This window comes from Pseudomonas sp. fls2-241-R2A-110 (assembly GCF_030209165.1).
GTDB lineage: Bacteria > Pseudomonadota > Gammaproteobacteria > Pseudomonadales > Pseudomonadaceae > Aquipseudomonas.
This window is the reverse complement of sequence record NZ_JARVSN010000012.1, coordinates 1-113,542: the sequence shown is the minus strand read 5'-3', so window position 1 is coordinate 113,542 and position 113,542 is coordinate 1. Positions and strand designations below refer to the sequence as shown.

General features: G+C 59.5%; 102 protein-coding genes and 7 pseudogenes. 51 read left to right on the top strand and 58 right to left on the bottom strand.

The features are described from left to right. Window positions 1–662: 662 nt before the first annotated feature. Together QRN31_RS11490 and QRN31_RS11485 are read right to left on the bottom strand one after the other, a co-directional pair. Complete coding sequence (locus QRN31_RS11490) at window positions 663–1,058, bottom strand: hypothetical protein (protein WP_285432094.1); 396 nt, start codon at window positions 1,056–1,058, stop codon at window positions 663–665. 65 nt (window positions 1,059–1,123) lie between these two features. Further along, the gene (locus QRN31_RS11485) at window positions 1,124–1,522 is read right to left on the bottom strand and encodes a hypothetical protein (RefSeq protein ID WP_285432092.1); all 399 of its coding nucleotides are present in this window, start codon (window positions 1,520–1,522) and stop codon (window positions 1,124–1,126) included. A 473-nt stretch (window positions 1,523–1,995) separates the two neighbouring features. Between QRN31_RS11485 and QRN31_RS11480 the strand changes: the two genes are divergently transcribed. Further along, window positions 1,996–2,490, top strand: coding sequence for a cupin domain-containing protein (locus QRN31_RS11480; RefSeq protein WP_285432091.1), 495 nt, complete (start codon window positions 1,996–1,998; stop codon window positions 2,488–2,490). A gap of 46 nt (window positions 2,491–2,536) precedes the next feature. Further along, window positions 2,537–2,947 (top strand): (R)-mandelonitrile lyase, encoded by a 411-nt coding sequence (locus QRN31_RS11475; protein ID WP_285432090.1) that lies wholly within the window; start codon window positions 2,537–2,539, stop codon window positions 2,945–2,947. Between the two features lie 152 nt (window positions 2,948–3,099). Here QRN31_RS11475 and QRN31_RS11470 read toward each other — a convergent pair whose 3' ends face one another. Next, window positions 3,100–3,504, bottom strand: a complete 405-nt coding sequence (locus QRN31_RS11470) for a hypothetical protein (RefSeq protein WP_285432089.1) — start codon at window positions 3,502–3,504, stop codon at window positions 3,100–3,102. A 229-nt stretch (window positions 3,505–3,733) separates the two neighbouring features. Between QRN31_RS11470 and QRN31_RS11465 the strand changes: the two genes are divergently transcribed. Further along, complete coding sequence (locus tag QRN31_RS11465) at window positions 3,734–4,942, top strand: cation:proton antiporter (protein ID WP_285432088.1); 1,209 nt, start codon at window positions 3,734–3,736, stop codon at window positions 4,940–4,942. A 63-nt stretch (window positions 4,943–5,005) separates the two neighbouring features. Here the strand turns inward: QRN31_RS11465 and QRN31_RS11460 are convergent, their stop codons facing one another. Beyond that, window positions 5,006–5,878, bottom strand: coding sequence for a DNA/RNA non-specific endonuclease (locus QRN31_RS11460; RefSeq protein WP_285432086.1), 873 nt, complete (start codon window positions 5,876–5,878; stop codon window positions 5,006–5,008). A 413-nt stretch (window positions 5,879–6,291) separates the two neighbouring features. On the opposite strand from QRN31_RS11460, the gene QRN31_RS11455 reads away from it, so the two are divergent. Continuing rightward, complete coding sequence (locus QRN31_RS11455; RefSeq protein WP_285432084.1) at window positions 6,292–6,732, top strand: hypothetical protein; 441 nt, start codon at window positions 6,292–6,294, stop codon at window positions 6,730–6,732. 105 nt (window positions 6,733–6,837) lie between these two features. Here the strand turns inward: QRN31_RS11455 and proA are convergent, their stop codons facing one another. Continuing rightward, window positions 6,838–12,675, bottom strand: a complete 5,838-nt coding sequence (proA, locus tag QRN31_RS11450; protein ID WP_285432083.1) for an anti-phage protein ProA — start codon at window positions 12,673–12,675, stop codon at window positions 6,838–6,840. A gap of 279 nt (window positions 12,676–12,954) precedes the next feature. On the opposite strand from proA, the gene QRN31_RS11445 reads away from it, so the two are divergent. Both QRN31_RS11445 and QRN31_RS11440 read left to right on the top strand, forming a co-directional pair. After that, on the top strand, window positions 12,955–13,584 hold the full coding sequence (locus tag QRN31_RS11445) for a LysE family translocator (RefSeq protein ID WP_285432081.1): 630 nt from the start codon (window positions 12,955–12,957) through the stop codon (window positions 13,582–13,584). 284 nt (window positions 13,585–13,868) lie between these two features. Next, the gene (locus tag QRN31_RS11440; RefSeq protein WP_285432080.1) at window positions 13,869–14,273 is read left to right on the top strand and encodes a DUF6632 domain-containing protein; all 405 of its coding nucleotides are present in this window, start codon (window positions 13,869–13,871) and stop codon (window positions 14,271–14,273) included. A 137-nt stretch (window positions 14,274–14,410) separates the two neighbouring features. On the opposite strand, the gene QRN31_RS11435 is transcribed toward QRN31_RS11440, so the two are convergent. Both QRN31_RS11435 and QRN31_RS11430 read right to left on the bottom strand, forming a co-directional pair. Further along, window positions 14,411–14,680: a hypothetical protein gene (locus tag QRN31_RS11435; protein ID WP_285432078.1), complete on the bottom strand. Its 270-nt coding sequence runs from the start codon at window positions 14,678–14,680 to the stop codon at window positions 14,411–14,413. 228 nt (window positions 14,681–14,908) lie between these two features. Beyond that, window positions 14,909–15,640, bottom strand: a complete 732-nt coding sequence (locus QRN31_RS11430; protein ID WP_285432077.1) for a cytochrome b — start codon at window positions 15,638–15,640, stop codon at window positions 14,909–14,911. Window positions 15,641–16,421: 781 nt separating this feature from the next. Between QRN31_RS11430 and QRN31_RS11425 the strand changes: the two genes are divergently transcribed. Continuing rightward, window positions 16,422–16,820: a hypothetical protein gene (locus QRN31_RS11425; protein WP_285432075.1), complete on the top strand. Its 399-nt coding sequence runs from the start codon at window positions 16,422–16,424 to the stop codon at window positions 16,818–16,820. Between the two features lie 61 nt (window positions 16,821–16,881). Here the strand turns inward: QRN31_RS11425 and QRN31_RS11420 are convergent. Next, window positions 16,882–17,154, bottom strand: a pseudogene (locus tag QRN31_RS11420) (NADP oxidoreductase); the annotation flags it as partial. Between QRN31_RS11420 and QRN31_RS11415 the strand changes: the two are divergent. After that, window positions 17,150–17,458, top strand: a pseudogene (locus QRN31_RS11415) (LysR substrate-binding domain-containing protein); the annotation flags it as partial. The pseudogenes QRN31_RS11420 and QRN31_RS11415 sit on opposite strands and share 5 nt — an antisense overlap. 23 nt (window positions 17,459–17,481) lie before the next feature. Here the strand turns inward: QRN31_RS11415 and QRN31_RS11410 are convergent. The 11 genes from QRN31_RS11410 to QRN31_RS11360 form a co-directional block, all read right to left on the bottom strand. Continuing rightward, complete coding sequence (locus QRN31_RS11410; protein WP_285432073.1) at window positions 17,482–18,060, bottom strand: DUF4337 domain-containing protein; 579 nt, start codon at window positions 18,058–18,060, stop codon at window positions 17,482–17,484. Between the two features lie 208 nt (window positions 18,061–18,268). Next, the gene (locus QRN31_RS11405) at window positions 18,269–20,062 is read right to left on the bottom strand and encodes an alpha/beta fold hydrolase (protein WP_285432072.1); all 1,794 of its coding nucleotides are present in this window, start codon (window positions 20,060–20,062) and stop codon (window positions 18,269–18,271) included. A 192-nt stretch (window positions 20,063–20,254) separates the two neighbouring features. Next, window positions 20,255–21,001: a 2-keto-4-pentenoate hydratase gene (locus QRN31_RS11400; protein ID WP_285432071.1), complete on the bottom strand. Its 747-nt coding sequence runs from the start codon at window positions 20,999–21,001 to the stop codon at window positions 20,255–20,257. Continuing rightward, a complete protein-coding gene (hydA, locus tag QRN31_RS11395; protein WP_285432070.1) occupies window positions 20,998–22,434 on the bottom strand; it encodes a dihydropyrimidinase in 1,437 nt (478 codons plus the stop codon). The genes QRN31_RS11400 and hydA overlap by 4 nt, the downstream gene beginning before the upstream one ends. Before the next feature lie 109 nt (window positions 22,435–22,543). Further along, on the bottom strand, window positions 22,544–23,677 hold the full coding sequence (locus QRN31_RS11390; protein ID WP_285432069.1) for a pyridoxal-phosphate-dependent aminotransferase family protein: 1,134 nt from the start codon (window positions 23,675–23,677) through the stop codon (window positions 22,544–22,546). Window positions 23,678–23,853: 176 nt separating this feature from the next. Further along, window positions 23,854–24,750, bottom strand: coding sequence for an allantoinase PuuE (locus QRN31_RS11385; protein ID WP_110963374.1), 897 nt, complete (start codon window positions 24,748–24,750; stop codon window positions 23,854–23,856). 54 nt (window positions 24,751–24,804) lie between these two features. Further along, window positions 24,805–25,674 (bottom strand): MurR/RpiR family transcriptional regulator, encoded by an 870-nt coding sequence (locus tag QRN31_RS11380; protein ID WP_285432068.1) that lies wholly within the window; start codon window positions 25,672–25,674, stop codon window positions 24,805–24,807. A 36-nt stretch (window positions 25,675–25,710) separates the two neighbouring features. After that, the gene (locus QRN31_RS11375) at window positions 25,711–26,946 is read right to left on the bottom strand and encodes a cysteine desulfurase-like protein (protein ID WP_285432067.1); all 1,236 of its coding nucleotides are present in this window, start codon (window positions 26,944–26,946) and stop codon (window positions 25,711–25,713) included. A gap of 20 nt (window positions 26,947–26,966) precedes the next feature. Next, entirely contained in the window at window positions 26,967–27,701 is a 735-nt protein-coding gene (locus QRN31_RS11370) for an amino acid ABC transporter ATP-binding protein (RefSeq protein ID WP_285432066.1), read from the bottom strand. Further along, window positions 27,698–28,375, bottom strand: a complete 678-nt coding sequence (locus QRN31_RS11365) for an amino acid ABC transporter permease (RefSeq protein ID WP_285432065.1) — start codon at window positions 28,373–28,375, stop codon at window positions 27,698–27,700. Before QRN31_RS11365 ends, QRN31_RS11370 begins: the two co-directional genes overlap by 4 nt. Window positions 28,376–28,439: 64 nt before the next feature. Next, window positions 28,440–29,216: a transporter substrate-binding domain-containing protein gene (locus QRN31_RS11360; RefSeq protein ID WP_285432064.1), complete on the bottom strand. Its 777-nt coding sequence runs from the start codon at window positions 29,214–29,216 to the stop codon at window positions 28,440–28,442. Window positions 29,217–29,627: 411 nt separating this feature from the next. Here QRN31_RS11360 and QRN31_RS11355 point away from each other — a divergent pair, with 411 nt between their 5' ends. From QRN31_RS11355 to QRN31_RS11345, 3 genes are all read left to right on the top strand, one after another. After that, window positions 29,628–30,461, top strand: coding sequence for an oxidoreductase (locus QRN31_RS11355; protein WP_285432062.1), 834 nt, complete (start codon window positions 29,628–29,630; stop codon window positions 30,459–30,461). 26 nt (window positions 30,462–30,487) lie between these two features. After that, window positions 30,488–31,429, top strand: coding sequence for an AraC family transcriptional regulator (locus tag QRN31_RS11350; RefSeq protein ID WP_285432061.1), 942 nt, complete (start codon window positions 30,488–30,490; stop codon window positions 31,427–31,429). 79 nt (window positions 31,430–31,508) lie between these two features. Continuing rightward, entirely contained in the window at window positions 31,509–32,471 is a 963-nt protein-coding gene (locus tag QRN31_RS11345; RefSeq protein ID WP_285432060.1) for an epoxide hydrolase family protein, read from the top strand. A 300-nt stretch (window positions 32,472–32,771) separates the two neighbouring features. Here QRN31_RS11345 and QRN31_RS11340 read toward each other — a convergent pair whose 3' ends face one another. After that, window positions 32,772–33,371, bottom strand: coding sequence for an NADPH-dependent F420 reductase (locus QRN31_RS11340; protein ID WP_285432059.1), 600 nt, complete (start codon window positions 33,369–33,371; stop codon window positions 32,772–32,774). 59 nt (window positions 33,372–33,430) lie between these two features. Then, a complete protein-coding gene (locus QRN31_RS11335; protein WP_285432058.1) occupies window positions 33,431–34,165 on the bottom strand; it encodes an SDR family NAD(P)-dependent oxidoreductase in 735 nt (244 codons plus the stop codon). A gap of 113 nt (window positions 34,166–34,278) precedes the next feature. Here QRN31_RS11335 and QRN31_RS11330 point away from each other — a divergent pair, with 113 nt between their 5' ends. From QRN31_RS11330 to QRN31_RS11320, 3 genes are all read left to right on the top strand, one after another. Then, window positions 34,279–34,653 (top strand): winged helix-turn-helix transcriptional regulator, encoded by a 375-nt coding sequence (locus tag QRN31_RS11330; protein ID WP_285432057.1) that lies wholly within the window; start codon window positions 34,279–34,281, stop codon window positions 34,651–34,653. A gap of 168 nt (window positions 34,654–34,821) precedes the next feature. Beyond that, window positions 34,822–35,199: a c-type cytochrome gene (locus tag QRN31_RS11325; protein ID WP_285432056.1), complete on the top strand. Its 378-nt coding sequence runs from the start codon at window positions 34,822–34,824 to the stop codon at window positions 35,197–35,199. A 273-nt stretch (window positions 35,200–35,472) separates the two neighbouring features. Beyond that, complete coding sequence (locus QRN31_RS11320) at window positions 35,473–35,934, top strand: hypothetical protein (RefSeq protein WP_285432055.1); 462 nt, start codon at window positions 35,473–35,475, stop codon at window positions 35,932–35,934. A 189-nt stretch (window positions 35,935–36,123) separates the two neighbouring features. Here QRN31_RS11320 and QRN31_RS11315 read toward each other — a convergent pair whose 3' ends face one another. Beyond that, the gene (locus QRN31_RS11315; protein WP_285432054.1) at window positions 36,124–36,711 is read right to left on the bottom strand and encodes a TetR/AcrR family transcriptional regulator; all 588 of its coding nucleotides are present in this window, start codon (window positions 36,709–36,711) and stop codon (window positions 36,124–36,126) included. Window positions 36,712–36,860: 149 nt separating this feature from the next. On the opposite strand from QRN31_RS11315, the gene QRN31_RS11310 reads away from it, so the two are divergent. The 4 genes from QRN31_RS11310 to QRN31_RS11295 all read left to right on the top strand — a co-directional run bounded on the left by QRN31_RS11310 (window position 36,861) and on the right by QRN31_RS11295 (window position 40,820). Beyond that, on the top strand, window positions 36,861–37,961 hold the full coding sequence (locus tag QRN31_RS11310; RefSeq protein WP_285432053.1) for an alkene reductase: 1,101 nt from the start codon (window positions 36,861–36,863) through the stop codon (window positions 37,959–37,961). 52 nt (window positions 37,962–38,013) lie between these two features. Next, complete coding sequence (locus tag QRN31_RS11305; RefSeq protein WP_285432052.1) at window positions 38,014–38,802, top strand: SDR family NAD(P)-dependent oxidoreductase; 789 nt, start codon at window positions 38,014–38,016, stop codon at window positions 38,800–38,802. An 82-nt stretch (window positions 38,803–38,884) separates the two neighbouring features. Then, window positions 38,885–39,754, top strand: a complete 870-nt coding sequence (locus QRN31_RS11300) for an alpha/beta fold hydrolase (RefSeq protein ID WP_285432051.1) — start codon at window positions 38,885–38,887, stop codon at window positions 39,752–39,754. A 67-nt stretch (window positions 39,755–39,821) separates the two neighbouring features. Beyond that, window positions 39,822–40,820 (top strand): NADP-dependent oxidoreductase, encoded by a 999-nt coding sequence (locus tag QRN31_RS11295; RefSeq protein WP_285432050.1) that lies wholly within the window; start codon window positions 39,822–39,824, stop codon window positions 40,818–40,820. Between the two features lie 353 nt (window positions 40,821–41,173). Here the strand turns inward: QRN31_RS11295 and QRN31_RS11290 are convergent, their stop codons facing one another. Continuing rightward, entirely contained in the window at window positions 41,174–42,115 is a 942-nt protein-coding gene (locus QRN31_RS11290) for a LysR family transcriptional regulator (protein WP_502942471.1), read from the bottom strand. 97 nt (window positions 42,116–42,212) lie between these two features. Between QRN31_RS11290 and QRN31_RS11285 the strand changes: the two genes are divergently transcribed. Next, window positions 42,213–42,977, top strand: a complete 765-nt coding sequence (locus tag QRN31_RS11285) for an SDR family oxidoreductase (RefSeq protein ID WP_285432048.1) — start codon at window positions 42,213–42,215, stop codon at window positions 42,975–42,977. Between the two features lie 343 nt (window positions 42,978–43,320). Here QRN31_RS11285 and QRN31_RS11280 read toward each other — a convergent pair whose 3' ends face one another. From QRN31_RS11280 to QRN31_RS11260, 5 genes are all read right to left on the bottom strand, one after another. Beyond that, a complete protein-coding gene (locus QRN31_RS11280; protein ID WP_285432047.1) occupies window positions 43,321–43,737 on the bottom strand; it encodes a nuclear transport factor 2 family protein in 417 nt (138 codons plus the stop codon). 90 nt (window positions 43,738–43,827) lie between these two features. After that, window positions 43,828–44,448 (bottom strand): NADPH-dependent F420 reductase, encoded by a 621-nt coding sequence (locus QRN31_RS11275; protein ID WP_285432046.1) that lies wholly within the window; start codon window positions 44,446–44,448, stop codon window positions 43,828–43,830. A gap of 113 nt (window positions 44,449–44,561) precedes the next feature. After that, window positions 44,562–45,527, bottom strand: coding sequence for an SDR family oxidoreductase (locus QRN31_RS11270; RefSeq protein WP_285432045.1), 966 nt, complete (start codon window positions 45,525–45,527; stop codon window positions 44,562–44,564). Window positions 45,528–45,574: 47 nt separating this feature from the next. After that, the gene (locus tag QRN31_RS11265; RefSeq protein WP_285432044.1) at window positions 45,575–46,210 is read right to left on the bottom strand and encodes an NADPH-dependent F420 reductase; all 636 of its coding nucleotides are present in this window, start codon (window positions 46,208–46,210) and stop codon (window positions 45,575–45,577) included. A gap of 434 nt (window positions 46,211–46,644) precedes the next feature. Next, window positions 46,645–47,277 carry a class I SAM-dependent methyltransferase gene (locus tag QRN31_RS11260; RefSeq protein WP_285432043.1) on the bottom strand — a complete coding sequence of 211 codons (633 nt, stop codon included), beginning with the start codon at window positions 47,275–47,277 and terminating at the stop codon, window positions 46,645–46,647. Window positions 47,278–47,402: 125 nt separating this feature from the next. Between QRN31_RS11260 and QRN31_RS11255 the strand changes: the two genes are divergently transcribed. After that, window positions 47,403–47,855 carry a winged helix-turn-helix transcriptional regulator gene (locus tag QRN31_RS11255; RefSeq protein WP_285432042.1) on the top strand — a complete coding sequence of 151 codons (453 nt, stop codon included), beginning with the start codon at window positions 47,403–47,405 and terminating at the stop codon, window positions 47,853–47,855. A 226-nt stretch (window positions 47,856–48,081) separates the two neighbouring features. Further along, window positions 48,082–48,642: a lipid-binding SYLF domain-containing protein gene (locus tag QRN31_RS11250; RefSeq protein ID WP_285432041.1), complete on the top strand. Its 561-nt coding sequence runs from the start codon at window positions 48,082–48,084 to the stop codon at window positions 48,640–48,642. A 66-nt stretch (window positions 48,643–48,708) separates the two neighbouring features. On the opposite strand, the gene QRN31_RS11245 is transcribed toward QRN31_RS11250, so the two are convergent. The 3 genes and pseudogenes from QRN31_RS11245 to QRN31_RS11235 form a co-directional block, all read right to left on the bottom strand. Next, on the bottom strand, window positions 48,709–48,957 hold the full coding sequence (locus QRN31_RS11245) for a hypothetical protein (protein ID WP_285432095.1): 249 nt from the start codon (window positions 48,955–48,957) through the stop codon (window positions 48,709–48,711). A gap of 221 nt (window positions 48,958–49,178) precedes the next feature. Further along, a pseudogene (locus QRN31_RS11240) lies at window positions 49,179–49,538 on the bottom strand (DUF6124 family protein). Window positions 49,539–49,992: 454 nt separating this feature from the next. Then, window positions 49,993–50,565, bottom strand: coding sequence for a cytochrome b (locus tag QRN31_RS11235; protein WP_285432040.1), 573 nt, complete (start codon window positions 50,563–50,565; stop codon window positions 49,993–49,995). Window positions 50,566–50,771: 206 nt separating this feature from the next. Here QRN31_RS11235 and QRN31_RS11230 point away from each other — a divergent pair, with 206 nt between their 5' ends. The 8 genes and pseudogenes from QRN31_RS11230 to QRN31_RS11195 all read left to right on the top strand — a co-directional run. Continuing rightward, window positions 50,772–51,449 (top strand): thermostable hemolysin, encoded by a 678-nt coding sequence (locus QRN31_RS11230; protein WP_285432039.1) that lies wholly within the window; start codon window positions 50,772–50,774, stop codon window positions 51,447–51,449. Further along, entirely contained in the window at window positions 51,439–52,920 is a 1,482-nt protein-coding gene (locus QRN31_RS11225; protein WP_285432038.1) for an AMP-binding protein, read from the top strand. The genes QRN31_RS11230 and QRN31_RS11225 overlap by 11 nt, the downstream gene beginning before the upstream one ends. After that, complete coding sequence (locus QRN31_RS11220) at window positions 52,917–53,591, top strand: iron-containing redox enzyme family protein (protein ID WP_285432037.1); 675 nt, start codon at window positions 52,917–52,919, stop codon at window positions 53,589–53,591. Before QRN31_RS11225 ends, QRN31_RS11220 begins: the two co-directional genes overlap by 4 nt. Continuing rightward, the gene (locus tag QRN31_RS11215; RefSeq protein WP_285432036.1) at window positions 53,578–54,387 is read left to right on the top strand and encodes an SDR family oxidoreductase; all 810 of its coding nucleotides are present in this window, start codon (window positions 53,578–53,580) and stop codon (window positions 54,385–54,387) included. The genes QRN31_RS11220 and QRN31_RS11215 overlap by 14 nt, the downstream gene beginning before the upstream one ends. Window positions 54,388–54,395: 8 nt before the next feature. Beyond that, window positions 54,396–54,674: pseudogene (locus QRN31_RS11210) on the top strand (tetratricopeptide repeat protein); the annotation flags it as partial. Between the two features lie 11 nt (window positions 54,675–54,685). Further along, the gene (locus QRN31_RS11205) at window positions 54,686–55,348 is read left to right on the top strand and encodes a response regulator (protein WP_285432035.1); all 663 of its coding nucleotides are present in this window, start codon (window positions 54,686–54,688) and stop codon (window positions 55,346–55,348) included. Beyond that, the gene (locus QRN31_RS11200) at window positions 55,345–56,763 is read left to right on the top strand and encodes a sensor histidine kinase (protein WP_285432034.1); all 1,419 of its coding nucleotides are present in this window, start codon (window positions 55,345–55,347) and stop codon (window positions 56,761–56,763) included. Before QRN31_RS11205 ends, QRN31_RS11200 begins: the two co-directional genes overlap by 4 nt. Before the next feature lie 213 nt (window positions 56,764–56,976). After that, window positions 56,977–57,156 (top strand): annotated as a pseudogene (locus QRN31_RS11195) (helix-turn-helix domain-containing protein); the annotation flags it as partial. 33 nt (window positions 57,157–57,189) lie between these two features. Here the strand turns inward: QRN31_RS11195 and QRN31_RS11190 are convergent. From QRN31_RS11190 to QRN31_RS11175, 4 genes are all read right to left on the bottom strand, one after another. After that, window positions 57,190–57,900: a hypothetical protein gene (locus tag QRN31_RS11190; protein ID WP_285432096.1), complete on the bottom strand. Its 711-nt coding sequence runs from the start codon at window positions 57,898–57,900 to the stop codon at window positions 57,190–57,192. Window positions 57,901–58,135: 235 nt separating this feature from the next. Beyond that, window positions 58,136–59,782 carry a malate dehydrogenase (quinone) gene (gene mqo, locus QRN31_RS11185; RefSeq protein WP_285432033.1) on the bottom strand — a complete coding sequence of 549 codons (1,647 nt, stop codon included), beginning with the start codon at window positions 59,780–59,782 and terminating at the stop codon, window positions 58,136–58,138. A gap of 318 nt (window positions 59,783–60,100) precedes the next feature. Further along, window positions 60,101–60,811 carry a GNAT family N-acetyltransferase gene (locus QRN31_RS11180; protein WP_285432032.1) on the bottom strand — a complete coding sequence of 237 codons (711 nt, stop codon included), beginning with the start codon at window positions 60,809–60,811 and terminating at the stop codon, window positions 60,101–60,103. Window positions 60,812–60,836: 25 nt separating this feature from the next. Then, window positions 60,837–61,472 (bottom strand): TetR/AcrR family transcriptional regulator, encoded by a 636-nt coding sequence (locus tag QRN31_RS11175; RefSeq protein WP_285432031.1) that lies wholly within the window; start codon window positions 61,470–61,472, stop codon window positions 60,837–60,839. 164 nt (window positions 61,473–61,636) lie between these two features. Here QRN31_RS11175 and QRN31_RS11170 point away from each other — a divergent pair, with 164 nt between their 5' ends. Beyond that, window positions 61,637–62,077, top strand: a complete 441-nt coding sequence (locus QRN31_RS11170; RefSeq protein WP_222587391.1) for a hotdog fold domain-containing protein — start codon at window positions 61,637–61,639, stop codon at window positions 62,075–62,077. Window positions 62,078–62,362: 285 nt separating this feature from the next. Continuing rightward, a pseudogene (locus QRN31_RS11165) lies at window positions 62,363–65,249 on the top strand (multicopper oxidase domain-containing protein); the annotation flags it as partial. 50 nt (window positions 65,250–65,299) lie between these two features. On the opposite strand, the gene QRN31_RS11160 reads toward QRN31_RS11165, so the two are convergent. Further along, on the bottom strand, window positions 65,300–66,427 hold the full coding sequence (locus QRN31_RS11160) for a GGDEF domain-containing protein (protein WP_285432030.1): 1,128 nt from the start codon (window positions 66,425–66,427) through the stop codon (window positions 65,300–65,302). A 515-nt stretch (window positions 66,428–66,942) separates the two neighbouring features. On the opposite strand from QRN31_RS11160, the gene QRN31_RS11155 reads away from it, so the two are divergent. Beyond that, window positions 66,943–67,374: a hypothetical protein gene (locus QRN31_RS11155; RefSeq protein WP_285432029.1), complete on the top strand. Its 432-nt coding sequence runs from the start codon at window positions 66,943–66,945 to the stop codon at window positions 67,372–67,374. Window positions 67,375–67,417: 43 nt separating this feature from the next. Here QRN31_RS11155 and QRN31_RS11150 read toward each other — a convergent pair whose 3' ends face one another. Then, the gene (locus QRN31_RS11150; protein ID WP_285432028.1) at window positions 67,418–67,987 is read right to left on the bottom strand and encodes a YceI family protein; all 570 of its coding nucleotides are present in this window, start codon (window positions 67,985–67,987) and stop codon (window positions 67,418–67,420) included. A gap of 181 nt (window positions 67,988–68,168) precedes the next feature. Between QRN31_RS11150 and QRN31_RS11145 the strand changes: the two genes are divergently transcribed. Then, window positions 68,169–68,915 carry an SDR family oxidoreductase gene (locus QRN31_RS11145; RefSeq protein ID WP_285432027.1) on the top strand — a complete coding sequence of 249 codons (747 nt, stop codon included), beginning with the start codon at window positions 68,169–68,171 and terminating at the stop codon, window positions 68,913–68,915. Here QRN31_RS11145 and QRN31_RS11140 read toward each other — a convergent pair. The 17 genes from QRN31_RS11140 to QRN31_RS11060 form a co-directional block, all read right to left on the bottom strand. Next, the gene (locus tag QRN31_RS11140) at window positions 68,912–70,075 is read right to left on the bottom strand and encodes an acyl-CoA dehydrogenase family protein (protein ID WP_285432026.1); all 1,164 of its coding nucleotides are present in this window, start codon (window positions 70,073–70,075) and stop codon (window positions 68,912–68,914) included. The two genes, QRN31_RS11145 and QRN31_RS11140, sit on opposite strands and share 4 nt — an antisense overlap. A 10-nt stretch (window positions 70,076–70,085) precedes the next feature. Then, a complete protein-coding gene (locus QRN31_RS11135; RefSeq protein ID WP_285432025.1) occupies window positions 70,086–71,279 on the bottom strand; it encodes an acyl-CoA dehydrogenase family protein in 1,194 nt (397 codons plus the stop codon). 159 nt (window positions 71,280–71,438) lie between these two features. Next, a complete protein-coding gene (locus tag QRN31_RS11130; protein ID WP_259158191.1) occupies window positions 71,439–72,524 on the bottom strand; it encodes a Zn-dependent alcohol dehydrogenase in 1,086 nt (361 codons plus the stop codon). Between the two features lie 31 nt (window positions 72,525–72,555). Beyond that, window positions 72,556–73,908 carry a coniferyl aldehyde dehydrogenase gene (locus QRN31_RS11125; RefSeq protein WP_259158193.1) on the bottom strand — a complete coding sequence of 451 codons (1,353 nt, stop codon included), beginning with the start codon at window positions 73,906–73,908 and terminating at the stop codon, window positions 72,556–72,558. A 120-nt stretch (window positions 73,909–74,028) separates the two neighbouring features. Continuing rightward, window positions 74,029–76,194, bottom strand: coding sequence for a LuxR C-terminal-related transcriptional regulator (locus QRN31_RS11120; protein ID WP_285432024.1), 2,166 nt, complete (start codon window positions 76,192–76,194; stop codon window positions 74,029–74,031). 135 nt (window positions 76,195–76,329) lie between these two features. Next, complete coding sequence (locus QRN31_RS11115) at window positions 76,330–77,697, bottom strand: DUF1329 domain-containing protein (protein ID WP_285432023.1); 1,368 nt, start codon at window positions 77,695–77,697, stop codon at window positions 76,330–76,332. A gap of 26 nt (window positions 77,698–77,723) precedes the next feature. After that, window positions 77,724–79,556 carry a DUF1302 domain-containing protein gene (locus QRN31_RS11110; RefSeq protein WP_285432022.1) on the bottom strand — a complete coding sequence of 611 codons (1,833 nt, stop codon included), beginning with the start codon at window positions 79,554–79,556 and terminating at the stop codon, window positions 77,724–77,726. A 167-nt stretch (window positions 79,557–79,723) separates the two neighbouring features. Next, window positions 79,724–80,512, bottom strand: a complete 789-nt coding sequence (locus QRN31_RS11105) for a crotonase/enoyl-CoA hydratase family protein (protein ID WP_285432021.1) — start codon at window positions 80,510–80,512, stop codon at window positions 79,724–79,726. 11 nt (window positions 80,513–80,523) lie between these two features. After that, window positions 80,524–81,519, bottom strand: a complete 996-nt coding sequence (locus QRN31_RS11100) for an acyl-CoA dehydrogenase family protein (RefSeq protein WP_285432020.1) — start codon at window positions 81,517–81,519, stop codon at window positions 80,524–80,526. Between the two features lie 26 nt (window positions 81,520–81,545). Next, on the bottom strand, window positions 81,546–82,703 hold the full coding sequence (locus QRN31_RS11095) for an acyl-CoA dehydrogenase family protein (RefSeq protein ID WP_285432019.1): 1,158 nt from the start codon (window positions 82,701–82,703) through the stop codon (window positions 81,546–81,548). Continuing rightward, on the bottom strand, window positions 82,700–83,908 hold the full coding sequence (locus QRN31_RS11090) for a lipid-transfer protein (RefSeq protein WP_259158204.1): 1,209 nt from the start codon (window positions 83,906–83,908) through the stop codon (window positions 82,700–82,702). The genes QRN31_RS11095 and QRN31_RS11090 overlap by 4 nt, the downstream gene beginning before the upstream one ends. Before the next feature lie 31 nt (window positions 83,909–83,939). Continuing rightward, window positions 83,940–85,079 (bottom strand): acyl-CoA dehydrogenase family protein, encoded by a 1,140-nt coding sequence (locus tag QRN31_RS11085; protein WP_285432018.1) that lies wholly within the window; start codon window positions 85,077–85,079, stop codon window positions 83,940–83,942. Window positions 85,080–85,332: 253 nt separating this feature from the next. Continuing rightward, complete coding sequence (locus QRN31_RS11080) at window positions 85,333–86,856, bottom strand: acyl-CoA synthetase (protein ID WP_285432017.1); 1,524 nt, start codon at window positions 86,854–86,856, stop codon at window positions 85,333–85,335. Continuing rightward, window positions 86,847–87,269, bottom strand: coding sequence for a PaaI family thioesterase (locus QRN31_RS11075; protein WP_259158211.1), 423 nt, complete (start codon window positions 87,267–87,269; stop codon window positions 86,847–86,849). The genes QRN31_RS11080 and QRN31_RS11075 overlap by 10 nt, the downstream gene beginning before the upstream one ends. Beyond that, window positions 87,269–88,972: an acyl-CoA synthetase gene (locus tag QRN31_RS11070; protein ID WP_285432016.1), complete on the bottom strand. Its 1,704-nt coding sequence runs from the start codon at window positions 88,970–88,972 to the stop codon at window positions 87,269–87,271. Before QRN31_RS11070 ends, QRN31_RS11075 begins: the two co-directional genes overlap by 1 nt. Beyond that, complete coding sequence (locus tag QRN31_RS11065) at window positions 88,885–89,688, bottom strand: enoyl-CoA hydratase/isomerase family protein (protein WP_285432015.1); 804 nt, start codon at window positions 89,686–89,688, stop codon at window positions 88,885–88,887. Before QRN31_RS11065 ends, QRN31_RS11070 begins: the two co-directional genes overlap by 88 nt. 52 nt (window positions 89,689–89,740) lie before the next feature. Continuing rightward, a complete protein-coding gene (locus QRN31_RS11060) occupies window positions 89,741–90,895 on the bottom strand; it encodes a CaiB/BaiF CoA transferase family protein (protein ID WP_285432013.1) in 1,155 nt (384 codons plus the stop codon). A 195-nt stretch (window positions 90,896–91,090) separates the two neighbouring features. Here QRN31_RS11060 and QRN31_RS11055 point away from each other — a divergent pair, with 195 nt between their 5' ends. The 9 genes from QRN31_RS11055 (at window position 91,091) to QRN31_RS11015 (ending at window position 101,312) form a co-directional block, all read left to right on the top strand. Further along, window positions 91,091–93,901, top strand: coding sequence for a winged helix-turn-helix domain-containing protein (locus tag QRN31_RS11055; RefSeq protein WP_285432011.1), 2,811 nt, complete (start codon window positions 91,091–91,093; stop codon window positions 93,899–93,901). A gap of 257 nt (window positions 93,902–94,158) precedes the next feature. Further along, the gene (locus QRN31_RS11050) at window positions 94,159–95,319 is read left to right on the top strand and encodes an acyl-CoA dehydrogenase family protein (RefSeq protein ID WP_285432009.1); all 1,161 of its coding nucleotides are present in this window, start codon (window positions 94,159–94,161) and stop codon (window positions 95,317–95,319) included. Window positions 95,320–95,346: 27 nt separating this feature from the next. Then, the gene (locus QRN31_RS11045; protein WP_285432008.1) at window positions 95,347–96,531 is read left to right on the top strand and encodes a lipid-transfer protein; all 1,185 of its coding nucleotides are present in this window, start codon (window positions 95,347–95,349) and stop codon (window positions 96,529–96,531) included. Between the two features lie 29 nt (window positions 96,532–96,560). Continuing rightward, window positions 96,561–97,001 carry a MaoC family dehydratase N-terminal domain-containing protein gene (locus QRN31_RS11040; protein WP_259158226.1) on the top strand — a complete coding sequence of 147 codons (441 nt, stop codon included), beginning with the start codon at window positions 96,561–96,563 and terminating at the stop codon, window positions 96,999–97,001. A gap of 14 nt (window positions 97,002–97,015) precedes the next feature. Continuing rightward, the gene (locus tag QRN31_RS11035) at window positions 97,016–97,432 is read left to right on the top strand and encodes a MaoC family dehydratase (protein ID WP_285432006.1); all 417 of its coding nucleotides are present in this window, start codon (window positions 97,016–97,018) and stop codon (window positions 97,430–97,432) included. Window positions 97,433–97,462: 30 nt separating this feature from the next. Next, window positions 97,463–98,287, top strand: a complete 825-nt coding sequence (locus QRN31_RS11030; protein ID WP_259158230.1) for an SDR family NAD(P)-dependent oxidoreductase — start codon at window positions 97,463–97,465, stop codon at window positions 98,285–98,287. Window positions 98,288–98,352: 65 nt separating this feature from the next. Then, the gene (locus QRN31_RS11025) at window positions 98,353–98,997 is read left to right on the top strand and encodes a TetR/AcrR family transcriptional regulator (RefSeq protein WP_285432004.1); all 645 of its coding nucleotides are present in this window, start codon (window positions 98,353–98,355) and stop codon (window positions 98,995–98,997) included. After that, a complete protein-coding gene (locus tag QRN31_RS11020) occupies window positions 98,994–99,641 on the top strand; it encodes an SDR family NAD(P)-dependent oxidoreductase (protein ID WP_285432003.1) in 648 nt (215 codons plus the stop codon). The genes QRN31_RS11025 and QRN31_RS11020 overlap by 4 nt, the downstream gene beginning before the upstream one ends. An 84-nt stretch (window positions 99,642–99,725) precedes the next feature. After that, window positions 99,726–101,312, top strand: coding sequence for an arylsulfatase (locus QRN31_RS11015; protein WP_259158238.1), 1,587 nt, complete (start codon window positions 99,726–99,728; stop codon window positions 101,310–101,312). A 78-nt stretch (window positions 101,313–101,390) separates the two neighbouring features. Here QRN31_RS11015 and QRN31_RS11010 read toward each other — a convergent pair whose 3' ends face one another. Further along, entirely contained in the window at window positions 101,391–102,734 is a 1,344-nt protein-coding gene (locus tag QRN31_RS11010; RefSeq protein WP_285432001.1) for an ATP-binding protein, read from the bottom strand. Continuing rightward, a complete protein-coding gene (locus tag QRN31_RS11005) occupies window positions 102,731–103,390 on the bottom strand; it encodes a response regulator transcription factor (protein ID WP_285432000.1) in 660 nt (219 codons plus the stop codon). Before QRN31_RS11005 ends, QRN31_RS11010 begins: the two co-directional genes overlap by 4 nt. Before the next feature lie 132 nt (window positions 103,391–103,522). Here QRN31_RS11005 and QRN31_RS11000 point away from each other — a divergent pair, with 132 nt between their 5' ends. The 9 genes from QRN31_RS11000 to phnE all read left to right on the top strand — a co-directional run bounded on the left by QRN31_RS11000 (window position 103,523) and on the right by phnE (window position 111,777). Continuing rightward, the gene (locus QRN31_RS11000; protein ID WP_285431999.1) at window positions 103,523–103,846 is read left to right on the top strand and encodes a PepSY domain-containing protein; all 324 of its coding nucleotides are present in this window, start codon (window positions 103,523–103,525) and stop codon (window positions 103,844–103,846) included. A gap of 87 nt (window positions 103,847–103,933) precedes the next feature. Then, window positions 103,934–104,404 (top strand): DUF2271 domain-containing protein, encoded by a 471-nt coding sequence (locus QRN31_RS10995; RefSeq protein WP_259158245.1) that lies wholly within the window; start codon window positions 103,934–103,936, stop codon window positions 104,402–104,404. A gap of 25 nt (window positions 104,405–104,429) precedes the next feature. Continuing rightward, window positions 104,430–106,610, top strand: a complete 2,181-nt coding sequence (locus tag QRN31_RS10990) for a PepSY domain-containing protein (protein WP_285431996.1) — start codon at window positions 104,430–104,432, stop codon at window positions 106,608–106,610. Continuing rightward, entirely contained in the window at window positions 106,594–107,565 is a 972-nt protein-coding gene (locus QRN31_RS10985) for an FAD:protein FMN transferase (RefSeq protein ID WP_285431995.1), read from the top strand. Before QRN31_RS10990 ends, QRN31_RS10985 begins: the two co-directional genes overlap by 17 nt. 51 nt (window positions 107,566–107,616) lie before the next feature. Further along, entirely contained in the window at window positions 107,617–108,318 is a 702-nt protein-coding gene (locus QRN31_RS10980) for a VIT1/CCC1 transporter family protein (RefSeq protein WP_285431993.1), read from the top strand. 228 nt (window positions 108,319–108,546) lie between these two features. Continuing rightward, on the top strand, window positions 108,547–109,398 hold the full coding sequence (locus QRN31_RS10975; protein WP_285431991.1) for a putative selenate ABC transporter substrate-binding protein: 852 nt from the start codon (window positions 108,547–108,549) through the stop codon (window positions 109,396–109,398). Continuing rightward, window positions 109,395–110,192, top strand: a complete 798-nt coding sequence (locus tag QRN31_RS10970) for a phosphonate ABC transporter ATP-binding protein (RefSeq protein WP_285431990.1) — start codon at window positions 109,395–109,397, stop codon at window positions 110,190–110,192. The genes QRN31_RS10975 and QRN31_RS10970 overlap by 4 nt, the downstream gene beginning before the upstream one ends. Continuing rightward, window positions 110,186–111,013, top strand: coding sequence for a PhnE/PtxC family ABC transporter permease (locus QRN31_RS10965; RefSeq protein WP_285431989.1), 828 nt, complete (start codon window positions 110,186–110,188; stop codon window positions 111,011–111,013). The genes QRN31_RS10970 and QRN31_RS10965 overlap by 7 nt, the downstream gene beginning before the upstream one ends. Then, window positions 111,010–111,777: a phosphonate ABC transporter, permease protein PhnE gene (gene phnE / locus QRN31_RS10960; RefSeq protein ID WP_285431983.1), complete on the top strand. Its 768-nt coding sequence runs from the start codon at window positions 111,010–111,012 to the stop codon at window positions 111,775–111,777. The genes QRN31_RS10965 and phnE overlap by 4 nt, the downstream gene beginning before the upstream one ends. Window positions 111,778–111,782: 5 nt before the next feature. On the opposite strand, the pseudogene QRN31_RS10955 reads toward phnE, so the two are convergent. Continuing rightward, window positions 111,783–111,887: pseudogene (locus QRN31_RS10955) on the bottom strand (AsnC family transcriptional regulator); the annotation flags it as partial. A 78-nt stretch (window positions 111,888–111,965) separates the two neighbouring features. Continuing rightward, window positions 111,966–113,324, bottom strand: coding sequence for an MATE family efflux transporter (locus QRN31_RS10950; protein ID WP_285431981.1), 1,359 nt, complete (start codon window positions 113,322–113,324; stop codon window positions 111,966–111,968). Window positions 113,325–113,542 lie beyond the last annotated feature (218 nt).

Genomic DNA, 113,542 nt, shown 5'->3' with positions numbered 1-113,542 from the left:
GATTTTTTTGGGCGAGCGGGGTTGGAGGGGGGGCTTGGGTGTGTTTTGGGGGGGGGGGGGGGGGGGTTTGGGTGTGGGTTTGATCATGAATGAAGCTATCTAGTTAATGCTTAAAAAGGAGCCTTCACCCTCGCTACCAACCGACGGGTGGCGGCCATACGCGGGTTGGTAGACCGGTAACTAGATAAACCCGGCGCCCCCGAAGGAGCCCTGCGCATGGCCGCCATAAAGCAGAGACCTAAAGGATCTGCAAACGGTGCGCTATGCGTCTAGTTATGCCGGGCTACCAAACCCGATCACTGTTTTTCAGTGACCCAGCCACGATAGAACCCGTGCCCTGGACGCACAAGCCGGCAGATTCTGGCGTACGCGTAGGTAACGACGCAAGGCGTTGTAGCCGTTAGGACGTAACACTGGGTGTCTTTAAACAGGCGACTTGAAACCTGTTTAAGACTTCGAATGTTGGGCCAATTTTTCTTGGCTGAAATCGATGGCGTTGGGTCTGACGCCATCGCGGGCAAGCCCGCTCCCACAGGGAAGACGGGTTGAATTGTAGAGACCGGGGACATCCTTTACGTTTTAAACCGGAGACATCCGTACTGGCGCGCATTTCGCGCTTCAGATGACGCTCGCGGCGCTCAGGACGCAGGAACAAACCACGATCACTGTGGAGTCAGTGTGTAGTGGTAGTGGACTGCTCCTGTCTGTGGATGTACCAGCCAGTAATCATCCTTGTCTTTTTTTAATCGATAACATTCTTTGGGGATTTTGGGCGAGGTGAAACAAATCACCCCCTCCTTGACGGTCCAATATTCCGTCTCGGGTGGTTTACCGGACAGTGTGAATATTTCGGTCCCATCAGCATTAAAACTTAAAGTATAGGGCAAGCCTGAAGGGCCGATATTATTGAGTTTGTTCCCAACCAAGGTGCTGCGAACTTGCTCATCATCAAGCGCCACCGCTGAAGCTGAAACCGGCTTCACCGTATTTCCACCAGACGTAGCACACCCGGACAAGGCAAGTACCAGGAACAGGCAACTCCAACGTTCAATATTCATACCGCACCTCCACTGTCTGCCAACCCCGATAAAACTTATCAATCAAAAGACAACAGCCACAGCCTTTATTTGACTGTAAATTTGTTATTGGTTTTGTTATTCACACTATCGACAAACCAGACTGCAACCCCATCAGTGAGTACTTTATTGCATTCCTTGCCATATTTTTGATAGGTCACACAGATAACATTCTCCGTAATAACCCAATAACCGGATTGCATCGGATCGCTGGAAATCTGGATGACTGCAGTCCCGTCAGGGTTCAATGTTTCAGTAAAGGGATAACCGGTAGACGTCACACTCGAATGCTTGCGACCTATCACCGTCGCGTTAATCTCACTGCCATTTAGTTGTTTCGCGCTTGCCGGCGCATCGGCGTGGGCATCGACCGCAGTTTGATGCTCAGAAGATGAGCAACTTGTCATGAACAGCACGACTAACGAATAAATAATTACCTTATTCATGCCCTTCGCCCTGCTATGAGCCTACGGATCCAATGCATTGAGAATAGCCATCCAACAATCAAAAAATATATTAATTCACGATAAAGTTAATAGCGCAAAATCAACAAAAATGATTCATTCCTGAAACAAAGTTAAACCGATAGGCATTAGAGAATGGGTTTATTTTTTCCCGGCTCGCTCGCTACAGTTATTGGGAAGGCGCCTCCCAGTCAATCGCCAGATCATTTGCGCGTCGATCCTCTTCGAGACCGGTGGCGCGCTGAATGAGCGCGGTGTTTCGAATGGGGAACAGGACATCACCGATTGATTACATTACGTATCAACTGAAATGCGCATTGGCGGCATTATCACAACTGTGCTCTGCCTTTAGATTACGCAGGCGTTTTGTGTCTTTATCGGCGACTCGCCTGAGGTGTTTATAGAGAGCCCGGTGACGATGCCGATTTACCGATGATGTAGCCAAGGTGTCTCTCATGAATCAGAGCATTATGAAAACTGCTTGCCTGACCACCCTTCTTGTCGCGTGCGCAGCAATGCCGTTTGTTCAGGCGCAACCCTTGCCGCTCGGCAAACCCGGGGCCTTGCACAATGAAGACGTGGAGTGGCGTAACTTTCCGGCGTTCCCAAAAGAAGTGAAGCTGGCGGTGCTGGTCGGCGACCCCAGTAAGCCAGGCCCGTACGTTGTGCGAGTCAAAGTGCCGAATGGCATCAAGTTAATGCCCCATACACACCCTGAAGATCGTATCTACACCGTAATGTCCGGTGTGTTTTATATTGGTTTCGGGTCTGTCTTTGATCCAGACAAGTTGGTTGCCTACGGCCCCGGCAGTGTTGTAGTGCTCCCGGCCAATACGCCGCATTTTCATTGGGCCAAGTCGGGAGAGTACATCTCTCAGGTGTATGGAACAGGTCCGTTGGGGCTTGAGTATATTGATAGTCATGACGACCCTCGCAACGCGTCAAAGTGAAGACGCGTTACGTGTATTTTCAGATTTCATTTATCCAGGAGCGACCATGATCCTCAAGCGCGCAGGCTCGCAGCCATCGATAAAAGCCCCAGAAGCGTACTTCACGGGCACCGTCCGTATGGACCCGCTCAACTCCCCTCCTTCACCGGCCCGAGCGTCCATCGTCAGCGTCACCTTTGAACCCGGCGCTCGTAGCGCCTGGCACACCCACCCGCTGGGTCAGACGCTGATCGTCACCGCAGGCTGCGGCTGGACGCAGTGTGAAGGTGAACCGATTGTGGAAATTCGTGCCGGCGATGTCATCTGGTGCCCACCGGGTCATAAGCACTGGCACGGCGCGAGCGCCACCACCGCCATGACCCACATTGGGGTCCAGGAAGCGTTGGACGGTGTGAGTGTCGTCTGGATGGAAAAGGTCACCGACGAGGAATATAACGTCGGTCCGACAGGCGAATGAGTTGACCTGTTGAGTGAACCTGCCAGTTGAAACTGAATGGATTTACCGAAAACGAGGTGCGGTATTCAAGCGAGTGAGCGAACAGTTGGCCGACACAATCGTCAACTGCTCGCTACGGGCACAACCAGGCGCGTATCAATAAATCCATCCCGTTACTTCGTTGATGGATTGAGCCTCAGATGCGCGTTGACTTTCCCGCTTTTGGGATCGATCAACCAGTACTCATTGTTAGCCACTTTCACTTGGCTGCATTCCGTTGGATAACCTTTCGCTATAACGCAAACAACACCGTCGTTAAGCGTCCAGCGCTCTGTCTCGGGCTTGTTAGGCGCCATCTCGAACACATCTGTTCCATCAGGGGAGAAGGTGATCGAATAAGGATGACTGCCTTCTCGCGTGGTTCCGTACAGTTTCTTGCCGGTGAACGTACTCTGGATCTGTTGATCATTTAACGTGGCTGCGGTTGCCGGCACCGGCGGTGGTTGATAAGGGGGGCTGGTTGCGCAAGCGGCCAAAGAAAACAAAAAGATGAACGTGCTGAACTTTAATAAATTCATGCCACACCTTCCTTGTATTTGCCGAAACAATTTCCGGTAAATCAAGCATAGATAACCGTGGCGGATAGCCTGGTCCAGGCGCCAAGCGGGTGAGGTTCATGAATGTAATCATCAACTGCTCGCTACGACCTCAACCAAGCCAGCTAACCTTATGCAATAGAAAGCCCAGTAACACGTTCAAACCAAAGTATCTGAACAACTTGCCCTGACCTGAAAAGGTGGGTCGTCCATGTATCAGAACTTAGCCTTGCTCGCCGCCTTCCTCCTGGCCTACAGCATATTTGCCGGGAAACTCGAGTCACGCCTGATTAATGGTCCGCTGATGTTCATGCTGGCGGGATTGATTCTGGGTCCGGCGGTGCTGGGCGTTCTGCAACCCCGGATTGACAAGGAAGGCCTCAAGATCCTGGCTGAGCTGACCCTGGCGATCGTTCTGTTCAGCGATGCGGCTAACGCCGACCTTAAGGTGTTACGGGCATACGAAGGATTGCCACTGCGCCTGTTATTGATCGGTCTACCACTGACCATCCTGAGCGGTTGGCTGGCGGGTATCTGGTTGTTTCCGCAGGTTCCTCTCTTGGAACTGGCCATCCTGGCAACGCTCCTGGCACCCACGGACGCTGCGCTGGGCAACGCGGTGGTGAGCAACCCCAAGGTTCAAGCACCTGTGCGCGAAGGGTTGAACGTGGAGAGCGGGCTCAACGATGGTATCTGTGTTCCGGTACTGTTGATGTTCCTGGCGTTGCTGGTGGAAGAGCAAACGCAGTCTCCTATAACGCTGGCACTGGAGCTGGTGATCGAAGAGCTGGGCATCGGTGCATTGGTGGGTATCGCCATGACACTCATCGCCTGGCTGCTACAGCGTTACTCCGCAAAACACCGCTGGCAAACACCCATGTGGTCACAATTGACCCTTCCCGGGCTGGCGCTTTTATGCTTCGCCACGGCGCAAACACTGGGTGGCAGCGGCTTTATCGCTTCCTTCGTCGGGGGGCTGCTCGCGAGCTATTTGTTTACCGAACAAAAGCACCATCTGCTCGAGGCCGGCGAAGAAATCGCCAGCTTGTTATCGGTCATTACCTGGATCGTATTTGGCGCACTGGTGATTCCCTGGGCCTGGGCAATCGTCACCCTGAACATGTGGATTTACGCGGTGCTCAGCTTGACCGTAATCCGTATCCTGCCTGTGTTGATCAGCTTGGCGGGAACCCGCTTCGATGGCGAAACCCGTCTGTTCATCGGTTGGTTCGGACCGCGAGGACTGGCCAGCATCGTCTTCGCCGTAATGATCCTGGACTTCCCCCTGAACGCCAGTCGCACGCTGGTGGCGACCGCTGCCTGTACTGTTTTACTCAGCGTGCTGCTGCATGGTTTGAGTGCCAATCCGTGGGTTGCACGACTGGCCAAGAAGACGAAAAAGGAGACGGATATAGTTTAAGAAAACTATAAATCCATCCCCTTTTTTCAAACTTTCAGGGTGCAGCCCGTCAAGCAGAAGGCATCAACTGCGCCCCACGGAACCTGTCACCGGTAAATTACCCAGCAACTTGAGCCCCGTACTTTTTACGAAAGCGTCATAGTCCATCGGTCTCTCAATACGAGTTTCCGCGTTGGGTAATACGTAAGCCCAGGCGCGCTTGGACGATGCGTCGTAAACCAGCTTGAACAGGCGAGTCGGCACCCAGACTTTGTTGTCGCCAATGGTGGAGTGACCCGAGTCAAAGAGCGGGCCGGTAAACACAAAAACATCGCCATCGGCTCGCTTGGCAAATTTCCTGACATCGGATTCGACCTTGCTCCAGATCTTCCGGTTGTTGGTAGGGTCTTGCGGCACCATGTTCGACAGCGCAAAAGATTGTGCCATCGCATGAGGACTCGGTGCATCGGCAGCCGGGGATTGATGACCACGGTCCACGGCCGGATGCTGGCTACGGTAGTCGCTCAACTCTGCCCGCCCACCCTTGGGAATGCGTGGGTCCGCATAGAACTGGTTAGTGCGCTCCTCCCCTTTTGCATCCTGAAGCTGGGCGGCAGTAAGACGCTCCACCACTACCAACGGTGTCTTGCTGGTTTGTGAGTACAGCACCGCGAAGTTATCGGAACACAAGGCCAACGGGTTCATGGTTGCAGGCACGGTGGCCATGTTGATCGGCCTGGCTGACGGGAACAGATCGGCACAGCCCTCGAACGACGCCTGCTTCTGCTTGTTTGAATAGAGGTCCAGCGCCGCGTTCTGGCTGATCGAGCCCGAGCGGGACGCGTGTTCCTGAGACTGGCTGGGTGGCTTGAGGAAATCCAGCAGGCTGCGGGCTTCCACGCCGGTTGAGAGCAAAACAAGGGCCGACAGCCCAACTGCAATTTTGCGTAGGTACATGCTTTAGATCTTCGAATGGGATTGAGGAGTAAACGTAGGGCGAATGCCGATGGAGGCGGCTGCAGATTATGTTGCGGTGAGCATGCTTTCACTGTCCTTGATCAAAATACCCGTGTGGAACCGGTCGGTTCCAAACAGTACGACCACTAACGATCGTGCGCGTTATGACCACCATTAATCCCTTTAGTGCTGAGCAGCGTTGGCATTCTACCTGTCAATTCACGTCGACAAAGTGATCGGCAGAAAACGGGGAAAACCAAACCGCTGTGCTCTGGCATTCGGGAGCAACCGGATCGGAAAGTACCCGTTGCACATAGGGCTGAGGTCTGCACTTGTTGCCCGACGGTCTAACATGACCAGTGAAGCAAAGCAGTATGACGCTCTGATACATTCGCCTTTTTCTGGAGGGAGAAATGATGCGAAGGATTATCGCAACGGGGGCACTCCTGCTCGCCTTGGGCGGGTGCGAAACATCGCCTATGCAGGTTTCGGAAGCGCGGCCGGTGCCGGCCAACGATATGTTCCCGATCAAAAGCGAAGATGCACAAGATACGGAAGATTCGGGACGCCTGACCATTTTCCGTGATGACGGGTTTGTCGGCGCGGGATGTGACGCCGTGCTCTACATTGATGGTCAGCGCGCCGCGAAGATAGCTCCCGGTCAAAAGGCATCTTTCGTTTTGCCGCCCGGTAAAGTGAACCTCGGTACCGGACTAGCCGAATCTGGACTGTGCGCGGGTGCCGCGATCAAAACTGTCGCGGCCAACATCAAGCCAAGGAAAGAAGTGATCTACCAAATCAACTGGGATACGCAAGGTTTTTCCTTGGGTCCCTATGTTCAAGAGGGGCATTGAGCGCAGAGGAGCTTCGGCCAGTTTCCCACGCCACGCTCATGAAGTGGCAAGGCGGCTAAATAGCCGCCCTCGGAAAACGCTAAACCACGACGAATCAATCGGCCCCTATGCGCTCAGTATTCGCTCAATGCGTTCACGTGCCGCCCCTGTTAGACGTCTGACGCCTAATAGCCTGGCAACCTCAAGGGCTCGGTCCCCAGAATCGATAATGCTCGCGGCGATACGCAACTCCTGCGCCGCGATCTCCTCGATTGAACGTGCGTCATCGACCGATACCGGAACACGGTATGTCGACCACTCCATCACATCGCCCTCGGCGTGCCAGACGAATGCCTCCTCAAGTCCTTCCTGCCGAACGTGATGGTGCTGTTCGGCCAGTTCCAGCACTCTGTCTCGAATAAGCCGTCCTGATCGTTGGAAACCGTGTGCGCGAGCAATACGCTGGACTAAGAGTGTGTCGAGAATGGGGGCTTCCTGGCGTAGCACCTCTTCAATGATCTGACGGAGCACCGGACTGTAATGCGCTAAGTGAAACTGCTCGGGTTGGATCATGTGCGCAAGCGTAGAAAGATCGGCAACGCGATATTCACCCTTCTGCCCCAGAGAAACCGGTTGATCGCTGTGAGCACGAGCAACACGAACGTCCGCAATCTGCGACGGCAATGTACTCACGGAGCTAATGGGCGCTTCTGGCAACTCATCACTAATGCCGGAGTCGCTTGAGAAATCGATAACGATTGGAGCGGCCAGTGGCTCCTCGGTTACTGGACTATCGATTGCCTCTACTCGGGATTGAGCCAGAAGGTCGTTCAGAGCCATGTGCAGCTTCTGCAAGGCGCCTTCTTTATTTACCCACCATTCCGTGGACCAAAGTCGCACCAGGTTCCATCCCAAGCCGCTGAGAATCGCGCCTCTGACTTTATCCCGGTCCCGAGCGGTGGCGGCACTGTGGTAAGTCGCGCCATCACACTCGACACCCGCCAAATAGTCACCCGGACGATCAGGGTGAACAATCCCCAGATCGATACGAAAACGCGACACGCCGATCTGCGGGACTACTTGCCACCCAAGACGACGCAGCCCTTGAGCAACAGCTTCTTCAAACGGTGAGTCATATCCACCAACCGAGCCATGTACCGCCTCTGCCAAAGCCTTGGGGCCACGCTGAGCAAACTCAATGAAGTGCTTCAAATCCCGGACCGCCCGAGCATTGGTCCGGTTCAGATCGATCATCGACGGGTCGAACGAGGTGAATACCAACATCTCTCGACGTGACCGTGTGATGGCGACGTTTAGCCTGCGCCATCCACCGTCCTTGTTGAGAGGGCCGAAGTTCATCGACATAACCTGCGCACCCGGCTCGGTGGGCCCGTAGCCGATCCCGAGCATAATCAGGTCTCGCTCATCGCCCTGGACCGTTTCCAGGTTTTTGACGACGACGGGTTCGGTCTGGGTATCCTGGAAAAACGGCTCAATCTGTGGGTGTTGCTTACGGGCAGCGTCCAACAGATCGTTGATCAGCTTTTGCTGGTCAGAGTTGAGCGTGATGATCCCGATTGAATGACCCGCAGCGACGAACGCAGGATCGGTTAGACGTTTGACTGTTTCGCTGACAATGGCTTCAGCCTCAGCTTGGTTGTAACGGCCTTTTCCTTTCGCATACACGCCCTCGACCCTGCGCCATTCAACAGCACTTGCGCGAGTTTCGGCTGCTGGGAAGGTAATCAAATTACTATCGTAGTAACGATGGTTGGAGAACGCGATCAGGCTTTCATGGCGACTACGGTAGTGCCAACTCAAACTGTGGCTCGGCACCCCTGCTCCCAGGCATTCGTCCAGGATGCTCTCCATGTCTTCTGCTGTGTCGTCGTCGCCAGCATTGGGGCCACGGCTGAAGAAGTTCGTAGGCGGCATCTGACGAGGGTCACCGGCGATAACAACTTGCTTGCCCCGAGCTATCGAACCGATTGCGTCCCATGGAGCAATCTGCGAAGCCTCGTCGAAGATGACCAGATCGAATGGGGGCTGATCGGCAGGCAAAAACTGCGCAATCGACAGTGGGCTCATGAGCATGCACGGTGCGAGGCGATTCAGCGCGTCCCCCATCTCAATAGCCAGCTGCCGGACTGGTTTGTGTCTACGGGACTTCTGCAATTCATGCTTGAGAATGGCGAAGCCGCTGCTCTTGGGAATGTCATTCTTTGAAGGGATCAGGCCACATAGTTTCGCCCGAATGTATCGCACCGTCAGTTTAGCCAGTTCGTCGTCCAGGCGAACGAAAGCACCAATGTCACTCATGTGCTCGGCAGCGACAAAATTCCTCAGAAGCGGCTCGCTGTCGATGCCCTGTGTCGCAAACCAATGAGCATAGGCCGTGACAAAAGTTTCCTCGCTTGCAGACGGAGTCAGGCTTCCGGCTTCCAACGCTTGGGCGAGGCTTGCCAAGCCGGCTTCACCAGCCTGCTTGCGTACTCGACACCAGTCGCACCAGGCCTTGAGTTGTTCTTCCTGCTGCTGGATAGAAAGTGAAGTAGCCCGCAACGCCGCAACACTCGGATGCGCGTCTGCGTCCGTTGCTGCCAATCCAGCGAATAGCCGAGCGGCTTCGTTATAGCGAGACAACGCCTGTTGCAATGCCGATAACGCTGCGCTGATTTGCCCACCCGGCGCCAACATCTCATTCGCATCGATGACGAGACGCGCGACTGCGCCGCGCAATGAAACCAAGTGGTCGGGTGATTCGGCCAAGCCACTCAGCAGCCCGCGCAGCGTTTCAGCCAGTTTGATAGCTCGCAGTGTAAGGGCGGTGTCGCTGGTCAGACCTTGCCAGCCAGGGATCGACTGCATGTCACTTGCCAACGCGTCCAACTCCGTTAACTGCGCATGCAGGCGCTCGAAAATGGCGAGGTCACCCAGCGTGTCCGGAAGGCCCGCCGCGCCACCTAAAGAGGCTATTTTTTCCGCCACCTTTTTCTTGGCGAAAGTAGCCAGGAACCAGAACTTGCCCTCGGCCTCTCGCCATTCGCGGTGCATGGCCTCAAGCGGGATGCGACGGCAAGCTTCATCGGCATAATCCAGTGACAGGCTTTCCTCCAACTCCCGATAGCTCTCTACCAACTGACAAGCACGCCGGGCTGCTTCTATACGCGTGACAACATTGGGGGCAAATGCGAATGAAAGGTTCATCCCGCAGGATTCCACGATCAAGCTCGTCAAATCGTGAAGCTGCTGTACCTGTGTGACTTCCGCCACAGGCAACGCCAAGTGCGTCAGGCCAAGAAGCCTCTCACTTGCAGTATTTAGCGCGTCAAGGGCCTGTGGCAACTCACGCGAGGCGCTTGCAATTTGTGCCTGCCAGGCGTTCGACCATTGGGTCTGTGCCAGTGCGCCAAACTTGCCTGACAAGTCGCGCGCCGCAACGCCGTTAAGCCCAAGCCGACGCGCCAGATCGAGCAACTGGCCATACTCGGCAGCATCGTGTTCCTTGCCTGTTGGCCAAGCCAGTCTCGGCGTCTGAGGACTGTGATCACGAACGACGCGACCAATCGCCTGATGCAGGGAAAGACCGTTGCTCCAACGTCGATGCAGGACCTCGACCAACTGGTTAAGTCGCGACCGCAGCGTTTGCAATCGAGCAGCCTCACGCTCCCACTCCTCGGCGCTCAATGCGTCACTCACATCCCATGCGCGATCCAACTGCTTGAGCACTTCAACTTTGGACGCTTTGCTTGAGTGCAACTCCAGGCAGAACTCGCCTAACCCCTTCTCCGCCAAGCGACGATAAACCACGTCGAGGGCAGCACGCTTCTCTGCCACGAACAAAACGCGACGGCCTAGTGCAAGGTTATGAGCAATCATGTTGGCAATGGTCTGCGACTTACCGGTTCCCGGAGGTCCATCCATGACGAAACTATGAGTGCCAGCCGATGCCACCACGGCAGATAACTGCGAAGAGTCAGCGGGCAATGGCGCAAAAAGCTGAGCAGGCGTTACTGTTGAGTCCAGGCGCTCTGGCCTGGGAAACTCGTCCGAGCCAGAGAAGCCTTCACCTGCTTCTTTAGGCTCCAGCAAATGTTTGACCAATGGGCTTTGCAGCAGCTGTGCCCCGTTGGCATTCAAGTCCTTCCACATCAAATATTTGGCAAATGAGAAAGTGCCCAGAACCAGTTCGGTACTCACCTCACATCCGGGCACATCGCGTACCGCTCGACGCACCATGTTCCAGATGCCGGTAACATCGATGCCGCTTTCATCACTTGGTAGCTCGCCATCGAGCCCGGGTATCACCAACTCAAAATCATGACGCAGCAATTCAAGTAGGGTCAGGTTGAAACGCGGCTCCTCGTCGAGCAACGTCAGCGTCACCCCAGACAAGGCACTTTTGCGCTCAAGTTTCACCGGCAGCAAAATCAGGGGTGCGGAGTAGGTCTTCGGGTCTTCGGCGCTTTTCTTCCATTTAAGAAAGCCGATTGCCAAAAACAGCGTGTTTGCCCCGCCCTCCTCCAGATCGCTGCGCGCCTTTCGGAATAGCTCAATCAAGGTTGCTTCAAGCTTGATCTTCTCCAGGCTGGCGAGCACTTCGCCCCGAGCAAGCGCTTGACGGGCGACTTCGTCTACCAGGCTTTCATTATTCTGCTGCTCGTAGACGGCCACATCACGGCCGCTGCTATTCAGGTCAGGTACCGGCACCACTCGAATGCGCTGGCCACTCGAAAGAAGGTCTTCAAGCGCTGCTGGATCAGGACAGACAAGACGTACGCCTTTAGCGCTGTCTGGCAAATGCAGTAGACGGTTGCGAGTCGTCAGATCGAGGAGTTTGCGTTGCCAGAGCGTTAATTTACCGGCCGGACCTTCGTTACCCTCGTTGATTTCGACATCGAACCCTGGCAGTGCTGGGGCCTCCTCCAAGCTTTCAGCGGCAGGCGGAGCATCGTCTGCCAGATCCGATGCATTGACTGCGGACACCAGCGCCATTGGGCGGATCTTCTGCATCCGAGCACGGTGCAAATCGATTGCCATGATGAACTGATCATCATCTAGTTGCCGCTGCGCAGCGGCGACCGCTTGGCTAAAATTCGGTGCCGGCGATTGGGTCGCCAAGGTGGTCTCGAAAACCACCATCTCCTTCAGATCCAAGCGCTTGCGTACAGCCGACGCTTCGTCAGTCAACAGTTGGGAAAACTCTTGAGGCTGCAACCAAACGCCTGCAAAGGCGTGCCCCTTTGTCATGATCAGCAGGGCATTCAGTCCAGCCTGCTCCAACGCCGCAGCGAACAGCAATGCCATATCCAGGCAGGTCGCCACACCGTTTTCCAGAATGACGCTTGGCGGCCTGATCTTCTGGCCCTGTTGCTCAAAACTGGCTGGAGGCAATGCATAGCTCAACTGAAAGCTGCACACCGCGGACCAAATGGCGGAGGCAAGCTCCCACGTGCGCGTGCGCGACTTGCTTTCATAGCCATCAATGCCGTCTTTCTTTCCTGCTCGCCGCAAGACTTGAGAAGCGGCTTTGAGCACTCGGTCTACCGATGGGTCATTGGGCATGCAGAAAGCTGCCAGCAACTCTGGCATGGCGCTCAAACCACCCCATTCAGTGCGAGAAAGCAGCTCAGTGGGAAAGCGCTGCTCGACGAGCAGGTTCTCGCCTTGGGACAAGCGCAATACCACATCGGCACTCAGGCTTTCACTCAGCCCGGACAGATAGCCAGCGTTGAGCTTGATGTCGCGCTCAGAAATGCTAAGGCGATCACCCGCATGAATCCGGTCAATAGGCCAAGACCGGCTTTCAACGAAATCTGGGTCGGTGCTTAAAGTCAGTATCAGATTTTCAAGACTTGATTCTTCCTGGTTCCAAATGCTCAATTCTCGTACAAGCGGAATGGCATTCTGGTGGGAAGCGAAGCCGATCTTACGAGCGATCAGCGCCTCAATCTTGATGTTCATCCACGGGCTCCCGAAGCTACCAGTGCTTGCCTCATAAAGAGGCAGCTAAAAAAAACCCCTATAGTCCATGACTAATCACCGGTTGGGAATTTCTTTATCTCGCAATCCAGTCGTATGGTTCAGGCAATAGCAGTCGCTCGAATTGTTCCACCATGCTGTGGAACGAACTATTTTGCCTCTCTACACCACACTGTTGCGGCCAAATCCATCCCCACTGTATCTGCTTCTGCCTAACGACTACCGGTTAGCATTGCTCCTCATCCAAGGAGGTATTGCTCAATGCCGGACGCCACTAACCTCTACTTATTCATTGTTGCCGCCTTGCTGTTGCTGATCGTGCCTGGCCCTAACATGGCTATTGTCAGCAGCCATGCAGTTGCCCACGGCTGGCGCGCCGGCCTCGCCGCAGCACTGGGAATATCCCTGGCCGATGTGCTTATGACCGTCATGGTCAGCGCAGGTCTCGGTGCGCTGGTGATGAGTTGGGCGCCGGCCTTTGACTTGCTACGGTGGGCCGGGGCTTGTTATCTGATGTGGTTGGCCTGGCAGGCATTGAAGACCCCTCCTGCGGATACTGACACTCAAGCTACACAGGCTCCGTTTCGGAAAATCTTTGCCCGAGCCACGTTCAACAGCCTGTTAAACCCCAAGGCGCTGTTGTTCTTCATGGTATTCCTGCCGCAGTTCGTCACCGTAGGTGCCAGCAGCGTCACCTCGCAATTGATGTTCTTAGGTTTGTTGCTTGCGCTGATCGCATTGATCTTCCATTCCCTGCTCGGATTTTGCGCCGGGCGACTGCATGGGCGCCTGCGCAAAGGCTTGATATCCAAACGCCTCGGTGCTTATGGTTTCGCTGCGGTGATGACAGCTCTGGCGGTACGATTGCTGGTGCTCAACCGGCCGCTATAAAGGGTCGAGGCACACCGATTTGGCAAAATATGTTCCTCGCTGATACGCACCATCGAATGTCGGGATCTGGACGAGATGTCTGATAGGGACAGAAGCAGCCAGTGGACGCAGCGATAGCTAATGGGTAGCTATGCTTGGTCTACTGCCGGGACTAATTGAGCAGATTGGGCTTTGCGTCCATGGCGGCTAGACGACATAACAAGCAATGTTATCCACTAAGCCCGTGAAGGTGTTGTCACCCCACTTGGGGTCAATTTAGAGTTACGTCCAAAGAGGAGTCCGCCATGACCGTAGTCGATCGCCTCAGGTATTTGCGTGTCATTCTAGTTTTGGCTGGCCTCGCGTGCCTTGCTCTCTACCCACTAATGTTGTTCTGGCCATCTGGCTGGGCCTGGCACGTCGGTCACTCGGACTACCCGATGATGATCGTCGGCATCTACGCCACACTTGGCGTGTTCTTGATCCTGGCCGCACGTGATCCATTAGCCAATCTGAGCCTGATCTGGTTCGCCGTGTGGTCTAGCGTCGTACACGCAGGAATCATGGCCGTCCAGTCGGTCACCCAACCGGGGCAAATGGGGCACTTGATAGGTGACGTGCCGGCGCTCTTCATCGTGGCGGTTGCCTTGGCCATCTTGACGCCCCGCTCGCAACTGGCCGCTCGGCCCAGCACACACAATGGGGCTTGACCTGTTCAGGTCGATTGCTGCCCCTCACAACAGGCCCAATCGGCCAACACCGGACCGTCGAAACGATCCTAATCAAAGGCTGCATCAACACTCACTGAACACCTCTGAAACCGAGCCTATTAAACCAACCCACTTATCTATTTCAGCTCAGTTCTTATTTCCGTTCCGGGCACAAAATATTTACCAGGATCCTTGGCCTCCTTCAGGTCAACCAAGGCTCGGCAAATGCAATGTGAGAACTGTTTCTGCAACGCTTCGGGGTCTTTCCATGCTATTTCCGATGCTTGCAGAGGTTGTGCCTCGGCGGTTTTATAGCAAACACAATTGTCGATTCGGGTGATGCCGTTATTGCTCTGACAAGCAGTGGTCAGCAAAGAAATCGCGATGAGCGTCACGAAGCGTTTCATTGGTTCCCCTCCGAGGTTTGTTGTGAAGGGCTAACGATAAATAGACCGCAACGGGTTGATAGTGCCTTTGCGGGGTTGGTCGATTGCATTCCCCCCGCTCTCTCGCTTGCCATCTGTTCAATAAGCCCGACAGTAGATGAAAGCTTAGCGCTCATTTTCCTTCGCTCCATCCGCTGGATGCTTTTGACTCGCTGGTACGACTCTGGTGTTCTTTGAGTCCATCCACCGCTAGTTCCTACGAATGCGCCGACGATCTCGAACATCATCAGCCATCGCGGGTATTGACTGTCGCGCACTGCCTGGCGACGGCGCGGCAGCAGCAGTAGCAGGTGGCGTCCATATTGAGCTGTGATCGGTGGCGGTCTGACGACCGATATCCTCGCGGGCACGCAGCGGCGACTCCCAAGCCGATGTCTGAAAGCTCATCCGCTTCAAAATCCGGTTGCCACTCAACTCATGCTTGACCACCGCCAGCAGATGCAACAACACCAGCCCCCCCAGCATGGCGGTACTGTCCTGATGCGCAGCATGGAAGTCGCTCAGCAACTCAGGGTTGGTGATCAGCGGTGGCATGCTCAGCGCGCCAAATACCGTAATCGATCGATCCATCATCAGCACACCCGTGAGCAACACCATCCCCGTTATCAGATAAATCAGGTTATGAACAAAGGTCGCCAATAATTCACCCGGCACGACCGTGTAGTGACGTAGATGATTGATGCGCAAAACTACACGCATCAGGAAAAAAGGAATGAACAAGGTCGTCATCGAAATATTCAAGGCCGTCATTATTGATTTCATGTGTGGTGACACATTGAACAACGCGACATAAGACCCCGTGCATAACGACCATAGAATTACAAACGCGGACAGCCAATGCAGTGCAACTTGCGCCCATGTGTATTTATGATGACTCATGACGGTATCCTCAAACTCGAACTGAGAGAGATTTTTATTCATGCCACCTACGATTAATGTCAAACCACCGGGACACCTAAAACGCCCCATCTCGCCCAACTTTTTTGGGGCGGGACAACCTCATTCAGCAATTACTACGCCAACATTCAGTTAAATAGTCTTGACGACTGGAAGCCTTGCTGACCAAGGGTTTTAGCCACCACCACGTTTCGGTCTGGACAAAAAACCTGCTGGGAACTGCCCCCATAAACGGGAGAGGTTTACACCGAAGTTGAGGGGTAATTGGGTGCTCATACTCGAACGTATATTTTTATCTAGTCACCTATGTAAAAGGGCGCCAGATCAATGGATCCGAGTTCACTCCCCTGCCTGATGAATAAAATATCGAACTATCAAATACCGATGAGCTGAAAACGTGATTTTTGACATCCACGACTTATAGACGGGAGAAATTCTCTAACACTCACAGCCAGTGGATAATGGCGACTTACAGTAAAGCAGCCAACGGGGTGAATATTAACCAACTGAAGCAGAGTCCCCTGCTTACAACCTGTTCGGTTGGTAGCAGCAACCGGCTGAGTCCGCCGTCGACTGCCGTGCTCCAGGACGGACAGCAGTCGGCCAGAAGTGGACTTCGAGAGAACGAACCTCAAAGGGGATCGAAGACTAAGGCCGTTAGCTATTTAAAGCAGCGGTCGTCTAGAACTTTTCCTTATTTATCGGTCTATGTGGATAGGCACATCCGCTCGGTAAGCGCGAACCCTCAGGGCTCCTCAACCGGATGGCCATACGTCCAAATGTCAATCAGAGGTTGGCTTCGCTCATGAAATTCCATGACCCACGAATGATGCTCTTCGGCCTGTTCGCGCTCGCGGTAGTGGGCTCGGCATCAGCAACACAGATGAAGACCTCAGCCCCTGATTTCAAAGCTGAAGTCACAGCCGTTCAGACTCCGGCCCAGGCTGCCAACAACCCTTGGCCTTCCTTGGCCAGCATGGCCGGCAAGCCGTCAGGGCCGTTGCTGGCGCATGACGATGGATACTGGCGTGACGGCCGTTGGCATGATCGTAGAGACGATTGGCGCCGAGACGACTGGCGTAGGGATCAGTGGCGCAGAGAGCAAGCCTACCGAGAAGCCGAACGCCGTCGTGAATGGGAGCGCCGCGAAGATCGGGCCATGCGTCACCGATACGAGGACGATCACCGCTACTATCGTCGCTAGTGCGACGCCACGGGAGCAATCCGCGGACAACATGGGCGCCCGCACCAGCCTTGCAGGCTATTCAGCGGCGCCATGATCCGTCGGGCAATTCGACCTGCCGATGGGCTGCAGCCAAGGCAACCTTCAGCCCCTCTTTATCCAGCGGTAGGCAGTAAGCGGGTTTAGCCCGTTCGAACCGCCAGCTTTCATCAAGACTGCCTGCATCGACCGCGTCGAACCCAATCTCGTCCAGCAACTTGATCACCAATTCTTTCGCTGCTGGATCATCCGCAGCGATCGGGAGTGCGCGTCGGTCTGGCGCAGCTGTCGGGCGCGAGTCCTGCAGCAGGTCTCGGCCGGCCGACCGCGAATGGGTATTCTGCAAAGGCTCCGTCGTTGAACGGGTAAACGTCGCCAGTCGATTGCAGGTCAACGAGAGCAAAGCACTGCTGTCGGCAGCGCTGGACGGGTTCGGGATTGTCCTTGGACCCAAAGACTTTCTTGAGCCCGCGTTGCGCAGCGGCGAGCAGGTTCGACTGTTAGCGGATTACGAAGCACCAAGCCGACAAATGCATTTGCTCTACACGGCCAATCGCCAGAGAACGGCCAAACTCCGACGATTTATCGATGCTGCGCTCGCACGCTTTAGCGCTCCTTGAGTGGTTCGCGAGCAGATGTTCGCTCAGATATGCAGCCAGGCAAGCGAACCCAACATGACACCCACACCCGCTGCCCCAAACGAGACGCGCTTGAGCCATTCCTTACGCGTCAGCAAGGTGATGGCCGCCAGTGAAATGGCGATTTGAATCGCAGTCATGGCCTGGGCCCAGCGGTGATGCTGATGCAGCACCTGCTCTGACTTCTCGTCCCACTCTCGCGCCTGTTGCTCAAGTGCCTCCGCCTTCTTGCGCGCCTCCTCTTTCTGCTCTGCGTAGCGCCGCACTTCTGCAACATAGTGGGCGGAATCCAGGCCCGGCAGATGGCTGGCCAGCTCTGACAGGTTCTGCCGGCTGGACTTGGCCTGGTAGTAGTTCCATTCGTTGGCGGCTTCGGTCTTCTGGATGGCGGCGTTGTTTTTGTCCATGGCCGCCTCGCTCTCCGTCGAGCCGGCCTGATAGCTCATCATGGCGCCCACAGTGGCCATGATCGCCGTCATTACCGCCACCTTGCTGGCAAAGCGATCGCCTTGTGCATGGGCATGATGGGTGGTGTGCTCAATATGTTGCTCGTGGGGGCTGGGGACTTCGAACTCTTCAGGCATGGCTGTCGGCTTTGGATGGGTGAGTAGAGAGGATCGGCATTATGAAGGGCGGCTGATTTTTTAGACACACATGACTGGCGGTTTCTGGCTGCGGATTCAACCGATCATTCCACCACTCGAGGGCCGCGCCGCTCAGCCGATCGTCACCTGCACAACACGCTGAAACCCACGGCTGGCGTGGGATCAGCTCGACGAAGAGATGGCAGCCTCAACGTTCCATGACATAAGTGCCAGGTGCGGGGCAAAGTGGCGGGTACTTGCGCGAGCCGAGCTTCTTCGGCGCCGGCAGGCTGTCGCCCGAGCGCTGCCCGATCCATTCGCGCCAATGCGGCCACCAGCTGCCTTGCTGACGCTCCCCGGCGTTTTGCAGCCAGGTTTGCGGGGACTCGGCGTCGGCAGGCGCTGCGTAGTAGAACGACTTGGGATTGCCCGGCGGATTCACCAGGCTCTGCAGGTGGCCAGCGTTGGACAGCACGTAGGTTGTGTCCTCGCCAAACAACCGGGCGGTGCCGTAGCAGCCCTGCCAAGGGGTGATGTGGTCGGTTGTGCCGCCAATCACATAGGCGCCCACCTTCACTTGGGTCATGTCGATCGACTCGCCGGCAATCTCCAGGGAGCCAGGGTTGCTGTAGGGGTTGTGCTGAACCAGGTCGAGGTAGTCCGCGTGCAGTTGGGCGGGTAGCCGTGTGGTGTCGTTGTTCCAGGCCAAAATATCAAAGGCTGGCGGCTTATTGCCAAGCAAGTAGTTGTTGACCCAGTAGTTCCAGATCAGGTCGTTGGGTCGCATCCAGGCAAACATGCGGGCCATGCCCTGCCCGCTCAACACTCCCTTGCGCCGGGAGCTGGCCTTGGCTGCGCGCAGGGCGGATGGGCTGGTGAAAAGCCCCAAGGTGGTGTCGTCCAGCGCCGAGGGCATGTCGAGCACGCACACGGCCCAGCTGGTGTTGGCCACCTTGTGGCCTTCGCCACGGGCCGCCAGCCAGCCCAGGTAGGCCGCCAGGGTGATGCCGCCCGAGCAGGAGCCCCACATGTTCACATCCGGGCTTGCGGTGATCTTGCGCGCTACGTCCACAGCCTGGTCCAGGCACAACGCGTAATCGGACAAGCCCCAGTCGCGATGCTCGCGGGTGGGATTGCGCCAACTGATGACGAAGAGGTTTACGCCGCTGTCCTGGATCCACTTGATCAAGCTTTTCTCCGGCGAGAGGTCGATGGCGTAGTACTTGTTGATCTGTGGCGGCGACATCACCAAGGGCCGGGCATACACCTTTTCAGTAGTCGGCGCGAACTGAAGCAGCTCGAACATCTCGTTGCGAAACACCACTTCGCCCTTGGCCGTGGCGATGTTTTCCCCAACCTTGAACGGCGTGCTGTCGACCTGACGGGGGAGTCCGCGGTTGTTCAGCATATCCTCGCCGAATTGACGTATTCCCCTGGCCAGGCTCATGCCTCCGGTATCCACCATCTTGCGCAGCGCCGCCGGATTAGTCAGCGGCGAGTTGCTCGGAGCCATCGCATCGGCCAGGAGCGCTGCGACGAACCGGGCTCGGCTCTTTTCCCGCGGGGCAAGGTCGGTGGAATCGATGAAGCGGGTCAGCTCACTTTGGCCGGCCAGGTAGCTCTGCAGCAGCACGCGCAGGAAGGCGTTGGATTGCCAGGCGGGATCGGCGAAGCGCTTGTCCTTCGGTTCCGGCGCAATGCTGGACTTGCCGCCGACGATACCGCGCAGCTCTTTCAGGTAGCCACCCAGATGAGTGCCAGCCTTGAGCGGCGACTTGCCCACGGCCTTGAGCAGGTAACCGGCCGAGCTGGCCAGGTCCGCCGCACGCACACTGACGAGCGGATTGCCCGCCAGAGTCTGGTCGGGAACCGTGTCGATCAGCTCTGGTTGCTGGGTGTTGTCCGGGAGATCGATAGCCTTGCGAGCACGACGTTTTCGGCTGCCCGCCGGGGGGCGTTGGGTGGGAATTGCGGTCTCGCTCGTTCGGGGGGATCTGCTCATGTCGGCTCTCGTGTTTCGGGGGCGCTGTGTTGTTTTGCACCGACTCTAGGGCAGCAGACGCGCCGGCTACTTCGCATCCCACGACAGCGAATTTTCATTTCATGACAAGGAAAGGGTGACTTCGTAATGCCCTCGTCCAGAGATTGACCGCCCGATAGTTTTAGCTGGAAATCAGCAAGCCTTTGAAACGCATCAAGTCGACAAGGCCACCCGTCCTATGCCGGCAAACTCAACTTCCACTTGCACCCCGGCCGACGCCCAGTAGATACCGGTCCAGCTGCCACAAGCCACCAGGTCGCCGGCTCGCAAAGGGCTACCGAGTGCTGCCGCATGACGCGCCAGCCACGGCAGCGAACTCAGCGGCTCACCGAATGGATGGCTGCCAACGCCGACGAATTCAGGCTCCCCGTCCACCCGCAACGCCACCTGTTGTTTTGACCAATCCGGCATTTCCCCCAGCGTTTGCGGTGCACCGAGTACGAGCGCGCGGTTGAGTTGCTGGTCGGCCAGCCGAAGCAGTGGCGCGGCCTGATCGCCCTGCAGCCAGCGCGTGCCACACAGTTCGATGCCCGGCATCCACATATCGACCGCCGCACGGGCCATGGCCAGATCAGTGTGCTGGTCGAGGTCGCGCGACAGGCGCACGATCAGTTCTCCCTCGATACCGAAACCGAAATCATCGCCCGGCGGAACCTGCCAACCCGACGGGTGTACCGACATTGCCGGTACCCCGGCGGCACTGATCAGCCCTCCCGGAGCGCCGCCCAGTTTCCAGGCCGCTGGTGGCCCGCAGGCGAACCAGCCGAGGGCATCCGCTACCCGGTGCTGCACGGCATAGGCTTGGGCTTCGCTCGCCAGTTCCAGGGTTGGCAACGGTTGTTGGCGTCCCTCACGCCAACCCCGAATCAGGGTGGCGGCCACTTGCGCGACCGCACTCACAATGCCAACTCAGTCTTACGTCGGCGCAGTTGCGCAGGCACCGGGCGCTCGCACGGCAGAAACCGGCCGCGACCAGCCTGACCGCGCGGTTCGCCGTCCCAGACCACCTCACCGCGAGACAGGGTCATGGCCGGCCAGGCGCTCAGCGTCATGCCCGCATAAGGCGTGTAATCGACGTTGTGGTGCAGCATTTCGTTGCACAGGTGCACCGGCTCGCCTTCGTTCCAGATCACCAGGTCGGCATCAGCACCAATAGCGATGCTGCCCTTGCGCGGATACAACCCATACATCTTGGCGGCATTGGTGGAGGTCAGCGCAACAAAGCTTTGCGCGGTGATGCGCCCACTGCGCACGCCTTCGGACCAAAGCAGTGCCATGCGGGTTTCGACACCGGGAATGCCGTTGGCGATCTGGTCGAACGACGCCGCTTCGCCGTGGGCCTTCTTGCCATTGGGGCCATCGAAGCGAAAGGGTGCGTGGTCTGACGAGAATATTTCGAACGAGCCGTTCTCCAGGCCATCCCAGATCACCTGCTGGTTTGCGGCATCGCGCGGCGGCGGGCTGCAGATGCACTTGGCACCTTCGAAGCTGTCGTCACACCCCAGCGAGTCGGCGGTCAGGAACAGGTACTGCGGGCAAGTTTCGGCGTACACCTTGAGCCCCAGGCTCTGGGCCCAGCGAATCTGCTCCACGGCCTCGCGACCCGACACATGCACGATCAGGATCGGCACATCCACCAACTCGGCAAGGGCGATGGCACGATGGGTCGCTTCGCGCTCCACCAGCATCGGCCGCGACGCGGTGTGGTAGCGCGGCGCAGTCAGCCCGGCCGCCAGTAGTCGCTCGGTAAGCCAGGCGATGCAATCGCTGTTCTCGGCGTGGAGCATCACCATGGCGCCCTCACGGCGCGCGACCGACAACGTCTCGAGAATCTCCCGGTCGCCCAGCTTCAGCGCATCGTAGGTCATGTAGATCTTGAACGATGTATAGCCTTCGGCAATCAAGGCCGGCAGTTCTTCACGCAGTACCTGCGGGGTGGGGTCGGTGACGATCAGGTGGAAGGCATAATCGATCACCGGCTTGTTACCCGCGCGACGATGGTAGTCATCGACGGCAGAGCGCAGGCTTTCGCCCTTCTGCTGGCAGGCAAACGGGATGACGGTGGTGGTGCCGCCGCAGGCCGCCGAGACCGTGCCGCTGAAAAAGTCATCGGCCATCACCGAGCCGTCGCCCGTCGGCTGGTCGAGGTGCACGTGACTGTCGATGCCACCGGGGGTGACATGTCGGCCTGCCGCGTCGATTTCCTGGTGACCTTGCGGCAGGTCCAGGCCAAGGGAGACGATGCGCCCATCACGAATGCCGATATCGCTGGTAAACGTGTCCGCGGCGGTTACCACGCGGGCGTTGCGTATCACCGTATCAAAAGGTTGCATATCAGGCCTCTTCCAGAAGCAACCGGCCCCAGCCGGTCAGGCGGCGCGTGTCTACGCCCGTGATTTTCAACATGTCCCGGACCCATGTGGTAACGGTGTCGATACCGGCTTAGCTAACCATCACCTCGTCCAGCGCCCGTTCGAGGGTGCTGACCGTGCGCTCGATATTGTGCAGCTTTTCGAGCCCGAACAGACCGATGCGGAAGGTCTGGAAGTCGGCCGGCTCATCGCATTGCAACGGCACTCCGGCGGCGATCTGTAGGCCATGGTTGGCAAATTTCTTACCGTTCTTGATGTCGGCATCATCGGTGTAGCTCACCACTACGCCAGGGGCTTGAAAGCCGGCTGCGGCCACGCTTTTGAAGCCTTTGCCGGTCAACATTGCGCGCACCCGATCGCCCAGAGCCTGTTGTTCGTCGCGGACCTTCTCGAAACCGTAGGCTTGCGTCTCTTTCATCACCTCGTTAAATCGCGCGAGGGAATCGCTGGGCATGGTCGCATGGTAGGCATGTCCACCTTGTTCGTAGGCCTGCATGATCTGAAGCCACTTTTTCAGGTCGCAGGCGAAGCTGCTGCTGTGCGTCTGTTCGATGCGCTCGAGGGCCAAAGCACTGAGCATCACCAAGGCACAGCAAGGGGACGCGCTCCAGCCTTTCTGCGGTGCGCTGATCAGCAGGTCGACTGCGCATTTGTGCATATCAACCCAAATCGTGCCGGAGGCGATGCAGTCCAGCACGAACAGGCCACCCACCGCATGCACGGCGTCACCGACGGCCCGCAGGTAGTCATCGGGCAGGATAATTCCTGATGAGGTTTCAACGTGGGGAGCAAAGACAATCTGCGGCTTCTGCGCCGCAATGGCTGCCAGCACTTCGTCCAGAGGCGGTGGGGCGTAGGCTGCCTGGCGTCCGGTGTCGACCGGTCGGGCTTTGAGCACCGTGGTGGCCGCCGGGATGTTGCCCATCTCCAGGATCTGGCTCCAGCGATAACTGAACCAGCCGTTGCGTATCACCAGGCATTGCTGGTCGGTGGCAAACTGTCGCGCCACCGCTTCCATACCGAATGTGCCGCTGCCCGGGACCACCGCAACAGCCTGGGCGTTGTAGACCTGTTTCAGGGTCGTGGAAATGTTCTTCATCACGCCTTGAAATGACTGGGACATGTGGTTGAGCGAGCGGTCGGTGTAGACCACCGAGTACTCGACCAGCCCTTCAGGATCAATACTGGGATATAGCTTTGACATGGGGTGACTCCTTTGGCAGAGATGTCAGTGGTATCGACCCTGCCCCAAGCCTTGGCAAATGACAAGATGGCACGGGATTGAGCGACTTCTGTCGAGCGGCTGGCTGTTCCCTTGAACCCTTTCACCACAGTGGGGAATAGCCCATCATTTTTTGGCCCGGCGTGATAGCCACGCAATCAAGTTCGTTCAAGCCAGGCGCGGGCGATTTCTTCGCGCGTAGCAAACCAGACACCGCCGTGTTGCTTGGCATACTCGATGAATTGTTTGATCGCCCTTACCCGCCCGGGGCGCCCCACCATACGTGGATGCAGACCGATCGACATCATGCGAGGCCCTTCAGCGGACTCCTCATAAAGGACCTCAAAGCTTTCTTTCATGTACTCGAAAAAGTCCGATGCCTGGGAAAGCCCTGGAGAATTCCAGTAGCGGAAATCATTCACGTCGGCGGTGTAAGGCACCACGAGATGACGCTTGCCCTCGACCTCGACGAAGTAGGGAACATCGTCGTTGTAGGCATCGGAATCGTAGAGAAAACCGCCCTCCTCAGCGACCAGGCGACGGGTGTTGACGCTGGCGCCATAGCGGCAATACCAGCCAACAGGACGCTTGCCACAGGTGCGCTCGAATGACTCGATGGCCAAGCGCATGTGTTCACGTTCCTGCTCTTCAGTCAGGCGAAACACTTCCTCCCAGCGATAACCATGACTGCAAATTTCATGACCGCCGGCCACGGCAGCGCGTGCAACATCAGGGTTCTGCTCAAAGGCCACAGCGCACGCATGAAACGTCGCCCGCACCGATTGCTGGTCGAGAATATCCAGAATTCGCCAGATCCCCACGCGCGAGCCGTACTCATACATGGATTCCATCGCCAGATTGCGCGTGCCGTCGGGTATTGAATAGCTACCCCATTCGGTCATTGACTCCTGATCCGGGTCGCCCATGGCGAGCGAGCGTTCGGAGCCTTCTTCGTAGTTGATCACCAGGCTAATGGCCAATCGTGCGCCATTGGGCCAGGTGCCTTGCGGGCGTTTTCTACCGTAACCCACTAAATCGCGTGCAGGTGAAACCATCGGGATCTTCTCCTGAAGTCACTGGTTAAATAAGTACGTAGCGAAGGTAGCGACTTAGCAGTCGATATCTTTGAGCCGGTCATGATTGAAGGTGCTATCCGATTGCCACTCGCTGAAGGCCAGCCCCATCGCCAGGGTTTGCGCAATACAGAACGAAGCGGTGAGCGAGCGGAAGCCCAGCAGTTCGGCGTCGTTGACCTCAATCACCGTGTCGGCCATCTGCCCGATAGGGCTCAGAACGCTGTCAGTAATCGCCACCAGCGTCACGCCTGCCTGGCGCGCCTGACGACAAGCCTCAACGGTGTCATGGGCGTAAGGCGGAAAGCTGACAGCTATCAACAAATCATCATCGGCAATGGCGCTGACCTGCTCCGGCAAGGTGCCACCGGCACCGCTGATGTGTACGGTTCGCCGGCCCACACGACTCAATGCGTAGCTCAGATACGCCGCAACGGGAAAGGCACGGCGCATGCCGATAACGAAGGTCGTACGCGCAAGTTGCAGATGGGCGATGGCCGCTTCGATATTGGCCTGCTCCCCTCCTTCAGCCAGGTGCTCCAGGGAAACGATATTGGCCTGACTGAACTCACGCAGAATCGCGCCGACGTCACTCGGGTCTTCCAGCAACGTCTCACCGCCGTAGTGCCGAATGCGCTCGCTTTGTGTGTCGGCCGCCTGTTGCAGCGGCGCACGGAACAACCGCTGCAAATCCTTGAAGCCTGCAAAACCAAGGGCCTGAGCCAGCCGAATATAAGCCGCAGGCGCGATACTTGAGCGCTTTCCCAGTTCGGCTACCGTGTTGAGAGCGATCTCATGCGGGTTATCAATCAGGTATCGGGCAGCATCGCGCAGACGACCGGTCAATTGTTCGTGCTGGACCGCTATACAGTCACGCAGCTCTGCAAGGTTTTCAGGTAAGGCCATGATGAAGGCTCGTGAAATGAGAAGTGTATACGCCTGTCAACGCAACGCATCGATTGCTTGATCCAGCGCAGTGATGAGGCGGTCGACTTCTTCCAGCGTGTTGTAATGCGCCAACGACACCCGCACTACCCCGCCAAACCGGTCAAGCCCAAGGGCTTCGATAAGTCGCCGCGCATAGAAGTCACCAAAGCGAATGCCGATACGGTGATCATCGACCCTGCGCACAACAGCTTCGGACTGAATATCCTCGACCACGAAACTGATCGTTGGCACTCGATTACGGGTATGCGCCTTGCCGATGATTCGAACACCCTCGCGCTGGCGCAAAAATGCCAGCAGGCGCTCGGCGAGCAAATCTTCCTGCACCTCGAAGGCATCGAACGCCGCTTGCATGCACTGGCGCTCGCTGCCTTGCGCGCCGAGCCGGGTGCTGATGTCGAGCAGGTAGTCGGTGATACCGATGCAGCCGAATGACAACTCGTAGTTGACGTTGCCAGGCTGCAATTTGTAGGGCACCACGTCCTGGCCGATAAAGAAGTGGTTGAGACTTGGCAACTCCAGCAACAGATGACGACGCCCCCAGAGCACGGCAAAGTGCGGGCCAAACGTTTTGTAGAAGCTGTAGACGTAGAAATCGGCTCCGCTGGCCTGCACGTCCACCAGACGGTGTGGCGCATAAGCGACCGCGTCCACGCACAGCTTGGCGCCTACTGCATGGACACGCCGCGCGATTTCGGCGACTGGATTGACCGAGCCGAGAATATTCGAGGTGTGGGTCATCGCCACATAACGGGTGTTGTCATTAAGCAACACCTGCAGGTCATCCAGCTCCAGTTCACAACTGTCGGGATTGACCTGCCATACACGCAGGGTCGCACCACGGCTTTCGCACAGTTTGACCCACGGACCGATGTTAGCCTCGTGATCGCAATTGGTGACGATGATTTCATCGCCTGGGACGATTGACGGGGCAATGGCGCGACACAGGATTTGCAACAAGTGGGTGGTCGAGCCGCCCATGATCACTTCTTCGGGATGCTCGGCGTTGATCAACTGCATGACCGAGTGGCGTGCCTGCATCACTCGCTCGCCAGCCTCCACAGAAGGTGCGTAGGACGCGCCCAGTTGCACACTGTTATTGAGCAGGTAATCACTGACCCGCTGCGCCACGGCGCCCAGCACCATCGAACCACCGGCGTTATCCATATAGGCATAACCACCGGCCAGACCTGGAAATTGCTTGCGAACGTAATCGATATCGAGAGGATTCACTCTACTTTCTCCAGCCGGATTCAATGATGCAGGATGGCCTGCAGGAACGCTTGTGTGCGTATTTCCTTAGGGGCGGTAAAAAACGGTTCAGGGATGTTCTGCTCAACAATGCGTCCGCTTTCCATGAAGATCACCCGATCGGCGACCCGACGGGCAAAGCCCATTTCATGGGTGACCACGACCATCGTGACGCCGGAGCGCGCGAGGTTTTGCATGACATCAAGTACCTCGCCCACCATTTCCGGGTCCAGCGCGGAAGTCGGTTCATCGAACAGAATCGCCCGAGGTTCCATGGCCATGGTGCGGGCGATTGCAACACGCTGCTGTTGGCCGCCAGACAATTGGCTGGGGTATTTGTGCGCGTGATCGGCCATGCCGACTTTCACCAATAGCTCCTTGGCCCTGGCATGCGCATCACGCCGGCTCAGTCCGCGAACACGAATCGGTGCCAGCGACACATTGTCGAGAACAGTGAGATGCGGATAAAGGTTGAAACTCTGAAATACCATGCCGACTTCACTGCGGATGGCCGACAGTCGCGGGCCGTTTTCAACCCGCTCACCCGCCACGCGGATGTGACCTTGCTGGTAGTCTTCAAGCAGATTGATGCAGCGGATCAAAGTCGATTTCCCCGAACCGGACGGGCCCAGAATCACCACCACTTCACCTTCTTCAACCTGCAGGTTGATGTCACTCAACGCTTTGAAGCTGCCGTAGTATTTGTCGAGCTTTTCAATGTCGATCAACGTGCTCATGCGGTTTTTCCTCCCGAGGCGTTACGGCGCTCAACCCAGCTGACCGTTTGCACCAGCGGTAACAGCAGCAACAGGTATAGCAATGCAGCCCCAACCAACGGTGTCGGGTTAGCAGCCAACGCCTGAGCCTGGGTCGCCTGCTTGAGCAAGTCAGGCATCGCGACCACCGAGGCGAGCGCCGTATCTTTCATGACGTTGATGCAATTGCTCGTCATGGGCGGCATGACTATGCGGATGGCTTGCGGCAAAACAACGTCGCGCATCGTGTTGAAAAAGCTCATGCCTTGAGAAGCCGATGCTTCGAACTGCCCACGGGGAATGGCCTCGATACCCGAACGAAAAATCTCTGCGCTGTAGGCGCATGACACGAGCGAAAGCGCACTGGCAGCGGCAGCAAAAGACGACAGTCGGATGCCGACAAAAGGCAATGCGTAATAGATGAGTACCAGCAAAACCAGCAAAGGAATGGAGCGCATGATATCGATGTAGATACGTGCCAGCGCTCGCACGGGTGCGTAGGAATACAACCTCAACAATGCCAGCAACAGCCCGCCCACCAGGCCCAGGGCAATACTTACCGCCCCAAGCAAAATGGTGACGCCCAGACCACGCATCATCAGCGGAAGCGACTCGACGAGCACATTCCAATTAAAAAAAGTTTGCAAAAGATCCATGGGATACCTCGGTCAATACAAGTGGCGAACGGGCGTCGCCACTTACCTGCAACAGCAGCAAGGCTTACTTGAGAACAGCGGTCACTTGCAGAGTGCTCGAGTCTTTAGCTGCTTCGGTGCCGAACCATTCTTTGTGGATCTTTCCGAGTGTGCCGTCTTCTTTCATCTTGCTGATGATGTCGTTGACCTGATCGCTCATCGCCCAGCCTTTGGCGTGCATCAACGAATAGCGCTCACCGGTGGGAACACGCGCCACGATGGTGTATTGCGGTTTGTCCTTGATGTAGTAGAGCACCGCTGGAATGTCGCTGAGGTAGCCATCGATGCGCCCGGAAGCCAGATCGAGCATGGCCGGCGATAGCCCTTCATAACGCGAGACATCGGCGAACTTGTACTCATCCTTGTGTTGACCGATCCACATGTCACCGGTCGAGCCGGTATCGACGCCTACCACTTTGCCATTCATGTCGGTCAGGCTCTTGACCTTGGACGTAGTCAGCGAGGTCAGGGACTGATCGCTGTCGAAGTAAGGCTGTGCGAAGGCGACCGACTCCAGCCGTTTTGGGGTGATGGTGATCGATGAAATTGCTATCTCGACACGTTTTGATTGCACGGCACTGAACAGGCCGTTGAAAGGAATATTGATGAACTCGACGGTTTTCCCGGCGCGCTTTGCCACCTCTTTTACTACATCGACTTCGAATCCGACGAATTCACCTTTGGCGTCCTGAAACTCCCAGGGCACGTTGCCAACGTTGGCTCCTACAGTCCAGTCAGCTGACCATGCTGGCAGTGCAACTGCGGCGGTCATGAACAATCCCAACATCACTTTCGCTTTCATGTTTGCTCCCGATTGTTTGTTTTATTAGGTGCTAACAGCGGTTGATCTCGTACAACGTGGGATCGAGAGTAAATCAATGGATTATTTATTTCAATACCGCTTATCTGTGAATTTTTTACTCCGCAACCGTCTTCAGTGTTCCTTCAACGTCACATCCAAAGGGCTAGTTACGGTCAGAACCGCCCAATGTGGTCACGCGCGGCAGGCTGCAATCGGCCAATCGCAGACATTTAGAGCAGGGCAAAAAATCCATCCCCCCTTCTTCCTTTGGCCCCATTTTTCGCCACCCGATTTCAAGTTGCCCGCCGCCGCCCTGATAGGATCAGGCAATACTAAAATCCAATCCGGCATAGTCCCTCACCCCTCCTCGCCCTAGCATGGCCTCACCTTATATCTTCAGGAGTGCGCCGCATGAGTGCAGCAAAAACCCTCTTTATCACTGGCGTTAGCAGCGGCTTTGGCCAGGCTCTGGCTAAGGAAGCGCTGGCCCAGGGCCATCGTGTGATTGGCACCGTGCGCAGCGAATCCGCGCTGGCAACCTTCGAGGTGCTCTCGCCTGAGCGGGCCCATGGGGTCGTGCTGGACGTTACCCACTTCGAGGCCATCGACGCGGTGGTCGCCGACGTTGAGGACCGGCACGGCCCGGTGGATGTGCTGGTAAACAATGCGGGTTATGGCCACGAAGGTATTTTCGAGGAGTCGTCGTTGGAGGAAATGCGCCGCCAGTTCGACGTGAATGTATTTGGCGCGGTGGCGATGACCAAGGCGTTCGTGCCGTATTTTCGCCAGCGGCGGGTGGGGCACATCCTCAATATCACGTCCATGGGCGGCTATATCACCCTGCCGGGCATTGCCTATTACTGCGGCAGCAAATTTGCGCTGGAGGGCATTTCTGACACGCTGAGCAAGGAGCTGGCCCCCTTCAACATTTTTGTCACGGCCGTGGCGCCGGGGTCGTTTCGCACGGACTGGGCGGGCCGTTCGATGCAGCGTACGCCGCGCAGTATCAGTGACTACGATGCGAGCTTCGACCCGGTGCGCAAAGCCCGCGAGGAAAAAAGCGGCCATCAACCGGGCGACCCGCGGAAAGCCGCACGCGCCATGCTGACGATAATCGCCAGCCCTGCCCCGCCCGCTCATCTGCTGCTGGGCAGCGACGCTCTGGCCCTTGTGCGTGACAAGCTGCACCGGACGGCAGAGAGTATTGAGCAATGGGAAACGCTTAGCCGTTCTACGGATGGTTGAGCATAAATGTGGAGAACGTGCAGCCGATGGCTAAACCCAAGGACCCGAGCACCGCGCGTATGGTGCAGCTGATGGGCCAGCTTGCGCCGCAGGAGGGTTACAACCTGAGCCCGCTGGATGATGTGCGTTTTCTACGCTCCAACCGGCCGCTGACGCGCACGCCGGTTTTGTATGAGCCGGGCGTCGTCATCCTCTGTCAGGGGCAGAAACGCGGCTATCTGGGTGATGACATTTACGTCTACGACGCCCAGCATTATCTGGTGGTGTCGGTGCCGGTGCCGTTCACGATGGAGACCGACGCCAGCGAGGCGGAGCCAATGCTGGCGGTGTACCTGCGTCTGGATTTCACCCTGGTCGGCGAGCTGATTCAGCAGGTCGATGAGGTATGGGGCATCAGCGCGGCTCAGCCGATGGGCATGTACGCTTCGCCAATGGACGAACCGCTCAGCCAGTCGACCCTGCGTTTTCTGGAGATCATGAGCGATCCCACTGACGCGCAAATCCTCGGCCCGGCGATGTTGCGCGAACTCTATTACCGCATCCTCACCGGCGAACAAGGCGGCACCCTGCGCGCGGCCATCGCCCAGCAGGGCCAGTTCGGCAAGGTGACGCGCGCCATTCACAAAATCCACAGCTGTTACCACGAGCATCTGGATGTAGAAGCCCTGGCCCAGGAAGCGCAGATGAGCGTGCCCAACTTTCATCTGCACTTTCGCAAAGTGACCGAATCCTCGCCTATGCAGTACCTCAAGTCGACACGGTTGCATCAGGCGCGCTTACTGATGCTGCGCAACGACCTGACAGCAGCCAAATCGGCATTTCTGGTGGGCTATGAAAGTGCTTCGCAATTCAGCCGCGACTTCAAGCGCTTCTTCGGCCGCACACCGTTAGCGGAGGTGGCGTGGATGAAACGGACCTATGCGTTGCCGGCACCGACAACCGCTTCGCCTTTCGTGTCATCGCACTGACCTTCCATCAGCTCTGCCCTGCGCCAGTAGCCTCAGTCGGCATTCGAGCGGGAACGCTCCCACCCCATAGAGAATCGTCATGTCTATCCGCCCTTTCACACTTGCCATTACCACTGAGCAGCTAGACGACCTTGATCGACGCCTGCGCGCTTCACGCTTACCGGACACCTTGGCAGCGGAGAGTTGGGAGGACGGAACTGCTGTGAATTTTCTTGCGCGCCTCCTGGATTATTGGAGCAACCAATTTGATTGGCGCATTCATGAGCAGCGGATCAATCAGTTGCCACAGTTCATGGCGGAAATTGACGGTGAGGCGATTCACTTTCTGCATCAGCGGGGGATTGGGCCAAAGCCCATGCCACTGATAATTACCCATGGCTGGCCGGGCTCGTTCCTGGAGATGGAACGGTTGCTTGCGCTTCTAACTGATCCTGCAAAATATGGGGGGCATGCTTCAGATGCCTTTGATGTAGTTGTGCCGTCGCTACCTGGCTACGGTTGCTCCCCTGCACCCACCAAAGCGGGTATCAGCTCCAAGCAAATCGCAGGACTATGGGCATCGTTGATGGGAGAACTGGGCTACGATCGATTTGGCGCTCAGGGAGGCGATATCGGTGCGGGTGTATCAATGTGGCTCGCTCGTAACCACGGCCCCAACTTGATTGGTGCCCATCTCAATTACATCCCGGGTAGTTTCAGGCCATCGTTAGGAGTGGGCCAAGACGCCTTGAGCGAAGAAGAACAGGACTTTCTGAATCGAAGCAGCCAATTCGCGGCGACCGAAGGTGCTTACGCGGCTTTGCACGGTACGAAACCTCAAACCCTGGCTTTCGCACTGGCGGACTCGCCAGCCGGCCTTGCTGCGTGGATTATCGAAAAATTCCACTCATGGGTAGATCATCCCGACGATCTTGAACAAGTGGTGCCGTTTGACGCTCTCCTCAGCGATATATCGCTGTATTGGTTCAGCGGGAGCATTCAAGCAACCTTGAGGCTATACAAGGAAAATCGACTTAATCCGCTCGTTTTTCGAAGCCAATGAACGAGTGGAGACTCCGTTGGGTGTGGCGTTATTTCCGAAAGAGCTACCCATGCCACCGCGCAGCTGGGTCGAGCGCGTATTTGATGTCCACCGTTGGGAACATATGCAACGTGGCGGTCATTTCGCAGCGCTGGAGCAGCCCGAAATCCTTGCTGAAGAGATCAGGGCATTCTTCAGGCCTTTGAGGGGCTAGATCCATCGCAACTCGATGACCTGCAACGCGCGCAACTAGCGAGTCTGGGGGCCGGTGAGTGATGTCGGTGGCTCAACCGACATCACTCACCATATAAAAATTTGCGATCAGTCGAACTTGACCAAGTCCTTGAAGATCAGTTGACCCCAGCTATTTCCGCGAGCTTGCACAAGCAGCCCGCCTTCCGAAAGGCCGCCAAGTTTGATCGGCGAGAAACCGAGATTTTCCGCAAGCGCACCAATCTCCTCTGCGGCGCCGTCATCGTCGCTCGCCAGGAACACGACTCGCCTGCCACCCTTCTCGGCCGGATTTTGACCAAGGACGGCAGCGCCCAAATGATTGAAGCCCTTCACCAGTCTTGCGCCAGTAAAAGCCTGCGCGATGAACCTGGAAGAAGGCTGTCCTCCCAGTTTCTCAGGGGACACTCCGTAGGCGTTGGTCACATCGATGATGGTCTTTCCCTTCCAGGTCGGCAGCGCCTTCGCGACATCCGGGTGCGACTCGAAACGGACAGCCAAAAAGATGATGTCCGCCTTGACGGCTTCCGCCAGTGTTTTGGGAATGATCTGGGGTCCGATCGCGGCCGCGGTGGAGGCAAAGCTTTGCGGGTCGCGCGTGGTTGCAACGGATACTTCGATGCCGTTGCGGGCAAACGCCTTGGCCAGGGCCTGGCCGATACTGCCGAAGCCGATAATTGCGTAACTCATATATTCTCCTCAGGTTTACAACGCCCGGCGGCGGCAAAAAGCGCGCCGGGCGTGGCGAGTCAGATTTGCGCCAGACCGCCGTCGACGGCGACCTCACTGGCGGTCATGAAGCTGCTGTCCTGCGATGCGAGAAACGCGGCTGCCGCTCCGATCTCCGCGGGCTCGGCCATGCGTTGGAGCGGATTCATCGAGGCGAAGACCTTCATGCCTTCCTCGCCTAGCGCTGCCTTCGCGAGATCGGTCGCAGTCGGCCCGGGCGACAGTACGTTTACCCGGATGCCTGTACCCTTCAGGTCTTCCGCCCAGGTCCGCGCGAGGTTGCGCACCGCCGCCTTGCTTGCGCTGTAGACGCTGAAAGCCGGGGCGCCCGTAGTGCCGGCGCTCGAACCGGTCAGGATGATCGAACCGCCCTGCCCCATCAGCGGCAACGCCTTCTGGACGGTGAAGATCGTCCCCTTCACGTTGGTGTCGAAGGTTTCGTCAATGTGTTCGGCGGTGATGTTGCCGAGCGCAAGCGGGCTTCCCGCCCCGGCATTGGCGAAAACGATGTCGAGGGTTCCGCGCTCGGCTTTCACCGCTGCGTAAAGTCGGTCGAGGTCGGCCTCATTGGAGACCGAGCCCTTCACCGCACGGGCATTGGGCCCGAGTTCGGCTACGGCAGCGTCGAGCGCTTCCTGCCGGCGACCGAAGATAAAGACAAAGGCGCCCTCCTCGATGAAGCGCTTTGCTGCGGCGAGGCCGATGCCAGTAGCGCCGCCGGTGATCACGGCGGTCTTTCCATTCAATCGGGTCATGTCATGCATCCTTCGTTGGAGTTTTACCCAAGCAGGAAATTGCTTGCTTGAGAACGAGGATGCGGCTCTGATAACCTAAGGACAAGTATGCACCTTTTGGTAAGTATCAAAAAATGACGAAAACTTCTGAAATCTGCGGCACCGGTTGTGGGCTCAACGCCACGCTGCGCATCATCTCGGGCAAGTGGAAACCACTGGTCTTGTTTTTCCTGCGCGACGGCCCGAAGCGCTACGGCGAACTCAAACGTTTGATCCCGGGCGTGAGCGACAAGGTGCTGATCCAGCAGTTGAAGGACCTGGAAGCCGACCGCGTGCTGGCACGGACCGACTACAAAGAAGTGCCGCCGCGCGTGGACTACACGCTGACCCCGATCGGTCGCAGCCTGGCTGACGCAATCATCCCCCTGTGCACCTGGGGAACCGAGAACGCGGCGGAAATGGCAAGCATCTTTGCCGAGCGCGATGCTTTGGCCTTAGCAGCATGCTGAAGAATTGCTGAGTCGGATGCCCTGCGCATGTCACCTGGATGCGCCGGGAAAGCGTGTTGGTTTAATGGGCACCAGAAATGACTGTGTGTGCCGAAGCGATGGCTGATATTTGCCCGCGCTCCAAATCGCGTCCAATCGACGCTGATCCCATCATGGAAGATAAAAACAATGAAAATGTTATTCATCGCTTCGCTAGGAATTTTATCGCTGACTCAACCATCACTATCCTTCGCGGATAATGCTAATGGAAAAAATCTCTATCTACAGCGATGCAGCATGTGCCACGGATTGGATCTCAAAGCAACAGGACCACTGGCTAATAAAAGCAATCCGCCTACACCTAACCTAACAACGTCCGCTTTCAAAAAACGATTAAATGATTATCCGGGTGTGATTGTTTCTTCGATAATACTTCGCCCAAATGGCGACTTAATCCCAAGAACCTTGCGTGAGAACGGAATAAAGCTATCGCCGCACTCATGGAGCGTTAAGGATTTGCGCGATTTAAACCAATACATGGGTGGTGTTATTTCACAAAACCGATGAGCTTTGAAGTGACTGGTTCTGTGCTGTCACCTTCAATTGACATGGCGCCAGCGCTTGACTCTGTCCCTTGGGGATAACCCATAACTGCCATGGCGCTGAGGGCTCAGCAGCACCGCGACAGGCGGAAAGCGGCCAAAAGCAGACATTGACCAATCGCTACTGTCGGCCAAAAAGCGTGCTTGTATAGGCAATAGACGATCGAATACAAACACGATTTGCATTTCTTCATACGCGGTGTAAAAAGCTAACAATCGATTATTGGACTGAAGAACCATGACTGATTGCGATGCGTCCCGAATAAAGCATCCCGAAGGCGAATTGCTGAATATTCTTGAGGAACTGGGTGCTCTCGCATGGAGGCGATACAGTCCGCGAATAGCCCAGACTTGGAATGGTCGCAAATGTGTAGACACTCCTGGCGACCTGCCATGGGTGGGCTTTCGTTTTGCACAGGAAGACGATGCCACGATGAAACGCTTCGAGGCCGCTGTTTCAAGTTACGAAGGCCTTGAGCGTTGGCTGCTGATTTCACATGTCAGAGAATCACTAATAGGCACCAACTGGATGATTTGCCTCGAACGCTCCGGCCTGATCAATCGTCAGGCATCGAATGCAAACCTTCCCGTCTGGCAGTATCTCGAACGGGTAGATCCAGGTTATTTAGATTTGGCGTATGAAGATTTCAATGGACTGACAATCCATGTAAGGACGTCTCTGGACAGGCACAAACTTTGATGAGTGTGATGCCTGTTCAAGCAGTGGCGCCGTAGTCCGCTCTTGGCCGATGGCTGCAGCTCAAGAACGACTGCTTTCGGCCAGAAGCAGCCCTTCATAAACCGCAGCCTTTGACCCAAAGTTGACATTCGGATCTGAGCGTCAGAATCGAAGTTCTACCGAAAACCACGATTTGAGTGAATCATCCCTCTACACCGATTCCACTTCATTGACCGGCAACGAAGCAAACATTTCAGCGCGGCACACCTCAAGGATCTCATCCGCCAGCACGGAATCACCCGGGCAGGCACGCGACAAAATGATCGCACCGACAGCACGAGACAGCAGGTCGATCATTTTCTTTCTTCCCTCACCCGGCGCGGCATCCGGCCTAGTCGGATATTTGTCCCCCAGTGTTTGCAGGGTGTGCTCGATCCCTTCGGCAAACGTCGCTTTCAAATCATCCGATTGACGCGCCGCATCGCCACACAACGCGGCCATGGTGCAACCGCTGCCACGTCCGTCCCGATGTTCCCTCGTCACATAGACGTCAATGAAGCCCGGAACATCTAGCGATTCAGCACTTGCCAGCGATTTGGAAAGGCTGCTGGCCGAGGCTTCGGCCATCAGGTCGGCCTTCGAACCGAAATGCTTGTAGAAACCTCCGTGGGTGAAACCGGCAGCCGCCATGAGATCCGACACACCGACGCCGTCGAAGCCGCGATCACGGAACAACTCAGAGGCCGTTTCAACGATGTGCTCCCGATTGGCCTGCGCCTGGACCTTGGTGACTCTCACGTGCAATACCTCATGTCCACTGGGAAATCATGTGCCCAATAATACATAGATGTTGGTCACAATCAAAATCATTGACAGTTTAGATTTCGATCATCATCCTAATTGCACGCACCACCGACTTCCAACAACGGGCACGGAAGACATACCAGATGACCGACCAAAATCTGTTCACCCCTTACGCACTTGGCGCCCTCACGCTGTCGAACCGCGTCGTCCTCGCGCCGCTGACACGTAACCGCGCCGGTCACGGCTTTGTCCCCAGCGAGTTCGCGGCCACTTATTACAGCCAACGCGCCAGCGCAGGCTTGCTGATCAGCGAAGCCACGCAGATTTCACAGCAAGGCCAGGGCTATCAGGACACCCCCGGGATCTACACGCAGGCGCAAATAGACGGCTGGCGCACAGTGACCGATGCCGTCCATGCCAAGGGCGGAAAAATCTTTCTGCAACTGTGGCATGTCGGCCGCGTGTCGCACGTTGATCTGCAAGAAAACGGCGTCGCCCCCGTAGCCCCTTCTGCGCTGCGCGCAGCCACCAAAGTATTCGTCAACAATCGTTTTGAAGACGTCTCCAAGCCGCGGGCGCTGGACATCAACGAACTGCCAGGGATCGTCTCCAATTTCCGCCAGGCCGCGGCAAACGCTGTCGCCGCCGGATTCGACGGCGTGGAGATTCACGGCGCAAACGGCTATTTGCTGGATCAATTTCTCAAGGACAGCGCCAATTTGCGTACCGATGCTTACGGCGGCTCGATTGAAAATCGTGCGCGTCTGTTGCTCGAAGTGACGGCGGCAGTCGTCAATCAAATCGGCGCGGATCGCACAGGTGTGCGCTTGTCTCCGGTGTCGCCGGCCAATGGCGTATCGAGCAGTGCCCCGCAGGCGCAATTCGATTACGTCGTCGGGCAACTCGACGCCCTCGGCGTGGTTTATCTACACGTGGTCGAAGGTGCGACCGGTGGCTCGCGTGACGTGGCGCCATTCGATTTCGGCGCCCTGCGCCAGCGCTTCAAAAACACCTACATCGCCAACAATGGCTATGACCTGGACCTGGCAACTTCAAGGCTCGCCGAAGACCAGGCCGATCTGATCGCATTCGGTCGCCCGTTCATTGGCAATCCAGATCTGGTAGAGCGCCTCAAAAGTGGCGCGCCGTTGTCCGCCTTCAATCCCGCCACGCTCTATGGCGGCGGTGCAGCCGGCTACATCGACTACCCGACGTTGGCTGAATCGAGCGCCACCGCAAACTGAGCGATCAGTGATCGCGCTTTCTGTTTCACACATCCTGAAAGAGAGATAACCCATGAGCACTCGCCCCGTTGTTCTCATTACTGGCGCTTCCACCGGCATTGGCGCCGTCTACGCCGAGCGCTTCGCGCAACGCGGCCACGATCTGGTCCTTGTTGCCCGCGACCAGGCACGTTTGGACGCACTTGCAGCCCAATTGCGCAACGAACACGGCGTCACTATCGAAGTGATTCCGGCGGACCTGACCCAACTCGGCGATCTGACAAGCGTTGAAACCCGCCTGCGTGAAGACGCCCGTATCGGCATCCTCGTCAATAACGCTGGCGCCGCGCTATCCGGTAACTTTATCGACCAAAGCACCGACAGCGTCGCGCAGCTGGTTGCCCTCAACACCACAGCGCTGGTGCGCCTGGCCAGCGCCATTGCCCCACGCCTGGCCAAAGCAGGCAAAGGCGCGATCATCAACATCGGTTCGGTGGTGGGTCTTGCTCCTGAGTTCGGCATGTCGGTCTACGGTGCGACCAAGGCATTTGTGCTGTTCCTTTCCCAGGGCCTGAGCCTGGAACTTTCGCCTCTGGGCGTCTACGTGCAGGCCGTGCTGCCGGCCGCCACCCGCACGGAGATCTGGGATCGCTCCGGCATCGACATCAACACCTTGAACGAAATCATGGAAGTGGACGATCTGGTAGATGCCGCACTGGTCGGTTTCGACCGTCGCGAACCGGTGACGATTCCGCCTCTGCACGAAGCTGAACGCTGGGATGACCTGCAGAGCGCACGCCAGGGACTGCTGGGGCAAATCCGCCAGGCTGCGGTTGCCCAGCGCTACCAAATCCAACAGTGATCTTGTGGTAGCGAGCATTCGCGCCGGATTCGATGTTGGCGCAAGGCATAACATCGAATCCGGCTCGCTGTCCGGAGTAGAAATGAATCCACCCCTTACAAATAACCACGCTGGCTCGCCGACGTCGTTCATCAACGCGGCGAACCAGTCAATCACGGTCAACGGCGTTCGCTTCGCCTATCGCGACATCGGCCCCACGATCGGCTTGCCCCTCGTGCTGTTCAACCATTGGGGAGCGGTGCTGGACAACTTCGATCCCGCGATCATTGATGGCCTTGCACAAACACGACGCGTCATTACTACCGACTATCGCGGTATCGGCGGCTCTGGTGGAACTGCGCCACTGGCTGTCGGTGAAATGGCAGACGATGCCATTCAACTGATTCGCGCGCTGGGTTTCGAGACCGTCGATGTGCTCGGTTTTTCACTGGGTGGTTTTGTTGCTCAAGACATTGCCCTGAAAGCGCCAGAATTGGTGCGCCGCTTGATTCTCACCGGCACCGGGCCGGCCGGCGGCACCGGTATCGACAAGGTCGGCTCGGTGTCGTGGCCATTGATGCTCAAAGGTTTGCTGACCCTGCGCGATCCCAAGTTCTACCTGTTCTTCACGTCGACGACCAATGGCCGTCGAGCCGCCTCGCAGTATTTACAGCGCCTGAAAGCACGAAAAAAAAATCGCGACAAAGGCCCGACGCCCAGCGCTTTCCTGCGGCAGTTGAAGGCCATCACTGCGTGGGGCAAGCAGTCACCTCAAAACCTCGGGCGCTTGCGGATGCCGACGCTGATCGTCAACGGCGATAACGACATCATGGTGCCCAGCGTTAACTCGTCTGAGCTGGCCAAGCGTATCCCCAACGCACAACTGGTGATTTACAAAGATGCCGGCCACGGCGGCATTTTCCAGCACTACGCTGATTTTGTGGCCAAGGCACTGGCGTTCCTCGATGCCTGACAACGCGGCACCGCAACATCGCAACGCACCGGCTACCCTCCTCACAACCGACAAGAGCCGCACCACGATGAAGGCATTTCTAATTGATCGCTATGGCAAGAACACCGGGCGCATTGGCGAAGTGCCCGTCCCTAACGTGGGCGCCCACGACGTATTGATTGAGGTTCACGCCAGCAGCGTCAACCTGCTGGATTCGAAGATCCGCAAAGGTGAATTCAAACTGATCCTGCCCTATTCATTTCCGCTGGTACTGGGCAATGATCTGGCGGGCGTCGTGGTTGAGGTTGGCTCGCAAGTGAAACGCTTCAAACGGGGGGACAACGTTTACGCTCGCCCGCCCGAAACGCGGATCGGGACGTTTGCTCAATTGATAGCAGTGAACGAAAACGCGATCGCCCTGAAACCTGCCAATATCGACATGGCGCAAGCGGCTTCCATCCCCTTGGTCGCACTGACCGCCTGGCAAGTGCTGGTCGAAGCAGCCCAATTGAAAAAAGGCCAGAAAGTGCTGATTCACGCAGGCTCTGGTGGCGTCGGCACCCTTGCCATCCAGCTTGCCAAACACCTCGGCGCCTTTGTCGCGACCACCACCAGCACCGCCAATGTCGAGTGGGTGAAGGCGTTGGGGGCCGACCTGGTGATCGACTACACACAGCAGAACTTCGAAAGTGCCTTGCACGATTACGACGTGGTGTTGAACAGCCTCGGCGCCGACGTGCTGGAGAAATCACTCAAGGTCCTCAAGCCCGGTGGCCAGCTCATTTCCATCTCAGGACCACCCACTGCGCTGTTCGCGCAGGAGCAAGGGTTGTCCTGGCCATTGAAGCAAGTCATGCGTCTGCTGAGCCTGGGCATTCGACACAAGGCGCGTAAAAAGAACGTTGGCTACAGGTTTGTGTTCATGCGGGCCAATGGCGCTCAACTGCAACAGATCACCGCGCTCATTGAGGCCGGAATCATCAAACCTGTGATTGATCGCTCCTTCACTTTTGAATCTACAGCAGAGGCATTGAAGTACGTCGAACAGGGACGAGCCAAGGGCAAGGTCGTTGTTACGATCAAATGAAGACGCCGCCTATCGATGAGTCGACCGCACCGGCTGCGCAACGTTTGCCGCTTCAGCAGTCATCATCCAGGGTGACTTCGCCAGAGTTGCACAAGCAGGAGGAGCTGCAACCGGACGTTGTGTCTGTTGAACCGCCAGTGATCGTTTGGCGCAGTTTGATGCTTGAGCAGTAGGACGAAACGGGTTGCATGGATGGGGCGGCGAGCATGGCTAGCTCCAACTACCGCAATCGCCAACTCGTTATCTGAGAGTGGCAGTATCGGATGACCGCTTCTGGCCGAAAACGGACTCTCACCACTGATCGTTTTCGGCCAGAACGGACGTTTATATTTGGAAAAAAAGAAAACCGACGCCTACCCCTTCGCGACAATCTCGTCCCATGCGGTAGGTGTGGGAAACAGCTCGTTCAGAAAACCCACAAACGCCTTAACGTTCGGGCTTCCCCGGCGGCTTTCTGGCCACAAGGCCGTGATGGAGGAACGGTCGGCCGCGAACTGTGGAAATAGCGGCTTCAGTTCTCCCCGAGCGACATAGGGCGCCGCGACATAGGTGGGCGAAATGCCAATGCCACCGCCCGCTGCAAGTACCGCAGCCACCGCATCGCTCGCGTCGATGACGATGGATGCGTCAGGCGCTAACTCCACCATTCGGTCCCCCACGCTGAATGGCCAGCGCAGCGCTTGGCCCGAACTCTGGTAGCGAAAATTCACGCAGTCATGGTCGGCCAGATCGCTGAGTTCCAGCGGCGTGCCGCGTTTGGCCAGATAGGCTGGCGAGGCAAAAGCGCAAAGTCGATGCGGTCCCAGCGTACGAGAGATAAGCCGTGAGTCGGCCAGATTGCCCACGCGCACGGCCACATCGATGCCTTGTTCAACGATGTCCGCAAACTGATCGCCCAGGCGCAGGTCGATGGTGAGCTTGGGGTAGCGCTCGCGAAACCTGGGAATCGCCGGCGCCAATATGTTCAGCCCGATTGGCGGTGGCGCTGTGACTTTCAAGGTACCGGAGGGCTCAGCGCGCGAGGCCGTTGCGGCCTGCTCGATGTCCTCCACCTCGCGCAGAATCCGCAGCGCCCGTTCGTACAGATCCCGTCCTTCAACTGTCAGGGTTAGCGAACGGGTGGTGCGGCTGAACAAACTCAGCCCGAAATGCTGCTCCAAGCGTTGCACGCTCTTGCTGATGGCGGACGGCGATACTGATAAATCGCGCGCTGCAGCGGTATAGCTGCCCAAAGAGGCAGCGCGGGCAAAGGCAATAAGACCGGTCAGGCGGTCCAACCCTATTTGTTCCTTCATGGCACTAGTAAAGCGACATATGCCCTAATTATCAATATTGGCTCGAGCCTTTAGTGTTTACCCGTCGGCGCCACCAAGGCGTTCAAGGAGATAAACCATGAGCCATTCCCCTGTTACCCAAACCGCATTTGCCCAAGCGCTTCCCGCCCAACTGGAAGGCCAAACCGTGGTGATTTTCGGCGGCACGTCCGGCATCGGTTTAGCGGCCGCGATTCAAGCCAAAGCCGCCGGGGCATCCGTAACGGTGATCGGTTCCAATGCCGAGCGTGCCGAGCAAGCGGCTCTGAAACACGGACTCGCCGGCTGGCGTGCCGCTGATGTCACCCACAGCGAAGCCATCTACGCCGCCTTGGCAGAAATCCCGCACGTGGATCATCTGGTACTACTCGCCGGCACATTTGTGGCAGGCAAGATTATGGACGCTGAAATCGATTACCTGCGTCGGGCGTTTGAAGAGCGGATGTGGGCTTCTGTGCACGCCATCCGCGCTCTCGGGGATCGTTTGTCCAAGGACGGCTCCATCACCTTTATCTCTGGCTGTTTGGCCGACCGGCCCAATGCTCATGGCACTGCCGTACTCGCTGCCGCGTCGGCAGCAATGGAGGCGTTGGCACGTGGCCTGGCCCTGGAGCTGGCGCCCATTCGTGTCAATACGCTGTCCCCAGGACCGATCAACACCCCCATTTTTAGCAAAGCCTTGGGCGAGGGTCGCGATGCCTACGTCAGCGCATGGGAGCAGTCGCTGCCGCTGCATCGCGTGGGCACCGCCACTGAAGCAGGCGCCGCAACTGTTTTCCTGATGACCAACACGTTCATGAACGGCGCCACACTGAACATCGACGGCGGCGCTCGGCTGGTCTGAGTGACCGGTCCCTCATTGAGTCCGTGTCAGAACCAGGCGCTCTCAAGACGAGTATCCGGTTAAACGAAAGCCCCTGAGTTTCTCGATTCAGGGGGCTTTCGTTTGGTGCTTACTGCGTCAGAGGCAGCAACAGGAAATGGATGAGCGTCCTCGACGTTGATGCGGCTCCCCGCACCACTCCCCCGGTTGCGTACAGTTCTCTGATGATTTCTTTGTTGTTCAGCATCATCAATCCTCCGCGTAATGAGTTACCTGCTGTTTGGCGCTTCGCACAAAACTTTGCCGCCGTTCAAACGTATTCACCGACTTGGGGAATAATGTCGTGTGGTATCGATCTCGATGGTCAGAGCCTGGAGCCCGCGCCCATCTCGGAAGCCCACGCCAGTGCTTGCGTATCGATATACTCCCGGATGTTCGTCAGCTTTCCATTTCGCACGGTAATGGCGAAGACCCAATCGTCCTCCCACGTTTTATTCGTGGCTTTGATTCTCCCCCTGGCGAAGCCGAGGACCAGAACCCGATCTCCCTGCGCCACGTATTCGTGGAACTCCATGACGGATGTTTCCATCTTTTCGGAAGCCTTCTGAAGCAGATCTGCCAATCCCGCGTGCCCGCGATGCGTGCCAGCCAGCGGCCAGTCCTCGCCCGGAATGATCCATTCAATATCTTCGGAAGTCAGCGCCTGCAGACCTTGCCTGTCGCTGCGGCCCATTGCTATGAAGAAGTCCTTAACAACCTGGACATTCTTTTGTGTGTTCATCGAAATCTCTCCGTTTCTCTCGTATCTGATCGCGTCCGTTCTGATCAGAAACCTTGTGAACCTGCCGGTGAAGGGCGTGGTGTCGGAGACTCAACCGATATCGACGTTCAAGGCGATGTCCCAAGTGCCGGCGCCGTTTTTGGCCAGGCCGATCATCATCAGGCCGAGCGCCTCAAGCGTCTGGGCCATGTGCAGGCCACCGACATCCAACGGTCGTAGCCCGAGACTTTCGATGAACGTCGAAACGCGCGCCTTGGCCTCCAAATCGTCGGCGGCGATGAACGCGTCGAGGGGGCCTCCCTTGGCAAGGACGTGGCCGAAAAGGGTGTTGAATGCCTTCACGACATGCGCGCTGGCGGGGGCGATCCTGGCGATCTCTTGCGCACCAGAACTGCCGGCGGGAGAAACGAGGCCCGTGAGGTCCGGCGAGGCCGTGTTGGTGATGTCGATGATCACCTTGCCGTCGAGCGCGTCCCCGTACTCGGCCACCACCGACGCCGCTCCGGTGTACGGCACGGCGAGGATGACGATGTCGCCGGCGGGCGCGGCCCCATAGGTTCCTGTGGTCGCTCCGGCTGCGAGCTTTTCGACCAGCGCCTGCGCCTTGGCGGGGTCGCGGCTGACCACCTCGACGGTGTGTCCTGCTTTGGCGGCACGACCGGCGATGGCCGCGGCCATGCCTCCTGAACCGATGATGCTGATAGTGCTCATGTGTAATCTCCAAATGCGTTGGGGTATTGCCCGCCGTCTCTGAACGGGCTTCCCCCGGTTAATATTCCGTGGGTGCCGGGCTCGTTGCGACCCGGCGAACAGCCTCAGCTCACTCAGGCGACAGGGAAGTAGTGACCATTGTCCATATCGGCAAACAGGCCGGGCTGCGTTGGTGTCCAGCCGAGCATCTGGCGCGTGATATCGCTCGACGCCGGGGTATCCAGCGTCACCAAATTCGCGAGGAAACCGAAGAAACCCGGCCCCATCATTACGTCCGCAGGAATGGGTACGACGGGAAGGTTCAGACGGCTGCCAATGGCCTGCGCGATCTCGCGGTACGGGATCGCCCCTTCAGCAACCGCATGCCAGGATCTGCCAGCGGGCCCCTTCTCCAGCGCCAGGCGAAACAGGGTAGCGAGGTCGCGGGCATGCACTGCCGCCCACCGGTTGGAGCCGTCGCCGGGGTAGCCAACGACGCCCTTTTCCTTTGCTTGCCCGATGAGGACCTGAAGGAAACCGGCCTTGTCGGTTGAGCTGTGCATGATTTCAGAAATGCGCACGACCGAAGACCGCACGCCCCGCTCTGCCAGACCGATTACAGTCAACTCCACGATGTTCCGAACCCGCAGGGAGCCCTTGTATTGATCGCCAGCCGGAGAAAGAGCCGGGTCCTCCTCGGTTGCCGGTCGGCTCTGGAGCGGCCCAGGAACCGGCCAACCCTCGTTAGTCGGCGAACCGATGCTGCCCGACACGACCAGCGGCTTTCCCGTTCCAGCCAGCGCATCACCGTATGCGAGCATGATCTGAACCTCCGCTGCGGCAACAGCGTCGATCCCGCCGACCGCTAGCAGATCTTGTCGGTGCGCGACGTGGATTACGCCGTCGGCGGCTGCAGCCGCCTCCTTGAGCCCTTCGAGATCATCGAGATCACCGCGACGCACCTTTGCGCCGAGCGCAGTGAGCGCCTGCGCCGAACTGTCCGAACGTGCCAAAGCGGTGACCTCGTGGCCGGCAGCGATGAGGTCGGAAATGATGTACGGACCGGAATGGCCGGTCCCGCCAGTAACGAAAACGCGCATGTTGGTGTTCCTTGTCAGTGAGATAAAAAAGGGTGCTGCGGGTGCACTCAGCCGAGAAGGCTGACGCCGATTGAGAAGTGGGAGTGCTTGACGGAGTGGGCAATGAGGCCGAGCGAAAGCAGGCAGGCGTGCTCCAGCGTTCGCGCCATGAGCAGCGGCCCGACGTCCATCGGACGCAGTCCGAGGCTCTCTATGAATGCCGAGACGCGTGCCTTTGCCTGCGCGCCGTCTCCAGCGATGAACACGTCCAGCGAGTGGCCCTCGACAGGACCAGCAGCCAGGACGTGGGAGAAATGGGTGTTGAACGCCTTGATGACTTCGGCGTCGGCTGGCGCGACCTTGGCGATTTCCTGCGCGCCGAAACTGTCCTCAGGGGTCACAAAGCTTTTGAAGTCAGGGGCGACGGGATTGGTGATGTCGACAAGAAGCTTGCCTGCCAACTCTTCGCCGTACTGTTTCACCACGTCGAGAACGGCTGAATACGGAACCGCCAGGATCACAATATCCCCTGCCGGGGCGGCGCCGAACGCTCCTGTCGTCGCGCCGGCTCCGATCTGCTCGGCCAATGCCCGCGCCTTGGCGGCGTCACGACTCATCACCTCGACGATATGTCCGGCTTTGGCGGCAAGGCCGCCGATCGCTGCGGCCATGCCACCTGAGCCGATGATGCTGATAGTGCTCATGTGCAGTTTCCTTACAGAGATGGGTTGACCATTCAAGGACTGCCGGCGTGATCCGGCGACTGCGTTCAACCTACGAGCCATGCTGATCTTTTCACTTGCAAAACGCAAGTGAGTTTCGGAAATTTACTTGCTCGATGCAAGCAATGTTAAAAATCGCCCATGAAATCAATATCTAAAGAAGACATTCGGTTCCATTGCGCAGTGAACGATGGCGTGGAGATCTTCGGCGACCGGTGGTCGCCCTTGATCATAGGGGGGTGGTGGCTCGACTAAGTCGAAGCCCCAGGCAGGTCAACGAAGAGGTGAAGGCGCTGGTCCGCAATGACGGATGTATCTTTCCCGAGGCAGAAACTCGCGACCAGAATGGCCCTGTCCGAGCCACCCGGTCGACTGCTACTACCGACCCCTTCCCATGAAGACGGCGTCGTGACCTGTCAGGGCTTCACGAACCGATAGGCGAAGCGATCAGTCTCGCCCTTGATGGCGGGATCGAACACCTTGATCGAGTGCGGATCGTCCTTGTTCCCGAGCAAAGTGCTTTGCGCGTCCAGTACGAAGCCGGCCGCTTCCACCTCCTCGCGAACGGATGCGGGCTCAATCCGATGCAGCGATTGGGCATCGCTCGCGCCCGCCCCGGTGGCGGCGGCGTGGTCGATGATGACGTAGGAGCCACCAGGCTTCAGCCGCTCATAGACGGCTCGATTGAAGTCGGCGGCCGTAGCGCCCCTCGCCTGCATCAGCGCGGTGTGGAGATCGTGGTAGAACAGGTGCAGCCACAGGACATCCGCCGGTTGCGTGACCTCCGGCATCGCGGTGAGGTCGGCGCAGACGGCTTCGACGTTCTCCCGGCCCGCCTCCTTCGCGAGCGTCTGCATGCTGCCGAGCGGATCGTTCTTGAAGTGGGCGACTTCGGCCGGCACGAAGCTGTAGACCCGTCCTTTTGGTCCCACGGTGTCGGAGAACAGACGGGTCCAGTCGCCGTCGCCTGGGTAAACGTCGATGACGGTGGAGCCTGCATCGACGCGTGCGAACCGGAGTAACTCGGATAACTTGGTTGTGTCGTACATGGGAATCTCCTTTACGGCTGGGTATTCGCGCTCAATGTCCTAATCATGCTGGTCGCCTCACTTGCAAAACGCAAGCGAATAACAGGAATTTACTTGCACCATGCAAGCGATGTTAAGATCCCGCCATGAAAACCACATCTAAAGAAGACATTCGGTCCCATTGCGCAGTGAACTATGGCGTGGAGATCTTCGGCGACCGCTGGTCGCTCTTGATCATTCGCGACATCGTTTTTGCGGGTAAGAAGACGTATGGCCAGTTCCTGAAATCGGAAGAAGGCATCGCGTCCAATGTCCTTGCGTCCCGCCTCGCCTTTCTTGAAGGGCAAGGCGTTCTCTCGAAGGCCCCCAACCCCGACGACAGACGCAAGGATTTCTATACGCTGACAGAGAAAGGCCTGGACCTCATTCCCATCGTGCTCAACATCGTCCTTTGGAGCGCGAAGCACGATTCGATGTCGTACGCACGGGACCTTGAGGAGTTCGTTACTCGATTAAGTGAAAACCCCACGCAGGTGAGCGAAGAGTTGAAGGCGCTGGTCCGCAGTGGCGGCTGCATGTTTCCTGAGAGCAAGGGATGAGTTAGACGGCAAGCGCCCCTGACAACGAACCTTGGCCCTCAGCCAGTGGTCACAACAAGTGATGGCATCGCGATTGATCAAAGGCCCTCAGTCTGCTCGATTCAAGCGCGACGCTTGCCAATCACACACTTTAGGGTGCGGCGGATAACGTTCAGAGAGTTCGGTTCTGTCCAACGCAGGCGCGGACTGCTGCTTTGATCCAATGCTCCCTTGTCGGAGTACGCAAATGACTCAATCAATGCGCTTCTTCCTGTCGATCTTCCTCGCAGTGGCATCACTGGCCTCGGCGAGTTTCCTCAACACAGCGGGTGCGGCCACCGCCGAAGATCTGAATGCCGAATCCCGGCTAGCGTTACATACGCTCTACAAGTCCAATCCCTTCTCTGAAACGATCTCGCAAAAAGCCAAGGCTGTGCTTGTCTTCCCGAAAATCATCAAGGCAGGCCTGGTATTCGGTGGCAGCTATGGCGAAGGCGTGTTGATGAAAGGCGAGAAAGTAGAGAATTACTACAACTCAGTCAGCGGCTCATGGGGGCTACAGGCAGGCGCCCAGTCGTATGGCTATGTGGTTTTCCTGATGACCGACAAAGCCGTGAAATATGTCGCTGAAACCAAGGGTTGGGAAATCGGCGTAGGACCGACGGTTGTGGTGGTTGATGAAGGGGTTGCGAAGAACCTGTCCAGCTCGACGCTGAAGGACGACGCGTATGCGTTTATCTTCGATCAGCAAGGGTTGATGGCGGGGATCAGCATCGAAGGCACCAAGATTTCGCTGATCAAGCGTTAAAACCGGTTCCGCTGAAAAGTAAGGGGGCGGATTTATTTTCAGGAAAATAAATCCGCCCCTTTTTAGTTACTTTTTCTTCTTCGCCGGCTTTTCTGCCTTCTCTGATTTCTTAGCCTTTTCTGGTTTGCTATCAGCTTTTTTTGCAGATTTCTTTGGCTCGGCATCTTTCTTCTTGTCTTTCTTATCGGAAGATTTCGAAAGAGCCGAGGCCGCAGCTGATTTCTTTGTCGATGAAGACTTTTTGTCCTTCAAATCCTTGCTGGCGTTTGAAGCTTCACCTTTGCTTTTTTTCTCATCTTTAGCCACGTTGACCACCTCTTGGAGTGTGCCGGTATTGGCAAAATGCCTGTGCAATTCTCCACAAGCTGATCATTAGGCGAGCGCGTCCAGGAGCGGTTCAAATTTTTTCGAGGCGTCGAGACAGGCTTTGGCTGATGCACCGATACCTGACAGCTGAAATCCAATGGATTCGGTTGTCGATTGACTCGCCCCTCTGTGACGACGAACGACCCGTTCGCCACAGAGGGTTTGGCCCCCTACTCCTTCACTTCAACCTGGTCCAACGCCTGATTCACCGCCAATTCCCCCAGCATCACCACCTGCGTAATCCCCAGCAGGGTCTTGCGGCGTGAGTGGTCCAGCAACGCCGCGAAGTTGCTGAGCATGGTGGTGGCCGAGCCCAGTGATTCGCTGGCGTTGGCCAGCAGGGATTCGGTGTCGTACTTGGGATTGACGAGGAACATGCGCTCGGGCTCGTTGGCTGCGGCCATGATGTGGGCGCCGGGGTTGAAGTAGTGATCGAGGGCACGCTCGGCGTCGTGGAATTTCTAGGAGTCGACGGATTCGTAGGGAGATGCCGGATCGGTATCCGGTGGGTTGGGTGTGGGTTTGGTCATGGATAAAACTCCTGATACGAGTTTATTTAAAAGGGAGCCATCACGCTCGCTACCAAACGAAGGTGGCGGCCATACGCGGGTTGGTAGACCGGTCGTATCAGTTCCCGGCGCCCTCGAAAGGACCCCGCGCATGGCCACCAAAAAAGGTGATGCTATGCGCCGTGATACGAAACCGGGCTACCAAACCCGATCACTGTTTTTCAGTGACCGAGAAACGATATAGCCCACCTCACAGACGCACAAGCCGGCGGATTCTGGCGTACGCGTAGGTAACGACGCAAGACGTTGTAGCCCTTGGGACGTAACACCGGGTGTCTTTAAACAGGCGCTTTGAAATCTGTTTAAGTCATCAAACGTCGGGCGACAGTTTCCAGTCTGAAATCGATGGCGTCGGGGCTGACGCCATCGCGAGCAAGCTCGCTCCCACAGAAGCGGTACGGCAGCGGATCTGCAATCAGCGCTGACGCTGATTGACGACATCGGCGGATCGGCCCGGCAGCATGCGGGTCAGGGTGTTATCGCGGACCCAATAGTGATGGAACAGCCCCGCCGCCGCGTGCAAGCCGATCAACCAGTAACCGGCGCTGCCAAGCAGTTCGTGCCAATGCTTGAAAAGCTTGGCCTGGTCCGGATCGACCGCCACCAGCGATGGCAGGTAGAACTCGAAATAAGGCATCGGCTTGCCTTCTGCCGAGAGCAGCAGCCAGGCCAATAATGGCGTGGCGATCATCAGCCCGTACAAGGCGAAGTGCATCAGGTGCGAAATCCCCATCTGCCATTTGGGCAGTGACGGCGTGATCGGAGGCCGAGGCGTCAGGCGCCCAAGCAAACGCACCCACACCAGCGCAAAAATGCTCAGCCCGAACAAGCCGTGCAGCCCCAAAAACAAGCCCCTCAACGCGCCTCCTCTTGGCAGCAGCCCCTTGATCTCGATGCAGGCATACACGCCAACGAACAGCGCCAGCATCAGCCAGTGCAGGGTGATCGAGAGTTTTCCATACCGATGTGTCACTGAATCGCGGGTCATAAAGGGCCTCAAAAACGTCATTGCCGGCTGCCGAGTCATTCGTGCGTCCGGGTCCGGTGGGTTACCGCACCGAAGGGCGACACCCTGCCCGCGAAGTCTTAAGGCAATCTGAAGATCGGGACGATAACACCGCGAATATCACCTTCAGACTCCGTTAAGAAACACCGCCAATACTCCTCCAAAATCTACCCGGGAGGCGTCTTCCAATGCTTGATTCTGAATGGAATATTCCTCTGCCCCTGCACTTCGGCAACACCGAAACGCCACCGATGAATCTGGCCAGGGCGTTACCGGACGACATCGAGCGTCCTGTCTTTGAAGCGTTTATCCAGCATCGTTTTCGCAAGGCCCACGGCGCCGATATTCGCCATTTCATGCCCGAGCTGTTTGGCATGAGCGATGTTTCGGGCGCGCTCACTGCGGTGGTCGGTGTGCGTCTGGCGAACGCTGGGGATTTGTTTCTCGAGCGTTATCTGGACGAGTCGATCGAGCCACTGATCAGTGCCGCCGCCGACCGTCCGGTGGAACGCGCCGGCATTGTCGAAGTCGGCAACCTGGCCGCCAGCGACACCGGCAGCGCACGTATGAGCATCATCGCCATCACTTATCTGCTGGCCATGGGCGGCCTGGAATGGGTGGCGTTCACCGGCAACGTCGGCCTGGTCAACAGCTTTCATCGCCTGGGCTTGAAACCCGTGACGCTCTGCGCGGCCGATCCCGAGCGGCTGGGGGATGAGCGCCAGCATTGGGGCAGTTACTACGAGAGCAAACCCTGGGTGCACGTCGGCAACATCCGCGCCGGCTTCATTCATTTACGCAACATCGGCCTGTTCAATCGCCTGGGGCTGCCAACGTCCATCGAGGATTCCAGCCATGTCGCCTGAAACCGAGCGTTTCAAACAGATGCTGCGCAGCCACGCCGCACGCAAGCCCAACACCATCGCCTTGTGGGGCGATCAGCTCAAAGTGGATTACTCCGAGCTGTACGCCGACGTGGTGTATCGCCAGGAGCGACTGCGCGATGAAAACGTCAAGGTGGTGGCGTTGGCGCTGGAGAATGGCGTCGAAGCCATGCTCTGGGACCTGGCTGTGTTGTTTGAAGGCCTGACGTGCCTGACGTTGCCGCCGTTTTTCAGCCCGGCGCAACGTAGCCATTGCCTGGAACAGAGCCAGGCCGAGCTGGTGATTGCCGAGCCGGAACTCGACGCCGAACTTCTAGCGTGCGGCTACGAGAAAGCCGGGGCGTTCTGGCGCCGCTCGTCCAGCGGCCCGGACCGGATGCCCAAAAGCACAGCCAAACTGACGTTCACCTCCGGCACCACGGGCACACCAAAAGGTGTTTGCCTGAGCGCCGAAAGCCTTCTGACCGTCGCTCGCGAACTGTATCAAGCCAGCACGCCCACCGATCCACAGCATCATCTGGCCCTGTTGCCGCTGGCGATCCTGTTGGAAAACCTCGGTTGTTACGCCGCGCTGTACGCCGGTGCAACCTTGAGCGTGCCCAGTCAGAAAACCCTGGGGATTCAGGGAGCCAGCGGTGTTGATATTCCACGGTTGCTCGGCTGCCTGATGACCCGTGCGCCCGAGAGCCTGATCCTGGTGCCGCAGTTGTTACAACTACTGGTCAGCGCCGCCGAACAGAAAGCCTACAACCCCGGCGCGTTGCGCTTTGCCGCCGTCGGCGGCGCGCGGGTTTGCGAAGAATTGCTGCATCGCGCACAACGGATCGGCGTGCCGGTTTACGAAGGCTACGGATTGTCAGAGTGCGCCTCGGTGGTGTGCCTCAATCGACCCGAGGCACGCCGTCCGGGCAGTGTCGGTCGGCCCCTGCCCCACCTCGAGATTCGTTTGGCAGAGGACGGCGAAGTGCTGGTCAAGGGTTCCACCCTGCTCGGCTATCTGGGCGAAGCGCCGCACACCGATGAATGGTGGCCGACGGGGGATCTCGGCGAGTTCGATCCCGAAGGTTTCCTCTACCTCAAGGGTCGCAAGAAGCATCAATTCGTCACCAGTTTCGGACGCAACGTCAACCCGGAATGGGTTGAGGCCGAATTGACCCAGCGCCGCCATATCGCCCAGGCCTTCGTCTACGGCGAAGCCATGCCGCACAACCATGTGCTGCTCTGGCCTCACAGCCCGGACTGCACCGACGAAGAATTGGCCGCCGCCGTGGCCCAGGCCAACGAGGCCTTGCCCGATTACGCCCAGGTCCATCACTGGACCCGTCTGGATCAACCTTTTACCCCCGCCAATGGCCTGCTCACCGCCAATGGCCGTCCGCGCCGTGACGCCATCGTCGAGCGTTACCGGGCGCAACTGTCTGAATCGGTATTTCCCGAGGTATCCGCATCATGAGTTTTTTCGACACGTTGCAAGAAGCCACGCACCAGGAACGCCACACGTTGTTCAACCTGCCGATCATTCTCGACGCCCTTGAAGGCAGGGTCAGCCTGGAAAGCTACCGGGCCTTTCTGACGCAAGCCTATTACCACGTGCGCCACACCGTGCCGTTGATGATGGCTTGCGGGGCGCGTCTGCCAACGCGCCTGGAATGGCTGCGCAAAGCGGTGTGCGAATACATCGAGGATGAATACGGCCACGAACAGTGGGTGCTCGACGATATCGAAGCCTGCGGTGGAGACCGCAACGCCGTACGCGATGGCCAGCCGAGCCTGCCAATCGAATTGATGGTCAGCTATCTCTACGACTTGATCGCCCGTGACAACCCGGTCGGCCTGTTCGGCATGGTCAACGTGCTGGAAGGCACCAGCATCGCCCTGGCCACCCACGCGGCGGGCAGCATTCGCGAACGGCTGGACTTGCCCGAAAGCGCCTTCAGCTACCTCAGCTCCCATGGCGCTCTGGACATTGAACACATGCAGACCTATCGCCGATTGATGAACACGCTCGAAGACCCGGCCGACCAGGCCGCCGTGATTCACGCCTCCAAAGTGGTGTACACGCTCTACACCGATATGTTCCGTGGCTTGCCGCGTAACGGGGAGAATCTGCATGCGTCTGTCTGAAGCTCGCGTGGTATTGACCGGCGCCAGTGGCGGCATCGGCCTGGCAATCGCCACCGCGCTGTGCGCCAGCGGCGCCCGGGTATTGGCGGTGGCTCGGCACAAGGAACCGCTGACGCCCTTGATTGAACGTTATCCGCAGCACTTGTGCTGGATCGGCGCGGACCTGACCGTGTTGTCCGACCGGCGCAAGGTGCTGAGCGCGGCCGAAGCCATCGGCGGGATCAACCTGCTGATCAACGCCGCCGGGGTCAACCACTTCGCCATGCTCGAACAATTGGAGGACAGCGACATCCACGCCATGCTTGCGGTGAACATTGGCGCGCCCATTTGCCTGACCAAAATCTTGCTGCCGCTGCTCAAGCAAGCCGACAGCGCGATGGTAGTAAACGTCGGCTCGACTTACGGCTCGATCGGCTACCCCGGTTACGCCAGTTATTGCGCCACCAAATTTGCCTTGCGCGGGTTTTCAGAAGCCCTGCGCCGGGAACTGGCGGACACCCGGGTCAGCGTGCTCTATGTCGCCCCGCGCGCCACCCGCACAAGCATGAACAGCCCGGCGGCGCAGGCTCTGAATGATGCGCTCAAGGCCAACGTCGATGACCCGCAAACCGTCGCATCCGCCGTGATTCATTCGATCGCCGGTGACCGCCGCGACTTGTACCTGGGCTGGCCGGAACGCTTTTTCGTACGCCTCAACAGCCTGCTGCCGCATCTGGTAGATCGAGGCTTGCGCAAGCAGTTGCCACTGATTCGACGCCTGAGTCACAAGCCCGATAACGAGAATCTCGAACCATGAAAAAATTCGCGTTGTATGACCGTGTACCGAGCTAGCCCATCGGTTTCGGCGACTCGGACAAGGCCGAACAGTTACTCAAGCAGGCCTTGCAACTCAACCCGACCGGCATCGATAGTCTGTACTTCTGGGGCGATCACCTTTACCGTCAAAAACGTTACGCCGAAGCTCGGACCTCGCTGCAAAAAGCATTGCAGGCCGAACCAAGGCCAGGCCGGGAAACCGCCGATGCGGGGCGGCGCAAAGAGATCGCAGCGTTGCTGATGGACATCAACAAGAAACTCGACTGACAGGAGTTCGTGTGCGCTTATTACTGATCGAGGACGACGTGGCCTTGGGCGAAGGCATCCATCAAGCCCTGGGCCGAGAGGGCTACACCGTCGATTGGCTGCAGGACGGCGCGAGCGCCCTGCATTCATTGCTCAGCGAAAACTTTGACCTGGCGGTGCTCGATCTCGGCCTGCCGCGCATGGACGGGCTTGAAGTGTTGCGGCGCTTGCGAGACAGCGGTTCCAACCTGCCGGTGCTGATCCTCACCGCTCGGGACGCGACCGAAGACCGCATTGCCGGGCTGGATGCCGGGGCTGACGATTACCTGATCAAGCCCTTCGACCTCGCCGAACTGAAAGCGCGCCTGCGGGCCTTGCTGCGCCGCAGTGCCGGTCGCGCCCAGCTGTTGATCGAACACGCCGGCATCAGCCTGAACCCCGGCACCCAGCAAGTCAGCTACCAGGGCGAACCGGTGGCGCTGACCCCCAAGGAATACCAACTGCTGCACGAATTGCTCTCGCCACCAGGCCGGGTCATAACCCGCGATCACCTCATGCAATTGCTGTATGGCTGGAACGAGGAAGCTGAAAGCAACACCCTGGAAGTGCACATCCATCACTTGCGCAAAAAATTCTCCACCGACCTGATCCGCACCATTCGCGGTGTCGGTTATTTGGTGGAGGAGCGTCGATGACGTCGATCCGCCGCCGCACGCTCACGCTGATCATTGGCCTGATGCTGGTGGGGGTGGCCGTGATCAGCTTGTTCAACCTGCACGACAGCAATCACGAGATCGCCGAAGTCTACGATGCCCAACTGGCCCAGAACGCCCGGCTATTGCAGGGCGTGATGCGCATGCCGATGGCCGGCAAGCAACACGCCGATCTGTACCAGGCGTTCAACAAGGCGCTGGGCGAAGCGGAACCCAGGGTCGACGGCCATCCCTATGAATCCAAACTGGCCTTTCAGGTCTGGAGCCACAACGGCGAAGTGCTGGTGCACACGGCGAGCGCGCCCTCCTTCAGCTCGCCGCCGGCAACCCCCGGATTCAGTGACGTGGTCGACCTTAACAATCGCCACTGGCGCGCGTTCCTGCTGCTGGATAAACAAAATGACTTGAGGATCTGGGTCGGCGAACTGGACGATGTGCGTGCGGACCTGGTGGACCGGATCGTGAGTCATACCCTCTGGCCCAATGTACTGGGCAGCCTGATCCTGGCGGCGATGATCTGGATGGCCATCGGCTGGGGCCTCAAGCCGCTGGAAAACATGGCAGCGACCCTGCGCGCGCGTCACAGCGGTTCGCTGGAGCCGTTGCAACTGAACCCGTTGCCCAGTGAGCTGGAGCCAATGCAAGCGGCGCTCAACCGCATGCTCGCGCAGATTCAGGAAGTGCTGGGCCGCGAACGACGCTTCATCGCCGATGCCGCCCACGAAATGCGCACGCCTCTGGCCGTGTTGCGCGTGCATGCACAAAACCTGCTGGAGGCCGGCACCGAACAGGAGCGCCGTGAGTCTTTGCAATTTCTGATGGCCGGCGTCGACCGCACCAGCCGCCTGGTCAATCAGTTACTGACCATGGCGCGCCTGGAGCCCAAAGCCCTGGCACCAGTGTTAACCAGTATTGACCTGGCCGAAACCGTGCGCGACAGCCTGGCCCAGCTCACTCCCTGGCTGCTGAGCAAGAACCTTGAGCTGGCCTTTGACGTCACCGACCGCCCCTTTAAAGTGGTAGCGGACGCCTCCGCCATCGACATCGCCCTGAACAACCTGATCAGCAACGCCGCCAACTTTTCCCCCGAACACGGCGTCATTACCGTGCAGTTAAGCCAGGCGGACGGTTTCTATATGCTAAGCGTCGAGGATCAAGGCCCGGGCATCGACGAAGCGGATCGCGGGCGATTGTTCGAACGGTTCTACAGTCGCGGTAATGCTCACGGCGCCGGACTGGGTCTGACCATCGTCAACACCATCGCCACCCGGCTGGGCGGACGCATCACCCTGGTCAACCGACCGGAAGGCGGATTGTGCGCGACGCTGTCGATTCCAGATGGCGAGTCCCACAACCCTTTGCAGCGCTCCACACGCGAGCTGCCGCCCACGGCTTGAGGGATTACCAGGCGAGATTTACAGCATTTCATCTGTGCCGCCGCCTTCGCGGGCAAGCCCGCTCCCACAGGAGCTTGTGCCGTCCCAACACTCAAGAACGACACCACTCCCAGTGGGAGCGGGCTTGCCCGAGTAGAAACCGGGGACATCCTTTACGTTTTAAACCGGAGACATCCTTTACAGGTGTGAAATACGGTCAGGAGGTGCCTGACCATGTCCTGGAATCGAGAGTCCCCGATGGATCAACGAATCAAACTCATAGGCGACTGGCTGCAAGGCAGCTACTCCAAAGGCGAACTGGCCCGTCACTACGGGCTCAGTCGGCCTACGCTGGACAAATGGCTTGCACGCTACGAGGCACATGGCGTTGATGGGCTAAAGGAGCTGTCACGGTGCCGGCCAATGATGAGCTCCCTGGGTATTCGCTCAAGGCTTCAGATCGAACTGGTGGAGTTTTACCGCAGCTGTGCCGAAGTGCCCCAAATGGTAAACCGCCGCACCTGCCGGCGAGAACGTAAACGGCTCAAACGGCTCGGCGGCCATCTTGTCCAGGTACTCTTTGGGGGCAAGACCGGTCGTGACGTGCGGATGGAAATTGTCGCCGGACGACTTCGGCACAAAGTCCGAAACATAGGTGATCAAGGCCGGTAGAACTTCAGGAACGTCGCCAGTGACGAACGCCGCGGAAGTACCGGTGTTGACCGTGAATGGAGTCACAGCCTCAATCACTTGCGTTTCCAGCTTGATCAATTCTGGAGTCGGCTGGATGACAATGCCCGACAGGCCGAGGTCCTTGTCCGGTATGTAGTAGTACTTCACAGCTTCCAGCTTGAGGCGGGTCACATCGTTGCTGGCGAAGACTTTGTCGACGGCGGCATACACTTTGTCGAGATTCTCGGTAGGAACAAAACGCTGTACCAACGTGATGTGGGGACGGTGCGTGGCATCGAGCGCAAAGCCTTTCGGAAATACTTTCAGCAGGCGGTCGTTCACCGCTTGCGCGTGCTGGAGCATCGTGGCGTCCGGTTCCAGGAGGATATCAATGGCGGTAACCTCGGATTCCGCACTGTTCACGGCAAGTGGCAACACACAGGCCGAAAGAGCGAGCAGGAGTATCTGTAAAGGCATCGACTTCATGACAGCAGCTCCCAAAATATCGAGACTTCATCCGGTCACCCGATACGGATCGGCCGGTAGCTCAGTACTGCATGGCGCGATCAACGTGCGAGGCTGCGCGGCTATCGTTTTAGTCTGCATTTCCCTTGGGCAGAAGACTTGAGCAAAATCAAACATTGGCGTTACTGCAAACCAATCACCCAAAAAAAAGCCCACTGACCGTCACCGGTTCAGTGGGCTTTTGACTGACTTCTACTTACAAAGCCATATCGCTTGCAGCATTAGCCTTTGGGGCCTTTGGCGCTTCAGCCGGAGCAGCAACCGGAGCCGCCACCTGGCCAATCGCCGGCGGCGGAGTCAGTTGCAGCACCTTGGCGGTGTAAGCCCACTCCTCTGCGACCTTCTCAGGGCTGCCGTTCAGTTGAGTGCCATAGCTCGGCACGATCTGGTGCAGTTTTTCCTGCCAGGCAGGCGTTGCGACCTTGTCCTTGAACACTTTCTGCAGCACGGTCAGCATGATCGGCGCGGCGGTCGATGCGCCTGGCGATGCGCCCAGCAGGCCGGCGATGGTGCCGTCTTGCGAAGCAACGATCTCGGTGCCCAGCTTCAGCACGCCACCGGCAGCTTCATCACGCTTGATGATCTGCACGCGTTGGCCGGCTTGCCACAGGCGCCAGTCTTCGGCTTTAGCGTTCGGGAAGTATTCTTTCAGGGCGTTCATGCGGTCTTCGTCAGACAGCATCAGTTGGCCGGCGAGGTACTCCACCAGCGGGTATTCCTTGATGCCGACTTTGGTCATTGGCCACACGTTGTGCGTGGTCGTGGTGGTCAGCAGGTCCAGGTACGAGCCTTCCTTCAGGAACTTGGTGCTGAAGGTCGCGAATGGGCCAAACAGGATAACGCGCTTGCCGTCCAGGACACGGGTGTCCAGGTGCGGAACCGACATTGGCGGTGCGCCAACGGAGGCTTTGCCGTAGGCCTTGGCCAGGTGTTGCTCGGCGATGGTCGGGTTTTCGGTGACCAGGAACGAGCCGCCAACCGGGAAGCCTGCGTATTCCTTGGCTTCAGGAATGCCGGACTTCTGCAGCAGGTGCAGTGCACCGCCGCCCGCGCCGATGAAGACGAACTTGGCGTCGGTTTCGGTTTTGCTGCCGTCTTTCAGGTTTTTGTAGCTGACGCGCCAGGTGCCGTCGTCGTTCTTGGTGATGTCTTGCACTTCGCTAGACAGTTTCAAGTCGAACTTGGGGGTGGTTTGCAGGTGCGCGACGAACTGGCGGGTGATTTCACCAAAGTTCACGTCGGTGCCGATCGGGGTCCAGGTGGCCGCGATTTTCTGGTTCGGGTCGCGCCCTTCCATCATCAGCGGAACCCACTTCTTGATCACCGCCGGGTCTTCGGAATATTGCATGCCGGCGAACAGCGGGCTCGCTTGCAGGGCTTCGTAGCGCTTCTTCAGGAACTTGATGTTGTCATCGCCCCACACAAAGCTCATGTGTGGCGTGGAATTGATGAACGAACGCGGGTTTTTCAGCACGCCTTGCTGAACCTGCCAGGCCCAGAATTGACGGGAGATCTGGAACGCTTCGTTGATTTCAACGGCTTTCGGGATCTGGACTTTGCCGTTCTCGTCTTCCGGGGTGTAGTTCAACTCGGCCAGGGCGGAGTGACCGGTACCGGCGTTGTTCCAGCCGTTGGAGCTTTCCTGGGCGACGCCGTCGAGGCGCTCGACCATTTCCATCGACAGGTCAGGTTCCAGCTCATTGAGCCAGACACCCAAGGTGGCACTCATGATGCCGCCGCCGATCAGCAACACATCGACTTTCTTTGCCTCTTCCGCGTGAACGGACGTGATCCCCATCGACAAAGCCAGCCCCAGCAGGGCTGTGTTCATTTTCTTAAACATCTGTAGCACCTATGATAAAACGCCATCCGCCCTTCCATCCTCACAACGAAACCCTTGTTTCACGGCATACAGGCAGGATGTCGTGGAGTGCTCGCGTATAAGGATTGGAGGGTGGGCACACAAGGCCGACGTGACTCCATCGACCTCAGTTATATGTCCCTACTGAACTGACTTTTTATCATTATTGGCTTCAGCTACTTGAGCGACATTGATCCTGTCGGCACGTCTCAAGGACGGGCAAACTGAATAGGTCAAAACAAGTTGGCGCGCAGAATATCACGGCTCGATGACCGCGCGCTCTCGAAAGGACTTGATGGTCTAGTCCAGACGCGGTTCGTTTGCCGCGTTCGGGCCTAAACGATTCAGCACAAACACCTTGGCGTTGTGAGTCATTTGGTCCAGATGCCGGTCACGCTGCTTTTCAGCATCGACCATCGCGCGCTTTCCATGTTTTTGCAGCAAGTAATGATGTATCTGCCGGACCTCTAGAGAACTGTAGATAAATGTGACATCCAACAGTCCCATCAAGCCTTCACTGCTGTGGTCGCGGGTATTCATCAGCACCTGCGTGCCACGCACGCCGAGCACCTGAAAGCCCATCGACTCAAACCACGGCACCTTGGCTACGGTGCAGGTCAGTTCGGCGTGCGGGTAGCGGTCGATCATTTGGCGCAGCATGGCACGCGCCACACCACGGCGACGGTGGCCGGCGTCGACGGCCATGTAGGCCACGCCGCACGCGTCGGGATCGTCCTTGACCGGCAGGTACAGCAAAAAGCCGATGACCTTCTCGGGGTCGTCTTCGTCGGTGGCGACGATCAACTCGACCGCAATACCTTTACCGCCGCCGAGGGCTTCCAGGTACAGGTGCACTTCGTAGCCCACCGCGTATTGGTACACGTTGTACAGCGGGTTGCTCGGCGTGATGCCGACCATGCTGATGTCGGTCAGGTTGTCGACGACCATCTGCAGGATCTGGCTGTTGATGTGCTCCGGGCACGGGACCTTGAAGTGGGTGAGGTGCGGCATTGGAATTCTGACTCCGGGAAAAGACTTACTGGGCATCGGCGTGGCTATTGTCACAGATTGATCGCCACGCCGCTTCCGCCAGCAACTCCCTGTAGGCCTTCGGACTGGCCGTCACCCGGCCCGACAACCATGCCCGGCAGTAACTGTCCGCCTGGCCGATGATCAGCGACGGCAGCAATTCGGCCGGAAAGGCCTTCAATTCATCGCGTCGACCGGGCTCTGCCAGCCACTGCCCAAGCTTTTGGTTGCGCGTCTTGTTGCGACTCGCCAGCTCTTCCTTGAACGGTCCTTTGGTGACGGCGAATCGGGCGTGGTACTGGAAGCGCGCCCACTCGGGCTGGCTGTCCACCCAATCGACATAGCTGTGCACCAACGCGTGCACGCCCTCCTCGGTCGTCGAGGCCTCTGCAAGATAGCGGTCGCGAAGCAGCGCCTGATCATCCAGCGCGGTGAAAAACAACGCCGCCACCAGGCCTTCCTTGTTGCCGAAGTGATGGTAAATCGCGCCCACGCTGGTATCGCATTCGGCGCGAATCATTTCGATGGTCGTGGCTTCGAGGCCTTGTTCGTTGAACAGGGCCAAGGCCTTTCTGAAGATGTCGCGCTTGAGTTCGGCTCTTCTGCCGGGGTAGCAGCGCTCGAGTAAATCTGCGGTTTCCATGCTGAATACAGGCCAAAGAAAATCCATGACAAGGCAGTCGACTGCCCACGAGTAAGCCGCGCTAGGTTGACAGATTTCGTCGCAACAGAATACTGTTCCGTAACAGAACATTATTCTGTTACGGAACATCATTCTGTAAAACCACCTTTCAGTGAGGCTTCAAAATGAGTCAGGTTCTCAGCATGTTTAACAGCGTAGGCCCACAAGCATTCAGCAAGATGGCCTGCCAGATGGCGCCCTATTTCACCACCATCAACCCACTGATCTCGGCGCTGCGCCCCGGCCATGCCACCGTGCAAGTGCCCTTCAGCCGCGAAATCACCAACCATTTGGGCACGGTTCACGCGATTGCGATGTGCAACGCCGCCGAACTGGCCGCCGGCACGATGACCGACGTGTCCATTCCCGCTGGCGCGCGGTGGATTCCAAAAGGCATGACGGTTGAATACCTGGCCAAGGCCAAAAGCGACGTGACGGCCGTGGCCGACGGTGAAGCGGTGGATTGGCAGACCGAAGGCGACAAAATCGTGCCGGTGGACATTCATGACGCCGAGGGCAAGAAGGTGTTCACGGCGCGGATCACCATGAACGTGAAACTCTCGTAAAGCCCCGCGTATCTGCGGGCGCTGGCGCAGCCGGACGCAGGCTGCGCCAGCGGCTACAAAATGGCGTCACCCGTTGTAGCTCGGTGCTTCGCTGTTGGGAATTCGCCGTCCCCCGACAGTGAGGGATATCACCCTAATTGGGAAACCCTCTCAGTCACGACTTGGAACACACCACCTCCAAGGCAATGATTTTAATACCTATTTTTATGGATCCATGATGGGCACAACTTTTGCTCAGGACCCAAGGCAAGTGCTGTCATGTCGGCATGCCCCACGAGACCCATCATGAAAAGCTCAGCTCCCGCGAACACCTCGTCCGGCTTTTTACTGGCGTCAGGCATCACCTCCGTGATGCTGATGACGTTCAGCCTGACCACCATCAATGCGGCACCGCTCGATGATTTTGGGCCTCCGCCGCCGACGGATCCCTCAGCCTTCACCAATCCTGCGGCCGACCCAGCCGCTGCGCTCGAGGCGCTGAAACTCCTGCCGCCGGCCAATCAAGGGGCCATCGCCCTGCCCAACGGAGCGTTCGGCAACCGCGACACGCCGCGGGCCGACAACGTTCTGCCGCCGGATTTGCAGACCTCGTTCAACTTCCCCACCAATGGCAAACCCAGCCCCTTGTTCGGGGCGCAGCCGTTCAGCCAGCAATTGCTGTTGTTTGAGGAATTCGGCACAGAAAAACTTGACCCGACATTGCCAGCACCGCCGTTGACCTTTCCCGTTCCCACAGTTGGCCCGGCGCCGACGCAGGACCCGAACAGCGTCGCCCGCAGCGCCCCTTCCAGTGCCGCACTGGATGCCTTCATGCGCCAGCCCGGACTGTTCCCGTTTCCATCGCAATTTTCCAACGTGCTGGATCGCAACCCGTGGAAGGCGCAAATCGAATTGTTCCTGAACCGTCAGCCCGTGGGCTCGCCAGCCGAAGGACGGCCACCGGGAAAAGGCTGGTCGCATCAGCGCTGGAACGAGTTCTTCCCGCAAGTCGCTTACAAAACCGTTCAAGTGGGTGCGCGGGTCAACCTTGGCATGCGCGACCGCAGGCAATTGCACAATTACGCCGTCGGTGAATTCGGGCCAGGCGGGCTCTACTACCAGACCTCGGACATCCCGACCACGACCGGCACGACAAAAGGCATCGACACGCGCTTTCACCCCAATTTTCCGCTGCAGAATCACAAGTCACTTTGGACTTTCGACGGCACCTTTCCGCCGAAGCTGTTGATGGTGCGTTACGGTCAACCCGTCCTGATGCGCCATTACAACGCCCTGCCGATTGACCCCGCGGCCAACGCCGGTTTTGGCCTGCACACCATCAGCACCCACGAACACAACGGCCACTCCCCCGCCGAAAGCGACGGCTATGCCAACGCGTTCTTCTTTCCGGGGCAGTACTACGACTATCGCTGGCCGCTGCAACTGGCCGGTTACGACACCATCAACACCACGGCGCAGGATCCGCGCGCCGCGTTCCCCTGCTCGCCGGGCGAAAAGCTCTTCGTCAACGATACCCACCCGGGCCTGAAGACCTGCGAAAACGGCAGCATCAAGATCCGTGGCGACTGGCGCGAAACCATGAGCACCCACTGGTTCCACGACCACATGCTCGATTTCACCGCGCAGAATGTCTACAAGGGCAACGCGGTGATGATGAATTACTACAGCGCTCTTGATCGCGGCAACGAGGCCTTCGAGGATGGCGTCAACCTGCGCCTGCCCAGCGGTTCGGCGCTACCTTGGGGCAATCGAGACTACGATGTAAACCTGGTTGTCGCCGACAAGGCCTGGGATCAGAACGGCCAATTGTGGTTCAACCCGTTCAACACCGACGGCTTCCTCGGCGACCAGATCCTGGTCAACTGGCAGTATCAACCCCGCCTGAAAGTCCGGGCGCGCAGCTATCGGTTCCGCATTCTCAACGGCTCGGTATCGCGCTTCTTCAAGATTGCCGTGGTACGTGAAATCAGCGGCAATGGCGGCGAGTTTCCGGGGCCAGCAGGGTCAGGTGTGTCCTACAACCGAGTGCCGTTCCACATGATCGCCAATGACGGCAATCTCATGGAACACGCCGTGCCGTTCGACGGCAGCATGGACCTGGACGGTGATGGTGACCGGCAAGACCACAACGCAATCCTGCCAACGCAAGCCATCGCTGAACGCTTCGACATCATCATCAATTTTGCGAAAAACGGCATCAAACCCGGCGACAAGCTGTACTTCGTCAACTTGATGGAACACAAGACCGGCAAGGGACCGGAGAAAACCGAACTGTCCCTGGCCGATGTGTTGTCCGAAAAGTACAAAGCCGTAATCAAGCAGACCAGCAAGGGCCCGCAGTGGGACAAGGGCGACCCGACCGTGGGCAAGTTCCTGCAACTGCTGGTGCAGCCGTATGCCGGACAGGACGTGAGCATGAACCCGGCCGACTACGAGCCAGCCAAACCGGGCAAGCCGGCGGGTAAAGTCATGATTCCTCTGACCATCGATCGTGACAATCCAGGCGACCAGGCCAAGCTCAAGGTGGCGCGGCATCGCGAGTTCATTTTCGGCCGGTCCGACGGCACCGACGAAGCGCCCTGGACCGTCAAGACCGACGGCGGTGCGGGTTATAACATGGACCCTCGCCGGATCTCGGCCACGCCGCAACTGGCAACCGGCCCCACCGATGCCGGGTTCTCCGGAGACGGCACGCTCGAAGTCTGGAAGATCAAGAATGGCGGCAACGGCTGGAGCCACCCGGTGCACGTGCACTTCGAGGAAGCGGTCATCCTCAGCCGTGATGGCAAGGCACCGCCGGAATGGGAAAAAGGCGCACGCAAGGACATCTATACCATCGGCGAAGGCATCGACACCTCGGTGGATGTCGATATAGCGATCCACTTTCGCGAGTTCGCCGGGACCTACATGGAACACTGCCACAACACCCAGCACGAGGACTCCTCGATGCTGTTGCGTTGGGATGTCGAGCATCCGGGCCAGTTCCAGTTGATGCCAACGCCACTGCCGGGTTGGGATGGCGTCACCTATGTCAACTCCGTCGCACTGCCCACCTTCCGCACCGGCATAAAAAATGACAACAATCAGGGGGACAACAAAAAATCCGCTGGCCAACCCTGACGGTGCCGCAACCGGCAATGGCCCGACACCAAGCCCGAACATCACCGTCAATTCGGCGCTCGGCAAACGCTGACGGTGCCGATCGCGGCGCATTAAGGAGCCCTACTCCGACACCGCCACCTGATTACGCCCCCGGGCCTTGGCCCGGTATAGCGCTTTATCGGCATTGTTCAGCAAACTTTGCAGGTCATTGTCGCTGGCCTCCATTGCGGCAACGCCGAGGCTGGCGGAGATACGGTGAACCGGGCCGGTCATCAAGCCGCTGATGGAGTGGATCAGTTGCTCGGCGATCGTCAGTGCGACCTCAATCGAGGTGTCCGGCAGCAGGATCGCAAACTCCTCGCCACCCAACCGGCCGTAGACATCTGTTTCGCGAAAAGAGCGATGGATGACCACGCCCATTTGCCGCAACACCTGATCTCCGACCTGATGCCCGTAGGTGTCATTGATATGTTTGAAGTGATCCATGTCCAGCATCACGGCGCACAAAGGCAGGCTCTTGTCTTTGCAGTCGTAGAACAATTGTTGTGCGTGCTCGAAAAAAGCCCGGCGGTTTTTCAGACCAGTCAGTTCGTCGGTCTGGGCCGCATGCGTGGAAATGTGATGAGCGTGTTCCATCTCACGGGTTAATTGAAAGGCTGTTGCCAGGGCTTCGGACAATTTGCGGGTGGCGCTGGCCACGAATGAGGTAAACACCAAAACCGCCAACGCCATTCCGATTTGCATCGCTGAGGGTTGAAACAGCAACCAGAAGGTGCAGGGCAACAAGACCAGGCCAATGGCCGAGAGTGTCATGTAGCGATGGGCCGAGTAGCACGACACTGCACTGACCGACATGCCGACGGCAAAAAGCATGACCAGCGCCTGGGCCAACAAGTCATTCGCCGGCATGACCGCCAGAGCGCCCGCGCCCCATATGCCGGCGGACAACATCAGCGTGATCCAGTACGTACGCTCCCAGCGTTGCGGGGTGCGTTCACTGTCAGGGCAGCGAAACCAGGAGATGAACATCGAGATGCGCAGCAACGACGAGCCCGTCAAAAAGCCCATCCACCAGAAAATGACGTCGTGGTCAAAGCGTTGCCAGCACAGCCCGCACAGCATGATCGCGGCGAGGTAACTGCCGAGAACCGCCGTCACTGATTGGTGGAACAACTGGTGCAACCGGTCGCTGCGCACCTGCGCTGCGATGGAAGTATCCTGTTCGTGCCGAAGTCCTGGGCCACCCATTTGATCCGCCTGATCATGATACTGCGACAAAAAAAGCGATTGTGGCATCCTGCCATACAGGTAAACAAACGAATAACACTCGGCGCAGGCTTGTCCACTTATGGTGATGCGCCACACCTCACTTGAAGGCATAAAGCGATTCGCCAAAAAAGTAATAGCACACAAGTGCGTCCCCCACGCCCGCGCTGAGAAAAGTGCTATCGGTGAACGCCAGAAACCGACAATGCGACAGAGGGGCTATAGGTCCGCAACGATGCGGATTTCTCGATGGTATTGCGAACAAAGGTGCAATACCTTGTAGAGGTGAGACTTTTGCCTTGCAACCCATTTCGGGTTGCGAGGACATCGTTGTTTTTTGACGTCACTTCAAGACTGTCTAGTCTTGAAAAATATTTGCGGCTGTTTCCCCCACGACGCCCGATGCCTCACTTAAGGTGTTGCGTATCAACGACGGGGACTTTCGCTCACGACAATGACCCCCTTGACTGTCGAGGTTGCTGGATGTGAGAGGCCAATTGATTGGTATCGTCATCACCCTGGCCGTGATGAGTGCGACAACCCATGGTTTCATGCAATGGAGAGCAGCCGAGAGCGTACGCCGTGATGCCGTGTGCAAGGCGGCGCAGCAGCACATGGAAACCCTGGGTATTCGAACGCGGGCGATGGCGGCCGGGCTGTCTGTCGACGCTTACGCTGAAGCCGAGAAGGCGCAAGTCGGCAAATTGGTCAGCGCCCTGGACACGGCGACAAATGACGCAGAGATCGAAGCCGTCATAGACGCACACTCAGCCGAGTTGCAAGCGCAGGACGCTGCAACCGACGCGGAGCTGAAAAACCAGCGAAGTCAGCAATTTCTCGAGCAGACGCCCAAAAAACAACGCATCCCCGCGGACATCAAACAGGAAGTTGAACGCGCCGAGAAAGCCGTAGCCGAGGCCTGTCTCTAGCCGGCTCGATCAGTTTTTTCCTGTCCCCCCTGGATCCGCTGATTCACTGCTGCGGTGCAACCATCCGGAAGCGGATATTGATGTCGTCGGAAACGACAGTATCGGCCCACTCCCCCTCTCCGATCTTGAAGTCGCTGCGCTTGAGCACCAACCGACCATCAAAGATGCCGATACCTTTTTGGGTCCTCAACTCAACGGGCACCTGCACCACACGCGTGATACCCCGCAGCGTCAATTTTCCGGTGATTGAGTAGTGACGAGTCCCCAGGGTTTTCACGCTGATCGATTGAAACTCCGCCAGCGGATACTTCTGCGTATCAAACCAGGCAGGCTTTTTCAGTTCGGTGTTGGCGTCCTCGCTACCGGCATCGATGCTGTCGAGCTCGATGGTCAGTGCGGCATGGGCCGCGGCCGGGTTCGCCGTGTCGAAATCGAGCGCGGCCTTGAAAGAGCCAAAGGTGCCATACACCTGCGAGCTGAACTGGTTGTAGGTAAACGAGATTTTGCTGGCTGTCTCATTGACTTGCGAGTACTGCACCGCTTCGGCACAAGGCAAGACGCCGAAGGTGAGCGCTGCAGCCAATAGGGCGAACTGCGCGAATCGATGCTTCATGGGGACGCTCCGGTCGTGGCACCCACCGGCCAACGATAGGTGGACTAAAGCAAAGAACTGCGGTTTATGCCACCCGGCCTCCAGATGCTGACCACCGGTCGGCAACGTGAGCCCGCGACCGATGCTTGCGCCCAGGCGGGTGTTTAATTGTCCAGGCACACACCGTATCAGGAGACCGGACATGAAAATCGTCGTCATCGGCGGCACAGGCTTGATCGGTAGCAAACTGTGCAAAAACCTGCAGGATCTGGGACATGAAGCCCTGGCGGCGTCTCCCAGTACCGGCGTCAATGTCATCAGCGGCGCGGGGCTGACAGAGGCATTGAAAGGCGCGGACGTGGTCGTTGACGTAGCGAACTCGCCCTCCTTCGAGGACCACGCCGCGTTGCACTTTTTCGAGACCGCCGGGCACAACCTGTTCGAGGCGGAGAAGATCGACGGCGTCAAACACCATGTCGCCCTTTCCGTTGTCGGCACCGAGCGCCTGCTCGACAGCGGTTACTTCCGGGCAAAAATGGCCCAGGAAAAGCTCGTCAAAAAGTCAGGCATTCCCTACACCATCCTGCGGGCCACGCAATTCTTCGAGTTTATCCATGCCATTGCGCATTCCGGGCGCGAGGAAGGCAACACCCTCCACCTGACGTCCGCCGCGTTGCAACCGGTGGCGTCGGCCGACGTCGCGGCGGCACTGACGGAAATTGCGTTGAAGGCGCCGATCAATCAGACCGTCGAAGTGGCGGGCCCCGATAAACGCCCGCTCGTGGAGTTCGCCAGCGACTACCTCAAACACACCAAGGACCCGCGCCAGACCGTCGCGGACGACACGGTTCCTTACTTCGGTGCGCCGATCAATGACCAGTCGCTGACACCGGGCGCCAACCCCATCGTCGGCGCGACCCGGTTTGAGGACTGGCTGAAGAGCACCTAGGCGACCTGCTGGCCGGCGGGACTGACCTGCATCAGCTTCGCGTAAGCCTGCAGGTGATGGTCATCGTCACCCCATTGACGAGCCACCATCAGCAGATGCTTGGCGTGGTGTGACAGCACGTATTCCCAGGTCAGGCCGATACCGCCATGCAGCTGAATGCCCTGATCAGCGACAAACCGGCTGGCGCGGCTGACGATGAACTTGGCCGCCGCGAGCGTGCGGCTGCGCTCGTCAGTGTCGGCTTGATCGGCCACGCAGGCCGCCAGCAGGGTCATTGAGATGGCCTGGTCCAGTTCGATGCGCATGTCGACCATGCGATGCTGCAACGCCTGGAACTTGCCGATCGGCTGCCCAAACTGCTTACGGGTCTTCAAATAATCGAGGGTCAATGCACAAGCCGCCTCCATGCTGCCCACTGCCTCGGCGCATTGCGCCGCGATGCAGCGGCCTTGCTGGTATCGCAGCGCGGGCAACGCCTGGCCCATGTCACCCAATACCTCGTTGCTGCTGACGAACACATCCTCAAGGTAAAGCTCGCAGGCCATGCGCCCGTCCATGGTGGCGAACGCGCGACGGCGCACGCCGGGGGTTTGTGGATCGAGCAAAAACAGGCTGATGCCCTTCTCGTCCCGCTCGCCGTGGCTGGTACGCGCCGAGACCAGAATCAGCCCGGCGCTTTGACCGCCCACCACCACCGACTTACGGCCATTGAGTTTCCAACCGCCATTGACCGGTTCGGCGGTAGTGAGAACGTCATGCAACTGGTAGTGACTTTGCGGTTCGTCGAGCGCCACCGCCATTTGCAGGCTGGCGTTGCCCAGTGGTAGCAACAGCGCTTGTTTTTGCGCCTCGGTGCCCAACTGCGCGACCAGGCCACCGGCGAAAATCACCGAGTGCAAGTACGGTTCCAGGCACAGCGCGCGCCCCAGCTCGGTCATGATCAGCATGTTCTCCACACCGCCGCCGCCGAATCCACCGTACGCCTCAGCGAATGGCACGGCGCATAACCCAAGCTCACCCAGTTGCTGCATGAACGGGCCGCTGAAGCCATGTTCAGTGTTGCGGTACTGTTCGCGCTGCTCGAAACCATAGGTGTCACGCACCAGGCGCGCCGCCGTGTCTTGCAGCATCAGCTGCTCTTCATTCAATTTGAAGTCCATGCTCGGCCCCTTACAGTTCAAGAATCATTTTGGCGATGATGTTCTTCTGGATTTCGTTGGCCCCGCCGTAGATCGACGCCTTGCGCGCATCCAGGTACTGATAAGTGGCCGCGCTGCTGTAGTCGGTGTAAAGCAACGCTTCATCCCCATAGCCCAATTCGTCCTCAATGAACGGCAGCGCGTAAGGGCCCACGGCCTTGCTGATCAGGTAAGTGATGGCCTGGCGAATCTCGGTTCCCCTGATCTTAAGGAACGAGCTTTCCGCACCGGGCACTCCACCGTCACGAACGGCCGCCAAGGTACGAAGGCTGCTCATTTCGGCGGCCATCAACTGCATCTCGACCTCGGCAACCTGGGGGCGAAACAAGGGATCCTCGATCAATGGGCGACCGTCACGCACTTCCTGACTGGCGATGTGCTTGAGGCGATTGAGCAACGCCTTGTTCTGCGCAATGCCGCCGATGCTGGTGCGTTCGTGGGTCAGCAAATACTTGGCGCAGGTCCAGCCCTGGTTTTCCTCGCCCACCAGGTTCTGCACGGGCACGCGCACGTTGTCGAAGAACACTTCGTTGACTTCATGCTCGCCGTCGAGGGTGATGATCGGCCGAACCGTAATGCCCGGGGTTTTCATGTCAATCAGCAAAAAGGAAATGCCACGCTGCTGTTGCGCCTGCGCATCGGTGCGCACCAGGCAGAACATCCAATCGGCGAAATGCGCCAGGGTGGTCCAGGTTTTCTGGCCGTTGACCACATAGTGCTCGCCCTCGCGAACCGCACGGGTTTTCAGCGAAGACAGGTCGGAGCCTGCACCTGGTTCGGAGTAACCCTGACACCACCAGTCTTCGCACGTGAGAATGCGCGGCAGAAAGTAGGCCTTCTGCTCGGGGGTGCCAAATTTGATGATCACGGGCGCAACCATTTTCAACCCGAAGGACGACACTTTCGGCGCGCCAGCGGCGAAGCACTCTTCGTCGAAAATGTGCTTTTGCACGTCGCTCCAACCCGTGCCACCGAACTCGACCGGCCAGGCCGGGGCCAACCAGCCTTGGCGGTTGAGTGTCTGCATCCATTGCACCTGATGCGCTTTGCTCAAGCGCTTGCCCAGTGAAATGCGCTGGGCGAATTCGCTGGGCAAGTTGTCGCGCAGCCAGGCGCGAATATCATCGCGAAAGGCGCTTTCGTCCGGCGTGAAATCTAAGTCCATCAATCAACTCCAAAAACGCTTGGGTGTGCACTGCTCAAAACCTGTGGGAGCGAGCCTGCTCGCGACAGCGGTTTGTCAGTCGCCCTCTATGTTGGGTGAGCCGGCCTCATCGCGAACAGGCTCGCTCCCACAAGGGTCACAGAGATATCTCCCCGGGGATTACTCGTCGAAAATGATCACCGAGCGAGCCAACTCACCCCGACGCAACTCGTCAAACGCCTCGTTGATCTGCTCCAGCTTGATGCGCTGGGAAATCATTTCGTCGAGCTTGAGCTTGCCGGCCATGTAGAAGTCCACCAGGCGCGGCATGTCCACCGGGAAGCGGTTGGAGCCCATCAGCGAGCCCTGGATGCGCCGTTCGTGCAGCAACTGCAACGGGTCCAGCTCGATTTTCAAACCCGGCTTGAGCATGCCGATGACCGTTGCGGTGCCGCCGCGCGCGAGCATGGCGAAGGCTTGTTCGGCGGTTTGCTTGAGGCCGATGCATTCGAAGGCGTGGTGCACGCCGCCGCGAGTCAGTTCCAGCACCTGTTTGGCCGCATCGCCGTCTTTGCCGTTGATCACGTCGGTGGCGCCGAACTGACGGGCCAGTTCCAGTTTGGAATCAAGCATGTCGATGGCGATGATCCGCCCTGCCCCGGCCAGCGCCGCGCCGTTGATGGCGGCCAGGCCGATCCCGCCACAACCGATCACAGCCACGGTTTCGCCCGGACGCACTTTGGCGGTGTTGAACACCGCGCCGGTGCCGGTGGTCACGGCGCAACCCAGCAGCGCGGCGCGGTCCAGCGGCATGTCCCGGCGGATCGCCACACAGGCGTTTTCGTGCACCAGCATCTGTTCGGCAAAACCCGACAGGTTGACGAATTGCGGGATCGGCTTTTGCACGTACGTCAGGCGCGATTCCTCGTCCTTGCCACGTTTGGTTTCCGGCGATACGCAGCGCGCCAGGTGCCCGGTCACGCAATGCTCGCAATGACCGCAGAACACGGTCAGGCAAGTGACCACGTGATCGCCCGGCTTGACCGAACGCACTTCGGAGCCGACCTGCTCGACCACGCCAGCGGCTTCGTGGCCCAGCACCAGCGGGCCTGGGTACGGGAACGAGCCATCGATGACATGTAAATCCGAATGGCAAACACCGACTGCTTTTGTGCGGATCAGCACTTCACGCGGACCCGGCTTGCTGATGCCCACTTCTTCGATGACCAGCGGGGCGCCCACCTGATGGAAAACGGCAGCTTTCATATGATTTTTCTCGACAGTGACGTTAGGGAATTCAGGCCGGTTGGCCCGGCGCGCGGAATACAGCCTTGGCGTGGCTGAAGGTGCGGAAGCCATCGATACCGTGATAGGCGCCCATGCCGCTGTGGCCAACGCCGCCGAACGGCAGGTTTTCAGCGCTGGCATGGCTCATGACGCCGTTGAGGGTCACGCCACCGGAACACGTGCGGTTGAGCACCAACGCCTCTTCAGCGTCGTCGTTGCCGAAGTAATACAGCGCCAATGGACGTGGCCGTGCATTGATGAACGCGATCACCTCATCAAGGGTTTCATACGGTTTGATTGGCAGGAGCGGGCCGAAGATTTCGTCCTGCATCACCTGCAAATCATCGCCAGGGTTGCGCAGCAGCGTCGGCACGATTTTGTTGTGCGCCGCGTCACTTAAATCCTCACCCGCCGGGTTCAGCTCGATCAACTCGACGCCCGCCTCGCGTGCTTGATTCAGATAGCCCTGCAAACGTTCGAGATGACGCGAATTGATGATCGAGGTGTAGTCGGGGTTGTCCTTGAGGGTCGGGAGGAAACCGGCGGCCACTGCTTTGGCCACACCGATGAAGGCATCCACCGACTCTTGCGGCACGAACACGTAGTCCGGCGCCACGCAGAGCTGGCCGGCGTTGAGCAACTTGCCGACAACGACCTTGGTCACGGCGCTCTTGAAGTCGGCGGTGCGGGAAATGATGGTCGGTGATTTGCCGCCCAGTTCCAGGGTCACCGGCACCAGGTTTTCCGCGGCTGCACGCAGCACGTGCTTGCCGATGCTGGTGGCGCCGGTAAACAGCAAATGGTCGAACGGCTGGCCGCAGAATGCCTGCCCGACGTCCGCACCGCCGAGCACCACCGCTACGTCCTCTTCGCGATAGACCGAACGGATCAACCGTGCAATCAGTGCCGATGTATGCGGGGTGAACTCCGACGGTTTGATCATCACCCGGTTGCCAGCGGCCAACGCCCCGGCAAGACCGCTGAACACCATGTAGCCGGGCACGTTCCACGCGGTGACGATGCCGATCACGCCCAACGGCTGGTATTGAACCCAGGCCTGGCCTTGCTCGGTGTGACGCGCTTCGGGTTGCATCCATTCGGCCAGGCGTGCCTTGGCTTGCTTGAGCGATGCCAGGGGCGCCAGCACTTCGCTGCCCTTGGAAAAGGCCGGGCTGCGATGGCCGAAGTCGGCCGTCAGGGCGTCAATGATTTCCTGCTCGTGATTGAGCAACAAGTTGATTGCCCGGTCGATCAATTCACCGCGCTGCTCGGCGGTGTAGGGTGCGCTCGCCAGGAAGGCCGCCCTTTGTTTTTCCAGGATCGTGCGGATGTCGGTGCTGGTCCAACTTTCGATGGCGCTCATCACTACCTCTCTTGTTGTTGTCGGGACACCAGCGCGAGTGCGCAGCATGGCGTCGGGTCAAGCTGCATGGTTGACCATCACTCGCATCACGCCGCCACCCGGATCAGGTGGGTCACGGTTTCAGGCAAGAATCCCCATCGCTTTGGCGCTGTTGATGGCTTGGGTGCGGCGGCAGGCGCCGAGCTTGACGTTAATGTTCTTGGCGTGGGTCTTGACGGTGTTCACTGAAATGAACAGGCGGCTGCCGACTTCGCGCACCGACATGCCTTCGGCCAGCAACCTGAGCACCGACACCTCACGGGGCGTCAGGCCATCCTGGTAATCGGTCACGGCGGTGGCGCGCACAGGTTTGTCGCCGTCTTCGCCCTGTTCGCGGGCCAGCATCCGGGCTTTTTGCTCAGCGAGCGGAGCCTGGAAGAACGCACGGTCGATCTTGGCCCAATGCATGCGCCGTTCGGCTTCGTACAACAACAGATGAGCCTTTTCAGGGATGTCATTGCGCGAGGCGATCTCGGACAACAGCAGGTAGCCATTCAACACGAACGGCGCGCAGCAATCGCGTACCTGCAACAAGCCCGACTGCGCCACTTGCTCGGCCTCAACGAGGCGGCCTTGTTGCAACAGCCACTCGCCTTGCAGAAACAGCAGTCGACCGATCAATGGATAAGGCTGGGTTCGCCTGACATTCAGTTGTGCAAGCTCGGTGCGCAACAACGATTGCGCCAGCCCCGATTGCCCCTGAAGCATCATCAACTGAACCCGGTCGGTATTCACCAACACTTCCGCCTCACGGTTGCCATGACGCCGGGCCAGTTCCAGCGAATGCTCCAACAGCACCTGAGCCTCATTCAGTTCACCGGTTTTCATGGCGATGCGCGCCAGCGTGCAGTGGCACAACAACACCGACAGCCAATCCTGCGCCGTCAGGTCTCGCAGGGCGGCATGGCAATGCCGTCGCGCTGGTTCGGCGTTGCCGCGTAATGCGTGCAAGGTCCCGTATAACGCCTGCCAGTTCGCCAACAAGCGCTGATTACGCTGCGGATCGGGCATCGGCAAAAAGCGTCCCAGGCGTTGCAGGCACGCTTCGGCTTCATCCAGCCGCCCACTGAACAACAAGGCCTTGGCGCACAAATAAATCAAGCGCGGACTGCTTTGCAGCAACTGCGGATCGATGCGTTCGCGCCAGTCCATGAACTGCCCGAGATGCCGCTCATTCAAAATCCAGCTCAACCACAAGCGCTCCATGTAATTGGCGGCGACCTCGGGCTGATCCGCACTGAGCGCTTGCTCCACGGCATCATCGACATGCCCCAGGACGCTGAGCAACCGGCAGGCACGCAAGCGCAACCGGTTCAACGCAACGCCGCCAAGCCGGCCTTGCAGTGCATTCGCCACGGCAGGCAGTAACCGAAACCAGCCGGGTTGATGGTCGATCGGGAACATGAAGGCCTGGCTATCCAGCAGACTCTGGAACCGTTGAGCACCTTGCTGTCCTTCCCAAAGCTGCTCGCACAACTCCACACTGGCCTTGGACAAATGGGCCAGGGAAAAAAGGACTTCTTGCTGTTCATCGCTCAAGCGTGACAGCAGTTCACGTTCAAGGTACTGGCCGAGCAAGGCCGAGGGCAGCAATCGAACACCCGCACACCAGCCACCTGTCGCGTGCCACAGGCTTTCCCGTGAAGCGGTGTCGGTGTGCGGCGCAATCAAGCTGACCAACGATTCGAATTCATCCGGGCGCAGTGCCAGTTGCCGGGCACCCAGCTCCAGTAACTCGCCTGCAAGCATCAGGCGCGGCAGGTTCCAGTCGGGGCGTTGGCGGCAAGTGACCAGCACTTGCAGGTGGGGGTTGTCCAGAGACAGGAGTTGATCGAACCAGTGGTTCAGGTCGTCGGGCATTTCGGCTGGCAAGTCATCGAAGACAAGCCGAACCTTTGAAGATTCGTCTCCTGGAAGTCTCCCATCGCGAGCAGGCTCGCTCCCACAACGGAATGCGGTCAACTGTGGGAGCGAGCCTGCTCGCGATGACGTCAGCCCGGTCAACTCGATCAATGCATCTGGCCTGGTGTCGGGAGCTACGCCAAGCTCACCCGCCAGCAATGCGCACAAAGACGCCAGCGATTGCGACTGCCCGCCAAGACTCATCCAGACCACCCGCCCGCGCGCCCCCCGCACATACTCACGCAACAACGCCGTTTTCCCATACCCGGCAGGCGCGCACAGCAGTTGCAAGCGACGCCGTTCGCGCTGGAGTAAATTGCACAGATGCGGCCGTGGCACAAACATGGCGGACCTCGTGAGTCGTGTGAGGAAGCCATCATTGAGCGAGCCCATCGTGAATGCGCCACCCGCATCAGGTGGTGATCACCGCAACGCACAACGCCCTGCGGACAGGGCGTTGGTTTCAGCGGGGACGAACGGTCAGCGGATGCCGGCGTTACGCAGTGCCGAGGGGGTGAAATCGGTCATCTTCGCGGTCATGCCGTAAGTCGTTGCATGCTTGGACTGGTTGGTCATCGCCAACACGTTGTAGCGACCGGCGATCAGGTCGTAGATCCCGAGCATGGCGAAGTTGGGCGACCCACGCTCGTAATCGTTGATCGCATACCCTTCGGCCACGCGCCACAGCTGACCACGGCCGTCATAGTGATCGACTTCGGCCAGTTGCCAGGTGTCTTCGTCGAAGTACATGTCACGCTTGGCGTAGACATGACGCTGACCCGGCTTGAGGGTGGCCTCGACGTGCCAGACCCGGTGCAGCTCATAGCGGGTCAGGTCCTGGTTGATATGCCCTGGTTTGATGATGTCGTCGTACTTCACTTTCGGCGACTGCAAACGGTAGTTGTTGTACGGGATGTACAACTCCTTTTTGCCAACCAGTTTCCAGTCATAACGATCCGGCGCGCCGTTCATCATGTCGGTGTTGTCGGCGGTGCGCATGCCGTCGGAACCATTGCCCGGACCGTCGTACGCCACTTGCGGAGCACGACGCACGCGGCGTTGGCCGGCGTTGTAGACCCACGCCAGGCGTGGTTCCTTGACCTGGTCGATGGTCTCGTGAATCAGGATCACACTGCCAGCCATGCGCGACGGCGCGGTGATTTCCTGCTTGTAGTAATACAGGACGTTATCGCCCTGCCCGGCTTCGACGCCTTCCATCAACTGCGGGAACGCCAGTTTGTCGTCGTACTCGACGATGGAATACGAACCGTTGGTTTGCGGTGCCGCTTGAGCGGCCTGGCGCTCCATGTTGCCGCCGCGATAGCGGTTGGTGTGGTTCCAGTAGATTTCCACGCCGTTTTTCGGAATCGGGAACGGGTAGTAACGGGTTTGCGAGAAGTTCAGCAAGCCGTTGCCGTCGGGCGTCAGCTCGGTGGTCACCGCACTTTTCTTGGCAATGTCGTAGATGTTCTGCGGGGACGACGCCGTGCGTTGGGTCTTGAACACAGGGATTTTGTAGCTGTCCGGGTAGCGCTTGAACATCGCCAGTTGGCCCGGTGTCAGCTTGTCCTTGTACTGCTCGGCGTTCGCCGCGGTGATGACGAATTCCGGTTTGTCACTCGCAAACGGATCGCCGAGAAAACCATTATCGAGCGGCGCGGCACCGGGTTTCAAACCACCGGTCCAGGCCGGAATGCTGCCGTTGGCGTTGCCCTCTTTTTGCGCGCCCAACGGAGTCAGCGTGGTGCCCAGCTGAGCAGCTTCCTGGGGTGAAACGGCAGCAATCACGCTGCTGGCCAGCAGTGACAGACTCAGTGCGCCAGCGCGCAGGATAAAACGTGCATTCATGTTCAAATACCTCTGCCAGGGGAGCATCAGAAATTCACGCCGAAGCTGAGCGCAACGTAGTCGCGGTCGACGTTGGTGTTGAAATCGCCGCCGAAGTAGTTGGTGTAACTCAGGCTGGCGTTGTAGGTGTTCAGGTAGTCGGCATCCACGCCGACGCTGACCGCTTTGGAACCTTCATCGAAGTTCGGGCCATAACCCTGAACGTCGTGGGACCAGGCGATGTTGGGCGACAGGTTGATACCGGCGATCACGTTCGGGTAATCAAGCTTGCCGCGCACTCGATAGCCCCAGCTGTTGCTGGTGTAGAAGCCATCGTCGTTGCATTCCTGCGCCGGGTTGCTGGCATTCGGCAGGCCCACTGCGGTACCGCGGCAGGTCGCTGCGCCAGCCGCACCCGGCAGCTCGCCGGAACCGAAGGCCGGACTGCGTCCGAAGCGCAGGTCGGAACCGTCGGCCTTGCCCAGGCCGCTGATATGGTTGTAACCCACCTCGCCGACCACGGTCAGACGACTGGCGCCCAGCACCTGGTCGAAGAACTGCGTCGCGGTGACTTGTGCCTGGGTCACTGGCATGCGCTTGTAGCCATTGACCTCGGCGCCCAGCGTGCGACCGGCAAAACCGGTGGTGATCAGCGGCGAGGTTGCGCCGAACGTGGCTGCCGACAACAAGTCAGCCGTGTTCAATTGCAGCGGCATGTTCGGCCGATAGCTGACTTCGCCACCCAGTGAAACGCCCTCGACGTTGGTCTGGAAGCTCAGGCCATAGAGACGGATGTCTTCCGGATAGTCGATGAAATAGCGGGTGCTGCGCGCCGAGACAACGCCGCCTGCCGCACTGCTCATCTGGTTGATGCTCAAGAACGGGCTGCGGCTGTGGTAGTTCATCGCGTAGGCGCCGAACTCGGTGTCGTTCGCCTCCGGGACGAACCAGCGCAACGCCAGGCCATACTGGCCGCTGTTGCGCGCATCGTTGTCTTTCAGGCGCGGAATGTAAGCGTCGTCAGTGCCCGCGGCGATGGCCGCCAGACTGCCGGTGTTCTTCGCCACACCGGGCGGCAGGTCGAGGCCGGCGATCACCAGGCGGTCGTCACAGCCTTGGGGGACGCCGTCGCTGCCGAAGAACGTGCCGCAGTTGTCGACCACCGATTTATCCCATTGCAGCTGGTAAAACGCTTCGGCGGTGATGTTGTCGGCCAGCCCTTGGGACATGTAGAACATGTTGACCGGGATCAGGCCCTCCTTCACTTCCGCGCCCGGGCGACGCAGTGCGGCCACGTCAATCGGGTTGATGCTGTTGATCGAGTTGCCGATAAAGGTGCTCTCGCCCCAGCTCACTACCTGCTTGCCCAAGCGCACGTTGCCGACTTGATCGCCGATCGTGTAGTTGTGGTAGACGAAGCTGTCGAGAAACATTGCACCGGACGACTTGGCCGCGCGATCGCGTCCCGAATCATTGATGTCGTAGAACGGACGGCTCTCGTCCATCAGCTCGAAGTCATACCAGTACTTGCCACGTACGAAGGCACCGCTGTCGCCGTATTTCAGCTCCAGGTCATGCACGCCCTTGAAGATTTTCGAGAAGGTTTCACCCTTCTTGAAATTCAGGCGGTTGTCGTCGGTGGTCCGGGACGCGGATTTGCCACCGGTGACGCCCTGGGAGTTGAAGTTGGAAATGAACTGCTTGTCCGGATTGGCAGTCGCCCAACTGGCGCCAATCGACAGCGACGAATCGAACTTCGCCTGTATCTCCCCGATGTTGAAATCAACGGCGTGAGCTTGAGTGCTGACGCAGATGGCAACCGTTACAGCGACGGCCAGCAGACTTGGCTGGAAGGCTCCGCGCATTGTTGTTTTTGTCATGCGGTTTCCCCGGTTAAGGATGACGTGTTGGAGCCCCATGCTAACGAGGCGCCGGTGAGGTCTTGACACCCGAATGGGTGATTTGGATGAAGTGTTTTCGTCGGTATTTCGGGTGGCGTAACGATCCGGTTTGAGGGCTGCTCAGCCGGCGTTACGCACGGTGACACTCAGCCGGTAAACGTCGCCGGCCGCTTCTCGATAAACGCCGCCACGGCTTCGCGGTGATCGGCGGTCTGGTGCGACATCACTTGAAAACTCGCCGACATTTCCAGCAGCGTATCGAGTCGCGTATGCAAGGCTTCGCGCAGAAGACGCTTGGCCAGGCGGACAGCATGCGGCGGGTTGGCGGCAATCGCCGCGGCGATTTCCCGTGCGCTGTCCAGCAACTCTTCGGCCGGCACCACGCGGGACACCAGGTTCCATTCCGCGGCCTGCCGCGCATCGATCATTTGCCCGGTCAGGGTCAGTTCGGTGGCGCGGGACAAACCGATGATCCGTGGCAACAACCACGCCCCACCGTCGCCCGGAATGATCCCCAACTTGACGAAACTCTCGGCAAACTTCGCCTGTTCAGAGGCCACGCGGATGTCGCACATGCACGCCAGGTCGAGACCGGCGCCGATGGCCGCGCCATTGACGGCAGCAATCACTGGCACTTCCAGATTGAACAGCGCCAATGGCAAACGCTGAATGCCGGTGCGGTATTCCTGACGCAACGCCATACCGGACATTTGCGCGTAGCGGTCCATGTCGCGAACGTTGCCGCCGGAGCAAAACGCCGTACCAGCACCGGTGATGATCACGGCGCGAACACTGCTGTCGCGCTCGATCCGCTCGATGGCTTCAAGGAATTCAGGCACGGCGCTGTTGCCGGTCAACGGGTTGCGCCGCTCGGGGTCATTCATCGTCAGGGTGACGATGTGTCCTTCCTGTTCGTACTTCAGAAACTGACTCATGGGTGAAGTCCTCAAGCGGATGGGGTGAGGTGACGGGTGAATTCGCTGGCGGTTTCGCCGGGCTGCGCCAACAGCGCCCGACCGACGATCCCGTTCCAGTACGCTTCCGAACCTTCGCTGACGCGCCACTCGTGCAGGCGTCGGGTGAACAGCTGCAAGTCCAGCTCTTCGGTCACGCCGATGGCGCCGAACAGTGCATGAGCGGTGGCGGTCACCTGTGGCACCGCCATGCTGGTCCGGGCCTTGGCGATGGCTGCCGGGATCAACTCCGGTACCGAGTGCTCTGCGGCAAAGGCCCGTTCAGCGGCGATTCGCGAGGCGGCAACCTGCTCCGCCATCACGCTAAGTTGGTGCTGGACGGCCTGGAATTTGCCGATGGCCTTGCCGAACTGAACCCGGTCGTTGCAGTACTCCAGCGTCATGTCGAGCGCCCGCTCCATGGCACCCGCCATCGCAGCGGCGTGGATCGCGGCGTTGAACACGCGGACCTGTTCGCCGTTGTTACCCAGCGAAGTGCCGACGTGTTCCGCCGACCAATACAACGTGGCGCACTGGCTGCCGTGAACGCCATTCGGCTCGCGCCGTGCCTGGCGGCAATCAAGCAGCAACAGTTCGCCACTCAGGTTCACCACTGCAAAATCGGCCAACAGTCCGTAGGCGACTCGCGGCGCGCACAGCCCGTCAGCGGCGTCGAGATGGGCCGAGCCGGCTAACGTCAACATGCCAGCCGGAAGGGCTTGCGGGCAGTCGCGCATCAAGGCTCGCGCGGCAATGCTCTGCGCCGCCGGAACCGGCAGCGCATAACGACCGAAGGCGAGGAAAATCGGGAACAGCGCCGCCAGTGTCAGCCCTGCTCCATCGGCGTCTTCCGGGGTCAATAACTCGAGAAACCCGCCGTCTTCCAGCGCACGCCACAGCGTCGTTGCGCCGTGACCGTTTTCAACCGTGCGGACCAGCGCAGGCGTGCACAAATCTGCGAGGATTTTCTCAATTGCTTCAGTGAACATGTCGTCGTTTTCCTGTTCGATGTGCATCAACGCAGCCCGAGCCCGCGAGCGATCATGCCGCGCAGGATTTCCCGGGTGCCGCCGCGCAACGAGAAGGTCGGCGCAACCTGGTTCAGGTACGCGACTGTGCGGTGCAACTCGGCATCGACCGGCGCGTGCGGATCGGCGCTGATTGCAGCGGCAATTGCGGCCGGGATCGCCTGTTCGAATTCAGTGCCGATGTCCTTGACCAGCGCCGCCTCCACCACTGGGCTTTCACCCCGTGCCAGCAACGCCGTCAACGCCAACGAAAGGTTGCGCAGGCTGCTCAGTTGGGTGAGGAAGCTGCCAAGCAATGAGGCCTCGGCAGCGCTGGCGCCGTTGCGGCGCAGGGTGTCGGCCCACAGATCGAGCAACACGATGCTGGAGTAGAAACGCTCCGGCCCGCTGCGTTCGAAGGCCAGTTCGGCGTTGACCTGCTTCCAGCCACTGCCCTCCTCGCCAACCAACGCATCGTCACCGAGCAACACGTCGTCGAACGCCACTTCAGAGAAATGCGCATCGCCGGCCAGGTCGACAATCGGCCGCACGCTGATGCCAGGCTGCTTGAGGTCGATGATGAATTGCGACAAGCCGTTGTGACGGTCCTCGGGCGCACCGCTGGTGCGCACCAACGCGATCATGTAATCGGCGTGATGGGCGTTGGTGGTCCAGATCTTGCGCCCGCTCAGGCGCCAGCCGCCTTCGCAACGAGTAGCACGACTGCGCACGCTGGCCAGGTCGGAGCCGGAATTGGGCTCGCTCATGCCGATGCAGAAAAACGCCTGGCCGGCGCAAATGCGCGGCAGGTAGAAATCCTTCTGCGCGTCACTGCCAAACTTCAGGATCAACGGCCCGCTCTGGCGATCGGCGATCCAGTGCGCCGCCACCGGCGCACCGGCGCAGAGCAATTCTTCCACCAGCACAAAACGACTGAACGCATCCAACCCCGCACCGCCGTAGGCTTGTGGCAAGGTCAGGCCGACCCAGCCGCGTGCGGCCAGTTTGCGACTGAAATCGGCACTGAAACCGGTCCAGCTGCGCGCCCGGACATCGGCCGACACGGCTGGCAAATGCTCGGCGAGAAAGCGTTTTACTTCGCCGCGAAAGGCTTGCGCGTGTGCGGGCAACGCGGTCAACCGGAAGGCGTCCAGCAAGCTGCTCACTGGCCACCTCCGCTGACTTTTCCATACAGCGTGACCACGCACGCACCGCCCAGGCCGAGGTTGTGCGCCATCGCCAGACGTGCGCCGTCGACTTGGCGTTGATCGGCATTGCCGCGCAATTGCTGGGTCAGCTCGTAGCACTGCGCCAGACCAGTGGCGCCCAGCGGATGGCCCTTGGAAAGCAGGCCACCGGACGGGTTGATCACAATCTGCCCGCCGTAAGTGTTGTCGCCGTCCATCACGAATTTTTCGGCGCCACCCTCCGGACAGAAGCCCAGCGATTCGTAGCAGATCACTTCGTTCTGCGCGAAGCAGTCGTGCAGCTCGCACACGTCGATGTCCTTGGGCCCGACACCGGCCTTCTCGTAGACCTGGCTGACGGCGGCGTGGGTCATGTGGGTGCCGACCCAATCGAGCAACGACGGTTTTTCGAAGTTAAAGGACTCGGGGGTGTCGGTGGTCATGGCCTGGGCAACGATTTCGACGTCACGGCGCAGGCCGTGCTTTTTGGCAAAACGCTCGGAGACCAGGATCGCCGCCGCGCCGCCGCAGGTCGGTGGGCAGGCCATCAGACGGGTCAAAACCCCTGGCAGAATCACCGGGTCGTTCATCACGTCTTCGACGCTGAGCACCTTGCGAAACAGGGCCAGCGGGTTGTTGGCCGCATGCCGACTGGCCTTGGCGCGTACCGCAGCGAAGGTTTCCATTTTGGTGCCGTATTTGTGCATGTACTCGCGTCCGGCGCCGCCGAAGGTGCGGATAGCCTGGGGCATGCCCTCCAGGTCGGCGGTCAGGCCGCGCAGGATCGGCAGGAAACGTTCGCGGGTCGGCGGGCGGTCGTCCCAGTGGGATTTCAGCGCGCCGGCCTGCATCTGCTCGAAGCCGACCGCCAAAACGCAATCCGCCGAACCGGACTCGATGGCCTTGCGCGCCAGGTACAGCGCGGTGGAGCCGGTCGAGCAGTTGTTGTTGACGTTGACCACCGGGATTCCGCTCATGCCGACTTCATAGAGCACGGTCTGGCCGCAGGTGGAATCGCCATAGACATAACCGGCGTAGGCCTCCTGAATCAGGTTGTAATCAATCGCGGCATCGGCGAGCGCGCGACGTACCGCTTCGGCGCCCATCTGCACGTAGGTCGGGCTGGCACTCGGTTTGCTGAACGGGATCATGCCAACGCCGGCAACCAGTACTTTTTCGCTCATGGTGTCACCTGGAAAAAAGAGTGGGAAAGGTTCACAACTGGCGCGCGATCAGCTCGCGCAGCACTTCACTGGTGCCGCCGAAAATGCGCGTCACACGCATGTCGACGAAGGCGCGGGCAATCGGGTACTCGAGCATGTAGCCGTAGCCGCCGTGCAGCTGGACCATGTCGTCGATGCATTTGCACAAGGTCTCGGTGGCGAAGAGCTTGGCAATCGCCGACTCCTGCACGGTGAGGCGCCGACGCATGTGTTCGCCGATGTAATGGTCGATGGTCAGGCGCACGGCAGTGGCCTGGGCCTTGATGTCGGCGAGCTTGAATTTGGTGTTCTGGAAGTCCCACACCGTCTGGTTAAAGGCCTTGCGGTCCTTGACGTACTCGACGGTCTGCTCCAGCAGACGTTCGAGTTTGGCGGCGCTGTACAGGGCGATGACCAGGCGTTCTTGCGGCAGCTCTTCCATCAAGTGCATGAAGCCTTTGTTTTCTTCACCGAGCAGGTTGCCCACCGGCACGCGCACGTTGTCGAAGAACAATTCGGCGGTGTCGGCGGCGGCCTGGCCGACCTTTTCCAGCTTGCGCCCGCGACGGAACCCTTCACGGTCGCACTCGACCATGATCAGGCTGCAACCCTTGGCGCCAGCGCTCGGGTCGGTCTTGCAGACCACCACGACCATGTCGCAGGTCAGGCCGTTGCTGATGAAGGTCTTGCTGCCGTTGATGACCCACTCGTCACCGTCGCGTACGGCGGTGGTGCGGATTGCCTTGAGGTCGGAACCGGTGCCCGGCTCGGTCATCGCCACGGCGAGCACGGTTTCGCCCCTGCAGATTTTCGGCAGCCATTTTTGCTTTTGCTCTTCGGTGCCCAGACGCACGATGTAAGGCGCGGTAATGTCGGAATGCACACCCAGGCTCCAGCCTGAAACGCCCGAGCGATAGAGTTCTTCGATCAATACCGCCGAGTGCCCGAAGTCCCCGCCACCGCCGCCGTATTCGGTGGGCACGGTGAGGCACAGCAGGTTGTGGCGACCGGCCTTGAGCCAGGTTTCCCGGTCCACCTGCCCGGCTTCATCCCACTGCGCCTGCTTGGGCAGGCATTCACGCTCGAAGAAACGGCGTGCGGTTTCGCGCAGCATTTCGTGGTCTTCACGGTAGACGGTACGGTTGATATGCATCGGGATCTCCAGTGGGTTGCCAGGCAGGCGTGCGCCTGGTTCGTGGGACCAATGTATTGATGGGGGTGGGGATTGAAGCCACCCGGATCGGGTAGCGGTCGAGGGTGGCTGGCAGAAGGAAATCGAAGGAAGGAATGCAATACCCCTGTGGGAGTGAGCCTGCTCGCGATAGCGGTTTCACATTCAACATATTCGTTGACTGACACACCGCTATCGCGAGCAGGCTCACTCCTACAGGGGTTTTGTGGTGTGACTATTGGCGCAGTTCGCGCTTGAGGACTTTGCCCGCGGCCGAGAGCGGCAATGCGTCGCGAAACTCAATGCTTTTGGGGCACTTGTAGCCCGCGATGAATTGGCGGCAATACCGGCGCAATTGTTCTTCATCGACCTCGGCGCCAGGCTTGAGCACCACCACCGCGTGCACCGCTTCGCCCCAGGTTTCATGCGGGATGCCGATCACTGCCGACAGCGCCACCGCCGGGTGCCGGGCGAGGACGTTCTCGACCTCGGCCGAATAAATATTCTCGCCGCCGCTGACGATCATGTCCTTCAACCGGTCGACGACAAACAGGTAACCCTGCTCGTCCATCCAGGCCGCGTCACCGGTGTAGAGCCAGCCATCGCGCAGGGCGTTGGCGGTTTCTTCGGGTTTGTTCCAATAGCCGAGCATGATGTTCGGCCCGCGCACGATGATCTCGCCGACTGCGCCACGCGGCACTTCATGGCCTTGGGGGTCGACAATCTTCACGTTCACGCCCAAGCCACCGCGTCCCACGGATCGTGACAAACCGCTTTTGCGCGCCTCGGGCGTGTGGTTCCACGGCAAATTGCTCGACACCACCGGGCATGCCTCGGTCAGGCCATAGGAATGGGACAGTTCGATGTCGGGAAGGCGCGCCAGCACTTGCTCGACCATCTCGCCGGCACTGGGCGATGCGCCGTAGGTCAGGCGCTTGAGGCTGCGCAGGTCATAACGATCAAAGTCGGGGTGGGCCAGCAGTGCGAGGATCATCGTCGGCACCAGCAGCGTCTCGGTGATCTGCTCGCGCTCGATGATTTTCAGCACCCCCTCGGCATCGAAGCTTGGCATCAATACATGGGTTTCGCCGGCCAGAAACTGAATCAACGCCCGTGCCATGCCTGCTACATGGAACAACGGCGCCACGTGCAGCAAGCGCCCGCCACGCACCGGCGGCATGTCGACCATGCGCGGCATGCACGCCGACCACAGGTTCAAATGCGATTGCATCACCCCCTTGGGAAAACCGGTCGTGCCGCCGGTATACATGATGCAGGCGAGCTCATCACCGCCGCGCCCGGCGTCGTCGACCGGCGCACATTCGACGAGCAGATGCTCATAGCCGAGCATGCCCGCCGGCACGTCACCCTCGCCCGCGTAGATAAACAACGGCGCCTGACGTGCCGTGGCCCGGATACCCTCGGCCAGCGCGGCAAAATGCTCGTCGACGATCAGGATGCCGGTGCTGCAATCATCCAGCGAGTAGACGATCTCCGGCACGCTCCAGCGAATATTCACCGGGTTGAGCACCCCGCCGCCCCACCACACGCCCATGACGTATTCCAGGTAGCGATCGGAATTGAGCGCAAGCATGCCGACCCGATCACCCGCCGCCATACCGAGGCACTGCAGGGCACCCGCCAGGCGCGCGACGCGTTCGCCGAACTGGCGATACGTCTGGCGGCGCTCACCGAAGACGGTTGCGAGGTGATCGGGGTTTTGCTGCAGGGTGCGTTGCAGGCATTGGGTCATGTACATGGCAACGTCCCCTTCCACACGGTGAAGACACCGTTGGCCCGCAACACCAAACGCTCGCCGACCTTCAACAGGCAGCTGGCGTTGATGAAGGTGCCGCCGGTCTTGAGCACTTCAACATGGGCTTCAAGCCAATCGCCTTCGTGGACCGGGCCGATGTAATCGACATTCAGATTGACCGTGATCGCCACCGACTGCGACACCGACTGGCGCCGCAATATCACCCCGAACGCGCTGTCCGCCACGGTGGCGAGAAACCCGCCATGGGCGATCCCGACGTAGTTGAGATGCTGCGATTGCAGGCGCACCGCCAGGATCGGCTGCTCATCGTGGACATAGAAAGCCCCGCAGTTGCGCAGGAAACCCGAGCGCCTTTGCAGTGCTGAGAACCCCTCGGGAATCATCGCTCCTTCCATCAACTCACCCCCCGATCCTTGCCCGCCCAGAACGGTTCGCGCAAGTCACGCTTGAGCACTTTGCCAGCGCCCGACAGCGGCAACGCCACGCGGAATTCGACGCTCTTGGGGGTTTTGTAGCCAGCGATCTGTCGGCGGCAGTGCTCGATGATGTCCGAACCAGCGACCTGGGTATCGGGTTTGAGCACGATCACCGCGTGCACCGATTCGCCCCACCGCTGGCAGGGAATCCCAATCACCGCGCAGGCAGCGACCGCCGGGTGGCTGGCAATCGCGCTTTCGACTTCGCCGGAGTAAACGTTCTCGCCACCGCTGACAATCATGTCTTTGAAGCGGTCGACGATGTAGAGGTAGCCGTCCTCGTCCATGTACGCGCCGTCACCGGTGTGCATCCAGCCGCCGCGCAAGGCCTGGGCGGTTTCCTCGGGCTTGTTCCAATAGCCGAGCATGATGTTTGGCCCGCGCACAATCACTTCACCCACGGTTCCGCATGGCACTTCGTTGTCGTGTTCGTCGACGATGCGCACGGTGACGCCGAGCCCCGGCCGACCAGCCGAACGCAAGCGTCCATTGGCGATGCCCTCGGCGCTGTGGTTTTCCGGGCCGTTGGCGGAAATCGGCGGCGCGGCTTCGGTCATGCCGTAGCCTTGGGTGAACTCAACATTCGGCAAGGCTTTAAGGGCCAGTTCCAGCAACGGCACGGCAATCGGCGAGGCGCCGTAGGTCAAGCTGCGCAGGCAGCTGAGGTCATGTCTGGCGAAGTCCGGGTGCATGATCAGCGCCTGCAACATGGTCGGTACGATCAGGATGTCAGTGATCCGCTCACGCTCGATGGTGCGCATCACATCAAGCGAATCAAAGGCTGGCACGAAGATGCTTGGCAAACCGAGCAGCGAGATCAGGATCACCCGCGACAGCGCTGCCAGGTGGAACATCGGCGCGATGTGCAGGGTCAGCGCGTCCGCCTGCACCGGCACGTCGGCTGCGCGGGCCACGGCCGCCGACCACAGGTTCATGTGCGATTGCATCACGCCTTTGGGCCGGCCCGTGGTGCCGCCGGTGTACAAGATGGTGGCGAGGTCGTCACCACCACGAAAGGCGTCGTCGACCGGCTCGGTGTCACGGATCAGTTGCTCGTAGGACAGCATGCCGTCAGGTGTCGGGCCATCGCCGACATGGATCAACAGCGGTCGTACTTTGGCCGTGCCGGCAATGCCCTCTGCCATCGGCAGGAAGGTGTCGTCGATCATCAGGATGCGCGTGTCGCAGTCGTCCAGCGAATAGACGATTTCCGGCACGCTCCAACGGATATTGACCGGATTGACCACGCCGCCGCCCCACCAAGTGGCGAGGTAATATTCAAGGAAACGGTCTGAGTTCAAACCCAGCAGGCCGACCCGGTCGCCGGTCTGCATCCCCAGTTTCTGCAAGGCACCCGCCAGGCGCGCCACTCGGTCGGTGAGCTCGGCATAGGTGCGGCGTCGGTCGCGAAACACCGTCGCCAGGGCATGGGGTCGTTGCTGCAGCATGCGATGCAGCCCTTGGGTCAGATACATGTGTGTCTCCTGCGAATTATTGTTGTCAGGTAGGGACGGATTCGGGGCTGGGCGGTGCGTCAGGCACCGGTGTATTTGGGCGGGCGTTTCTCGGCAATGGCCACGCGGCCTTCGGCGTGGTCCTTGCTGTCGCGCAGCAAACCCCAATGGAGATTGGCCTGGATCACGAAATCCCGAGGCATCAGGTGTGCGGTCTGCACCGCCAATTGCTTGATGGACTGCACCGCGAGCGGGCCATTGGCGGCAATGCGTTCGGCCAGGTTCAGGGCCGCTGACAAAAGCCGGTCTTGTGGCAACAGGTCGATGATCAGACCGATGCGCAGGGCTTCCTGCGCGCTGATCGGGTCACCCGTCAGGGCCATTTTCATGGCATAGGCCGCCGGCACTGCGCGCAACAGGTATTGCACGCCGCCCGCCGCCGGAATGGTCGCGTCCCGAACTTCGGGCAGGCCGAAGGTGGCACTGGCAGAGGCGATTCGCAGGTCACATTGCAGCGCCAGTTCAAGACCGCCCCCCAGGCAATCACCATTGATGGCCGCGATGACCGGTTTCCAGATTTCCAGGTCGCCGAGGTCAAACAGGCGCGTATAGCCCCCCTCCTCGGCTTCGGTTTCGCGACTCTTCCACGACCGACCGACGTAACCCGAGGCCGGCAGCAACGATTCCTTGTGGATTGCACCGCAGCAGAACACTCGCTCACCGGCACCGGTGAGCACGATGACACGCACCTGTTCGTCGTCCTGGCATGCCACCAGCGTCTTGCGCAGGTGCATCAGGTCGTTGAGGGTCAGAGCGTTGTTCGAGTTGGGCGCATCGAGCGTGATGAGTGCCACGTGATCGATGATCTTGAACTGAATGGCCATGGCTAATTCCTGCGCTGCGCTGTTTTTTTAATGGTTTTCAGAGGGACCGTTGTCAGGCCTTGAGGCCCAGGCCCAACTCCCGCAGACGCTCGATGGCTACCGCGTCGAACCCCCAGTCGCGCAGCGCATTGTGGCCGTGCTCACCGCGCTGCGGCGCCGGCCGCGGTTGCGCTGAAGGCGTGCCCAGAAAACGCGGGGCCGGAACCGGTTGTACGACGCCGTCGACCTCGATGAAGCTACCCCGCGCGCGACTGTGGGGGTGCTCGCTGGCTTCGGCAAAACCCAGCACCGGCGCAACGCAGGCGTCGCTGCCTTCAAAGGCTTCGGCCCACTGATCGCGGGTCCGAGTGCGGAAGGCCGCGCTGAATGCTTCGCGCAGCGCTGGCCAGCCTGCCCGATCGTGTTGGCCGGGCAAGCCAGCGTCGGCCAGACCGAGGATCTCCAGCATTTGCGCGTAGAAACGCGACTCGATGGGGCCGATCGACATGTGCTGCCCGTCGCGGGTTTCATAGGTGTCGTACCAGGGCGCGCCGCCGTCGAGCAGGTTGCTGCCGCGCTGTTCATTCCAGTGACCACCGGCCAGCAAGCCCCAGATCACCGAACCCAATTGCGCCGCACCTTCGGTCATCGCCGCATCGACCACTTGCCCGGCCCCGCCGCGCTGCACGTTGACCAGCGCCGCCAGTACACCCATCGCCAGCAACATGCCGCCACCGCCGTAGTCGCCCACCAGATTCAGCGGTGGCACCGGACGACCACCGGCCGGGCCGATGGCGGACAGCACGCCCGACAAGGCGATGTAGTTCAAGTCATGGCCGGCGCGATCAGCCATCGGCCCGGTCTGGCCCCAACCGGTCATGCGCGCGTAGACCAGGCGCGGGTTGCGTGCCAGAGCCACGTCGGGCCCAAGGCCGAGGCGTTCCATGGTTCCGGGGCGAAAGCCCTCGATCAACACGTCAGCGCGTTCAATCAGCTCCAGTGCCGCTGCGACACTTTCAGGCTGTTTCAGGTCAAGGGTCACCGAGCTTCGGTTGCGCCCGGTAATGTCCTTGCGCTTGCCTTCGAACTTGGGGCCCAGGTCACTCGCGGCGACCGGACGGTCGATGCGCACCACGTCGGCGCCCATGTCGGCCAGCAGCATCGTGCCAAAAGGCGCCGGGCCGATTGCCTCAAACTCCACCACGCGAATGCCGCTCAGTACGCCCATCGATGCCTCTCCACTGGTCTGTCGGAGCGCCAGTCAGCCCTCCTGTCTTGTCCTTCCAGTAAAACAAGGCCGATGGCAGCGACCACCACCCGCATCGGGTGGCGTTTGCCAAACACAGGGCCATGACGTTTAAGCTGTGCGTTACACTCGATTGGATTCAATGCACGCCCATAACAAAAAGATTCGGACAGCCCCATGGACAAACCCCGCAAGTCCAACGCCTCGGACACGCCCGCCAGCCGGGTCTTGAATCCGTCACAGTCGCCGATTGTCAGCACCAAGCTGATACCGCCGCGCAGTGCCGGACGCCTGATTTCCCGCGAGCGCTTGCAGGATCAGATGCTCAAGGCGCGCCGCCAGCGCTGCATCGTGCTCAAGGGGCCGGCCGGCTGCGGCAAGACCTCGACGTTGATCGCCTGGCGTCAGGCGCTGTTGCCGTTGGGTTTCGATGTTGCCTGGTTGACGTTGTCGGCCGATGACAATGAACTGACGCGCTTTATCGACTACCTGCTGGCCAGTCTTGGCCAGATCGACCCGGACCTGGTTCGCGAAGCCACCCAACTGGAAGGCCGTGGCATCGACAGCGAGGCGGTGGAACGGACGATCATTACGCTGGTGCGCAGCATTGCCAGTCGCACCCGGGAACTGGTGCTGGTGCTCGACGACCTGCACCATTTGACCGATGTGGGCATTCATCAGGCCCTGCAATGGCTCATCGATTACGCACCGGCCAATCTGCACCTGGCGCTGGTGTCACGCAGCACGGTGCCCTTGTCGCTGGCGCGATTGCGCAGTCAGGAACTGGTACTGGAATTGAACCTGCGGGATTTGCGCTTTACCCCGGTTGAATCCGAACAGTTTCTCAAGGCGCAACTGGGCGAGATCAACGCCCGTGACGCCAAGCACCTGCATGAGCTGACCGATGGCTGGGTGGCGGGACTGCAATTGCTCGCCGTCAGCCGCAAAAAGAATCGCCCGGCGGCCGCCTCCGACCCGATACAGGTACGGGACGATCAGGCGTTTGCCCGGTTTTTCGAGGTAGAGGTGCTGTCGCATCTGTCGCCGACTGACCTGGACCTGATGCTGCTCATGGCCGTCTGCAACCGTTTTTGCGCGTCGTTGTGCGCGACCCTCAGCGGCAATCCGGAAGCCGTCCGCGAGGCCAACGCCCTGCTCGCGCGCCTGGAGCGGGACAACCTGTTCCTGATCCCGGTGGACAGCGCCGGGCGTGAAACCTGGTATCGCCTGCACCCGTTGCTGCGCGAAACGTTGCTCAAATATTTCGATTCGCGCAGCCAGGCTGAACAGCACTCGGTCCATGCTCGGGCATGGGCCTGGTTCCGTGACCATCAGCACCTGGATGAAGCGGTGCACCACGCGGTCATGGCCGGCGATCCGGATGCCGCCGCCGACCTGGTGGAGCAACACGCCGAATCGCTGTATGCCCACGGCGACCTGCGCATGCTGATCGAGCTGGTTCGGCTGCTGCCCGTCGAGCAGGTGCAGGCGCGGGTGAAGCTGCGCATTCTCAAGGCGCGGATGCAACTCTATGCCCGGGACTTCACGGCTTGCGCCAACAGCCTCGATCAGTTGTTCCACGACGTGCCGGACAGTGAAGTCCATGACCGCTTCATGATCGCGCTGCTACGCGCGTCCCTGGCGCTGCAACGCGATGACACGGAGGCGGCGATGACAGTCCTGCCGCAGTTGCTCAACCCGCCGCCGGGCAGCAACAGCGTGGCCATCGGTTCCTGCGCCAATATCCTGTCCTGGCTCTACATGCACCGGGGCGAATACGAAAAGGCGCGACAGGTGCAGCTCGACCGACCGGCGTTGCTGATCAATGGCGAGCCCTTTCTGGGGACATCGGCCGGCAGCTTGCAGGGTCGTTGCATGATTGGCTTGAGTCATGCCCTGGAAGGCCAGATGAAGCAGGCGGAACGGGTTTACCGCGACGTGATGCATGAAGCTGCGCATTGCGGCAAAGCCGGTGCCGACGCGACTTACCTCTCTGCGGCGTTGCTGGGCGAGGTGCTTTACGAGACCAATGATGTCGACGCGGCGTTCAAACTGCTGTCGGGCTGGATCGACATTCTGGAGCGGATTTCGATTCCCGATTCGGTGCTGCGCGTGCTTCAGGTGCTGTGGAATGTGCAATGGCTGGCAGGCAACCATCAGGAAGCCATGGCGTTCATCGAGCGGCTCGACGAATACGCGATCAAGCTCGGCCTGGACCGCCTGCAAGCGTACTGCCTGACGTGGCAGGTGCGATGGCTGCTGATTCTCGGTGAGCCGACGCAAGCCCAGGCCAAACTGGCGCGCCTGGAAGCCATCGATGCGCGCCATCCCGATGCGGGGCAAACGGCGCTCAAGGAAATTCACATCCTGACCGAGAATGCCCGGGCGCGCTGGCAGATTCACCTGGGCGACCTGGACGGCGCGTTAAAGCGCATTGAACAACTGATCGAAACCTGTGAACTGCATCGCCGCCAACTGGGCACGGTGCGCCTGCTGGTGCTGAGTGCGGTGATCGAATCCCAACGCGGCAATCAGTCCGCCGTGCGGGACAAAATCATCGAGGCGTTGCGACGCGGCCAACGCTTCGGGCTGTTGCGCAGCCTGCTTGATGCCCACCCGGATGCGCTGCAACTGATCTCGGACATCGCCAGCAAAGAAACCCTCGACCCGGTGCTGGCGTTCTATGTCGAGCGCCTGCAGGAAGCCCAGATCACGGCCGCCGTGCCGACCGGCAAGCCCGTCCCGGCCACGGCGGGCAAACCGCTCGCTGCCGGCATGGAGCCGTTGAGCGAGCGGGAAATCGAAGTTGTGCGCTTGCTCGCGCAAGCCCTGCCCAACAAGAAAATCGCCCGCGCCCTAGGACTCTCCCCCGAAACCGTTAAATGGCACCTGAGCCACATCTACAGCAAACTCGGGGTCAACAGCCGCGACGAAGCAGTCGCGCGGGTGCGGGATCTGGAATCCCAGGACTCCAGCACTCACCCCTGATCTCTCAGCCAGACACAACCCCTGTGGGAGCGAGCTTGCTCGCGATATCGGTGCATTAGTCGACATCACGGTTGGCCTGTCACCCCGCCATCGCGAGCAAGCTCGCTCCCACAGGGGAATGTGTTGCTTTCTGATCCGTGATTTTCTCCCCGCCACCCACCTCGGGTGGCGTTCGGGCCGGGCCTTGCGGCCTATCGTAACCCTCAGTTCAAAGGCGCAACTCGCGCCTTGCGCAAGCGGCGAAAAGCCGCCGGCCTATGATCATTGAGGAGTCTTGCGTGCCTATCGCCCGAACCGTTTTCCGCGACGACCATGAAATGTTCCGCACCACCGTTCGCCGTTTTTTCGAGCGCGAATGCCTGCCGCGTCAGGCCGCCTGGGATCAAGCCGGTCAGGTCGACCGCGAAACCTGGCTCAAGGCCGGCCGCGAAGGGTTGCTCGGCATCACTCTGCCCACCGAATACGGCGGTGGCGGCGGTGATTTCGGCCATTGCGCGGTGTTCAACGAAGAGTTCGCCCGATCCGGCGTGAGCGGCCCCTACTTCGGCATGCACTCCGACGTTATCGCCCCTTACATCAATCGCTGCGGCAACGACGAACAGAAACAAAAGTGGCTGCCGGGCATCTGCAGCGGCGAGATCATCCTCGCCATTGCCATGACCGAACCTGGCACCGGCAGTGACCTCAAGGCCGTGCGCACCACCGCCGTGCGCGACGGCGATGAGTACGTGATCAACGGCAGCAAGACCTTCATCAGCAACGGCCTGACCGCCGATCTGGTCATCGTCGTGTGCAAGACCGACCCGGCGGCCGGCGCCAAGGGCATCAGTTTGATTGCCGTGGAGGCGAACCGCGAAGGCTTCAAGCGTGGCCGCAAACTCGACAAGGTCGGCCAGCACGCACAAGACACCGCCGAGCTGTTCTTCGACAACGTACGCGTGCCAGTCGGCAATCGCCTGGGCGAAGAAGGCCTGGGCTTCACCTACCTGATGGGCGAGCTGCCGCAGGAGCGCTTTTCCATCGCCGTGTCCGCCGCCGCCAAACTCGAACGTCTGCTGGAGCAAACCGTCGACTACGTGAAGGACCGCAGAGCCTTCAATCAGACCGTCTGGGACTTCCAGAACACCAAGTTCAAGCTCGCCGACATCAAGGCCCAGGCCACCGCCCTGCGCGTGATGGTCGATTACTACCTGGGCGAACACATGCGCCGGCGCCTGACCCTGGAAGAAGCGGCGATCGCCAAGCTCTACACCACCGAAACCCTGTGGAAATGCATCGACGACATGGTCCAGCTGCACGGCGGCTACGGCTACATGATGGAGTACCCGATTGCCCGCGCCTTCGTCGATATGCGCGTCAACCGCATCTACGGCGGCACCAGTGAAGTCATGCGCGAATTGATCGCGCGCAAGCTCTGACCCTCAAAAACAAAAAGGTAAAACACAATGAGCCATAAGGTATTCGTTGCTGGCGTCGGCATGATCCAGTTCAAGAAACCGGGGACCAATGAGTCCTACGACGTCATGGGCGAACAGGCGATTCGCCAGTCCCTGGCCGACTCGGGCCTGGACTTCAATGACATCCAGCAGGCCTACGCCGGCTACGTCTACGGCGACTCGACTTGCGGTCAGAAAGCCCTGTACCGCGTGGGCATGACCGGCATCCCGCTGATCAACGTCAACAACAACTGTGCCACCGGTTCAAGCGCCCTGTTTCTCGCGCGTCAGGCGGTGCAAAGCGGCGCCGTGGAGTGCGCCCTGGCGTTTGGCTTTGAACAAATGAACCCAGGGGCATTGAAGTCCGCCTGGAGCGACCGTGCTCCGGCCACCGAGCGCGCCCTGCGACTGGCCGATGAATTGATCGGCATGCCTGAATTGCCTAACGCGATCCGCCAGTTCGGCGGAGCCGGCTACGCGCACATGCAGAAATACGGCACCCAGCTCGAGACCTTCGCCAAGATCCGCGCCAAGGCCAGTCGTCACGCGGCGAACAACCCGCTGGCGGTGTTCCGCAACGTGGTCAGCAGCGAAGAAGTCATGGCGGCGCCGATGCTCTGGGAAGGCGTGATGACCCGCCTGATGGCGTGCCCGCCGACCTGCGGAGCCGCTGCTGCAATTGTGGTCTCCGAAGCCTTCGCGAAAAAACATGGCCTGCGCACCGACGTGCTGATTGCCGGCCAATCCCTGACCACCGACCTCCCCAGCACCTATGACGCCATGGACATGATCCGTGTGGTCGGTTTCGACATGACGCGCATGGCCGCCGACATCGCCTACAACCAGGCTGGCATCGGCCCCAAAGACATCGACGTAATCGAATTGCACGACTGTTTCGCGCAGAACGAACTGCTGACCTACGAAGGCCTGGGCCTGTGCAACGAAGGGGGCGCCGAGCAACTGGTCAACGACGGCGACAACACCTACGGCGGCAAATGGGTCACCAACCCGTCCGGCGGCCTGCTCTCCAAGGGCCACCCGTTGGGCGCTACCGGCCTGGCTCAATGCTACGAGCTGACTCACCAATTGCGCGGCACCGCCGAGCAACGCCAGGTGCAGGCCGCGCGCATCGCCGTGCAGCACAACCTCGGCCTGGGCGGCGCCTGCGTGGTGACCGTGTACCAGAAAAACTGACGCGCCCGGTATTCAAAGGAGCCATTGCGATGATCGACAAGAAACACATCGGCCGACAACTGCCGACCTTCCTCGCCACCGCCGAAGCCGGGCAACTGCGTTTCTTCGCCAAGGCCATCGGTGAAACCAACCCGATCTACTTCGACGAACAGGCGGCGCGCGACGCCGGCTATCCCGGTCTGCCACTGCCGCCGACCTTCCTGTTCTCGCTGGAGTTCCAGATCCCGTCCAACGCCTGGCGTGACGAACTGGGCATCGTCACCGCCCGCATCCTGCACGGCGAGGAATCGTTCCGTTACCACCGTATGGCCTATGCCGGCGACACGCTGCGCTTCGATGTGCGCATCGCCGACATCTACGACAAGAAAGGTGGCGCGCTGGAATTCGTGGTGCGTGAAACCCGAGTCACCAATCAGCACGGTGAGCACGTCGCGGACCTGCGCAGCGTGCTTGTGCAGCGCAACGGCTGAATAGGAGAACACTGATGAATGCCATAAGCCTGGAAAAAATCAACGTCGGCGACACCTTGCCGCCACTGGCCCTGCCGCCGATCAACCGCACCACGCTGGGCCTGTTTGCCGGCGCGTCGGGGGATCACAACGCCATTCACATCGATACCGATTACGCGCGCCGGGCCGGCATGGCCGACGTGTTCGCCCACGGCATGTTGTCGATGGCCTACCTCGGCCGCCTGCTGACGCAATGGGTCGATCAGCGTCAGTTGCGCGAGTTCGGCGTGCGCTTTCTCGGTATTACCCACCTCGGCCACCAGATCACCTGCACCGGCACTGTCGTGGATCGCTTCGAGGTCGATGGCGAACAACGCATCAAGGTCGAAGTGCGCACCACCAATCAATATGGCGAAACCAAGATTGTTGGCGACGCCGTCATCGCTCTGTAAACAAACCCAAGAATTGAGGAGCAGCACCCCATGGCAAAACTCGAAGGCAAAGTCGCACTGGTCACCGGTTCCGGTCGTGGCATCGGTCAGCAAATCGCGCTGAAACTGGCGAGCGAAGGCGCGCGCATTGTGATCAACGACCTGGACGCCGACCCGGCTCACGAGACCGCTGAAATAATCCGCAAGTTGGGTGGCGAAGCCGCCGTCTGCCACGGCAACGTCAGCGCCCCGGACTTTGGCGAGCGTTACATCAAGACCGCCATGGACAGCTTTGGCAGCATCGACATCATCGTCAACAACGCCGGTTACACCTGGGACGACGTGATCCAGAAGATGACCGATGAGCAGTGGTACGCGATTCTCGACTGCCACATGACCGCACCGTTCCGCATCCTGCGGGCGGCCTACCCGATCATCAAGGCCCAGGCCCAGGCGGACGCCGCAGCAGAACGTGAAGTGTTCCGCAAAGTGGTCAACATCTCATCGGTTTCGGCCCTGAAGGGTAACGCCGGGCAGATGAACTACTCCTCGGCCAAGGCCGGTGTGCTCGGCATGACCCGTGCACTGGCGCGTGAATGGGGCCGTTTCAAGGTCAACGTCAACGCCGTGGCATTCGGGTTCATCGAAACCCGCATGACCAGCGCCGATGCCCATGCTGGCGCCACCGTAAGCATCGAAGGCCGTGACATCCGTGTCGGCATCAGCCCGGAGGCGGCCAAGTCGTTCGCCCAGCGCAACCCCTTGGGTCGCCCGGGCACCGTGAAAGAAGCAGCCGACGCCGTGTACCTGTTCTGCTCGCCGGAATCGAACTACATCACCGCGCAAACCATCGCTGTCGCCGGCGACCTGCAATAAGCAGTGTGGTGAGGGAGCTGGCTCCCTCACCACCGCTTGAGCTTGATGACCGCAGGATCAACCCCATGAACATAACTGAAATCAACATCCGCCTGGCTGCCATCAAACTGATTTCGCGCAACGGCTATGAGTCGATGAGCCTGCGCCAGCTCGCGGCCGAAGCAGGCATCAACGCCTCGACGTTGTACATCTACTACAAAGGCAAAAGCGAACTGCTGCTGGAACTGATTCTGGAATACCTCCAGGGGCTGTCTCGGGAATGGGCACGCTGCCGTCCGAAAACCGCCACCGCCGACGTCAAGCTACGCACCTTCATTGCTTGCCATGTGCGCTATCACCTGGAACATCAGGACGAAGCCATGCTTGGCAACCTAGAGTTCAGAAGCCTGGGCGAAGAGGACCTGGAGCAGGTGCGCCAGGCCCGGCGGCTGTACCTGAAAACCTTGCAGGAGTTGCTTGAACAAGGGGTCAAGGAAGGATCACTCAGCTGCGCCGAACCGAAGCTGATGGCGCGTACCCTGTTCAACATGCTCACCCACGCCTGCGTCTGGTATCAGGCCGATGGTCGTTGGGGCATCGACGACGTGATCCGGCATTACTCGGAACTGGTGATGAAAATGCTCGGCGCCACCCCCACGGCATCGCCTCGGCTGGCGGTCCCGCGCACCGTGATCAAGCGCCGCGCTGCGCCGATGGAGGTGCGCCCATGACAGACCTCATGCAGCCCTTCTCCATGACGGGGAAAACCGTTTTGGTCGCCGATGCCGCTACCCGCCTGGGCGCCCATTTCGCTCGACTGATCAGCGCTGCGGGCGCGCGCGTGGCCCTCGGCACGCAGCACCCTTCGCAATTGGAACAACTGGCAGCGGACCTGCGCTGGGACGGCGCCGATGTCATGATCGTCGCGCTCGACAGCGCCCGGCGCCAGAGCATTGAAGCGGCGCTGGATGCCGTGCAGGCGCGCATGGGCAGTGTCGATGTGCTGATCAACAACAGCGCCGAGCGCGAACATACTGCCCTGAACAACCACATTGTCCATTGCACCAGCCTGCACATGATTCGGGCCGAGCGTGGGGGCAGCATCGTCAACATCGACCCACCGCCTCGCCCCATCAGCGAACCCAACCCGTGCCTGCGCCCCAACAGCAGCCTGATCCGCATGAGCCGCGCCATGGCCCAGTCGCTGACGCCCCACCGCATTCGCGTCAACGTCATTGCCCCCGGTCAAGGCCAAGGCGCAGGTTTGCAAGAACTCAACGGCCCTTTGTTGTTGCTCGCCAGTGGAGCGGGCGCCAGCGTGACCGGCGCCGTGTTGCATGTCGATGGACCGAACCGCAGTTGCCACGCCACCTGATACGGGTGGCGTGCTCCGGTTGACGACGCTCGAACATGGGTGTCGGTCGCTCTTCGCGACGCCCGTCAACAAGGAGCCAGTCAGATGACTCGCATAACAAAGTGGCTGCCGAAACTTGCCCTGGTGGCGGCTTCGGTCCTGGCGATTTCGGCAACAGCCGGGGCCGCTGAAAAACCCAACATCCTGGTGATCTTCGGGGATGACATCGGCCAGACCAACATCAGCGCCTATTCGATGGGCGTGGTCGGCTACAAGACCCCGAACATCGACCGGATCGCCCATGAAGGCATGCTCTTCACCGATTACTATGCGGAAAATAGCTGCACCGCCGGACGCTCGTCCTTCATCACCGGTCAGACGCCACTGCGCACAGGCCTGAGCAAAGTCGGCGTACCGGGCGCACCGATCGGTATCCAGAAGCGCGACATCACCATCGCCCAGGCACTCAAGTCACAAGGTTATGCGACCGGTCAATTCGGCAAGAACCACCTGGGTGACAAGGATGAATTCCTCCCGACCAACCACGGTTTCGACGAGTTCTTCGGCAACCTCTACCACCTCAACGCCGAAGAAGAACCCGAGCGGCCGTACTGGCCCAAGGACGACCCCGACTTCGTCAAATCCCGGACCCCGCGTGGCGTGATCCACAGCTACGCCGACGGCAAAATCGAAGACACCGGCGCGCTGACCGCCAAGCGCATGGAAACCATCGACGACGAAACCACCGCCGCCGCCCAATCCTTCATCGAGAAACAGGCCAAGGCGGACAAGCCGTTTTTTGTCTGGATGAACACCACGCGCATGCACCTGTTCACCCACGTGCGCGATTCGATGAAGGGCCAGAGCGGCATGCCCGGCAACGAGTATGCAGACGGCATGCTTGAACACGACGGTGACGTCGGCAAACTGCTGAAAACCCTCGACGACCTGAAAATCGCCGACAACACCATCGTGGTCTACACCACCGACAACGGTCCGAACCAGTTCTCCTGGCCGGACGCGGCGACCACGCCGTTCCGCAATGAGAAAAACTCCAACTGGGAAGGCGCTTACCGGGTGCCGGCAATCGTGCGCTGGCCGGGCAAGATCAAGGCCGGTGAAGTCTCCAACGAGATGTTCTCAGGCATGGACTGGTTCCCGACGCTGATGGCCGCCGCCGGCGACACCAGCGTGAAAGACAAACTGCTCAAAGGCTGGGCACCCACTGCCGGCGGTAGCAGTTTCAAGGTGCACCTGGACGGCTACAACCAATTGCCCTACCTGACCGGCCAACAACCGAAAGGCGAACGCCGCGAGTTCTACTACTTCAACGACGACGGCGTGCTGGTGTCCATGCGTTACGACAACTGGAAAGTGGTCTTCGCCGAGCAACGCGAACCCGGTGGTTTTACCGTGTGGAGCAGCCCGTTCGTGCCGCTGCGCGTGCCGAAACTGTTCAACTTGCGAATGGACCCTTACGAGCGGGCAGACATCGTGTCTGACCAGTATTACGACTGGACCGTGAAGAACTCCTACCTTCTGGCCGCCGGCGTGGCCAAAGCCGCGAGGTTCTTGCAGACCTTTATCGAGTACCCACCGAGCCAGAAACCGGCGAGCTTCAGCATCGACCAGATTCGCGCGGCAGTGGATGCGAAGATCGAGGAAAAGGCCAGGGCTCAGGCCAAACCGTAAGGCGTGGCTGCCGCCCTCCATAAGGGCGGCAAACACTCAGGACTCTGCCCGAGGTGCGTCCCAAACTCGCCGCGACGTTCAGCGTTCGACCGTCGACGCGAGTGGAAACCACACGCAGACTTCAAATCCTTCCTGCCGTCCTGTTGCTGGCGATACCAGACGTATCGTGGCGTTGACCCCCTGTGCAATGGTTTTGGCAATCGCCAACCCCAATCCCGAACCGCTGGTGTCACTGTTACCCCGCACAAATCGCTCGGTGAGACGCTGCAAAACCGGCTCCGGCACTGACGGGCCACCATTGACCACACGCAGCAGCGCCTGGTCGGTGAGGCTGACTTCGACCGGTTGATCCGTGGCGCCGTACTTGAGCGCATTCTCGATCAGGTTGCGCAACAGAATGGCGAAGGCGTCCGGATCAATCGTCGAGTACACGCTGGTTTGAGTGGGCAGCTGCAACGCGATCCGTTGGCCACTGCTGTGGTTCCACTCATCGACGACATGGGCCAGCAACGGGATCAGGTCCTGGGGCGTTTCGGACAACAGCCCGCCGCCCTCGGCCTTGGCCAGTTGCATGAGTTTTTCCGAGAGTCGGGTCAGTTCACGCAACGAGTTTTCGATTTTGGCCGCGCGCAAGCGCAGCGGACCTTCGGGCGCTTCGTGACGCAAGCGCTGGATCTGCGCCAGGGTCGCGGCCAGTGGCGTGCGCAGTTCATGGGCGCTGTTGGCGGTAAAGCTGCGCTCGGCTTCCAGGGTTTTGCGCAAGCGCTCCAGCAGATGATTGACCGCTTCGGCCAACGGGGCGATTTCTGCCGGCAGGTGCGTCATGGTGATCGGCGACAGATCCCCCACACCGCGAGCCTCCACGGCACGGCGGTAGGCCAATATGCTGCGCAGGCTGATGCGCACCAGCATCCAGGTGCCGAACAGACTGATGGGGATCAGTGCCAATAACGGCAACAGCAAGGCAAACAACGCTTCCCGCGCGGCTTCACGGCGATGCTCCAGAGGTTCGGCGATCTCAATGAACACCGTCTCACGTAGCGCACTGGCGCCAAACAAACGGTATTTTTCAGTGGTTGCAAAACCTTCGGCAGGTTGCGTGCGGAAGATCTTCGGATTGGCGTCATGGGACTGCATCAGGATCTCGCCCTTGGCGTCGCGCACCAGATACGTCAGGTATTCCTTGTGCATTTTCAGAGGGGCGACGTGCTGAGCATCACGGGGACTTTCGCGATTGCTGATTTCCAGCACGGCCAGAGGCAAGATGCGCTGCGCGGTCTCTTCCAGCGCACTGTCGAACGCCTCGTTCAATTCATGTTGCACCACCAGCCAGGCGCCGACGGTCGCCGCCAGCCACAGCAAGGTCATGCCCAGCGTCAGTCCCAGGCCAAGGCGTTTTTGCAGGCTTGACGACGGCTTCATGCGGACATCAACCGATAGCCCATGCCGCGCACGGTTTCAATCAGATCGCGCCCGAGCTTTTTACGCAGCCGGCTGATGTAGACCTCGATGGTGTTGCTCTCGATCTCAGCGCCGAAGGCATACAACCGCTCTTCCAGTTGCGATTTGGACAGCAGCGCGCTGGGGCGCTGCACAAACGCTTCGAACAGCGCCCACTCCCGCGCGGTCAGGTCCACCGTCGCACCGGCCCGCGACACCGTGCGGGCACTCAGGTCGACCTGCAAGTCGCCGAGCCTGATCTGCGGATTGGGGTTGCCGCTGTAGCGCCGGGCCACCGCCGCCACACGGGCCGAGAGCTCGAACAGGTCGAACGGCTTGACCAGGTAGTCGTCGGCGCCAGCGTTGAGGCCCGCGATACGATCGGAAATCTGATCCTGAGCCGTCAGGATGATCACCGGAGTGACGTTCCCTGCCGAGCGTTGTTGATGCAAAAAATCCAGCCCGCGACCGTCCGGCAGCATCAGGTCGAGCAAGATCAGATCGTAAGGCGTAGTACGCACGCTGTTGCGCGCATGGTCCAGGCGTTGCACCCAATCGACCGCATGGCCGTCATCGGCGATCTGTTCGCGCACCGCCTCCCCCAGTCCAAGTGCGTCTTCGACCAATAAAACCCGCATCGGGCACCTCCTGTGATGGTTGTCGTACGGCACCTTAATCGCCTTACCTGACGTGAATCTGAAGATTCAGCTGGTTGTCAGGAATGCACCTTAGGGTATGCCACAGACGCCGACCTCGGCAGGAGACAGATCATGAAAACAGGTTTTATCGCCAATGCCGCGCTGTTGAGCCTGCTGCTCAGCGGTTACGCCCTGGCCGATGACAATTGCAGCGACCCGGTGAGCGACTGGCAACCGCGCGACACCCTGCGTCAGCAAGTGGAGCGGCAATACGGCTGGAGCGTGCAGCGCATCAAGGTCGACGACGGGTGTTACGAGCTCAAGGGGCTGGACCGCAAAGGCAACGCCATTGAAGCCAGCTACTCACCGGCCTCGCTGCGCCTGCACACACTCGAGATTCACTTTCGCGACGACGGCGATGCCAGGGATTACCTCGGCAGCCCGCTGACGGAATGAGGCCCACTGTCTTTTTTTTCCTGCGCTTCAGGTTGCTGTCAGCAAGCAGGTCCAGGCTCTCGACCCAACGATCAAAAGGATATCTCCATGAAAAAGATCATCGCTGCAACTTGCCTTGCCGGTGCCATTGCCCTGCCGGGGCTGGCCCAGGCTCGTGAAGTGACCCTGACCACACAGCTCAAGGACTACAGCGGCAATGATGCGTACCTGGCGATCTACGTCACCGACGCCGCTGGCCACTACCAGAAAACCCTCTGGGTGGCCGGCAAGAAGGCCAAGTATTACAAGCACCTTGGCGACTGGGCCCGTGGCAGCGGGATGAACCCGAGCGAGTTCGATGGGGTCAGCGGTGCCAGTGTCGGCAGCGGGCGCACACTCAAAGTCAGCGTCGAACTGGCAGATACGCTGATTGATGCCGGGTATCAGATCCGCATCGACAGCGCCGTCGAAGATAAACGTGAAGCCCACGCCGATGTCAGCGTGCCCCTGACGTCCAAAGGCGCAGGCAAGCCGGCGGCCGGCAGCACTTACGTCGATTCCTTTACTTACGATCTGTAGCACCTGCCCACTCTGGAGGCTGAACATGCTTCGCCAGTTCCATTCCCTGCCCGGTTTGATCGCCGCCCTGTTGGTCATGCTGTTGGCCATCAGCGGCGCGGTGCTGTCCGTCGACCCGGCCCTGGAACGCCTGCACAGTACGCCCACGACCCAAGGACAACTCAACGTCGGCCAATTGGCCGGACGCGTTGCCAGCCACTTCCCGGGCGTGGAGCAGATCCAGCGCACAGCGTCCGGGACAGTGATCGTCTACTACAACCAGAACGGCCAGGCCGGGGCTGAAAAGGTCGACCCATTGACCGGTCAAGGCCTGGCACCTTACGCGCCATCGGCGTTCTCCCGTTGGATGAAAGAGCTGCACCGTTCACTGTTCCTTGGCTCGCCAGGCCATGGGGCGTCGGGGGTTGGCGCGCTGTTCATGCTGATACTGTCGGTGTCCGGCGCGCTGTTGCTGGCCCGGCGCCTGGGTGGTTGGCGCAACCTGCTGCGGCCACTGCGCGGCACCTTCAGCCAGCGCTGGCATGCCGAAGTCGGGCGACTGGTCATCCTCGGACTGCTGCTTTCAGCATTGACCGGGCTCTATATGTCCGCCACCAACTTTGGTTTTATCGCCGACGGCAGTCAAAGCGAACCCGCCTTCCCCGCCCACGTCAGCACCGGCCCGGCCTTGCCGGTGGCGAGCCTGCACGCCTTGCAGGCCACCGACCTGAATGACCTGCGCGAACTGGTCTACCCCAGCCCCGGCAACCCGCAGGACGTGTTCTCCCTGCGTACGGCCCAAGGCGACGGCTATGTGGATCAGGCCAGCGGTGCCTTGTTGTCCTATCAATCCCACGACTCGATGCACAACCTCTACGAATGGATCTATCGGCTGCACACCGGCGAAGGCCTCTGGTGGCTGGGTCTGCCGCTTGGTCTGTGCGCCCTCGGTGTGCCGTTGATGAGCGTGACCGGCATTCTTTTGTGGTGGCGCCGCCGCAAGGCTGGCCCGAACATCCGCCACAACAGCCCCGCCCACTCAGCCAACAGCGTGATTCTGGTGGGCAGTGAAAACAACAGCACCTGGGGCTTTGCCAACACCTTGCATGAAGCCTTGCACCAGCGTGGCCATCGAGTGCATAGCGCAGCGATGAATGAATGGCGCGGCGATTACCGCGAGGCTGAGCGGGTATTCATCTTGACCGCGACCCACGGTGACGGCGACGCACCGGCTTCGGCCTCTCAGTTCCTGAAGCGTCTGGCCGACAGCGGCCTCAAGCCCGGCCTGCCCTTTGCCGTGCTGGGCTTGGGCGACCGTCAGTTTGCGCAGTTCTGTCAGTACGCCCATCAGGTTCAGGATGCAATGGTGCAGGCCGGAGGCTCGCCGTTGCTGGGGCTGGAAACCGTCAACCGCCAGTCCTCTCAGGAATTTGCCCGCTGGGGCCACGCCTTGGGCGAAGTCCTGGGCCATGACCTGACGCTGGTTCACACTCCGCAGCAGCCACGCACTCATCTGTTGGCGCTGACAGAACGCATTGCCTATGGCGAACAGGTGAATGCGCCGACGCATGTGCTGCGTTTTAAAGCACCCGGCGAACTGCCTGACTTCCTGGCCGGCGACCTGGTCGGGATTCTGCCGCCGGGCAGCCCTGTTCCGCGCTTTTACTCGCTGGCCAGCGGTTCGCACGACGGTGTGCTGGAAATCTGTGTGCGTAAACACGACGGTGGCATGTGCTCGCAGTTTCTTCATGACTTGAACATCGGCGGGCAGATCGAAGCCTTTATCCAGCCCAATCCGCAATTTCGTCCAGCATCGGGCGCGAACCCGGTGATCCTGATTGGCGCCGGGACCGGCATCGGTCCTCTGGCGGGTTTTATCCGCAACAACAAGGCCCGACACCCGATGCACCTATACTGGGGCGGGCGTCACCCGGCGTCGGATTTTCTCTATGAGCCGCAGCTCAACCAGTATCTGGCGGACCGACGCCTTACGGCACTGCGCGCCGCTTTTTCTCAAGTTCAGGACCGCAGCTACGTGCAAGACCGACTGATCAGCGATGCCCTGGCCTTGCGCCGACTGATTGAAAAAGGTGCCCAAGTGCTGGTGTGTGGCAGCCGCGAGATGGCCAAAGGCGTGATGCACGCCCTCGATGAAGTGTTGGCGCCTCTCAACCTGAGTGTGCTCACCCTCAAGGCACAAGGACGCTACCGTGAAGACGTCTACTGAGTGGCAACGCTACAGCCTGAATGGCGAAACCATGGGCACCCGCTACACCGCCCTGTTCTACGCCGGTCCCGGGATCGATACCGACGACGTTGGCCAGCGCCTGGCGCACGCAGTGGCGCGGGTGGACCAGCAAATGTCCACATGGAAAGCCGATTCTGACCTCAACCGTCTCAACGCCGCCCCGGAGCAGGAATGGGTGCCAGTGCCCAAGGAACTGTGCACGGTCCTGTCCGCTGCATTGCGAGTGAGCCAGCAATCCGACGGCGCCTTCGACATCGCCGTCGGTGATCTGGTGAATACCTGGGGGTTTGGTCCCGGGGAACAGACCATCACCGGGCAAGCGCTCGACACCGCGCCGCCGCGCGCCCGGCTGCTGGCCAGCGCAGCATTAATGGTCGACCCGCAACGCAATCAGGCGCGCAAACGCGGGCCACTGAACCTGGATTTGAGTGGGATCGCCAAAGGCTTTGGCGTTGATGAGCTGGCGCGTTGCCTGGAGAATTTGGGCATCACCCGCTACCTGGTCGGCATCGATGGCGAGATGCGCGCCCGGGGCGTGAAGCCGGACGGCCAGTGCTGGGCCGTGGCCCTGGAAAAACCCAATCGGGGCGTGCGTGAAGTCATGGGTGTGATGGAACTGAGCGACGCCGCGATTGCGACATCCGGGGACTATCGACACTGGGTTGAAGTGGCCGGGCAATCCTATGCTCATACCATGAACCCGATTACCGGCGCCCCGCTGTGCAACCGACTGGCCGCCGTCACGGTGGTAGCCGCCTCGTGCATGCTCGCCGATGCCTGGGCCACGGCGCTGATGGTGCTGGGAGAAACCCAAGGCCCACGCCTGGCTCAGGAGCGCGGGATGGACGCGCTGTTCGTGCTGCGCGAGGGAGATCAGTTCAGAGAAATATCCATTGTCGGCGGCCAGTTGCAGGCGCAGATTGAAACCCGCTGACCCCCCTGACCGGGCGGCTGGACCGCCTACTGACAGTGAGTCCGTTCAACAATGAAATTCATGCACCGGCACACCGAGGCACACCGAAGCGATCGTATCGGCTGGCTGCGCGCCGCCGTCCTGGGCGCCAACGACGGGATTGTCTCGACCGCCAGCCTGCTGATCGGCGTTGCGGCCGCCAATGCCTCTCATGCCACCTTGCTGGTCACTGGAATGGCAGGGCTGATCGCAGGCGCCATGTCCATGGCCGCGGGCGAGTACATTTCCGTGCACTCCCAAGCCGATACCGAGCGAGCCGATCTGTCCCGCGAACGGGCAGAACTGGCGAGCGACCCGAAAGCCGAACACATCGAACTCGCCAACATCTACATGCATCGCGGCGTATCACCCGAGCTGGCGCATCAAGTCGCCGATCAATTGATGGCCCATGACGCACTGGGCTCACACGCCCGGGACGAATTGGGCATCAGCGCCACCCTCACCGCCAAACCCTTGCAGGCTGCCATGGCCTCCGCCGCCAGTTTCGTGGTGGGTGCCGCGTTGCCACTGGCCGTGACATTTTTCGCGCCGCAGCAGAGCGTGGCGATGTGGATATCGGTCATGTCATTGGTGTTTTTGGCATCGCTGGGCGCCATTGCCGCCAGGGCGGGGGGTGCCAAGGTGTTGATCGGTGCTTGGCGTGTGACATTCTGGGGTGCGCTGGCCATGGCAATCACGGCACTGGTGGGGCATTTGTTTGGCGCGGTGGTCTAGCGGGGGCATCCACATTTTCAGCCCATTCGCGAGATCGCCTGATGGTGCGGACATCTCCCGGAACCTGATCCACTCCGCGCGCAGACATCCTGTTGCAGTGAAGGCTCTGCAATCGAGCCAAAAGGCGTTAGCATCGCTGCGTTTCGTCTAACCTCACAAAGCGCCATGCAGTCATCCGCCTGTGTCTGGCGCATCGAATTCAATCCGTTAATGCACCGGAGAACTTCCATGCTCAAGCGTACCCTGGCATTGACTGTCAGCTTGACCCTGTCTTTTTTTACCCTGCTGTCTCAGGCCGCCGACACCTTGAAAGTCAGTGCGATTCCCGATGAAGCGCCTACTGAACTGCTGCGCAAGTTCAAGCCACTGGGTGAGTATCTGGAGCAAAAGTTAGGCATGAAGGTCGAGTTCGTGCCCGTCAGCGATTACCCGGCCGTGGTCGAAGCGCTGGCCACTGACCGAATCGACCTGGCCTGGCTGGGCGGTTTCACCTTCGTGCAGGCGCGCCTGAAAACCGGCAATGCCATCCCGCTGGTGCAGCGTGAACAGGACGCTCAGTTCACCAGCAAATTCATCACCGCCGACCCCAACGTCAAATCCCTCGCTGATCTCAAGGGCAAGACCTTTGCTTTTGGCTCGGTGTCGTCCACGTCGGGCAGCCTGATGCCGCGTTATTTCATGTTGAAGGAAGGCATCAAGCCGGAAACCTACTTTAGCCGCGTCGGCTACTCGGGCGCGCATGACGCCACCGTCGCCTGGGTCCAGGCCGGCAAAGTGGACGCCGGGGTGCTGAATGCCAGCGTGTGGGAAAAACTGGTCGCCGCCGGCAAGGTCGATACCAACAAGGTCAAGGTGTTTTCGACCACCCCGGCCTACTTTGACTACAACTGGACGGTGCGCGGGACCCTCGACCCGGCACTGGCCGCGAAGATAAAAGCGGCCTTCCTGGCGCTTGATCCGGCGAACCCGAAGGACAAGGAAATCCTCGACCTGCAGGCTGCCAGCCGCTTCATCGAAACCAGCCCGGAAAACTACAAGGGTATCGAAGAGGCTGCACGCGCCGCCGAACTGCTGAAATGACATTGCACCTGACCCAGGTCAGCCTGACCCACGCCAACGGTGTCGAGGCGCTGCGTGGCGTGGATCTGCACATTGGCGCCAACGAACAGGTCGCCATCATCGGCCCGTCAGGCGCGGGCAAGTCGAGTTTGCTCAATCTGCTGGCCACCGCCCTGCGACCGGGCCACGGCGAGCTGCAGTTGCTGGGCGAGCACGCCTGGCAGCTGTCGGCCCGTCAGCGTCAGCGCCTGCGTGCGCGCATCGGCCTGATCCATCAGTCGCCGCCCCTGCCACCTCGACAGCGCGTGGTCACGGCGATTCTGGCCGGCAAACTGGGTCAGTGGGGCTTGGGCAAGAGCCTGCTGAATCTCTTGTATCCGCTGGACATTCCGGGGGCACGCGCGGCATTGGCCAGACTGGACCTGAGCGACAAATTGTTCAGCCAGTGCCAGCAGCTGTCCGGTGGGCAGTTGCAGCGCGTGGGCATTGCCCGGGTGTTGTACCAAGCGCCCGAGGTGTTGCTGGCCGATGAGCCGGTATCGGCGATGGACCCGGTATTGGCCGAACACACGCTGTCAGTGCTGTGCCGCCATGCCCGGGAACACAACGTCACGCTGGTGGCCAGCCTGCATGCCGTGGAGCTGGCTCTGGCGCATTTTTCGCGGATCATTGGCCTGCGTGACGGGCAGATACTGTTCGACCTTCCGGCCAGCGCCGTCGACCGCGAGCAACTCGACACGCTCTACGCCAACGAGCAGCTGCAATCCTCGCCAGTGCCCGCCGCCCACTTGAGTGTGCAGATTCCGCGATGCTGACGTCTGACACTCGCGACCCCGCTACCCGCCCTCGCCTGTTGCTCACCTTGCTGGCGATCGTTCTGCTGTGGCCAGGCATTCACTACAGCGAACTGGACCTGCGGGTACTGATTGCCAGCGACAGCCAAAGCGAAATGGGCCGATTCGTCTCAGCCTTCTGGCCACCGGCCCATGGCGAAGCGTTCATCCAGATGCTGTTGCAAGCCACCTTGCAGACGTTGGCCATCGCCACGGCCGGTATGGCCCTGGCGTTGCTGCTGGCCGTACCTGCCAGCCTGTTGGCCAGTCGGGCGTTGTCGCTGTCTGCGGCGTCGCGTGCCGGTCGCCCCAGTTTCTGGGGTCAATTGCTGCGCTGGCCGGTGCGCGGTTTACTGATTTTTTTGCGCAGCGTGCCGGAAATCGTCTGGGCGTTGCTGTTCGTACGCGCTGTCGGTCTGGGCCCGACGGCGGGAGTTTTAGCGATTGCGATTACCTACAGCGGCATGCTGGGCAAGGTCTACGCGGAAATTTTCGAGTCGGTCGACCAGCGCCCGGCCCACGCGCTTTTACGGTCCGGCAGTGGGCGGCTCGCGGCGTTTTGCTACGGCATCCTGCCCAATGTCTCGGCGGAGCTGCTGTCGTACACCGTGTACCGCTGGGAATGCGCGATCCGCGCTTCGGTGGTGATGGGCTTCGTCGGCGCTGGCGGGCTGGGCCAACAAATGGACCTGTCGCTGCGCATGTTCGCTGGCGGTGAAGTGGCCAGCCTGTTGCTGACGTTCCTGGTCCTGGTGCTGTTCGCCGATCAACTCAGTCGCCTGCTGCGCTGGAGGCTGACATGAATCGCCTTATCAACCTGGCGCTGGTCCTGGCCATCGGCATCGCGGTCGTGGCTTCATTCGGTTACTTGAACATCGACCTCGGCGAGCTGGGGAGCAGCGCAAACCTGAAGCAAATGGGCGCCTATGCGCAACGCTTTCTCAGTCCGGACCTGAGCGCCGGACACTTGCAAGCGATCGGCCATGGCGCCCTGGAAACCATCGCCATGTCCGCCCTTGGCACCTTGCTCGCGGCGGTATTCGGCCTGCTGTTGGCCTTGCCTGCAGCCGGACGCTTCGGCTGGCCGTTGCAAAGCGCATCGCGCCTGGTGCTCAACGCTTTGCGCGCGGTGCCGGAACTGGTCTGGGCCGCCTTGATGGTGCTTGCCGCCGGGCTCGGCCCCAACGCCGGCACCCTGGCGCTGGCCCTGCACACCACCGGCGTACTCGGTCGGCTGTTCGCCGAAGCACTGGAAAACACTCCGCCGGAACCGGCCGACGCCATCCGCTTGCAGGGCGGCAACGCTGTATGGGCGTTTTGCTACGGCACCCTGCCCAACCTCTTGCCACAACTGTTGGCCTACATCCTGTACCGCTGGGAAAACAACATTCGCATGGCCAGCGTGCTTGGCTTCGTTGGCGCTGGTGGCCTGGGGCAAATGCTCTATGTCAGCCTCAGCCTGTTCCAGGAAGCGCAAGCCAGCACGGTCATACTTGCGATGCTGTTACTGGTTTTCGCCGTCGATTCATTGAGCAGCTGGAGCCGTCAGCGCTGGGTCAAGGCCTGAGTGCGCTACAACGGCAAAGGCCGGTCCTGCACCACCTGCTTCATCACCAGCGTCGAGGTCAACCGCTGCACGTTGGGCAAGGTCGACAGGTTCTCATCGCAGAGGTACTGGTCTGGCAAGACATGGCCTGGCGACGCAGCGGTCGCCAGGCGCCCCCGACAACGGCGCGGTAAACACTTAGCGAACGCCTAGACCAACCGCTCGATCTTCTGATGCTGCCAGACCATTTTGTAATACGCCGTCTGCAACAGCAGCATCCCCAGATACGCCACTGGAAACGCCATCCATACGCCCTGCAAACCGAAGTGCCCGTCCAGCACATACGCCACCGGCAACTGCACGCCGACCACGCAGACAATCGAGATCGCCATCGGCACCAGCACCGAGCCGCTGGCACGCATGATGCCGCCGACAATCGCCTGGAAGCCGAACACCAACAGACTCCAGAGCATGATATGCAACAGGTGCTCAGCTTTCGCCCGGGTGGTGTCATCGGTGAGGAACAGCCCCAACAACCAGTGCGACAACAGATACCCCAACACCACCAGGCCACCGGTCAGGCACACATTGATCAACAAACCCGTGCGCAAAATCGGCCCCATGCGCTCCAGGCGCCCTGCCCCGATTGCCTGTGCGCCCAGGATCGACGCCGTGATCGCAATCGACAACGCCGGGAACTGCACGTAATTGACGATCTGCGTCACCGCCCCATAGGCCGCTGTCGCCTGGGAACCGTGCTGATTCACCAACGCCAGAATCACCAGTTCCGAGACCGACAACACCACCATCTGCAACCCGGTTGGCAAACCGATGCGCAGCACTTTGCCGAGAATTACCAGGTCCAGGCGCATCGCCGCAAACATCTCCCGATCCGGCGCCAACGGATGCCCCTTGCGAATCAACCGCCACGCCAGCCAGCCCATCGCCGACAAGTTACCCGCCAACCCGGCATACGCCGCACTCTGAATCCCCATCATCGGCAACCCGAACCAGCCCCGAATCAACGCCGGCGTCAGGGCCAACCCGATGCACGTCGACACCACCAACGCCACCAACGGCGACACCGTATCGCTCACCCCGCGCAGTAACTGGGTGAATAGCACGTAGATCAGCAACGAGGGCATGATCCACATCATCACGTGGGCGTAGGACACGGCGTCGTCGAGTACATCCGCCGGCGTGCCCAGGCCTTGCAGGGCGGATCTGGCGAAGATGCTGCCGAGGATTGCTGCGGTCAGGCCGATCATCGCGCCTAGCAATAGCGTTGTACCGGCGATGGTTTTCACCAGATGCGGTTCACGCGCGCCCCAGGCCTGACCGATGAGCACGCCCGCGCCCGCGCCGAGGCCGATAACCAAGGCGATGAAGAAGAAGACGATCGGGAACATGCCGGAGACCGCAGCGAGGGCCTGAGTGCCGAGCATTTGGCCGATGTAAATGCTGTTGATGGTGCCCGACATGGATTGGAGGAAATTGGAGAGAACCATTGGGGCGAGGAAAAGGAGGTAGGTTTTCCAGAGGGAGTGTTGGGTGGTGGGGTTTTGCATTGAGGCTCCGTCTCGGGTGTGGGCTCGCGGTTTGCAATTCTACGCCAGGGAGTCGGCCATAATCTCCGCCATGCGGATAAGGGCAGTGATTTTCGATAGGAACAGAGGCAAATTGCAGTAATCAGCTGCCGTAAACCCAGCGGCTGCCGGTCATTTTTCTACAGGCAAAACAAAACCCCTACCTGCATACGCAGATAGGGGTTTCGGAATTTAATCTT

What these genes read in the sequence shown, in the direction of transcription:
- QRN31_RS11490 (WP_285432094.1), bottom strand. Translation starts at nt 1,058, where the DNA reads ATGAATATTGAACGTTGGAGTTGCCTGTTCCTGGTACTTGCCTTGTCC.
- QRN31_RS11485 (WP_285432092.1), bottom strand. Translation starts at nt 1,522, where the DNA reads ATGAATAAGGTAATTATTTATTCGTTAGTCGTGCTGTTCATGACAAGT.
- QRN31_RS11480 (WP_285432091.1), top strand. Translation starts at nt 1,996, where the DNA reads ATGAATCAGAGCATTATGAAAACTGCTTGCCTGACCACCCTTCTTGTC.
- QRN31_RS11475 (WP_285432090.1), top strand. Translation starts at nt 2,537, where the DNA reads ATGATCCTCAAGCGCGCAGGCTCGCAGCCATCGATAAAAGCCCCAGAA.
- QRN31_RS11470 (WP_285432089.1), bottom strand. Translation starts at nt 3,504, where the DNA reads ATGAATTTATTAAAGTTCAGCACGTTCATCTTTTTGTTTTCTTTGGCC.
- QRN31_RS11465 (WP_285432088.1), top strand. Translation starts at nt 3,734, where the DNA reads ATGTATCAGAACTTAGCCTTGCTCGCCGCCTTCCTCCTGGCCTACAGC.
- QRN31_RS11460 (WP_285432086.1), bottom strand. Translation starts at nt 5,878, where the DNA reads ATGTACCTACGCAAAATTGCAGTTGGGCTGTCGGCCCTTGTTTTGCTC.
- QRN31_RS11455 (WP_285432084.1), top strand. Translation starts at nt 6,292, where the DNA reads ATGATGCGAAGGATTATCGCAACGGGGGCACTCCTGCTCGCCTTGGGC.
- proA (WP_285432083.1), bottom strand. Translation starts at nt 12,675, where the DNA reads ATGAACATCAAGATTGAGGCGCTGATCGCTCGTAAGATCGGCTTCGCT.
- QRN31_RS11445 (WP_285432081.1), top strand. Translation starts at nt 12,955, where the DNA reads ATGCCGGACGCCACTAACCTCTACTTATTCATTGTTGCCGCCTTGCTG.
- QRN31_RS11440 (WP_285432080.1), top strand. Translation starts at nt 13,869, where the DNA reads ATGACCGTAGTCGATCGCCTCAGGTATTTGCGTGTCATTCTAGTTTTG.
- QRN31_RS11435 (WP_285432078.1), bottom strand. Translation starts at nt 14,680, where the DNA reads ATGAAACGCTTCGTGACGCTCATCGCGATTTCTTTGCTGACCACTGCT.
- QRN31_RS11430 (WP_285432077.1), bottom strand. Translation starts at nt 15,640, where the DNA reads ATGAATAAAAATCTCTCTCAGTTCGAGTTTGAGGATACCGTCATGAGT.
- QRN31_RS11425 (WP_285432075.1), top strand. Translation starts at nt 16,422, where the DNA reads ATGAAATTCCATGACCCACGAATGATGCTCTTCGGCCTGTTCGCGCTC.
- QRN31_RS11410 (WP_285432073.1), bottom strand. Translation starts at nt 18,060, where the DNA reads ATGCCTGAAGAGTTCGAAGTCCCCAGCCCCCACGAGCAACATATTGAG.
- QRN31_RS11405 (WP_285432072.1), bottom strand. Translation starts at nt 20,062, where the DNA reads ATGAGCAGATCCCCCCGAACGAGCGAGACCGCAATTCCCACCCAACGC.
- hydA (WP_285432070.1), bottom strand. Translation starts at nt 22,434, where the DNA reads ATGCAACCTTTTGATACGGTGATACGCAACGCCCGCGTGGTAACCGCC.
- QRN31_RS11390 (WP_285432069.1), bottom strand. Translation starts at nt 23,677, where the DNA reads ATGTCAAAGCTATATCCCAGTATTGATCCTGAAGGGCTGGTCGAGTAC.
- QRN31_RS11385 (WP_110963374.1), bottom strand. Translation starts at nt 24,750, where the DNA reads ATGGTTTCACCTGCACGCGATTTAGTGGGTTACGGTAGAAAACGCCCG.
- QRN31_RS11380 (WP_285432068.1), bottom strand. Translation starts at nt 25,674, where the DNA reads ATGGCCTTACCTGAAAACCTTGCAGAGCTGCGTGACTGTATAGCGGTC.
- QRN31_RS11370 (WP_285432066.1), bottom strand. Translation starts at nt 27,701, where the DNA reads ATGAGCACGTTGATCGACATTGAAAAGCTCGACAAATACTACGGCAGC.
- QRN31_RS11365 (WP_285432065.1), bottom strand. Translation starts at nt 28,375, where the DNA reads ATGGATCTTTTGCAAACTTTTTTTAATTGGAATGTGCTCGTCGAGTCG.
- QRN31_RS11360 (WP_285432064.1), bottom strand. Translation starts at nt 29,216, where the DNA reads ATGAAAGCGAAAGTGATGTTGGGATTGTTCATGACCGCCGCAGTTGCA.
- QRN31_RS11355 (WP_285432062.1), top strand. Translation starts at nt 29,628, where the DNA reads ATGAGTGCAGCAAAAACCCTCTTTATCACTGGCGTTAGCAGCGGCTTT.
- QRN31_RS11350 (WP_285432061.1), top strand. Translation starts at nt 30,488, where the DNA reads ATGGCTAAACCCAAGGACCCGAGCACCGCGCGTATGGTGCAGCTGATG.
- QRN31_RS11345 (WP_285432060.1), top strand. Translation starts at nt 31,509, where the DNA reads ATGTCTATCCGCCCTTTCACACTTGCCATTACCACTGAGCAGCTAGAC.
- QRN31_RS11340 (WP_285432059.1), bottom strand. Translation starts at nt 33,371, where the DNA reads ATGAGTTACGCAATTATCGGCTTCGGCAGTATCGGCCAGGCCCTGGCC.
- QRN31_RS11335 (WP_285432058.1), bottom strand. Translation starts at nt 34,165, where the DNA reads ATGACCCGATTGAATGGAAAGACCGCCGTGATCACCGGCGGCGCTACT.
- QRN31_RS11330 (WP_285432057.1), top strand. Translation starts at nt 34,279, where the DNA reads ATGACGAAAACTTCTGAAATCTGCGGCACCGGTTGTGGGCTCAACGCC.
- QRN31_RS11325 (WP_285432056.1), top strand. Translation starts at nt 34,822, where the DNA reads ATGAAAATGTTATTCATCGCTTCGCTAGGAATTTTATCGCTGACTCAA.
- QRN31_RS11320 (WP_285432055.1), top strand. Translation starts at nt 35,473, where the DNA reads ATGACTGATTGCGATGCGTCCCGAATAAAGCATCCCGAAGGCGAATTG.
- QRN31_RS11310 (WP_285432053.1), top strand. Translation starts at nt 36,861, where the DNA reads ATGACCGACCAAAATCTGTTCACCCCTTACGCACTTGGCGCCCTCACG.
- QRN31_RS11305 (WP_285432052.1), top strand. Translation starts at nt 38,014, where the DNA reads ATGAGCACTCGCCCCGTTGTTCTCATTACTGGCGCTTCCACCGGCATT.
- QRN31_RS11300 (WP_285432051.1), top strand. Translation starts at nt 38,885, where the DNA reads ATGAATCCACCCCTTACAAATAACCACGCTGGCTCGCCGACGTCGTTC.
- QRN31_RS11295 (WP_285432050.1), top strand. Translation starts at nt 39,822, where the DNA reads ATGAAGGCATTTCTAATTGATCGCTATGGCAAGAACACCGGGCGCATT.
- QRN31_RS11290 (WP_502942471.1), bottom strand. Translation starts at nt 42,115, where the DNA reads ATGAAGGAACAAATAGGGTTGGACCGCCTGACCGGTCTTATTGCCTTT.
- QRN31_RS11285 (WP_285432048.1), top strand. Translation starts at nt 42,213, where the DNA reads ATGAGCCATTCCCCTGTTACCCAAACCGCATTTGCCCAAGCGCTTCCC.
- QRN31_RS11280 (WP_285432047.1), bottom strand. Translation starts at nt 43,737, where the DNA reads ATGAACACACAAAAGAATGTCCAGGTTGTTAAGGACTTCTTCATAGCA.
- QRN31_RS11275 (WP_285432046.1), bottom strand. Translation starts at nt 44,448, where the DNA reads ATGAGCACTATCAGCATCATCGGTTCAGGAGGCATGGCCGCGGCCATC.
- QRN31_RS11270 (WP_285432045.1), bottom strand. Translation starts at nt 45,527, where the DNA reads ATGCGCGTTTTCGTTACTGGCGGGACCGGCCATTCCGGTCCGTACATC.
- QRN31_RS11265 (WP_285432044.1), bottom strand. Translation starts at nt 46,210, where the DNA reads ATGAGCACTATCAGCATCATCGGCTCAGGTGGCATGGCCGCAGCGATC.
- QRN31_RS11260 (WP_285432043.1), bottom strand. Translation starts at nt 47,277, where the DNA reads ATGTACGACACAACCAAGTTATCCGAGTTACTCCGGTTCGCACGCGTC.
- QRN31_RS11255 (WP_285432042.1), top strand. Translation starts at nt 47,403, where the DNA reads ATGAAAACCACATCTAAAGAAGACATTCGGTCCCATTGCGCAGTGAAC.
- QRN31_RS11250 (WP_285432041.1), top strand. Translation starts at nt 48,082, where the DNA reads ATGACTCAATCAATGCGCTTCTTCCTGTCGATCTTCCTCGCAGTGGCA.
- QRN31_RS11235 (WP_285432040.1), bottom strand. Translation starts at nt 50,565, where the DNA reads ATGACCCGCGATTCAGTGACACATCGGTATGGAAAACTCTCGATCACC.
- QRN31_RS11230 (WP_285432039.1), top strand. Translation starts at nt 50,772, where the DNA reads ATGCTTGATTCTGAATGGAATATTCCTCTGCCCCTGCACTTCGGCAAC.
- QRN31_RS11225 (WP_285432038.1), top strand. Translation starts at nt 51,439, where the DNA reads ATGTCGCCTGAAACCGAGCGTTTCAAACAGATGCTGCGCAGCCACGCC.
- QRN31_RS11220 (WP_285432037.1), top strand. Translation starts at nt 52,917, where the DNA reads ATGAGTTTTTTCGACACGTTGCAAGAAGCCACGCACCAGGAACGCCAC.
- QRN31_RS11215 (WP_285432036.1), top strand. Translation starts at nt 53,578, where the DNA reads ATGCGTCTGTCTGAAGCTCGCGTGGTATTGACCGGCGCCAGTGGCGGC.
- QRN31_RS11200 (WP_285432034.1), top strand. Translation starts at nt 55,345, where the DNA reads ATGACGTCGATCCGCCGCCGCACGCTCACGCTGATCATTGGCCTGATG.
- QRN31_RS11190 (WP_285432096.1), bottom strand. Translation starts at nt 57,900, where the DNA reads ATGAAGTCGATGCCTTTACAGATACTCCTGCTCGCTCTTTCGGCCTGT.
- mqo (WP_285432033.1), bottom strand. Translation starts at nt 59,782, where the DNA reads ATGTTTAAGAAAATGAACACAGCCCTGCTGGGGCTGGCTTTGTCGATG.
- QRN31_RS11180 (WP_285432032.1), bottom strand. Translation starts at nt 60,811, where the DNA reads ATGCCGCACCTCACCCACTTCAAGGTCCCGTGCCCGGAGCACATCAAC.
- QRN31_RS11175 (WP_285432031.1), bottom strand. Translation starts at nt 61,472, where the DNA reads ATGGAAACCGCAGATTTACTCGAGCGCTGCTACCCCGGCAGAAGAGCC.
- QRN31_RS11170 (WP_222587391.1), top strand. Translation starts at nt 61,637, where the DNA reads ATGAGTCAGGTTCTCAGCATGTTTAACAGCGTAGGCCCACAAGCATTC.
- QRN31_RS11160 (WP_285432030.1), bottom strand. Translation starts at nt 66,427, where the DNA reads ATGGGTGGCCCAGGACTTCGGCACGAACAGGATACTTCCATCGCAGCG.
- QRN31_RS11150 (WP_285432028.1), bottom strand. Translation starts at nt 67,987, where the DNA reads ATGAAGCATCGATTCGCGCAGTTCGCCCTATTGGCTGCAGCGCTCACC.
- QRN31_RS11145 (WP_285432027.1), top strand. Translation starts at nt 68,169, where the DNA reads ATGAAAATCGTCGTCATCGGCGGCACAGGCTTGATCGGTAGCAAACTG.
- QRN31_RS11140 (WP_285432026.1), bottom strand. Translation starts at nt 70,075, where the DNA reads ATGGACTTCAAATTGAATGAAGAGCAGCTGATGCTGCAAGACACGGCG.
- QRN31_RS11135 (WP_285432025.1), bottom strand. Translation starts at nt 71,279, where the DNA reads ATGGACTTAGATTTCACGCCGGACGAAAGCGCCTTTCGCGATGATATT.
- QRN31_RS11130 (WP_259158191.1), bottom strand. Translation starts at nt 72,524, where the DNA reads ATGAAAGCTGCCGTTTTCCATCAGGTGGGCGCCCCGCTGGTCATCGAA.
- QRN31_RS11125 (WP_259158193.1), bottom strand. Translation starts at nt 73,908, where the DNA reads ATGAGCGCCATCGAAAGTTGGACCAGCACCGACATCCGCACGATCCTG.
- QRN31_RS11120 (WP_285432024.1), bottom strand. Translation starts at nt 76,194, where the DNA reads ATGTTTGTGCCACGGCCGCATCTGTGCAATTTACTCCAGCGCGAACGG.
- QRN31_RS11115 (WP_285432023.1), bottom strand. Translation starts at nt 77,697, where the DNA reads ATGAATGCACGTTTTATCCTGCGCGCTGGCGCACTGAGTCTGTCACTG.
- QRN31_RS11110 (WP_285432022.1), bottom strand. Translation starts at nt 79,556, where the DNA reads ATGACAAAAACAACAATGCGCGGAGCCTTCCAGCCAAGTCTGCTGGCC.
- QRN31_RS11105 (WP_285432021.1), bottom strand. Translation starts at nt 80,512, where the DNA reads ATGAGTCAGTTTCTGAAGTACGAACAGGAAGGACACATCGTCACCCTG.
- QRN31_RS11100 (WP_285432020.1), bottom strand. Translation starts at nt 81,519, where the DNA reads ATGTTCACTGAAGCAATTGAGAAAATCCTCGCAGATTTGTGCACGCCT.
- QRN31_RS11090 (WP_259158204.1), bottom strand. Translation starts at nt 83,908, where the DNA reads ATGAGCGAAAAAGTACTGGTTGCCGGCGTTGGCATGATCCCGTTCAGC.
- QRN31_RS11085 (WP_285432018.1), bottom strand. Translation starts at nt 85,079, where the DNA reads ATGCATATCAACCGTACCGTCTACCGTGAAGACCACGAAATGCTGCGC.
- QRN31_RS11080 (WP_285432017.1), bottom strand. Translation starts at nt 86,856, where the DNA reads ATGTACATGACCCAATGCCTGCAACGCACCCTGCAGCAAAACCCCGAT.
- QRN31_RS11075 (WP_259158211.1), bottom strand. Translation starts at nt 87,269, where the DNA reads ATGGAAGGAGCGATGATTCCCGAGGGGTTCTCAGCACTGCAAAGGCGC.
- QRN31_RS11065 (WP_285432015.1), bottom strand. Translation starts at nt 89,688, where the DNA reads ATGGCCATTCAGTTCAAGATCATCGATCACGTGGCACTCATCACGCTC.
- QRN31_RS11060 (WP_285432013.1), bottom strand. Translation starts at nt 90,895, where the DNA reads ATGGGCGTACTGAGCGGCATTCGCGTGGTGGAGTTTGAGGCAATCGGC.
- QRN31_RS11055 (WP_285432011.1), top strand. Translation starts at nt 91,091, where the DNA reads ATGGACAAACCCCGCAAGTCCAACGCCTCGGACACGCCCGCCAGCCGG.
- QRN31_RS11050 (WP_285432009.1), top strand. Translation starts at nt 94,159, where the DNA reads ATGATCATTGAGGAGTCTTGCGTGCCTATCGCCCGAACCGTTTTCCGC.
- QRN31_RS11045 (WP_285432008.1), top strand. Translation starts at nt 95,347, where the DNA reads ATGAGCCATAAGGTATTCGTTGCTGGCGTCGGCATGATCCAGTTCAAG.
- QRN31_RS11040 (WP_259158226.1), top strand. Translation starts at nt 96,561, where the DNA reads ATGATCGACAAGAAACACATCGGCCGACAACTGCCGACCTTCCTCGCC.
- QRN31_RS11035 (WP_285432006.1), top strand. Translation starts at nt 97,016, where the DNA reads ATGAATGCCATAAGCCTGGAAAAAATCAACGTCGGCGACACCTTGCCG.
- QRN31_RS11030 (WP_259158230.1), top strand. Translation starts at nt 97,463, where the DNA reads ATGGCAAAACTCGAAGGCAAAGTCGCACTGGTCACCGGTTCCGGTCGT.
- QRN31_RS11025 (WP_285432004.1), top strand. Translation starts at nt 98,353, where the DNA reads ATGAACATAACTGAAATCAACATCCGCCTGGCTGCCATCAAACTGATT.
- QRN31_RS11020 (WP_285432003.1), top strand. Translation starts at nt 98,994, where the DNA reads ATGACAGACCTCATGCAGCCCTTCTCCATGACGGGGAAAACCGTTTTG.
- QRN31_RS11015 (WP_259158238.1), top strand. Translation starts at nt 99,726, where the DNA reads ATGACTCGCATAACAAAGTGGCTGCCGAAACTTGCCCTGGTGGCGGCT.
- QRN31_RS11010 (WP_285432001.1), bottom strand. Translation starts at nt 102,734, where the DNA reads ATGAAGCCGTCGTCAAGCCTGCAAAAACGCCTTGGCCTGGGACTGACG.
- QRN31_RS11005 (WP_285432000.1), bottom strand. Translation starts at nt 103,390, where the DNA reads ATGCGGGTTTTATTGGTCGAAGACGCACTTGGACTGGGGGAGGCGGTG.
- QRN31_RS11000 (WP_285431999.1), top strand. Translation starts at nt 103,523, where the DNA reads ATGAAAACAGGTTTTATCGCCAATGCCGCGCTGTTGAGCCTGCTGCTC.
- QRN31_RS10995 (WP_259158245.1), top strand. Translation starts at nt 103,934, where the DNA reads ATGAAAAAGATCATCGCTGCAACTTGCCTTGCCGGTGCCATTGCCCTG.
- QRN31_RS10990 (WP_285431996.1), top strand. Translation starts at nt 104,430, where the DNA reads ATGCTTCGCCAGTTCCATTCCCTGCCCGGTTTGATCGCCGCCCTGTTG.
- QRN31_RS10980 (WP_285431993.1), top strand. Translation starts at nt 107,617, where the DNA reads ATGAAATTCATGCACCGGCACACCGAGGCACACCGAAGCGATCGTATC.
- QRN31_RS10975 (WP_285431991.1), top strand. Translation starts at nt 108,547, where the DNA reads ATGCTCAAGCGTACCCTGGCATTGACTGTCAGCTTGACCCTGTCTTTT.
- QRN31_RS10970 (WP_285431990.1), top strand. Translation starts at nt 109,395, where the DNA reads ATGACATTGCACCTGACCCAGGTCAGCCTGACCCACGCCAACGGTGTC.
- QRN31_RS10965 (WP_285431989.1), top strand. Translation starts at nt 110,186, where the DNA reads ATGCTGACGTCTGACACTCGCGACCCCGCTACCCGCCCTCGCCTGTTG.
- phnE (WP_285431983.1), top strand. Translation starts at nt 111,010, where the DNA reads ATGAATCGCCTTATCAACCTGGCGCTGGTCCTGGCCATCGGCATCGCG.
- QRN31_RS10950 (WP_285431981.1), bottom strand. Translation starts at nt 113,324, where the DNA reads ATGCAAAACCCCACCACCCAACACTCCCTCTGGAAAACCTACCTCCTT.